We start from the raw sequence: 115,343 nt of genomic DNA on the forward strand, positions 1-115,343 counted from the left end.
CCTCGCGCGCCGTATCGGAGCGGGACGGGCCATGCCACGCCGTGACGCCCTCCTGCCGCAGCTGTCTCGGCTCCGCCCCCCTCGGCAGCCACGCCACGGCGAAGTCGAGGCCTTGTGTCGTGCTCCCCTCGACAGGCGTGCTCACGCCTTGGTCGGAGAACGACACCGACCAGCGCCAAAGGCCCGCCGGCGCCACGGCGAGGGCGGGTACCAGCGCATTCCTGTCGAGCGCGCCGGGGCGCTCCGCGAGCCCCAGCGCGCGACGTGTGGACGGAGATCGCAGCGCTCGCTCTCCGTCGTGCCCGAGCCGCGGGACGAGATCGGCCGCGCGCGCCCACACGCCGGAGCCGTCCAGCCACGGCGCCTCCCCCTCTGCGAACCAGCGGGGCGACGCGATCCTGATCTCGAGCTCGACGTCGCACCCGCTCTGCGCGCAGCTGCCCAGATCGACCATGAAGTGCTCGTTCGCCGTGACGACCTCACGAGGGGAGCCGTCGACCTGTGCGCTGTCGATATCCATCCCGGTGCGCAGGCTCCCGTGCAGCTTCGCCGCGCTGGCCCGTACTCCCCGCAGCTTCCAGCGGACGTGGGCGGTGCGCGCGGACGGCGCGATCTTCGCCTCGACCTCTCCGCCCTCCACGGAGAACGCCGACGCTTCCGGCCAGAAACGGGCCTCCCAGGCCGCGTCGGCGGCGTTCTCCTCGCTCTTCGACGCGAAGCCGCTCTGCACCACGATCTGCTCGTGCAAGATCGTCGATGAGCAAGCGATCGCAAAGAGGCTGAGGGCCGCCAGCGCTCCCGCGCCCTGGGCGAGCTGCCGCACTGCCCCGCGCCATCGATCGATCATCCTCAGGGCCGTGCCGCGCGGGTAGGCGAGCCACGCCAAGGCCACGGCGAGGCCGACGCAGCTCAGCTTCAGGACACCCATCTCGAGCACCGGCAGGAGCCACGGCGACCACCCCGAGAGCTCGGAGAGGGCAACATGCACCGGGATCCCCAGCTGCGCGGGTGGATACGAGACGATGTCGATCTCGTGATTCACGAGCGCGATGAACGCAGCCAGCATCGACGCGGCGTACCCCGTACCGGGCGAACGCACGAGCGCGTGGACGAGGAACGTGATCGCGCCGAGCTCCAGCAGGGCGGGCGCGGCGACGAGCGCGTTCACGAGCAGCGCATTCCACGGCTCGAAGCTCGAAGGCAGGGTGAGACCTGTCACGATCCACGCCGAGAGCGTCGGCGCCAGGGCCATGACCGCCGTCAGCAGGAGGGCGGCGACGGCGCGGCCAACCACGCGTGTGCCGAGCGGCGCCAGCGTCGCGTCGATCATCTCGTCGAACCCGGATTGCTGATCTCGACGAGCGAGCGCCCCCACGAACCCCGCCACGGCGAACACGGAGAACACGTAACAAAGGCGGATGAGGAACGGCGCGAGCAGCGCAGGCCGTGGGACCAGCGGCCCCTCGGCGTGCCCGATCACATGGTAGAACGCGCCTGCCACGTTCATGAGGGTCCAGAGCGCGACCGCGGTACGGAAGGCCCACCCTCGGGTCGTCAGCGAGAGGTGCCAGCGCGCCTCGGACAGCGTCGCGCGGAGCCAGGATGGCGCCGTGATCGGCGGCAGCGCTGCGACGGCGGGCGCGGCGGCACGAAAGGTCGCCTCGCCGCTCGGCGACGGCTTGCCGGCCCGCCCGAGCACGAGCGACTCGCGCCCGTGCCGCACGAGCGCGAACGCCAGGATGGCGAGGGGGACCAGGCTCCAGAGGAGCCGATTGACGAGGAGCGGCGCGGTCATGGCCAGCTGCGCCGTCGCCTTTTCATGCGGCGTCCAGCGCTTCGTCTGCGCCTCCGCCTCCCCGAAGCCGCTCACGTCGACCACGGTCGCGATGTCCGTGTGCAGATCACCGCCCCGCAGGACGATCATGGCCACCATCCAGACCAAGATGACCACCGCCGCCACGGCGAACGGACCGGCCGTGCTCCGGGTCCGGAGCGCCGCGGTCAGGTAGAGCGCCCCGAGGCCGATGGCCGACGGCACCACGAAGAGCGCCCACGACGACGCGATCGCCAGGATCGGCGTGGGCCCGACCGCCTCTCTGGGGAACACCCCGAGCGCGGCGAGCCCGGGGACGAGCAGAAAGCCGAGCGAACTCGCCGAGCCCAGGATGCAAGCGAGCCCGACAGCGCCGATGTAGCGCGAGATCAGCAGCCCGCGAAGCGACACGGGCGCGGAGAGCACCAGCTCGTGGAGCCCCGCCGCGCGATCCCGCGTGACGACCTGCGCGAAGATCCACGCCCACGCGAAGATGAGCCAGAACGATTGCCCGGAGGTCATCAGGAAGACCACATGCGGGCTGTTGCGCGCGACGTCTGCCCCGCCCATGTCGCGCAGGTACTCCGCGCTCGAGAGCATGATGAACAGATAGCCGACGAGGCCGACGAACATGAGCGGGACGAGCGAGGTACGCAGCCCCGCCCGCAGCTCGTGCCACGCCTCGACGGCGTAGATGCGCGCGGAGCTCATGCGGCCTCCGCCTGTCGCGTCTCGGCCAGCAGGTAATGATAGGCATCGTCGAGCTTGGGCGCGTGAGCGACGAAGCCGTCGCCGGGCGACACGTCGCGCACCACGACGGCGCGGGTGCCGCTCGGCGTGGGCGAGACGTTCAGCGCATCGTCGGGGATCGGCTCGCCCCGCGCGTACGTCCGCGTCCACAGGCGTCCCGCGAGCGGCGCGGTCAGCTCGGCCGGCGCTCCCTCGGCGACCACGCGCCCCCGGTTGACGATCGACAGCCGCCCGCAGAGGTTCTCCACGTCGTCCACGATGTGCGTCGAGAGCAGCACGACGGCCTCCGCGGCGACCTCCGCGAGCACCCGATGAAAGTGGTTGCGCTCGGCCGGATCGAGGCCGGCGGTCGGCTCGTCCACGATGAGGAGCTGCGGAGATCCCACGAGCGCGAGCGCGATGCCGAACCGCCGCAGCATGCCCCCGGAGTAGGTCGCGACCTCGCGGTGGCCGACGTCGCTCAGGTTGACGCGCGCGAGCAGCGTCGAGATCTCCGCGTCGCGCTCGCGGCGGTCCGTGCGCCCCTTCAGCCATGCGAATCGCTCGAGCAGAGACCGCCCCGTCACCCCCGGGTACGCGCCGATCTGCTGCGGGAGGTACCCGAGGCGGCGGCGGAGGCGGTCAGGAGACGCAATGACGTCGATCCCGTTGAACGTGATCGTCCCCGCGTCCGGCGTCTGGAGCGTGGCGAGCGTGCGCATCAACGTGCTCTTGCCCGCGCCGTTTGGACCGAGGAGCCCGTAGAGCCCCGGTCCGACGTCCAGGTGGACGCCGTTCAGCGCTCGAACGCCGTTGGCGTACGTCTTCGTCAACCCCTTCACGATCAGCCCGTTCGAGTTGGACATGGGATCCCTCCGCTTCCGGTTCAGCGCACGCGCAAGACGCTCCACGTGACACCAGGCATCGTCAGCGCGCGCGCGGGCGCGCCGTCTCCGGTCGTCCGCACCAGCGTTGTCGACTCGAAGCCTGTCGTTGACTCGTTCTCGTAGGCTTGTTCGTCCACCTCGAACACCTTGATGCCGCCGGCGAGCGGCTGGCGATCGAGGCGCTCGGCCGATCCTGGATCGTCGAGCTGGATGCGCCACGTCTGCCAGTCCTGCGCCGCGTACGCCTCCAGATGGGTGGCGTCCGCGCCGGGCGAGAAGCTATTGGTGTCCAGCACGCGCACGTACGCCACGCCGTCGGAGCCAGGGATCAGGCCGCCGGTGGGTCCGCCGGTCACCTCGTTGAGCGCCACGATGTCGGTGTCGAGCTCGTCCTGGCCCGCAGCCATGCGCGCCATGCACGGCGCAGGAGCTCTCTCCGGGTCGGTCATGAAGACCGAGGCGACATAGGGATCGGACGAAAAATAGATGTCTCCGCCCGGCGCCTTCACCGTGTTGAGGAGGCCTCCGCAAGGGGCGGCCTTCACCTCGAACGAGCCGTCGGTCGGATTGAAGAAGAGGATCTTCGACTCGCTGGCCACGCGATCGTACGCCGCGCTCACGCCGTACAGCGGAGCGACGAGCCGGCCGCCATGCTCACGAAAATTGGGCTCCCCGAGGAACGTGTAGTCCGCGGCGTCGATCTGCGCGTCCGACACGTCGATACGCCGGGAGATCTCCATGGCGGCGAGGTCGAGCTCGAGCACCTGCCCCGAGATGAGGTCGAAGAGGAACCCTCGGTCCGGGCCGTCGAACACCATCTTCTCCGCGATGAGGACGGAGATCCCGGCTCCGCCGAGCCCGAGCCGGGCGTCGAGCTCCGGTTTGCCGGCGACCACCCTGTATTTCGAGACGGTGAGATCCTCGGAGCTCACGAGATAGAACATCTCGGTCCGCGGGACTCCCCAGACAGAGCCCCTCCCGGGGAGCTCGATGGCCTCGTCCAGACGGACGGACCCTCCGCTCAGGTCGTCGACCACCCAGACGAACACGGTGCTGTTCGTGAAGTCAGTGTCCTCGATGCGGCTGACGATGGCATAGCGGGGACCGCCGTCGTCCGGCGCCTCGACGCCGCTCTCCCCGGGATCGCTGCCACAACCAGCCATGAGCGGCAGGGACAAGAGGCACGTTATCGCGAGCGGCCATCGCGCGCGCCCCATCACGTTCACGCATCGTTCGGTGAGCCGCCGCAGTCGCCGCCCTTGCTCGCCGCGCCGGGCGCTCGAGCGTGCGGCGGCCTCGACCTCGAGGAGCCTGGTGGTACCTGAAGACTTCATCTCTCGCTTCCTTTCTCGCGTCGGGCTTCGCTAGGGCGCGCCTGTGGATCGCGAATGTCGCGTGAACCTCACGCGGATGGGCGGCGACGTCGCCGTGATGAGCTGGCCTCCCTCGTCGGCGGCAGGCAGGAATCGCTGCTTGCGAGCGCACGCGAGCGACATCTGGCCGAAGCCGTATCCCGGGTCCGAGAGGAGCTCCGCCGAGGCGACGGTGCCGTCCGAACGAACGACCGTGCGAATGACCACCGTTTGCTCGTCCACCGAGAGCGCGTCCGCTTCTCGCGGCCAGGGGCAATTCCACTCCCGCGCGGGCTGCCCGACAGGCCTTGCGCGCGAGGGGCCTCCCTGCCGGCGCTCCGGCGGAGCGCTCGGGTCCACACGCGCGGCGTTCACCGCCTGCGCGCTCGTCCCCGCAGAGGAGGTGACACCGCCGGCATACCGCTCTCCGCGGCCAACGGCGATGTCGAACCCGGTGAAATCGAGCGGCGCAGCCCCGTTCTCCGCCAGGGCGACCTGCCCTGCCTGCGCGGGCGGTGGAGGCGCGGCGGGAGCGGCAGGCGCCCGAGGAGCGGCAGGAGCGGCCGCGCGCGCGGGGGAGCGCTCGGCGGCCCTGGGCGCCGGAGCTTCCGCCTGCGGCGAGGGGCTCGGTGGCGACGGCGGTGGGGCCAGATCGACCACGTGCTCCACCTGCAGCGGCGGGCGCGCCTCGCGCTGGCTCGCCGTCGTGTCGTCCGGGCCCAGGCGGAACGCGATGATCCCGACCGTGCCCTGCATGACGGCCGCCGGCATGAGCGCGAGCACGAGCGCTCGTGCCGAATGTTCCTTGACGGCCCCCAGGACGATCCCGGCCGTGCTGTCGGCCGCGAATGCGCGGGCTCCTCCCCTCGCGCGCCGGGGCTGGACGTGGGAGCGCGCCGCGTCGAGGACGATGCCGGCGACGCTCTCGGGGTGGAATTCCGATCGAATCATTGGTGGCCCGTCCTCTCCGCCGCATGGGCCTCGGCCTCCGGGCGGACGGCGCCGAAGGCGACACGCGCGATCCCCGCGGCTTTCAGCGTGTCGAGCACCGTCATCACGCGGCCGTGCGAGGCGGCGCGGTCGGCCTGGATCACGGCCCGGAGCTGCGGATCGCGCGACAGGGCCGCCCGCGCGCGCTCGCGGAGCGCCGCATCGTCGATCGCGGCCCCGTCGACCTGCGCGGGCCCCTCCGCGGGCAGCACCACGCTCAGCACCGCCTGGACCTCTTCGCTCTGCGACGCGTGCGGCAGATCCAGCGGGACGGCGGGCGCGACGACGATCTTCGCGGTGACGATGAAGATGATCAAGAGGACCAGCGTGATGTCGACGAGCGGCGTCACGTTGATCCCTTCGATGATCCCGCCGCGGCGGGATCTCGCGCTCTGCCCGGCGCTCGCCATGACTAGGCCGCCTCCGGGCGGGACGCCTCGCCGTTCATCGGCTTGTCGATCGAAGCTCCGCCATGGGCCGCGCGCGCGGGCTCGACACGAGAGGACGGATACGCGGCCTCTCCGGTGGCCAGATAGGCGAGCACCAGGTTCGAGAGCGTCTCGGCGTCGTCGAGCATCGCGGCGATCCGGCGCTGCAGGTAGTTGTAAGCGGCCACGGCCGGCAGCGCGACGCCGATGCCCACGGCCGTCGCCACGAGCGCCTCCGCGATCGCCGCCATGACCGCGGCGGAGGCGACCTGGCTCGCGGCCCCGCCGCCCGCCGCCCCCGTGGCCTGACCGAGCTGCTCGAACGCCAGGATCACGCCGATGACGGTGCCAAAGAGGCCGACGAAAGGCGCGTTGTTGCCCAGGGTCCCGAGGTACGCGAGCCGCGCCTCGAGCGCCTTCCGCTCGGCGGCCATCGCGCTCTGCATCCCCTTGTCCGCCGCGGCCGACCCGCGCTGCGCGAGCCTCAGGCCCGCGCGGGCGACGATCGCCCCGACCGACCGCATCGGCCGGAGCGCGTCGAGCGCGGCGGCGACAGAGCCATTCGACAGGTGCGCGTCGAGCTCGGCGGCGAGCGCTCGCACGTCGTCGTCCTTCGAGCGGAAGTAGAGCCAGCGCTCGATCGCGATGGCGATGCTGCCCGCCGAGAGCGCGAACAGGAGCCACAGGACCCAGGACGCGCCGGACTGAACGAGCAGGTTCTTGACGGCTACAACGGTGTGCATCTCATCTCCTCGAGTTCGTGTGCTCGGCGAGCCGCAGGGTCTGTTGGTTCGTCGCGTGGCCGTTCATCCCATCACCTGCCCCTCGAGCTCAGAGCTCCGCCGTGGTCTTGACGTAGAAGCTCCTGCCCGGGCGCGGCGTGCGGAAGAAGTCGAACACACGCTCATCCGTGAGGTTCTGCATCTCGAGCGTCGTGCTCAGGCTCGCGCTGCCGCGCCGGACGACGTATCCGAGCCCGGCCGAGTGCACGAGCTGCGAGGGGATCACCTGCTTGGAGTCAGGCCGCCCGAGGCTCTCCCAGGTGCGGAAGTACTCGTGTACGTAGCGGCTGTTCCACGTGAGCGCGACCTCGTCCTCCGCGGCGAAGACGCGGTGAAACAGGAGGCGCGCGGTGCCGTTGGCGAAGAGGTACGGGCGGTTCGGGATGCGATCTCCCTCGAAGGCGCCGTACGCCCCCTCGCTCGAGGTGTTGCGGAAATCGAGGTAGGTGACGTTGCCGTCGAGCGCGAGGTGCTCCCCGGGCGAGGTCCATCCGGCGGAGCCTTCGACGCCGAGCGACCGCGCGCCGTGGACGTTCTCGTAGCTCTGGTCCCGATCGTTGCCGAGGAGCACGATCAGCCGGTCCGCCGCGCGCAGGAAGCCATTGCCCGTCGCGCGAAAGGCGCCCGCCGGCGTCTCGCGGGCGTCGAGGGTGAGCCCGAGGTTGATGTTGTGGCTGACCTCGGGATCGAGCCCGAGCTTGGCCGCGATGAACGTGTTGTCGCCGAAGACCTCGTCAGGGCTGGGCAGCCGCGTCGCCCACTCGTAGGAGGCCTTCCCGTAGAGCCACGGCGTGAACCTGTACCGGAGCGCGTCGCCGATACCGAAGCGGTGGGTGCTCCCGTCGAGGTCGCGCGCAGGGTCACCGGCGACCGGGCTCTCGCTCGCGACGCGCTGCACGTACTGCTTGACGAACAGGACGTTATCGAGCCGGTCCTCGAGCAGGTCGAGGTCGTACTCCAGGCCGTTCACCAGCGCGAGCACGCTGCGGCGGTCGGCGAGCGGATCGGGGCTATCCGGGTCGCTTTGCCGGCGCTCATCGCCCGTCCGTGTCACGTAGGTCGGCGCGATGGCCAGGCGAACGGCGTGTGACGGCCGGATGCGCCATTCCACGTTGATGCGCGCGAAGGCGGAATGGTCCCAGAAGACCTGGTCGTGGGGGAAAGCGTCCGTCTCGCCAGGCTCGCTGCCCTCGGGGTCGCAGCGCCCCATCCAGTCGTAGTCGCAGGTCGCGACGTCGAGGAAGCGCCCTCGGACGTACGCATAGCCGCCCACCGCGTCGAGCGACACGCCGCGCCCCAGCGGCTGTTCGTAGCGGAGGTTCGCGCCTGCCGACGTCTCTCCGTACGTCACACCGCCGTACGGGACCCTCATGACGAGCTTGTGCTGGTACTCCTTGTCGTAGTCGGTCACGAAGGCGCGCAGGCGCAGGCGCCGCGCCCACGGCCGATCGACGAACCCGAGCTCCACGTGGCCTCCCGCGCTGCGGTACGCGTCGTGAAAGCGGTAGACGCGCGCCGGCGATAAGCGCCCGCGCTCGTCCTCTACCTCGTCGAGCTCGACCGGGTAGTCGTTCTTCGCGTAATCGAAGAAGCCGCTCGCGCGGGCGAACAAGCCGCTCGGCCTGTGCAGGTGGCTGCCGGCGAGCGCCGCTCGGTGGGTGTCGAACGAGCCCACCTCGTAGGACGCGCCGGCGCGCGACGCGCAGAGATCCTGATCGGTGATCAGGTCGACCGCCCCGCCGAGGGCGTCGGCGCCGAGGCGCACCGGGACCACGCCGCTGTAGATCTCGACGCGCTCGACGAGGCCTACCGGCACGTTCGAGACGCCGAACGGATAGCCGGCCAGATCGAGCGGCACGCCGTCGAGGAAGAACCGCACCTGATCGCCCGTCAGCCCGTTCAGCGAGAAGCGCGTTGCCGAGCCGAGGCCTCCCTCGCGGCGCACGCCGACCCCCTGCGTGCGCGCGAGCACCTCGCCCATGTCCGAGGACTCCCGCTTGACGCGGTCCGTCTCGACGACCGTCACGGCCTCGGCCGACTGCCGGCGCCGCTCGGCTTCCGACGGCCCGCGCACGGTCACCTCGATCAGGGCTTCTTCGCCGGATGGCACGAGCCGCAAGGCGATCTCGGCGACGTGCGCTCCGGCGATCTCGGTCTCGATCTCGGCCCGGCCGACGCCGCTCGCCTCGGCGATCACGACGCAGGGCCCGGGCGCGAGGCCCTCGATCTGGAACCGGCCCTCGCCGTCGGTGCGCGTTCGCTCGGTGGAGCCATCCTGGTGCCGCACGAGCACCTCGGCGCCGGCGACGCCGTGCGAGCTCGCGCCGGGCAAGAGCACACGCCCGCGGAGCGCGCCGCTCGCAGGCGCCTTCGGGAGGTGAAACTCGTACGCGTAGAGGATCCGGGAGGCGACCGGGGTGTCCCCCCGTCGCGCAGGCGAGAACAGGAAGCGCTGCGCCGCGGCCTGCGCCGCCTCGTCGAAGCCGTGCCCCGCGGACTGCGCCACGTCCGCCGCCGACACCCGCCCATCCGCCTCGATGCTGAGCCTCAGCACGACGGTCCCCTCCAGGCTCTGCGCGAGGGCGGCCGCCGGGTAATCGGCCTCGACGAACGAGGTGAGGACCGGCGGGTGATTCTCCGGCGCCTGCCGGGGTTCATCGGCGGCGCCCGGAGGCGCTTCGCCCTCCGGCGCGGCGTCCCGGGCCGGCTCCGCCGGCGAGACCGCGCCGGCGTCCTGCGCGTGCGCGGCCCCGCCCGTGAGAAGAGCTCCGGCCGCGACAAAAGCGGCGGCGCCGGCGCTCCTTCGCGCCCGGGACGGGCGCGCTGGGCCTCGACGCGCGGGAGCCTCGGTGTTCATGCGGCTCCATCTATAGCAACCAGTAACCTGTTGCAATAGTTTTGCATGTGAACTCTGGATGCCGTTCATGGCCGCGCGCGGCGATCCGCGCGGGCTCTCTGGACAGGCGAGGGAGAAGGGGACATCGCGCGCGGGGAGGGCGCCGCGCGCGGGGGTCGGCCGGTGCGTGCTGCGGCCCGCGGCGATCACCGGGTGATCGCCGCGGGCCGGCGGGAGATCTCGGAGGCCGGGCCGGGCTCAGCCGGCGGGCGCTTCCCTGAGCGCGGCGCTCGTCTCCACGTCGCGCCCGTCGAGCCTGCGGAACTCTCGGTTCACCATGACGAGCACGAGGAGGAACATCGCGACGTCGATGGCCGTGGTCCCCCAGTAGACCCCGCTCACCCCGACGAGCCTCGGCAGGAGCCACATCAAGGGGATGAAGAGCACCACCTGCCTCAGGAGGGCGACCACGCTCGCGAGCTTCGCCCGCTCCAGGCAGGGGAACAGCACCAGCGCGTTGAAGACATACGGCAGAAGGGGCAGCACGACGATGTAGATCCGGAAATCGAGCAGCTGCTGCGCGGTGAACTCGGACCCCGGCAGCAGGAAGCTGAGGACCGCGTTCGGGGCGAGCATCATCGCGAGCCAGAACGGCAGGACGAACGCGACCCCGGCGAGCCCGAAGAGGCTGAAGGCCCGCTTCACCCTGACGTAGCGCTGTGCCCCGTAGTTGATCCCTTCCACCGGCTGCAAGGCGCGCATCAGCCCGAGCATCGGGGTCAGCATGAACAGGAAGAGGCGGTTGCAGGCGGCGTAGAAGGCGACGTCGTTCTCCGTGCCCTGGCCCGAGACCGCGTTGTAGACAACGACGTTCTGGGCGATGCCCATGATGGTCAAGATCATGCCCGGCATGCCCAGGGAGACGATCTGCTTCCGGATCGCCGGATCGACGCGGATCGTGCGCCAGGCCGTGTCGAACGAGGCGCGCCCCCTCGCGAAATACAGGAGCCCCACGACCGAGTACACGAGCATCGCCGCGTTGGTGGCCCACGCCGCGCCTTGCACGCCCCAGCCGAACGTGTGGATGAACAGCGGCTTCAGGATGACGTCCACCAGCAGGCCGAGGGAGATCATCCACGCCGCGGTCTTCATCTTGCCTTCGCCGCGCACCGTCATGTTCACGGCCAGGCCGTGCACCCAGAACACCGAGCCGAGCGCCGTCACCTTGAAGTACTCGGTGCCGTACGCGAGGATCTCCCCGGTGCCGCCCATCATGCGCACCAGCGGCTCAGCGAACACGTAGGCGAGCACGGTGTAAGGCAAGCTGAGGAGCAGCGACAGCCCGTTCACGCTGCCCAGCAAGCTGTGGAGCTTGCTCTTGTCGCCGGCGCCCAGGTAGATGCTGAGCGCCGTGCCCGCGCCCGTCCCGACCAGGCTGCCGAGGCCGAGCGTGATCTGGGACAAGGGGTAGGCGATGCCGACGCCGGCCAGGGCGCTCTTGTTCATCAGCTGGCCCACGAACACGGCGTCCAGGAAGGCGTTGAGCCCGTAGAGCACCATGGCCAGCACCGCCGGCCACGAGAGCTCCCACATCACTCTCGTCAGCTTCCCCTCGAGGATGAACTGCTTCTGTGTGTCTCTATCGTTCATGGCACAGATCTCCGTCGATTCGGTGTCATCGACTCCACACGGCTGGAACCGCGCCGCCCTCCACGCGCGCAACGACAACGCAGCTGGAAGAAATCTGTTTTCATGCCGTCCCCACATCGAGAGCGCAGACGTGAGCGTCCGCAGGCGCCAGGGTGCCCGCGAAGCCACCTCCTCGGACGAACGCGATCCGACAGGCAGCCCCAGGGCACACCGCGCCCCTGCTCCTCCCTCTCCAGCGTGCTTGCTCCCTCCTACCATGCGAGCTGGCGCACATGCAATTGATTTTTATTTTCATCGCACGAAACGACCGGCGGGAGCAGCATTTCGACCGCGATCTGGAGGGATTTTCTGCCGATCGGCCGCGGAGCGCGCGGCGGTCTGCCCCCGTTGCCCGAGGGTGATCGCGGGGCCCCGGCGTCGCGCCGCGCGAGGATCCTCGGCCCCGGGCTGCGCGCCGTAGTACATAGCCACGAGCACATCCCTGGAAGGAGCGCGCGATGGCAAAGCTCACGGTCTTCGAGACGTTCTCCAAGTCGGATATCGAGGCGCTGCTCGACGCCGGCATCGTCGTCAACCTCGCGTTCGACGCGTCGCACCCGAAGCGGGAGAAGACGGTCCACCTCGAGCTGCTCATCGACGCCACCCAGGAGGCGATCCTGCGGCTCAGGAGCCGCTACAACGAGACGTACATCAAGCTGAAGGGCGCGCTGATGCAGGGCGAGGGCACCTACAAGCTCGAGTGCCACACCTTCGATCAGGACATCGTCGACAGCTCGCCGAAGTCCTATGAGATCCGCCAGAACCGCGCGATCGTGCGGTACGGCGACGCCGGCACCGTCATCCAGGACATCGGCTGGTGGTGAGCGCCGGCGCGGGGTGGCCGGCCGGCGCCGGGATCGGTGGCCGCCTCCGTGTCAAGGAAGCGAATGCCGCTTCAGCGTGGCCCACCCGATCTCGGGGCTCCCCCAGGTCATGCCGCCGCCCTCCGTTGTGCACAACGTCACCTCCGCGCCGCTTGCGCAGCTCGAGTACGTCGAGCAACCGTCGCTGTCCGCCGGGCTCGGTGATCCCGTGCACCGGTTCAGCTCGGCCCACCTCTCGAAGGTGCCGGCGGCTCCGAGGAAGGTGATGTTCGCGCCGTTCGGCGCCTGCTGAGGCCCGCCCTCGTAAGGCACCAGCAAGTCCGCGGTACCCCGGAACGAGATCTCGGTCACCGGCCGCGACGGCTGGCAGGGCTGCTCCGACTCCGCCAGAAGGTCGAACGCGCTGGGAGCGACCGCCGCAAAGACGTCCGCGGCGTTGCAGGCCAGGTGGTAGGCCATCCCGCCGCCATTCGCGACGCCGACCGCATAGACCCGCTTGAGGTCGACGCACGCCTCCTTCTGGACCTCCTGGACCAGGGCGCGCGCGAACCCCACGTCGTCGACGTCGCGTGACGTCGTGCAACATGGACCGATGTTCCACGCCCCGTCGATGCCCTGCGGCCACGCGACGAGGAACCCCTCGGTCTCGGCGAGCTCGCGGTACCCCGAGGCCTCGGCCTCCTCCGCCGGGGTCCCGCCCAGCGTATGGTAATCGAGCACCAGCGGCATGGGGCTCGCCCCCGTGTAGTTTGCAGGGAGGCGAACGACGTACCTGCGGGTGGTGTCCCCGACCGTCACCGTGCGCTCGTTGTCGCCGGGCGAAAGCGTGGTCGCCGGGCAGGCGGTCGCCGTCTCGCCATTGCCGGGCGCCCGGCAGAAGCCGCCCTGACAGCGGAACGGCGCGCCGAGCGGCTCGCAGTCGGCGTCGCCGCTGCAGTAGATATCGCAGAACGCGGCGCTCTCGGCCGCGGCGCAGGCCGCCTCGGCAGGCCGCTCCGCCGCGGCCACGCACTCGGCGCCGGAGGCGAGCGCCGTACACTCGCGGGCGACCGAGCAGGCGCGCGTGCAGACGCCGCAGATGCAGGAGAGGCCGTCCGCGCAGCTGGCATCACAGCTCCTGAGAAAGTTGGTCTCGCTCCCGGTCTGAGGGCCGATGTCCCTGCAGGCCGCGCCGAGGAGCGCCCCGCCCGTCACGCCCGCGATGAGGCACGCCGTCACGACCACCCTAGATCTCATCGCCGCCCCCGCTGTCCTGCTGGATCAAGCACTGTCCGATGTACAGAACGACCTGCGTGTACCTGTCCGGCCTCTCGTGCGCCGCGTTGAAGGCCTCGACCTGCTCGCGCAGCTCGACCAGCTGGGCACGCAGGCGCCCCAGCGTCTCGTACGCCCGCTGTTCGTGCGGATGGCCGGGCCACACGTCGAGGGTATAGGTGCTCCCTCCGACGCGGTCGGCGAGGCCGGGCGCGGAGCGATCCTCGCGCAGCCGGCACAGGATGGTCTTCACCATCGCCTGGAAGTGATCGAAGATCGCCGCCTCCCACCCCACGGGCGAGCCCAGCAGCACATAGAGACTCCCGGCGCTGTATGTCGCCCCGGCGCCCTCCCCGGTCCGCTCGACGCGCGCCGATTCCACGAGGCGCCCCAGGGCGGCGTCGAGCTCCGCGCGCTCGATGTGCGTCCGCTGCAGCAGCTCGTCGCGCGCGAGCGGGCCTTCCCGGTAGATGATCGCCCAGACGAGCTCATCGACGCCTTCGCCGGAGCGGAGCGCGCGCAGCGCGCCCAGCTCGTCCTCGGACACCGCGCGATACACCACCTGAGCCCCCTGCCCCGCCTGGAAGATCAGGCGGCTCTCGCAGAGGTCGAAGAGCACCCCGCGGAGCAGGACGTCATCCTCGCCGGCGAACGCCCTCAAGATCTCGGCCCGCGGCGTGATGCCCCGGCGGCGGATGTGGTCCAGCACGGCTTCCCAGAGCGAACGGCCGCGCTCGACCGAGCTCTCCGTGATCCGCCGGACCCGGCGCTGATAGGTCCGGAGCCCCATGCCGAACATGTCGGCGCCCACCTTGCGGCTGACTCCCTGCCGCTCGAGCTCTGTGACCAGGTCCTGGAACACCTGGTCTGCGAGCTGGGCCAGGGGTGCGCGCCAGCCGCCCGAGGTCGCCAGCTGGGCGATGAGGACGGTGGTCTGACGAACGATGGCATGAATCAGCTCTACCGTCATAAATTGATAAATATCGACGAGAAGCCTCGTTGCGCGCCACAGAGTAACGTCGCACAGGCCAGCGGGGGAGTGACAAACCCGACGCCCCCCGGGCGTGGAGAGGAGCGACGAGCGGCGGGCCATGGGGGGGCCTGCAGGGGAGGGAAGCCGCTTCCCTACGTGGACGATGGACCTGACGAACAGCGCGTCCACGCGGGTTGCCGCGATGACGCTGCCGCCGCTCGCCGTCGGCGATGGCCGGCGCTGCGGAGCCGCGGGCTCATCGAGCCGCTCGGCCTCGAGTCTCCCTCAACGCACGCACCGCCAGCACCAGCTCCTCCAGCGTGTCGACGATGCGGTCGGCGCCCGCGGCCTCCAGCTCCGCGCGCGACCCATATCCCCACGTCACCCCGATCGCCACGAGGCCGTGCGCCTTGGCGCCGAGGACATCGTGTTCGCGGTCGCCGATCATGCAGGCGTCAGCGGGGGTGAGCGACTCGCGCTCCAGGGCGTGCGCGATGAGCTCGGCCTTGGTCGAGCGCTCGCCGGACAGCTCGGCGCCGTAGACGCGGGGCACATGCGAGCGAAGGCCGAAGTGGTCGACGATGCGCTCGGCATAGACGGCTGCCTTGCTGGTGACGAGGCAGAGGCCGTGGCCCGCCTGGCAGAGCTGCGCGAGCGCCTCTGGCACACCGGGATACACGCTGTTCTCGAACAGGCCGAGCGAGCCGAAGCGCTCGCGATAGACGCGCACGGCCTCCTCGATGCGGGCGCTGTCGCGCGTCGCCAGGATCTCGGCGAACGCCTCGCGCAGCGGCGGACCGATGAAGCGGCGCACCTCGGCGAGGCTTACCGAGCCGTGCCCGAGCACATCGGCCGCGTGCACGAAGCAGGCGGCGATGCCAGGGGCCGGGTCCGTCAAGGTGCCGTCGAGATCCAGAAACAACGTGCGCATGGCGGCGCACGTAGCGCACCGAAGGGGGCGGCGGCAAGGGTCGCGAGCAGAAGCATGGGCGGCGCGTCGGAGCGCACGCGCCCGGCGCGCCCCGCGGTGACGCTCCCCTCGGAGAGGTGGGCATCGCGATGACGCTCCAGGTCGACGAGCGGGGGATGACAGATTTGTCCAAGGGGGGCGACGACGATCTCGCCGTCTATTCGAGCGGGTCGCAGCGGCAATAGAACAAGGACGGTCGGACGCGAGCCGAGAGTCCCCGCAGGTCCTGACCAACGCCCCCCTAACCGAAGGTGACGACGATGAATTATCCTGTTCTTTCCTCCCGATGGGTGGTCCGCTGCGCTCTTGGGATAACCGTGCTCTGCCTCGGAGCTTGCAGCTCGGAGAGTGACCTGAACGACGGTTCGGAGTCGGAGAGCGCCGCAACCGGAGGGACGGCGGGCACCAGCGGCTCCACGACCGGAAGTTCGACGAGCGGTGGGACAGGTGTTGGAGCCTCCAGCTCCGCCGGAGTAACCACGGGGACGACCGGAGCAGGAGGAGCCCCGAGCGGCAGTACCAGCGGTGCTTCCGGCACCGGCGGAGGTGGCACCGGCGGCGCAGACCCGAGCGGGCCAGCGTCGGTGGGCAGCACGAGCACGGGCGGCGATCCCGGAACGGGCGGCGGGGATGACGGCCTGCCTCCAACAGGCGACAACTCGGTTGCGTACACCGGCTGCTCGATGGCCAACAACATCGGCACCGGCTACAAGCGCGTTGGCGGCAAGATCATGTGGAACGCCGACAACTATCAAACGGGCGCCATGGTGGTCCAGAACTGGACCAGCCCGAACAGCTCTTCCTGGCAGCTCTTCGACCGGAAGATGGAGTCGATCGGCGGGAAAGACGTCGTCAAAGCCGTCATGGTCCAGATCTGCATCCTGTCGCAGCGGGCCACCGACAAAGAGCTCCGTGACATGGTCAACGCGGCGCGCCAGCACGTCAACCCGGGCACCCATATCTACATCGTGGGCCAGCCGGTCTACAATGCAGGGCACGATTGCTTCATTGCGGGAGCGGGCGGCGCCGATTGGACTGACATGAAGGCGCAAGAGCTGGCCAAGGACCCGACCATCAACGAGAACATGAGCTACCTCGGGAAGTTCATCCTCAACAACGACGCGGGCGAAGTCAGCGACGGCTGCCACGCCAGCAGCCCGAAGGGTGAAAACGTGCTGGGAGAGCAGGCGAAGGCGTTCTTCGGGGGCTGATCGGAGCGCAGGCCCAACGCAACCGAGCTGCGATGTCGACGGGCGCGCGCCATGCGTGGTGGCGCGCGCTCCGGAGGAGAGCAGGAGCTGACCATCGTGGGTGACCTATGATTTCGCTTGCCCCTCCTTGCCACACCGTCTGCATCGCATTCTTCGGGCTGCTGCTCTCGGCAGGTTGCACCTGCGGAAACGAGGAGAGGACCGCGGCGGACGAGGCGATCGCGGCGGATCGAGGCAGCGGCCGCGCGGGCGCCTGGGCTGGAACGGCGCCAAGTTGCACCGGGCTGCCGGCGACCTGCGGGCCATCGGAGAACGAGGACTGCTGCGAGAGCTTGCTGGTCCCCGGCGGATCTTTCGCTCGGAGCTACGACGGCGTGGACTATCTGGACCGGAGCTACCCGGCGACGGTGAGCGACTTCTACCTCGACAAGTACGAGATCACCGTGGGCCGGTTCCGGGCGTTCGTGAACGCAGGCATGGGCACGCAGGCCAGCCCGCCTGGGGATGGTGCGGGCGCACATCCAAAGATCCCAGGCTCTGGCTGGAGCTCGGCGTGGAACACCAAGCTGCCGCCGAACACGGCTGCCCTAAGAGACGCCCTGAATTGCTTCGTGCACCAGAGCTGGACGGACACGGCGGGGAGCGGCGAAAACAAGCCGATCAACTGCCTGGACTGGTACACGGCGTTCGCGTTCTGTGCGTGGGACGGCGGACGGCTGGCGACAGAGGCGGAGTGGAACTACGCCGCCTCCGGGGGCAGCGAGCACAGGTACTATCCGTGGTCGAAGCCAGCGACCTCCACGGCGATCGATGACAGCTACGCGGTTTACTGCGGCGGCACGTGCAGCCTGCGAAACGTCGGCTCGAAGTCGCCAAGAGGCGACGGGAAGTGGGGGCAGTCCGACCTGGGCGGGAACGCGTGGGAATGGACGCTGGACTGGGATCCGGTCCAGTACCCAGTGCCATGCCATGACTGCGCCGCTGTGATAGCAGGCTCCTACCGGGCTTTCCGGAGCGGCAGCAACGACGACCTCGCCCCGACCCTTCGGTCAGCCACCCGCCACGTCTACTACCCCGAGCTCCGAGGCAACATCGGGTCGCGTTGCGCCAGAAACCCTTGAGCCTGTCGGTCACCGGCATGCAGTGTCACGGTCGCCATCGCGCTCTGGCCGTGACGCCGCGCGCCGCCGCGACCGCCTGCGCTACGCGAGGGATCGAGGCTGGGCCGGGCGGCTGGGCGCGTAGGCTCGAAGAAATGCGCGCACCCCCTCGACGAGGAGCTCTCGCATGCGGGCGTCGTTCGGGGCGACCACCGGCCCGAACGCGTTGGCGGCGAGCAAGAAGGTCAGCGCGATGAAATGATCGGCCGCCTGCCGGGGGTTCGGCGCGTCGAGCAGCCCTGCACGCGCAAATTCCGCGAACCGCTCCGCGATCGCCTCTTCCGGAGCGTTCATCATCCAGTGGTCGCGACCGCGCAGCTGCGACAGATGAACGGACTCCATCGTTACCAGTCGCATGAGGGCAAGGTAGTCCACCGAGCCGAGCATCTCGGTCACGATCCGCGCCGAGAAGGAGTTCAAGGCGTCCTCCAGGTCCGTGACGTGCGTCAAGGTGTCCTCGATAGCCCGTCGGACCGCCGCGATGAGCAGGTCACCTGTGGACTCGACGACGGCCAGCAAGAGAGCCTGTTTGTCGCCGAAATAGTCATACACCGTCCTCTTGGAGACGCCGGCGCGAGCGGCGACGGCATCGACGCTCGAGCGGTCGAACCCGTCAGCCAGGAACAACTCCCGGGCCGCCACGAGGATGGCGGATCGCTTCTGCGCGGACCCTTCACGAAGAGCCTTTTGTGCGCCGGTGGAGGACATGCACCTCCAGGTATAGCCCATTTTGGCCTCTTTTTGCCCTGGCCTTTGTACACTACACCGTGTAGTGTAGTCGACGTCAGAGCTCCCTGGGCCGAGTGGACCGCGGTCGGCAGCTGCTTGCCCTGCCTCGTGGCAGCGGGCGGGTCGCGCCGATCTCTCGCGGATGCGCCCTCCGCCGCTGCGAGCTCACACCGAAGGAAGGCGGACACATGGCGACTTCGCGGAACAAGAAGATCCTGATCTCCGGCGCGAGCATCGCCGGCCCCGTGCTCGCGTACTGGCTTCACAGGTACGGCTTCCAGGTCACGGTGGTGGAGAAGGCTGGCGCTGTGCGAAGCGGCGGCTACCCCATCGACATCCGGGGCACCGCGATCGACGTCGTGAAGCGCATGGGCGTGTTGTCGCGCATCGCAGCCGCGCACATCGACTCACGCAAAATCACGTTCGTCGATGGCGACGGCGCGCTCATCGGGTCGATCCGGCCCGAGGCGCTCACCGGCGGCAAGGAAGGCCGGGATCTGGAGCTGCCTCGCGGAGAGCTCACGACGGTGCTCTACGACGCCGTCCGAGAAGACGTCGAATTCCGCTTCGGCGACTCCATCACCACCTTGAACGAGCACGGCGGCGGCGTCGATGTGCACTTCCAGAGCGGCCTGCAACGCCCCTTCGACCTGGTCATCGGCGCTGACGGATTGCATTCGAACACACGGCGGCTCGCCTTCGGGCCCGAGGCGCAGTACCACCGTTATCTCGGCTACTGCTTTGCAGGTTTCACCATCTCCAACACCCTCGGGCTCTCTCACGAGGCGTTCATCAGCAACACGCCCGGGAAGGCGGCCGTGCTGTTCGCGGCCGGCGACAGCGATCGCCTGCACGCCTTCCTGACCTTCGCCCGTCCCCAGCCTCCCTTCTCGGAGTTCGCCGACATCGAGGCGCAGCGAAGGTTGACCGCCAGCGTCTTCGCCGGCGCCCGCTGGGAAGTACCGCGGATGCTCGCCGCTCTGCAGGAGGCCACCGATGTCTTCTTCGACGTCGTCAGCCAGATCCGCATGCCTCGATGGTCGAAGGGAAGGGTCGCCCTTGTGGGAGACGCGGCCCACGCGCCGTCGTTCTTGTCGGGCCAAGGTACGAGCACTGCCATGGTCGGCGCCTATGTCCTGGCGGGGGAGCTGGCTACCCATTCCGACCCTGGCGCCGCCTTCGCCTCGTACGAGCGCGTCATGAGGCCGTTCGTTGAGGTGAACCAGTCGCTCGCCGGCGGCGGCGCGCTCAGTCTGATCCCCGCCACATCGCGAGCGCTGTGGATCCGGAATCAAGCGCTCCGGGTGGCACCATGGCTGACGCGCACGGGGCTCCCCGGTCGCAAGGGCCGGAAGGCCTCGACGGCGCTCACCCTCCCCCTCTACGGTGCCCAGGCCAGCGGATAGCCCTCGAGTCTCCGGGCGGAACGCACGTGCTAAGAAATTAGCACGCGTTGCTTGCTAATTTCTTAGCACCAGGCTACGGATGGACGTCATGCCGAAGCCGCCGCTCACGCGCCGAGAGCGCGAGATCATGGACATTTTGTACCGCCTGCGGCGCGCGACCGCGCACGAGGTGAAGGACAACCTCGAGGATCCGCCGAGCTACTCGGCGGTCCGCGCGCTGCTGCGCCTGCTGGAGGAGCGCGGGCACGTCAAGCACGTGGAGGAAGGGCAACGCTACGTCTACACGCCGGTCGCGGCCCCGAGCGAGGCTCGCAGGAGCGCGCTGGCGCAGGTCGTGCGGACGTTCTTTGGAGGCTCGGTCGAGCAAGCGGTCACCGCGCTTGTCGACACGTCGAAGTCCAAGCTATCGCGGGAAGAGCTGGATCGCATCGCCCAGGTGATCGAGCGCGCCAAGAAAGAAGGGGGTTGAGATGAGCCCGATCGAGATGAGCCCGCTGCCGTTCCTCGTCGATGCCGCGCGGGGCGCCGTGCTCCTCGGGCTCGCCCTCGCGGCGATGCCGCTGCTCCGCCGCGCGCCGGCCTCCACACGCCGGCTCGTGCTGGTGCTCGGGCTCGCGGCCGCGGCGCTGGTGCCGGTCGCCTCGCGGCTCGTTCCGGCGTGGCGCGTGCTGCCGGTGGCCGAGCTTGGCGTCGAGGACGCGAGTAGACCCTTCGCCGAGCCCATCGGGGATGCCATTGCCCCACCCTCCGTCGAGCCCTTCTCCCACGCCGTGGTGCAGGCTCCGTTCGCGCCGGTCGCCCCGGCAACTCAGTCCTTTCCGTGGGGCCCGGTGATCCTTGCCGTGTGGGCGCTCGGGGCATCTGCGGTGCTCGCTCGCCTGGCCCATGGCCTTGCCAAGGCGCGTGGGATCGCCCGGCGCGCGACGCCGCTCTCGTTTCCGGGGATCACGGCGCCCCTCGGCGAAGCGCGCATGAACGCCCGCGTGTGCGTCAGCTCCGAGATCGATGTGCCGGCGGTGACCGGGGTCTTTTCGGCGGTGGTGCTGGTGCCGCGGGAGGCGCTCGAGTGGAGCCCGGCGCGCTGGCGAGCCGTGCTGTTGCACGAGCTGGCGCACGTTCAGCAGCGCGATTGTCTTGCCCAGATCGTGGGGCAGCTCGCCTGTGCAATGCACTGGTTCAACCCGCTTGTGTGGCTCGCGGCGCGCAGGCTTCGCATGGAGCGCGAGCTCTCGGCGGACGAGCGGGTCCTGGCGAGCGGGACGCGGCCGACCGAATATGCCGAGCACCTGCTGGCCATTGCGACGAGCGCGGCGCGGCTCCGTGAGGTGCCGGGCGGAGCGCTCGGGATGGCGGAGCCCTCGCAGCTCTTGGCGCGGGTCGAGGCCATCGTGCGACCGCGGGCGGGGTCTCTGCGCACGTCGGCGGCGCGGGGCGTTGCAATCACCGCGTCGGCTGCGGCGCTGCTCGGGGTCGTGGCCTGCGTCACCGCCGGCAAGGAAGGACCTGCCGCGGCCGTGGCGGCTAATCCGACCAATCCGTCCGGGAAGTCGGAGCCGGTCGCTCCTGCACCGGCGGGCGCGTCCGTTCCGACCTCTACCTCGGCCGTTGCTGGCTCCACGCCGGCCTCTCTGGCCCACCTGACCGCGGAGGTCGCCTCCGTGCTGGGCGCCCCAGCCGATCGCCTGGAGCTCACGATCGATCGCGACATCCAGGCGATCGTCGATGAAGAGATGAAGCGGATGGCGGACGAATGGCGCCCTGTCGCCGCCACGGCGATCGTGCTCGATCCGAAGACCGGCGAGGTGCTGGCCCTCCATGATCCGAGCACCGCCGCGGCGCCGCGCATCAGCGGCTCGACCATCAAGTCGCTCACCGTCGCGGCCGCGCTCGACGAGAGGGCCATTGCGGTGACCGACCGGTTCTTCTGCGACAAGGGAGCGCGGAGCTATGGCAAGGAGATCCTCCGCGACGCGAGGCCGAACGAGTGGCTCGACGTGCCGCAGATCCTCACGCTCTCATCGAACATCGGGGCCTCGCGGATCTTCGACAAGCTGGGCGGCGAGGCGCTCGGGCGCTGGCTCCGGCGCTTTCATTTCGGCGAGGCGATGAGCATCCAGCTCCGCGGCGCGCCGGTCGGCGAGGTCCCTCCGGTCATCGCGGACGGCTCGCTCCGCGGCGTGGCCCTGGCATCGGGCCATGGCGGCGCGATGGCCAGCCCGCTGCAGATGGCCGCCGCTTATGCCGCGATCGCCAATGACGGCGTGTTCAATGCGCCGACGCTCGCCCGGCGCGCCCGGGGCGCGGACGGCAGCGTACGCTTCGAGCACCACCTGGAGAACGAGCGCGTGCTCCGCCCGGAGACGGCGCGGGCGGTGATGGGCATGCTGGAGCGCGCCGTGAGCGATGAGCAGGCGACGGGCAAAGCGGCGCGTGTGCAAGGGGTGCGGGTCGCCGGGAAGACCGGCACCACGGACGAGGAATCGGCGGCGGGCGAGCCGCGCAATTACGCGAGCTTCATCGGGGTCGCGCCGGCCGAGCAGCCGCGCTTCGTCATCCTCGTCGGCGCGGTGGTCGCCGCGGAGGACGCGACGGGCGGCAAGGTGGCGGGGCCGGTGTTCGCGCGTATCACCGCGCGGGCGCTCGGGCGCTGATTCGAGCGCGTCGACGGCGCCCACGTCGAGGGGTACACGCCGCCGCCCTCTCCCCGGGAGGGCTACACGCCCCCGCCCTTTCCCCGGCTACGCGATCCGCTCCTCCCAGTCGATCCGGTACGCGTGCGCGCGCTCCTGCGCGGCGGCGCCGATCCGCAAGAACAGCGGCAGCGCCCTGTCGCGGAGCCACCCCGCGACAGGCCCCGAGACCGCCTTGCGGCTGCCGTTGCGGCGCGCCTGGCGGACGATCGCCTCGACCCGCGGCCGCCGCAGCCGCTCGAACGCCGCGAACGCTCGCTCCGGCTCGGGCTCGTCCCGCAGGCACCTCGCGAGGAGCATCCCGTCCTCCATGGCCAGCGAGGCGCCCTGGCCGGCGTGCGGCGTCGCCGCGTGCGCCGCGTCCCCGATCAGGCAGACCCGGCCGGCGTGCCAGCGCGGCATCGTCAGGATGTCGTGCAGCAGCCACGGACCGAGCACCTCGGGCGTCGCGCGCACCACGTCGGCGATCCAGCCTGGATCGCCCTCGTGAAGCGCGAGGATGCGCTCGCGGAGCGGCCCCGGCGCGGCGGCGCCCTCCGGCGCGGGCTCCCCGCTGTTGTGGAACCACCAGACCTCGCCTTCCGGCGCCGCGAACGCGCCGAAGAACGCCCGGCGGCCAAAGACCATCACGCTCCAGCCAGGCTGAAGCGGCGCGCCAGGGCAGCGCGCGAAGCCGCCGAAATCGATGAGGCCGGTGTATCCCGGCGCCGGCGCGCCGGGCAGCGCCGCCGCCCGCGTGCGCGATCGGACGCCGTCGCACCCGATGAGCACGTCGCCGCGCGCCTCGCCGCCGCCCTCGAAGCGCGCCACCACCTCGCGCGGATCCGAGCAGTCCACCCCCTCGAGCCGCATGCCGTACCGGATCGCGACGCCCCGCCGGGCCGCCTCCTCCGCGAGCGCCGCGTGCAGCGCGCCGCGGCGGATCATCACGAGGCCCGCGCCGAACCGGCGCGCCGCGTCGCGCTGGTCGATCACGCCGATGCGCCGCCCCCGGGCGTTCTCGAACCGGATGCCGTCACACACCGCGCCCCGCTCCTGCACCGCGCGCGCGACGCCCAGGTCCGCGAGCACGTTCATGCCGTTCGGCGCGACGCCCAGGAATGCGCCCTCCTGCTCCAGAGGGGCCGCGCGCGCCTCGAAGATCGTCGCCTCCACGCCGATGCGCTGAAGGAACATCCCGAGCACCGGGCCCGCGATGCCCCCGCCGACGACCACCACCCGCCGCACACCTCGCTGTGTCATCTCGCCACCTCCGACCTCGATTCCTGGCCAGCATGGGTGGGACTGACGCTCATTGCCAGTGATGATTCGTGATGGTAATCGTCACCATCCGTGAACTTGTCGACGCTCGACCTCAACCTGCTGCTCGTCCTGCACGCGGTGCTCGAGGAGCGGAGCGCGGCGCGGGCGGCGCGGCGGCTCCGCGTCACGCCGTCGGCGGTGAGCAACTCGCTCGCGCGGCTGCGCGCGCAGCTCGGCGACCCGCTCGTCGTGCGCAGCGGGCGCGGCCTCGTCCCCACGCCCCGCGCGCAGCAGATCGCGCCGCGGCTCCGGGCCGCGTTCGGCGAGATCACGGGCGCGATCGAGGGGGATCGCGCGTTCGACCCGCGGGCGACCACGCGCGCGTTCACGCTCGCGCTCTCGGACCTCGACCAGATCTGCAGCCTGCCGGCGATCGCGCGCGCGGCCGCGGCCGAGATGCCGCGCGCGACCCTCCGCGTGGTGAGCGTCGACCACCTCGAGGCGACCGGGGGGCTCGGCGGCGGCGACGTCGACGCGACGATCGCGCCCGCGCACCCGCTCCCGCCGGGCCACCACGCCGCGGACCTCTTCGAGCAGGACAGCGTGTTCGTGGTCCGCCGCGGTCACCCGTGCGCCCGCCGCCGGCTCACGCGCGAGGCGTTCAACTCGCTGCGCCACATCGACATCCACATCGCGCTCGGGCGCGGCGGCATCGGCAACCGCGCCGCCGTGGAGGCGCTCGCGGCCCAGGGGTTGCACCGCGAGATCGCCGCCGCCGTCCCGACCTTCTCCGCCGCCGCGGTCATCGCCGCGAACACCGATCTCGTCGCCGCCATGCCGCGCCGCATCGCCGAGGCGCTCGCGCGCCTCGCGCCGCTCACCCTCCTCGAGCCGCCCGTGGCCGCGCTCGTCTTCCGCATGCAGCTCGTCTGGCACGAGCGGACCCACGAGGACGAGGGCGCCCGCTGCTTCCGGGAGCTCGTCATCGCCGCGCTCCGGGACGGCCCGCGCGCCCGAGGCCGCGCGGCGGCGGGCACGAGGAAGAAGCCGAGTGGACCTCGGGATTCGCGGCCTACGTCCCGCTCACCGACAAGGCGATGATGCGGGCGCTCGGAAGGCCGCGGGTCACCGGCAGGGCCACCGGCCGCCGTCGAGGTCGAGCGGCATCTCCATGCTGTTGAAGCCCCAGGCGTTCGCCTGTTCGCAGAAGAGCGACCTGTCGGTCATGTGACCGGAGAACGGATCGTCGTACTCCACCTCGAACACGGCCTTGCCGTTCGCCAGGAAGGAATCGACGAGGAGCTCGCACTCTTCATACTCGAAGCACTGCTCGTTCAGCGTCCAGTCGAAGTACGGCCACAGGTCCGCCGCCTGCTCGATGTCGCCCTTGAGCCCCACGGACAGGCCCACCGAGTGGGCGAGATCCGCGATGAACACGTTGTAGGCGAGCTGGTCTTCATACCGGAGGGGGAACCCGGAGTCGTTGGCGTAACCGTCGACCTCGTCGGGCTCGATGGCGTCGAAGCCCTTGTCCTTGCAGACCTGGAACCGGGCCAGCATGATCGGCCCGAGGACATCGATCTGCCGGATGTCGAGCCAGAACGAGCCCTCCCAGTGGTAGTCCGGGTTGCCTTTGACCGACTCCGGGAAGTCGCCGGCGTCTGGCCGATAGTCCTCGAACGCGCCGACATCGACGTAGCAGATGACCTTGGCGCCCTTCGCGTGCAGCGCGGCCACCGTCTCGGCCGGCGTGAACTCCCAGTCGAGGTCGTAGACCGTGGGAGGCGGCGAATCGATGGGCGCTCCCGTGGGATCGACCAGGCCCATGTCCCTGGGGTCGTCCAGGTCCAGGGGGTGGTCGATCATCCAGTGCCACGACGTCTCGAGCGCCGGGATCCAGACGCCGGGGCCCCCGCCGGCGGTTGTCGATGAGGCGGACGCCGATGAGGTGGACGTCGACGCCGGCGTGCCCGAGCTCTGGGGCGAGCCCCCTGCCCCGCCCGGATCCACGCCAGCGTCGCTGCACGCGGCGGGCACCGCCGCGAGGACGAAGATCAACGACTTGACCACCGCGGGCCACGATCGATTCATGAGGGCGCCTCGTCAAGAAAGTTGCCAGTGGACGAACCTTGAGCTCGCAAAGCTTCGCAGGCATCACTTCCACCGATCGATGTCTCGGCAGGCTACAGGCAAACCATGCTGGGTCAACTTTTCCAGGAGGGATGCGGATCGCGTCTGGATTCAGCCCCTGTCCTCACCACGGCACCTCGCGCGCGCGCGCTGGTACTCCGGCCGCGCGGCGATCCGCTCCTGGTAGGCGACGAGCTCGTCGGGCAGCGTCTTGCCGAGCGCGCCGCGATAGATTCCGATCGCGGTGCTCACGGAGATGTCGGCGAGCGTGAGGCGCTCGCCGGCGAGAAAAGGCATGTTGCCGAGCATGGTGGCCGTGAAGCGCAAGGCCTTCTCGACGCTCGCCTCGTGCGCGCGGACCGACCAGTTGCGCTTGTCCGCCTCCGGCGCGCCGAAATGGGCTGTCAGCAGGGCATTGACGGCTGCCCCGATCGTCGCTTCGCCGAACACGGTCATTTGCAGCACGCGCGCGAGCGCCGGATCGCCCTTGCCGGGCAGGAGGGGCGTGGGCCCGTAGTGCTGCGCCACGTAGAGCATCATCGCGACGGACTCGTGGATCGCCACGCCGCCCTCATCCTCGAGGAACGGCACGGTGCCGAGCGGATGCAGCGCGAGGTAGGCTTCGCTCGGCGGATACGAGACCATCTCGACCTGGTAGGGCAAACCCATCTCTTCGCACTGCCACATCACGCGCTGGCCGCGGGCCCCGCGCGCGAAGTTGTAGACCTTGATCATCGGTGGTCTCCTTGCTCGCGATCCATGGAAAACCTATAGCTCATCGGTCGAGCGACGCCGGGCTCGCGAGCAGCGCGCGCGCGCGGCGGTCGCGCAGCCAGAGCCCCGCCCAGAGGAGCGCGGCGATGTAGATCGGAAAGAGCGTGTGGCTGAAGAGCGGGCTCCCGACCCGCACGTGGATCGCGATCGCGCCGCCCAGGTAACCGGTCCACAGGATCGCGCCGAGCACGGCGGTGCGCGGGATCAGGTACGTGACCAGACAGGCGATCTGAAGGTAGCCCAGCGTGGGGACGAGGCTGACCGGGAATCCGAGCTGGGCCGTGGCTGCATCCGCGGGGAACAGCTGCAGCACCTTCACCGCGGCATCGAACGTCAGGAACAGCACGCCCAGCCCGCTCAGGACGCGTCCCGCCCACAGCGCTCGCCTGGACGGCGCCGCTCCCGGCGCTGCGACGCTGGCCGGCGCCTCGGCCCGGGGCCCGGTGGTGAGATCCTGGTCACGATGATGGATGCTGGTGGAGATCGCGGTCATGGGTGCCTCCGTGCTGGGATTCACCCCGTAGACCCCCGGCCCCACGAGGAATCATCGGTCGCCGGAAAAAAAATCGCCGCGCCGCCCCTGACCGGGCGCCCGGCCCGGCGGACGCGCCGGAACGGCGCCTGCGGTGACGCCGGAAGAGCGCCGCGGCCATGCAGGAAGATCGAGCGGCAGGCCGAACCGCGGATCATTCGGCCGCACTTCGGTCGCCCGAGGCAATCCACCACAGGCACGCATCTTGCCTCGCAGTGCACCGTCGCCGTCCGAAGCCCATCAACGGGGATACGTAGTCATGCAGCGGCGGCCTATCTCCGGAGATGCGCGGATCGCCTGCGGCACACCGCGACCTATCCACGGGAATACGAAGATATGCTACAAGATGCCGCGACTCATCCGCGAGAATACGGTGATCGGGCACCACGGTTCGCAGCCTACATGCAAAACGCGAACAGGTGTCGCGCAGCACAGCTGATTGCGACGCTGGGTGGCAATACATCGAGGTACTCCCGCTTGAGGGTTCACACGAATCGCACCTTCGGCACCAAGCTCCGTAAAGAAGGAAAGATCCATCAATGAGCTCCTTGCCGCCGCACCGCCGCATCGATCTCGCCGGGCTGCACGCGTACGCCGACCGTGAGAGTGTCTACCCGGGCGAGCGTATCAAGTTCTACGTGAGCAGCCATACGCCGTACGACATCGAGATCCGGAGGCTCGGTACGGTGGTCGGCGATCGCGGCAGCGACACGATCGTCGCGACACAGGCGCAGCCCAGGCCCATGCAACAACCGGTTTATCCGGGGTCGTACATCCACGCGATCGGCCTCCAGCCGGGCTTCGTGGTGAACCAGATCACCATCGAATGTTGGGTCCGGCCCACGGTGGCGGGCGCTTGGACCGGGCTCGTCACGCAGCACGATTACCCGTCGGCGTGCAGCTTCGGGCTCTTCCTCGACCCGACGCTCACACCGTACTTCTACCTCGGTGATGGAGCCGCGTGGCAGCAGGCCGGCGACTGCGCTGCGCACCTGTGTCTCACGCCGGGCACGTGGCACCACGTCGTAGGTACCTGGGATGGCCGCACGCGCTGCCTCTACGTCGACGGGCAGCGCAGCGCAGCCAACGGTTTCACTGGATACGTCGCCGGTGGTGTGAGTCCGATCCGGCTGGGCGCGTACGGGAACAACGGCGTTGCGGATCAGTTCCTCGACGGCGATCTCGCGATGCCCGTCATCTACACCGAGGCGCTCACCGCCTCCGAGGTCCTCGGCCGGTTCAACGATCGGGGTCGGACGCCTCCGGCGCGTCCCGCGTTCGGCTGCTGGCCGCTCGACCATCGTGAAGGCGTTCTCGCGCCCGACATCTCCGACGACGCTCGCCACGGGACGATGATCAACAACGGGACGTGGAACATCGGCGGTCCTTCGTTCGCCGATGCGAAAGTCACGCAGTTCAGCGCGTGTAGAGCGTCAGTAATAATGACCCCCGCGCGACAGTAAAACTGACCCCCCTCCCTCGCGCCAGAGCGGAGGAAACGGCATGGAAATCAGGGACTTGGACGTGGCACCTCTCGGTTCGGAGGTGCAGGAGATGATCGAGCCGGACGTTATCCGGCAGATTCGCGAGTTCACGGCCCGAGGGTGGGGGTCCAAACGGATCGCCGCGGAGCTCGGCGTGGCTCGCAACACGGTCCGCCGTTATTTGCGCGGTGGAGCCGCCGCCGAGGCGCAGGTGCGCCCTGGTCGTCGCTGCTTGGACGAGGATGGCCGCGCCGAGGCCAAGCAGCTCTTCACCGGCTTGGCGGAGGGCAACGCCGTGGTCGTCGCAGGCGAGCTTGTCAGCCGTGGCATCACGGTAAGCCCGAGGACCGTACAGCGCGTGGTGGCCGACCTTCGCCGCGGGCAAAGGGCTGCCGACGTGGCCAGCGTACGGTTCGAGACCGCCCCTGGTTATCAGATGCAGATCGACTTCGGTCAGAAGCAGGTCCGCATCGCCGGCACATTCGTGCGGGTGCACCTGCTGGTCGCCGTATTGAGTCACTCACGAAGGCTGTTCGTCAAGGCTTTTCTGAGCGAGCGACAGGACGATTGGCGCGAAGGCATCGCAGAAGCCTTCCGCCACTTCGGCGGCGTGCCTCGCACTGTACTCGGGGACAATGCGCGCTCGCTGGTGCTCGGCCGCGAGCGCGAAACAGGCACCGTGACGTTCCACCCGGCTTACCTCGCGTTCTGTCGCGATTGGGACGTCACCCCGCGCGCCTGCGGGCCCTACCGGGCGCGCACCAAGGGCAAGACCGAGTCGGGCGTCAAGTACGTCAAGCGCAACGGGCTGGCGGGGCGCGAGTTCGAGTCCTTCGCCGCGCTCGAAGCCCACCTGGTCCGGTGGATGGGCGAGGCCGACCAGCGCATCCACGGCACGACCCACGAGGCGCCGATGGTGCGCTTCGAGCGCGATGAGCGGCACGCGCTCCGGCCGTTGCCGTCACGGCCCCTGCCGGTGCGAGAGCAGCGGCTCCGACGACGCGTAGCCAACGACGCCCTCGTCGACGTCGACACCATCCGCTACAGCGTCCCGCACCGGCTTGTGCGCGACACCGTGGACGTCGTTGTCGGTGAGCGCGAGGTCCGCATCTATCGGGGAACGGAGTTGGTGGCGCGGCACGAGCGCTCCTTCGAGCCTCATGCTCGTGTCGTCGAGCCCCGCCACTTTGACGGGCTGTGGCGAAGGCCTGCCGCGCCGACGCCGCTAGATGCGCCCCTGAGCGCCCTGGAGGCCATGGGGCGCAGCCTGTCGGACTACGCGGCCGTGATCGGGGAGGTGGCCTCGTGAGCCGCGAGATCGTGCATGCGCGCGTTGTCGAGAGCCTGAGCCGGCTCAGGATGCGCTCCATCGCCGAGCGGCTCGATGCCCTGCTCTCCGAGGCGGCCAGAACCGAGCCGACCTACCTCGATTTCCTCGACAAGCTCCTCTGCGAGGAGATCGGGTCCAAGCAGCGCAAGCGGGTGGCGATGGGGATCCAGATCGCGCACTTTCCGGCGATCAAGACCCTCGAGGACTTCGACTTCAAGTTCCAGCCCTCGATCGACCAGAAGCTCGTCCGCGAACTCGCCACCGGGCGCTTCATCGCTGAGGCCGAGAACGTGCTGGTGTTCGGTCCTCCCGGGGTGGGCAAGACGCATCTGGCCATCGCGCTGGGGCGGGCCGCCGTCGAGGCGGGGCACTCGGTGCTCTTCACGAGTGCGACCGCGCTCCTGGCGACGCTGTCGAAGGCGGAAACCGAGGGGCAGCTCGCGGAGAAGCTCTTGTTCTACACGAAGCCGAAGCTTCTGGTGGTCGATGAACTGGGCTACTTGCCCTTCGAGAGGCAGAGCGCCCATCTCTTCTTCCAGCTCGTTGCCAGGAGGTACGAGAAGAGCAGCACCCTGATCACGACAAACCAGGTGGTGACGCAGTGGGGCACGGTCTTCGGGGACGAAGTCCTCGCCGCCGCCATCCTCGACCGTCTGCTCCACCACAGCCACACCCTGATGATCTCGGGAGACAGCTACAGGCTGAAACAGAAAAAGAAGGCGGGTCTGCTCGGCGGGAACACCGCGCCGATCAGGTGATCCATGGGCGCGGGAGGGGGGTCAGTTTTACTGTCGCAAGGGGGTCAAAAGTTACTGTCGCTTGACAAGCGCGTACGATCCTGACGCCGACCCCGATCGGGGAAGCTCGGTGCGCTTCGCGCGCGATGATCTCCACGATTGCGGGTGGACCGTGACTGACACCGTCGTTATCCCCGCGAACGCACGCCCTGGCCTCTACGGCGCGCGATTTCGGGGTGCGAGCGGCGAGACATGGGTGTCATTCGTGGTGCGCGCGCCCCGCACGCGACCGCGGCCGCGCGTGGTTGTCCTCGCGAACACGCACACCTGGCGCGCGTACAATACGAATCCGTTCGGCGGCGAAGGCGGTGACGTTCCGCAGCACAGCTGCTACGCGCCCCATCGGGGTGGTCAACCCGGCTTCCAGCTCGGCCTGCGCATCCCTCTGCCAGCGGCGGCACCGGACACGATTGCGTACGGTGCCGGGTACCACCATCTGGTGCGCGCGGAGCACTTCACGCACGCATGGCTCGAGGCACAGCGCTATGATTACGACGTGATCGCGGACTCGGATCTGGATCGCGAGGGGCAGCGGGCGCTCGCAGGCGCCTCGCTCCTCGTCCTCGCAGGTCATGCCGAATACTGGACCACGCGAATGTTCGACACCGTCGACGCGTGGCTGACCAGCGGCGGCTGCCTCATGTCGCTCACGGGGAATGCGGTCTGGTGGACCGTCGCGTACGATCGCGATCGGTCGATCCTGGAGTGCCGCAAGGTGGGTCCCGGCCTCGGGACATTCACGGACCGATGGGGCGAGAGCTGGCACGCCGCCGACGGGCAACGCGGCGGGCTGCTGCGCGATTGCGGTCGGTCGTGGTCGAGCCTCTCGGGGCTCATGTTCCTCGCGTACACCGAGGCGGCGAGCTCCGCGGATTTCGCGCCCTACACGGTAGTCGACGGCGCGCACCCGCTGTTTCATCAGCCGCTCGAGACCGGCCTACGCGCGGGCGACAAACTCGGCACCGGGACGCTGGCCGCGGTCGGGCACGAATACGACGTCACGATCGCCACGCTACTCCCACTGCGGCAGGCTCCGGTGCCCTACGGTGCCGCCGAGCCCACACCGGAGCCGGGCATCGAGGTGCTCGCGACCTCGACGTTGCCGTGCTCGCGCGCGTTCGACTATTTCGGGCAGATCCTTCACACGACGGATGGCCAGGAGAGAGGCGCGACGAGCCAGGGCGGCGAGCTGATCTACTGGGAGCGTCCGCGCGGGGGGCGCGTGTTCAACGCCGGATCCGTCAACGCCGGCTCGGCGCTCTGGAGCGACCCCGCGTTCGCAGCGCTCGTCGCCAACGCGCTCGCGCGCTTCGGCATTGTGAGCGCCGGGAACGAGCCGCCGGACAACATGCCGTAGATCGGCGCTACCTGATGCGGGGCAGCGGAGGCGACATGCACGAGAAGGAGATAGTTCGACCCTCAGCTTCGTCGTACCGGTCGCCCTCCATCGATACGTGGCGACTCGTTCACGGAGGGCTCCCAGGACCCCGAGGCAATCCATGAGCATGTATTATTCTCATCTTCTCGTCCCGCTCGATCCTAGCTTGGTCTTCAAGGCGGAGGCGATGACGGCGTTTCTCGAGGCCGCGATGAGCGCTGGGTTCGTCGGGAAGGACCCCGAGCGGTTTGTGCGGACGGACCCCGAGCCCGTTGGGTCCTTCGTGTTCACGATGTCGCGCGGGATGCCCAAGGCCGGCAAGGTCCGCGGGCGCAATCCGGGGTCGTGGCTGCGTCCCGACTCCGCGGAGGAGCTCTGCCATTCCCTGGAGAATGATGACAACGTTCAAGCCACGATCTGGAGCGAGCTCCGACCGACCCGACCACCTCTGCTTGCGCTCGAAGCGCTTCAAGGCGGGGCGCGGGTCGACATGACGCAAGCGCAGTTCGACGACGTCTACTACGTCGCGATCACATGCCATCGCACCCAGGTGCCCGTGTCGATGTCCGAAGGCCGCGACGCCGAGGACGCGGCGCTCGATTTCGGAGCGCGCGTGGATCTCGGGGACGTGCCGCCGTATGCTATCGCCAATTACCCCTACAAGGCCGGGCACATGGAGATCGCCGGAATCGCTGCGGCTCGTTCATGGGTGAGCATCACCTTTGGCAACTACGTTTTTCCGCCTGCCCGGCTCTTCGAAGACCTGTTCTCGCGCGAGGGAGGTCTTCCATTTGCTGTGCCCGACTTCACGGCGCTCGCCGAACGATGCCTCGGCTGCGATCTTCGCCAAACGTGCCATTTTTGCTGACGCGCCTCCCCTGAACGCAGTCTCCACCCTCGAAAGGAGCATCGCAATGTCGAAGGTCGTCGCAATCATGTCCATGTCGCTCGACGGTTACGTCGCCGACCTCAACGATGGCGTGGCCGAGGTGTTCGACTGGTACGCCAATTCGGGGGACGTCGAGATCCACACCGGAGGCTCGGATCCCATGACGTTCAAGGTGTCCGGGCCGAGCGCCGAGCACCTTCGCGGTCTCACGTCCGAACTCGGTGCCATGCTCACCGGTCGACGCACGTTCAACTTCGCGCAGGGCTGGGGCGGAAATCACGCTTGGGGACCGGCGTTCGTGCTCACCCACGACATCCCCGCCGGATGGCCGCGACCCAACTCGACTGTCCACTTCGTGACCGACGGCATCGAGAGCGCCGTGCACCAGGCCAAAGCCGCCGCCGCCGGGAAGTCCGTCGGGGTCCATGGCGCCGACACCATCCAGCAATGCCTGAACGCTGGGCTCCTCGACGAAATCCACGTCGACATCGCGGCGGTTCTTCTTGGCTCCGGAGTTCGACTCTTTGACCGCCTCGCCCGCACGCCAGCCGTCCTCGGCAACCCGACGGTGATCGCGGGCGTCGGCGTCACCCACCTGCGCTACCCGGTACGCAAGGCGTAGTCCTGCTGGCGAGGGTCGAATGGGCGACGGGAGACATCACACGTGCGAAGCTGCGGGAGGCAGGGACAGTTCCATGACGACCTGGATCAGCGGAGTCTGCGAAACGAACGGCATCACCATCCACTACCTTCGAACTGGAGGCGCCAAGCATCCCGTCGTCCTGCTCCATGGATTGATGGGGAGCGGCGCCTGCTGGACTCCCCTGGCGCGGGCGCTCGAAGGTGAATTCGACGTCGTCATGCCCGACGCCCGAGGACACGGCGGCTCGAGCGCGCCGCCCCACGGATACCGGTACGACGATCACGCGAGCGACGTCGTGGGCCTCATCCGCGGCCTTTCGCTCTCTCGTCCGGTCCTGCTTGGCCACTCGATGGGCGGCATGACCGCCGCGGTGGTGGCGAGTCGAGGGGCGGGGGTCCTCCGCGGCCTCATCCTTGTCGACCCTACGTTCTTGAGCCCCGAGCGCCAGCGCGAGGTGTGCGACAGCGACGTCGCCGAGCAACATCGCCAGGTCCTCGGCTTGCAGAAGTCTGACCTCGTTGCGCGGGCCCGAGCCCGACAGCCGCATCGCTCGCCCGAGATCATCGAGCTCCAGGCCGAGGCGAGGCTGAAGACCCGCATGGACGCGTTCGACGTCCTCACGCCGCCCAACCCCGCGTACCGCGACGTGGTGAGCGCGATTGACGTCCCGAGCCTGCTCGTCATCGGTGACGACAGCCCCGTCGTCACGCTCGAGATGGCAACGGAGCTGCGGAGCCTCAACCCACGCGTGCGAATCGAACAGGTACAGGACGCCGGCCACGGCCTTCCCTTTGAACAACCCGAGCGCCTGGGAGAGGTGGTCCTGTCGTTCTTGCGTGGGCTGGCGTAGCTGCTGCGGTCACTCCGGCTCGCCCTCGGCGAGCGCGACGCGCTGGGCGTTCTCGGTCAGGACGCCGCGCCCGTGCCACAGCATCAGCACCGCATAGAGCGCCGCGAGCACGCGAAAGCCGCTGAACAGGCCGAAACGCTGGCCGAGCGAGCCGCCCACCACCGCGCCGATCAGGCCCCCGGCCGGTCCCGAGAGGGAGAACAGGCCGCCCACCCGGCCGCGGCCGAGCTCGGCGGTGAGCGCCGCGAAGCGATTGACGCTCGTGAGGTGCTGCACGCCCAGCCCGAGCCCGAGCAAGACCGCCCCGATCCACAGCGACGCGACGCCGAGGGGGAAAGCGAGCAGGAGCTCGGTCGCGAGCAGCAGCGAGAAGGCGATCGCGTAACGGGCAGCGTCGCGCAGCGGCGACAGGGCACCCCCGGCGAGGAGCAGGGTCAGCACGAACACGGCGCCCTGGAGGGTCACGAGGGTCGCGGCCTGGGGCACCGAGAGGTGAAACTCGCGGATCCCGATCAACACAACGAACACGGCGAAGTAGGACATCGCCATCTGACCACACAGCTCGATGAACATGCTCTGGCGCAGCTCGCGGCGAGACAGGATGATCCCGACCTGTCCGCGCAGGCGCTCGAGGAGCGGCGTGGCCGAGCGCCCGCGGCCAGGTGGAGCCCCGGAGAGCACGCGATCGCCGACGAATACCGTCGCCAGAAGCCCGAGCCCGGTCACAACGAACACGCCGGTGTAGCCGAGCAGGCCGAGGAGCTGCGCGCCGAGCATCGGGCCCACGAAGAACATGCCGAGCGAGTGGGACGCGCGCTGCCACCCTGCCTTGCGCGGGCCGAGGCGAGGAAGCAGGTGAAGAAACTCGGTCTGGGTCGCGACCATGCGAAACGGGTTGAGCAGCCCGAAGAGGACCACGCCCGCGATGAGCTGCCAGGGCCGATCCATGTGGGTGAAGCCGAGCAGGTACAGCGCCGCGCCCGCGAGGCCGCCGAAGCGGAACAGCGGCCGGCTGCCGTGGCGGTCGATCAAGCCCCCGACCGGCATCGAGAGCAGCAGCATGCCGGTGAACTGCAGGCCGCCGACAAGGCCGATCTGCCAGGGGGAGGCGTGGAGCGAGGCGGCATACAGCGGCAAGACCACCTTGGCCACGCCGTTGCTCGAGCCCGCGAGCAGGCCGAGCACCATGAAGCCGAGGAGATAACGCTGGGGAAGAGGCGGCGAAGGTGTCATCAGGCGAACCGAGGCGAGCGGCCGGTCGAGCGGCGCGTTCGTCCGCCGTGCCGAATCGGGGGGTGCTGCCGCGCGGGCGCCTTGCAAACCACGCTCCCGAGCCGGAGCAGGCCCCTGGCGACCGCCTCGCCGCCCCTGGCGCCACGGCAGGAGGCCGGCGCCAGCGTGCGGCCCGCCGCCTGCTGCTCCAGCAGCACACGCGCAGCACGCGCCCGCTGCTGGCGCAGCAAGGGCCCATCCGCTATAGCGGACAAGCGTCTTATGTAGAGGGCGACCGAGGGAGGCCTCGAGCCGACGGGCATCGGCGAGGGCTGGAGGCCCGCGCGTGAAACGACGGCCGCGGATCGTCCCTTCGAGCGTCCGCGATTTGCGCCTTCCGGCTCACGCGGATCCGAGCTCCCCGACGAAATCGCGCAGCGCGGACGCGAGCGCGAGGGGCGCCTCGAGGGGCGACAGGTGCCCTGTGCCGGGCAGGACGCGCAGGCCTGCGCCGGCGATGCGCGGCACCACCTCGCGCCGCAGGACGTCGAGGCGCTCGACCTTGTCGAGCTCACCGGCGATCAGCAGCGCCGGCGCGTCGATCGACGCGACGTCTGCGGAGATGTCCTCCTGCGACGCGACGTGCGGCCAGGCGGCCTTGGCTGCGGGCGCGCCGCGCAAGCTGTCCTCGATCACCTGCTGGCGCAGCGCGGAGCTCAGCGGACGCGCGGTCAGCACATGATCGAGCACGAAGCCGACCGACTCCGGCGAGTCATAGGCGCGGGCCATGGTCGCGCGTTGCTCGTCGCTGAGCGGCATCGGCGTGGGCGGCGCAGGGGCGACGAGGACGAGCCCCCGCAGTCCGGCAGGCCGGCGGGACGCCAGCAGTTGCGCGACCTTGCCGCCCATCGAGTGGCCCACCAGCACGTGGCGGTCGAGGCCGAGCACCTGGATCACGGCCTCCGCGTCATCGGCCAGATCGCCGATGCGATAGCCCTCTTCCGGTGCGTCGGAGTCGCCCCAGCCGCGGTGGTCGATCGCGACCGTGCGGCACCTCGGGGAGAGGGCCTCGGCCACCGCCGCCCACGTGCGCGATGAGCCGCCCCAGTAATGGAGAAAGACGAGGGCGATGTCCCCCTCACCTCGCTCCCGGACATGGATCTGGATCCGGTTCGCCGTGATCTTCATGAGCGCTCCGCCCAGCTCAGCTGTCGAAGGGGGCGCCCTCCAGCAGGGCGCTGGCGTCGAAGGGCTGAAAACCCGGCACGTAGCGGCGGCCGTAGTCCGCGAGGAAATTGCCGGCCGTTGTGTGTGGCTTCCGCTCCACGACGCCGCAGAGGGCGCGCCGCAGCTCCTGCTTCATCTCGAGCCGCGGATAGGCCCTCAGGATCTCCTCGACCGCTCCGCGCGGCAGCGCGTCCAGCCCCATGCCACCGTAATCGATCCCGATCCCGAGATGGGCGACGGCGACCTCCGGCTCCTTGTGCGGGGCGATGCCGAGGGTGGTGTGCAGCGCGATGGCGTCCCACACGAGGGACGCCTTCTCCCGGGGCAGGCCGCGGTCGACGAGAAAGGCCCGGGCCGCGTTGGCGCCGTCGACCTCGAAGCGCTCGGGGCCGGCGAAGCGCTCGGTCAGGCCGAGGTCGTGAAGCACAACGGAGAGGTAGAGCAGCTCGCGGTCGAGGGCGATGCCGCGCTGCCGGGCCGCGAGCTCGCCGAAGTAGTACGAGCGCATCACGTGGTGGAAGAGGTAAGGGGCCGAGACCTCGCGCGCGAGCACGGTCGCGTCATAGGCAAGGCGCGTGTCAGGGGCGTGGATTCCGGCGATCTCTGGGGTCATGGCGGGGGCTCCTGTCTGCCGGCGAAGGCCAAGCTCCAGGAGGGTGCGCGCTCGCTGGCGGGGCGCCCCGCCGAACTGACGTCATTTCCTGCCACGCGCGCGGGCGTTCCCGGAGAAGCGCTCCCGGTACTCGAGCGGTCCCACGCCGAGCCGGCGCAGGAAGGCGCGGCGCAGGTTCTGCTCGTCGCCGAAGCCGCACTGGTGGGCGATCCGCTTGAGCGGGAGGTCGGTGCCGGCGACGGCCTGGCAGGCGGCCTCGAGGCGCATGGCCGCGACCACCTTCGCCGGCGTTTGCCCTAGCGCGGCCGTGTACGCGCGCGCGAAGGTGCGCGGGCTCATCCCCGCCTGCGCGGCCAGGCGCTCGACGCGCAGATCGCCGGCGAGGCGGTCCGCCATCCAGGCATGCAGGTCGGCGAAGGTGCCGCCCTCGGCGGCCTGCGCCGCGAGCGGCGCGCTGAACTGCGACTGCCCGCCAGGCCGCTTGAGGAACACGACGAGCTGCCTGGCGACCGCCATCGCCGCGCGGTGCCCGAGGTCCTCCTCGATGAGCGCGAGGGCGAGGTCGATGCCGGCGGAGATGCCGGCCGAGGTCCAGATCGAGCCGTCGCGCAGGTAGACGGAGTCCGCGTCGACGCGGACGCGCGGGTGGCGCTCCGCGAGGAGCGGCGCGGAGCGCCAGTGGGTCGCCGCGCGGCGACCGTCGAGCAGGCCCGCGGCGGCGAGGAGGAAGGCGCCCGTGCACACGGCGCAGGTGCGGCGCACGCGCGGCGCGCGGCGGGCGAGCCAGGCGACGAGATCAGGCGGCACGGCCGGGGCCTCCGGCGGCCCGCTGCCCGGCACGATCAGGGTGTCGATGGCCTCGCCGTCGAGCGCCGCGAGCGGCTCGGCACAGACCGCGAGCCCGGTCGTGGTGCGTGCCGGCCCGCCGGTCGTCGAGGCGACGATCGCGCGATAAGGCGGAGCCGCGCCCGGCGCGCGCAAGGTGGTCGCGACGGTGAAGGCCTCGAGAGGCCCGGCGAGATCGAGCAGCGCGACGCCCTCGAAGGCGAGCAGGACGACAAGGCGGGGCTGGGTGAAGCTCGCTGGCATGAGGGGACAGGGAGATAGATCAAGGCGGGCCAGGCGGGAGCGCAGCAGAGCGGGAATGCGCTCGATCTCGCCGCCGCCCGCGCGACGACGCTTTCGCCGCGCCCATCGCCGGCCGGGCGCTGATCGGCGGCCCGGCTTTCCTGGTGATGCTCCGCAAGAGTCAGGGCGAGGGCGGAGACGTCAGCCCGGCCTGACCCGCTTGGCCGCAGGCCGGCTCGTACAGCGGGCGATCCACGCGTTCACGTTCGCGAAAGGCGAGAGGTCCACGCCGACGTGGGCCAGGAACGGCAGCGCCGTCACGAGCGACACGTCGGCGAGCGAGAACTGGTTGCCCACGAGGTACTCCTTGCCCTCGAGCGCGCGGTCGAGGATCTCGACCCCGTTCGTGAGGTCCTGCTTCGCGCCCTCGGCTACCTTGGGGTTGCGCTCGTCGGCGGGGAAGCGGTCCAGGGTGTTGCGCACGAGCCGCGTCATCGCCTCGTACAGCGTGACGTTGCCCCAGGCCATCCACTTGAACGCCTCGGCGCGATCGGCGTTGAGCGGCGGGAAGAGGCCCTTGTCCACGCCGAAGCGCTCGCCGAGGTAGAGCAGGATCGCGAGCCCTTCGAAGATCGGCTTCCCCTCCGCGATCAGCAGCGGGACCTTGCCGTTCGGGTTGAGCGCGAGGTACTCGGGCTTGCGCTGATCTCCCGCCGCGAGGTCGAGCTTGACCTTCTCGTAGGGGACGCCGAGCTCCTCGAGCGCCCAGTGCACCCGGTCTGCGCTCGTCATGGGGGCGTAATAGAATTTTAGGTCGGACATGTGGCGAGCAGAACTCCGCCACGCGCGAGCCGCAAGGGGGCTTCGTCCGTCGCGCACGAGCTCGATCTCGGTGGACGGCGCTCCACGCCATCCGTCGAGCTGCTCATGCTGCTCATGACGTCACGTGGCGTCGGCCGGCACGTGACCGAACAGCCGGCGCGCGCAGTCGTGCCCGTACATCTCGGCGAGCCAGTCGATGGCGCCGATGCGGTGAAGGTACAGCAGGGGTCGGGTATTGCTGATGGCCTCAACCAACTGCGGCCTCCAGCGCGCGGAGCTCGGCGTCGAGAGGGAAAACCTTGTAGCGACCCAGACTCAGCAGAAATTCGACCCGCGCCATGCCGGCGAGCTCCGCAGCGCGGCCGGACGAGAGCCGCCCCAGTTCGTACAGCTTGACCGCGGCGAGGGTGCGGAGCTCTCGCGCGAACTCAGCTTCGTCCATCTTCTCCGCAAGGAGCACCTTCTCGGGCACATCCACCACAATCTGTCGAGTTGCCATGTTCCGTCCCAGGTTGCTCGGAGAGGCGGGCAACGCTGTTTTTAGCAAGTTTTAGCACGAAAGGTGCCTGGCGAGCACACGAAGGAGCTTAGCGACCTTCGTCGGCGCGGACATGCGGCTCGCTTGCGGTAGCCGGCGTCGCTTCGTTCTCGCAGGTCGACGTCGATCAGTATCAGGGGGATCGGCGCGCACGGATCGCAGCGATCTCACCGAGATCGAGCAGATCTTTGGCACGACCGGCGGCGCGCTTGGCGCGTTCCAGGGCGTCCAGCCCCAGGATTCGAACCGCAGAGCCGTAGAGCTGGATTTCCTCCGACCCTCTCACAACGTCGTCGAAGCTACCCACTCCGGGCACTTCGCCCAGCAAGTCTATGGCGCCAATGTCCGTGCTCAGCGTGAAGTTGAGCCCGCTCCATAACGTCTGGTCATCCCAGAAGAAGGGCAACTCGGGGGGAAACCCGCGAAGCGTAGGATGGAACGGAGCCAGGGCGCGTGCGAGGCGCCGCAAGTTCTCGCGATCGCGCGAGTAGCACATATCGAGGTCGTTCGTCGTGCGGCTCGAGCCTTGAATTACCAGTGCGAGCCCGCCGATGATCACGAAATCGACACGCTCACCGACGAGCGCTTCAACGACGCGCCGAAAGTCGGTGACCATGGGCTGCCTTCGCTTCCTCGATGAACTCGAGTGCCTTCCGCATCCGCTCGACTCTCTCGGTCGGAGTCAAGCGCAGGTTCTCGGCGATGAGCGATGCATCAACGCCGGAGGGGACTCTTTCGAGTATCCGCTGATCCCAGCTCTTCTCGGCGTCGGCGGGTTCAGCCGCTGTTCGTTCGGCTTGGCGATCATGCATCGGGGTCGGGCTCCTGACCCACTGTACCACGGTGGTGATCCCCGACGATAGCGAGCGAGCATGGCTCCCGAGGCCGGCCGGCTGTCGTCTCCCTGAGCGCATACGCCCGTCGCAGTCTTCCCGCCTTGGACGTCGGAGCGGCCAGGTGGGTCCCACCGCCCGACCTCGCGAGCGCCTTTCTCGCGCGCCATCCAGGTCGATGTCGCACGTCGGGCGCGCGATCGTTCAGCTCGACCTCAGCCCGATCGTGAAAGATGACCGGGAGCGTCACCGGAACCGCGCGCGGGCGTCACGAAAGACCTCCTCGGCCGGTCGCCCCCGGGACGGATCCGCGTCGAGCTCTGCGTCCCGGCGCGTCGCTTCCGTCGGTTGCTCCACGGGCTCCAGCGCCTCTTCCGCTGCCCGGTCTCGCGGAGCTCCCGGCGGGGGCGGTGCGCGGGAGGCTGCCGGCTGGATGCGCAGGGGCGCAGCGCGCCGCAAGGGCAACCTCGTGGACGGCGGCGTAGCGGCCCGCCGGGGCAGCCATCACGAACGCGAATCGACGGGAGAGGACGCGCCGCGCTTGGCTGCCCATCGCAGCAGCGTGTCCAGCGCCGGGCAGAGCGATTGTCCCCACTCGGTGAGCCCGTACTCGACCCGGGGCGGCACCTCGGGGTGCGTGACGCGCCAGATCATCCCGTCGCGCTCCATCTGCCGGAGCTGCTGGATCAGCATCTTCTGCGAGATGCCAGGGATGGCGCGCTCGAGCTCCGAGAAGCGCTGCACCTTCCCTCCGAAGAGGCGGAAGAGGATCACCAGCTTCCAGCGCCCCTTGAGGAGCTCGAGGGCCTGCTCGACACGCTCGGCGGCGATCTCGGGAGTCGCCGGCTCGTCGTACTCACCTTCAGGTGCGTACCCCACCTTTTCGTGCGTTCTTGCCACCCGATGAGCCTAGCCCAACTTTGCGTGCGAGGGGGCCCACGCGCCGGGCCGCGAGTCATCGTCCCTCAGGAGGAATCACCGCCCATGAAAGTACCTGAACCGCTCGCAGGGGACGTCGCCGCGCAGAACGCGCGGAGCGTCGATGCCATGCCCGCCTACTCCCGACGATTCTCGATCGATCCCGAGGAGTTCGCCGGCAAGCGCGTGCTCGTCACAGGCGGCACCAAGGGGGCGGGCGAGGCCATCGTCCGCCGCCTCGGCGCCGGGGGCGCCGTGACGGCGACCACGGCGCGCTCTGCGCTCCCGGCAGGCCAGTCGCCGAACGTCTTCGTACAGGCCGATCTCGCCACGGTGGCAGGGGTGGACGCCGTCGTCCGCGCGGTCCTGGGCGAGCTTGGCGGGATCGACATCCTGGTCCACAGCGTCGGCGGCTCCTCTGCGCCGGGCGGCGGCTTCGCGTCGCTCACCGAGGACATCTGGCACGACGAGCTGTCGCTCAACCTCATGGCCGCCGTGCGTCTCGATCGCGCGCTCCTCCCGCACATGATCGCGCGAGGCGCGGGGGTCGTCCTCCACGTTACGTCCATCCAGCGCCGGCTCCCTCTCCACGACGCGACGATCGCGTACGCGTCGGCGAAAGCCGCGTTGTCCACGTACAGCAAGGCGCTCTCCAAGGAGCTGGGACCGAAGGGCGTCCGCGTGAACTCGATCGCCCCGGGATGGATCCGCACGACGGCAGCCGAGACCTTCGTGAAGCGCCTTGCCGACGACGCCGGTACGGATGAAGACACGGCCCGGCAAGGCATCATGAACGCGCTCGGTGGTATCCCCCTCGGGCGTCCCGCATGGCCCGAAGAGGTCGCGGAGCTCGTCGCATTCCTTGCCTCCGACAGGGCGGCGTCCATCCATGGGAGCGAGTACCTGATCGACGGGGGCACTGTGCCCACCGTTTGACGGCAAACGCCGGACCCACTCGGCACAACAAGTGGAAAACCACCATCCGCCAACCTATGAAGTGATAGCTGACAGATCGTTCAAACCGACGCCGCTTCGCGGCACGGCTCAACTCAGGCGTTGCGCCGGCGGACGTTTGAACTTGCTGCTCCCTCATCCCATCCCCGGGACGATGTCGCGCTGGCCGTGGACGACGCCTTGCTGCTCGTGAACGAGGTCGCCCTACCTTGGGGGCCAGGTCGTCATACCCCGAGGGCAAGCTCGTCCTGGGGGCAGCGTTCTCCTGCGCGGGCCGAGGGCGGCTGGTCGTGGTACAGCCCATCCCCGACGTGAACGGCGCGAGCGATCGCCCGTCTGCGTCAGACGATGCACCTGGACCGCCGGCGTCCGCGCTCGATCGCGGGCGGCTCGGCTCGAAGGAGTGACGAATGCAGATCGGAATCATCGGCGCCGGCTCGATCGGCGGGTCGCTGGCGAAGCTGTTGGGGAAGCTCGGTCACCAGGTCGTGATCGCGAACTCGCGCGGGCCGGACACGCTCCGCGAGCTTGCCGCCGAGACCGGCGCCACCCCCGTCTCGGCCGCGGAAGCCGCGCGCGGCGGCGAGATCGTGGTCGTTACGATCCCCCAGCGCGCAGTCGTGGACCTGCCGAAGGATCTCTTCGCCGGCGTGCCCGCCGACGTGGTCGTGATCGACACCAACAACTACTACCCGGTCCGCGACGGCAGCATCCCGGCCATCGAGGCGGGGCAGGTCGAGAGCGCGTGGGTCGCCGAGCAGATCGGGCGGCCGGTGGTCAAGGCGTTCAACAACATCTACTTCGAGAGCCTGCTCGCTAAGGGCGAGCCGAAGGGCACGCCGGGGCGCGTCGCGCTCCCGATCGCGGGGGATCCGCCGGAAGCGCGGGCGAAGGTCATGCGCCTCGTCGACGAGCTCGGCTTCGATGCGGTCGACGCAGGCGGCCTCGAGGACTCGTGGCGCCAGCAGCCGGGTACCCCCTGCTACATCCACGACCTCGACGCGCCTCGGCTGAAGGAGGCGCTCGCCGCGGCCGAACGGAGCCGCGTCCCCGAGTACCGCAAGGCCTCGGACGACTGGCTGCGATCGCTCATCGCGTCACAGAGCCCGAGCTGATCCGAGCGCAAGCGGAATCGTCGGTCGCAGCGGCTGCCTCGAGGACACAGTATCCTCAGATCGATCCAAGCGTCGCTGATGCAGCGAAGCTTCCCGAGCCGAGGCTGCCGCCGATGAACCACTCGCGGCCGAGGCTCTCGAGCGCGGCGGCCACGCGCAACGCGGAGACGACATCCGTCGAGCTGCTCATGACGTCACGCGGCGCCGGCAGGGCGGCAGATGCCAACTGCATCTGTGCTCAGGTCCGTCGCCGTTCGTCGAGCGTCGCACGGAGCACCTGGAGCATGAGCTGATCCTTGGGTCGGGTGAGCTTCTCCTTGATCACGATGAGCCGTTCGAGCGTGATGACACGTATCGAGATCCCACCGAGATCCAGGCCCTCGCTGTCGGCCAAGAGTTCGTCGTACGATGTCCCTTCCTCGATTGTGCCCAGCAGGTCCAGCGTTCCCATGTTGGTCGCCAGCAGCTGGTGCCCAGTGGAGGCCAGATGAGAGGCGGTTGGTGAAAGCCTCCTCTGGAGATCTATCCGGTAGACGGCATCGAGCTCACGCAGCGCACCGAGCAGCCGTTCGATATTGTCCGGCGTGCGAGCGTGTACGACGTCCAGATCGAACGTGTTGACGGGGGCTCCCTGGATCACGGCGGCGACGCCACCGACGACGATGAAGTCGACTCGATGCCAGGCGAGCACCCCGAGGAGTTCAGCGATCTTCGTCGGACCGGGCATGCGGTTCTCGCGCGCGCCTGCTCTCACGGGCGAGCGTGACGAAGTCGATGTGGGCCTGGAGGGTGGCGACCCGATCCGCTGGCGTGAGGCTTAGCATCCAGCGGATGAGCGTGAGGTCGACGCCGTCCTCATTGTAGACCGGAGGTGCCGCTTCAGGATCGACCATCTTGGGTGGAGCGTATCACGCACGGATGCGACGGACGAGCCCCCGCATCGCGGCGGGCTGTGCCGCACTCCACTCCATCCAGGCATGCGGCGCCAGGCGTCTCGCCGGCCGTCATTGCGCGGATCCTGCCCGATGTGTGACCAGAGACTTCCGCGATGGCCATCCACCAGGCCGCCCCCGATGGGGGCGTGCGCTATCCGCCAGCCTGAGCCGCCGATGCCCGAGGCTTGCGGAGCAGCCTGCCGGGGGGAGGCGCGGGAGGCTGGCGGCTGGATGCGCAGGGGTGGCGGGGCGAAGTGCCCTGACGCAGGGGCGCAGCGCGCCGCGAGGGCCTACTCGTGGACGGCGGCGTAGCGGCCGCTGGGCGTGACGATGACGTGGGCTGTGAGCGGGACGAGCAACTCCGCGGAGAGGTGGCGCAGCTCCAGGGTCATCGCTTCGTCCTCGCGGGTCGGCGTCGGGTCGCCGCTCGGGTGGTTATGGGCCAGGACGAAGCTGTGGGCGGCCATGTCCAGCGCCGTGCGCAGGACGGTGGAGCGGCCGACGTGGAGGGCGTCGTCGGAGCCGCGGGCGAGCAGGCGCGTTTCGCGGACGCGGCCGTGGGTGTCGAGCGCCGCGATCCAGAGCTCCTCGTGGACCAGGGACGCCAGCCTCGGGCCGAAGTACCGCGCCACGCGGGCGGCGTCGGTGAGGAGCGCGCCCCGGCGCGCGCGGGCGGCGTGGTAGCGGCGGCCGAGCTCGAAGGCGGCGGCGAGCCGGGTCGCGTCGAACAGTGCGATCTGGGTGCGCTCGGCCAGCGCCGCGGGCGAGAGGCGACCGAGGGAGGGGAGAGCGGCCGTGCCGAGGATGCGCGGCCCGACGCCGGGCAGGCCGAGCACCATCTCGAGGAGGGCGGCCTCGGTCGCGGTCGGCAGCTCGGCGGGGGCGTCGACGGGGGTGCGGCTCATCGGGCTCATCGGGGCCACCTCCGAGAGCGGGTGAGGGCGCGGGCGAAGAGGCGGCGCGCGAGGCGGAGGCGGGTGGCGACCGTGGGGCGCGGGAGCGAGAGGGAGGCGGCGATCTCGTGCGAGGAAAGGTCGGTGGCGGCGAGCGACAGGATCTCGAGCAGCTCGGGGCGGAGACGGTGGAACGCGCGGAGAAGGCCGCGGGCGACGAGGCGGGCCTCGGGCGAGGGGGCGGCGAAGGCGGAGAGGCGGTCAGGGTCGACCGCGGGGGAGTTCGTGGCGGCGGTAGGCCTTGTCGCGGTAGTGCGAGGCCTGCCGCGAGGCGATGCCGGCGAGCCAGGGGCGGAAGGCGTCGGCGGGTCGAAGCGCGGGGGACGTGCGGAAGCGGCCGGCGCGCATGCTGCGCCAGGCGCCGAGGACGGTGTCCTGGGTGAGGTCGTCGAGATCGTCGGGGAGAACGCCGCGAACGCCGCGGGCGCGGAAGAAGCCTGGCGGTGCGATCCGAGGCGGATACGACGCCTTGACAAAGCACGAACGGCGGAACACCGGGACGTTGGACGTGGGTACTGCGTTGACGTAGCGCAAGCGCCGTCGCTAGCATGCGATGACCGCCCTATGCGCCGCGTCATCGTCATCTCAGACCTCCACATCGGGGGGCATAAGTCCCCGATGCTGGGCCACCCGGAAGTACTGGCCGACTTCCTACGACAGCTAGCGGCCTACGAAGGCCATGACGAACTGGAGCTCGTCATCGCTGGCGATTTCATCGACTTCCTGGCGGAAGAGCCTCTGGAGCCATGGACGCCCACAGAAGATCGCGCGGTCGAAAAACTAGAAGCCATGTTTCAGCGTCTTCCGAGCCTCTTCAACGCCTTCGCGCTCTGTGCGCAGCGGCTGCCTCGGTTCACGATCCTCGTAGGCAACCACGACATTGAGCTCGCTTATCCGCGCGTGCGCGAGTCACTCTTCCGGCAGCTCGGCACCAATCCCCACCGCTGTCATTTCGTCGTCGGCAATGACGCTTACCGAGTCGGCGAACTACTGGTCGAGCATGGCAATCGATATGATCCCTGGAACGCGGTCGACCACGATGGCCTACGACAGATTGCGAGTGCCGCATCCCGCCGTGAGAGGGCCCCACGATCGCTCGAGGTATGTCCTGGTGCTTTGCTCGTGCATGGCGCGATGAACCCGCTCAAGGAGCGCTACCACTTCATCGATCTACTCAAGCCGGAGGGGAAAATCCTCGCCCTGTTGTTCCTCGAGATGGAGCCCACAATTGTCAAGAAGCACCTACGGGAACTGTTCCGCCTCGCTAGTTCGTGGGTGGCCCAGCGCTACCGCAAGGCGGTGTGGACCGCCGATGGCGACGGGATCGCGCCCACTCACGAGCGCCTAGTCGCCGGAGAGGACGCTGCAGACATGTTGCCGGTCGAGGTACGGCGGGCCTTCTACCAGGAACTGGCCGAGATTGAGGCACGACAGGAGCGCCATATCGGGGCCGGGGGCGTACTAGACGCGCTCCACACCATCGTGCTTGGCAGGGAAGAGGACGGGCTTTCGGCAATGTTCGCGCGCGGTGAGGCGATCCCGCGCGAACGTCTGCGAAAGATCCAGGTGGCGCTCCGCAGCGTGCCCAACCGAACGGAGGTGTTCGAAGAAGGCTTCGTCGACGGCGACTGCCACTCGGCAGCGAAAAAACTGGCCGAAACAGGGACGATAAAGGTGGTGGTTATGGGGCACACTCACCTCGCACGCGAGATCGCATTACCTGGCGGCGGATACTATATTAACACAGGAACCTGGGCCGATCTGATCAGGGTCGACCAATCACTGCTCGAAGATACGGACGCAGGGCGCGACGCCCTGGAGGCTTGGCTGCTCCGCATCACGACTAACCAACTCCACGGAATCCGGGAGCACCGTCCGAGCTACGCAGATGTGCGGCTGAACGACGGACGCATAGCTCAGGATCAACCTATACTTCGCTGGTATCGGGAAGACGAGCGAGTCGCTTAAACGCGTGAGGGGAGCATGCCAACGGAGGAGCGCGAGAGAAGCCTCAAGGCCGCGGTGGTAAAAATCTTCGACACTGGCCGCACGCCTATCGGGACAGGCTTCCTTGTCCGGTGGGACCTCGTGGCGACGTGCGCGCACGTGATCAAGAAAGTTTTCCGCGGGACAACCCATGCAGAGCGGCCCCACGGCAAGTCGATCGAAGTCCAGTTCTCTGGCGGCCCCGATGGCAGCTTCCTCCAGGCGGAGGTAGTGCCGGCTTACTTTAAGGAGAACGAGGATGTTGCCCTCCTCCGCTTAAGTGAAGCGGCCCCCGCGGCGGTCGAACCTCTTGCTCTTGCGACGTCCAGCGGTCTTACGGGTCAAATCTTGCGTGGATTTGGCTTCGCTGACCCGGGCGGGCTCTGGATGGCGGCGACCGTAGCAGGGCCGCTTGACGCTGACAAACGCTGGCAGCTCAGCTCAACGAACATATCGCCGGGGTGCAGCGGTGGCCCACTCTGGAACGACGCCGGTTATGTCGTAGCCATGGCTTCGTCAATCAGGGATCCGGACCCGATCACAGGACGGCATCACGACACCTGCTATGGTAGGGCATCGGAGGTCCTGATGGAAGTCTGTCCGGGCCTCACGCACCTTTCTTCCGTCACCAGAAGTGGACGAACAGCGGACACGACAGGCCACATCAACTGGCTGGAGTGGCCAATGAACCGAAGGCAGCAACCATTTCGCGCCTATGTCGTCGAGCCCGCAGCCTATAAGCCGTCGACCCATGCAGCTGTGTTCCGGGCCTCGCTCGGCCGACTGGGGATCTCTTTGCTTACCGAGATTAAGGCGGGTTCTCCGCCGCTTCCAACAGAACGGTTCATCGAGCCATTCGATCTTGTGACATTCCCGGAAGCGTTCTTGCCTGCCGCTGCCCTCGTCCATTTTTTAAAAGACCTAGGCAGGTCACCGATGCCGATGGGCTGCATTCACACTGGGCTCAGCGCAACGGCGGAGGATGAACACACGCACCTGTTCCGGCGTGATCAGTTGCGGGATCTCGTGACTCGTCTCCAGGCGCTCCCAGCCGTAGTAGACCAAGACTTCGAACCCATGCGCCGATGGCTGAGCGATCCTGAAAAGGAGCGCGGGATGTTCAATGCTGGATGCTTCTTCATGGTGGATGCAGATCGCCGTCTGCGCATCTGCCTCCACCTCAAGAACGTTGCTTCCAACTATGAAACAAGTCCGTTGCTAGATAAAAACATGAAAGAGGCTTGCCTCTTTTCGTTGGTCACATTGCGTCCCTCGGATAGGCGAATGACATCCATTGTTGTACAGCCGCTCATCTGCTCGGACGTGATCGAGCGCACGACGAACGTACCGGGCGCTCACCCTATCACCGTGCTGACGTCGGGCGCGGCGGCTCTCGACCGCTGTCCACCGGATCACGTCGACATCGTCTCCGTTGCTACATGCACTCCGCAAGCCCTCGTGCCCGAGCGTGTGTCGGACATAGATGTTCACCAGCAAAGTAAGAAGCGATCAAAATGGAAAGACAAATTCTGTAATTCCTACGAACGAGCAGTACGTTCGGATGAATGGCGCCGGCACCGCTACGCGGCCTTTGTATTAGCAAACTATCGTGTATTTCCCGATGCTTCAAGCGGCAACTCGGGGAAGATTGCGCCTCCACTCGCGGGTCTTTCCGGGGTGTTTCTTCCAACCCCTCTAAAGCCTAAGCCTTGCGACGCGTTCGTTCTCGTGGACGTCTTCGCAAGAACTGATGAAAAATTTGAAAAGGAAGAAGAATGGATGAGCGCCAAGGTGTTCACCGAGAGAAAAGGTGGGCACGTCTTGGGTCATCTTATGGCTCTTGATCCATCGACCGCTTACGCGACGGCGACGGCGCTGGGCTTCACGATCACCCAGCTGCCTCGCGACGCCAATCGGTGGGATCGAACTGGAGAGATCGTGGATGTGGAACAGATCGACATTAGGGTAGATCTATGAATCACAAAATAACCCGCATCAACGTCGATCAGCTTTCTCAACACTGGATGGCGTGGCTCGCTATGCGTCATTTCCTGCCCGCTCGCCTGCTGCGTGAGATTGTCATGATTGTTGTCTCTCAGGGAACGAATGGTCGACTTGGCCTCCAGTGCCTGTTCGAGGAGGTATTCTGCGGGGATACGCTGTGGAACGAATGCTGGATGGTGCGGCCACGTCAGCTTGTCGAGCAGAGAGAGTATGATGGGGAACGTAGGTACTTCATGCGCTTGGTCAGAGCGCTCGCTTGGCAGAATGACGACGACGGTTGGGCACAGACGCTGAACAAGGCGGATGTGGATCAACTCTATCCGGAGTTAATCGATGCCATTGTGCGTTTCGGGACAGCTGATTTTGGGAGGCATCCAGAGTCACTTGAGCGCCAGTTTGGACCAGTAGATAGTGTGCTTCAGGAGAGCTTCAGGGATTTATTGATAGTATTCAAGATTGCGCAACGCGATCATCGAACGCTATCGGTGGATGATTTCTGGCGAGGCATCGGCGCCTCGACTCAGTCCCTTTGCATGCCTCTCCTCGCCGTAGTGATGAAGCATGTCGCAGACTTGTGCGCTGACGCTGATGTATGGGACAAAGCACTCGCTGGATATGAACGAGCGAGCGACATGCTTACGGAATGGGACCCCGAAGCCGGATGGGAGGACGTCACATCTGCCTGGAAGGCGTGCATTATAGGCTCTCGCGGTGCCGCGCTCGCCGTTGCGCATGATGATCCTGCGACGCAGGCACAACTTCTTGATGATGCGTTGCCCGAAGCGAGTCTTGAGACAGATCCGCTACGGGTCGCAAATCTCTCGCTTGATGCATTTGTGGCATTGTCCCATCCCCAAATACAAGGACGCAAGAATCAGGACCGCAGGCTGTCGATTGCTCAGTCCCCATTACTGCGAGACTCTCATAATTTCTACACACCAATGAGCTACTGGCTTCGTGGCAAGCACGAGGAGGCCGGACGACGGTTCTGGGGACTTCTCAGGCGACAAATCGCACTCGGCGCGCGGGTGGATTTTCAGAACACGAAGATGTGGTATGGGTGGAGCATTATCGACGATCTGTCGGAGAGAGTAGAAAAGAACATCCTTCCGGAAGCGTTTCAGCTTGCCGTACGCATGCTCGTCGAGAGCGGCAACAGCGGCGTTATCAAACGAATATCTTGGGCCGCACCGCTGCTAAAAGCATACGTCAACCATGCATGTATAAAAATGGTGATCGACCATGCCCGCCAACACAAGGGTGCAACGATCGCGCGAGCACTGGTTGTCGTCGAACTGTTCAAGAAATGGATCCCGGAGCTACGCGGTCCAGCACACCACGATGCGATTCTTTTGATGTGGAGGCACATCGCGACGCTCGCGACGGAGTTCGAGGCAGAGTTCGAGCAGCGAGTAGATGTCGGGCGGCCTAGCCTGGAGGCCTTACAAGAACTCGCCAAGAAGAGGCCTGAACTGCGGTCTGAGGTCGCCCCACAGGTACAGCAGGCCATTTGTAAACGATTGAGTTCGCCCGCTGATTTCTGGGACGGAAGCAGCAAAGCATGCAATACGGCGAGCGAGTATGCCGACGCCTTCGACGCAACTTCGATGGAATCGGTTATTAGCGCCGTTGTAAACCGATTAAAGAACATTAGCCCCGACGTCGACCTATGGCCGGTGACGCGGGCAGCACTTGCTTTTCTTGTGTTAGAGCCGGTCACAAAGCACGCTAGGGACTATCCTGCGACTGGAAAATCGATCCTTGAGCAGATCCTTCGCATCGGTCTGGAGCAGAAGACTGAGCACAGCATGCTGCTTTACTACATTCACGACTTCGACGGCGCGATGCTCGCGGATGCAGATGTTCGTACCAAGCTCAACGACAAGGGCATCGTCAAGCATCTTCTTGAGGAGGCATCTCAGTTAGGCTCGAGCAACGCGATGGATTCGATCAAGGCTCTCTTGTTCGCCCCGTTGGTTTCTGGTCGTGATGGTATTAGTGGTGCACTCGAGAGTCTCAAGCGCACTCTGCATTCCGCCAAGAACGAACATCTGAGCTATGGCCTTGCATTTGCCTACGATGCAATTCTAATATTGATAAATTTTCAGCAAAAGATTCAGGAGATGTTCCCTGGCGACGAGGAGTGGATTCGCGCAGCGTATCATGATTTGCTCGCTTGTATTGTAGTCGTTTGGCGGGCAGCAGCAAGCCGACCCCTGATTTTTGCACCTTTTTCTCTCCCACCACCCACACAGCCAAATCCAGTAATCATTCACAACTGGGCTTTCGCCTCGCTCCGCTTTGCCGAGACGTTGGACCAGACCGCCGAAGTGGAAGCTGCTCTGCGCGAGGCGAGCACCAATATGGAGCTTGCTCCTCATATCGCGCTCGCTCGTGCCACCCGCGCGGTTGCGCGCCCCATTGACAATAACGCTCTCGAGGAAGCGCGCACGGCGGACCCTGAAATTTTTTATACTACCATCGGCCGCCGTCTCGCGCAAATAAAGGCGAGCACCAGCGACCCGACGGAACTGTGCAGAATCCTTATCGAGCAATGCTTCCGCTTCGGCCCGAAGGAGATCGACGCCGCCGTGTTTCTGGAGGCTGCTCGCCTAGGCCTCCACGGTCATGTCCGTGCATCCGGCCTGCGCGACTACGCGAAGCGTCTCGAAGGAGATCGCGAGCGCAGACTTGTTCTGGCGCCCATCCTCGACCTCTTCAGCGATTAGGCGAAAGCGCACGGCCAAGGACATCGTGGCATCCCAATGGCGCCGGTTACCGGGCCAAGAGGTCCGCTCCTTGCCGGACGCCGAGGTGTTCGAGGAGGCGCCCACGCGTCCCGCCGGCGCGTCCCGTTGACAGGGCGGCCCCGGGCGGTGGGGGAGCTTGCGGTGCTCGACCGATCGCCCCCACGGCCGCCGCTCCCTTCGGGCCTGTAGACGCGCCGCCTTCCACGGACGCGGTTCGCCGGGCGAGCTCCACTCCAGCTATTCAGGAAACCGGAGCGTCTCCACGGCGACGCCGTCCTCGCCCGAGATCATCTTGCCTTCGTCGTCCCAGCTGATGCCGCCCTTGCCCGGCAGCCCAAGCGTAAAGGTGACGCCCTCCGCCGTGACCCGGTCCTCGTCGAGATAGGCGATGCCGATCGAGTCGCCGCCGCGCCCCGGGCCGCCGTAGCCGCCCTCGCCGCCGTCGCCCCCGGGGCCCCCGTTGCAGGAATAGGCCGAGCGGTCCTCCAGCACGCCGCCCGGTGCGCCCCGGCCGCCTCGTCCGCCTTGCTGGGGCTCGCCGCCGTCGCCGCCCTGGCCGCCGTCGGACGTCTCGATCTCGCTGTCGCGCACGGTCACCTTGGCGTGCAGCGCGACGATGCCGATGCTCGGGTAGCCGTTCTCGCCCCCCTTGCCGCCTCGTCCGCCGCAGCCACCGGCCCCGCCCGATCCTCCTCCGGCGCCCCCCTTGGACGCCGCGCCGCATACGCCGAGCCCGCCCCTGCGGCCGCCGCCTCGTAACCACCCGGCGATCGCCATGGGCACGGCCCCTTGCAGCTCTCGGCGGGGTCGAGGAGGCTGGACGCGGGGCGGCGTCGGCCCACGACTCGGCGCGGGCACAGGCGGTCCTGAGAAAGGGCCCGGCAAGGCGGCATCCGCCTAGGTCGCCGGCCGAGGCTCGCGTTGTTCAGGTCGCGTCGGCGTCGCCGGTGCTCGGAGCAGCGTGCGACGACTTCGTCCAGGCGTCGGGCAGCAACTCGTCCAGCCGGTCGCGCGGCCAGCCCGCCTGCAACTTGCCGATGATGTCTGTCGCCCAGGCGAGCGGGTTGACTCCGTGCATTCGACACGAGCCGAAGATCGTGTAGCCGATGGCCAGGCGCTGAGCGCCCTTGTCGGAGCCCGCGAATAGGTAGTTCTTTCTTCCGAGCGCGACACGTCTTAGCTGCCGCTCGACCTCGCCGTTGTCTATCTCGAAGCGTCCATCCGTGAAGCAGCGCCGCCATGCCGCCTCCTGATTGATGGCGTACTGGGTGGCGATGCAGAGCGGCGTGCCTGGTACGAGCCGCAGGTGCAGCTCGTGAATCCACTGATACAGCTCATCCACAACGGGGAGCGACCGCTCCTGCCGGCGCGCCAGGCGCGTCTCCGTGGGCAGCGCCTCCTCCTTGCAGGCCGCCTCGATCCGGTAGATGGCCTTGAAGTACGAGAGCGCCACCGCGGCCCGCGTGTCGCCGCCCTTTGCCGCCTTCTCGAGCTTGGCGCGGATGTGCATCCCGCAGCCAAGCCGACGCTCCTCGGGCACGATCATCTCGCCGCCTTCACCTCCGCGGAGCATCGCGCCATAACCCGCGTACCCATCGCCCTGCAAGTAGCCGGTGAAGCCCTGCAGCAGCGCGGCAGGATGCTTCGCCTTCCAGTCCGGTGCGTACAGGAACGCCACGAGATCTGCCCCGACGAAGGCCCAGATGTGGCCACGCTTCACCCCCGTCGGATGATCTCGATCCAGGACCCGCATCCCCGTGTCGTCGGCGCGCAGGTAGAACGAGTCCAGTACCCGCTCCTCGATCCTCTCAGCCACCGGAGCGAGCACATCGAGCGCGAAGGCCGACCAGTCGCCCAGGGTCGACGGGGACAGCGACACGCCGAAGCGCGCGTACTGCTGCGACTGCCGGTACAGCGGCATCGAATCCTCGAACTTCTCGACAAGGATGCTGGCGAGCAGCCCCGGTCCCGGACGCCCCCGGTCCATCACCTTCTCGCTGTCCGCCGTCGTTACGCCTTGCTCCGGGCAGCGCGGGCAGGCGAGCTTCTCCCGCCGCTCCTCGATGATCTTGAACTGCGCCGGAACGAACTCGAGCACTTCGCTCGTACGATGGCCAATGCACTTCTTGTCCGCGCCGCACTGGGGGCACGTCCGCTCCGCCTCGGGGACGGGCACCACGCGCGTCTCACGCGGCAGGTGCTCGGGAAGCGGCGCGCGCCCGCCCCGTCCTCGCGGCGGCTTCGGCGGCTCAGGAGGTTGCGGCACCAGCCCCTGCTCCGGTTGCGGCGGAGCTTCCGCCCCGAGCTCGGCGAACATCAGCATCAGCTGCTCGGTCGAGATCTGCTGGCTCTTGCGGCCGTACAGCTCCCGCAGCGCGCTCGCGAGCTTCGCCGAGAGCGCCGTATTCTTGTCGCGCAGCTGGACCAGCAGCCCGAGCACCAGCTCGATGAGCTCTGGAAGCTGCCCGGCGGCCGCCAGCTGCTCGAGCTTGTGCCGCACGTCCGCCAGATCGGCGGGCAATTGTGCCTGGGACTGAAGAGGACTGGTCACGTGGCGCGCGGGATAGCTATCCCGCGCGCATCCATCAAGCTTTGCTTCGACGGAGCAATTTTTCTCACGCCGGGCCTCCAGCGCTTGCGCCGCACGGCCTGGGACAGGTCGAACCCTTCGAGCATCAGCGACAGCTCGGCCGCCTCGACCTCGACGTGCGTGGCCCCCTTGGGCAGGTCGCAGGAGAGATGGAATCGCCCGCGAGCCAATTTCTTCGCCACGATCATGTACCCCGTGCGGTCCCAGAACAAGACGCGCATCTGGTCGCCTCGCCGATTCCTGAACACGAACAGATGCCCGCAGAGCGGGTCGGCTCCGAAGCGCTGAGAGACCAAGGCCGACAGCCCATCGAAGCTCTTGCGCAGATCCGTGGGCTCGGCTGCGACGTACACGCGCACCGACGGCGGCAGCGTCAGCACGGCGTCTCCTCGGCCGCGAGCGCCAGTACCCGCTCGAGCGTGGCCGGGTCGAAGCCCGGCCGGACCCGCACGACCCGCCCGTTGGGCAGCGCGATCTCGATCGGCTCTGGCGCGACGGCCGATGCGTCCGTCACCACGTGGACCGGCAGAAAACGCGGTGCCTCGGTCAACGACGACGGCGAGGGTTGCGAGGGCCGGTCAGCGCGCAGCTTCCAGCGCCACCAGTACAGCTGCTTCGGCATGTACCCTTCGCGCCGCGCGAACTTCTCGGCGCTCAGCCCGCTGCGCTCCCATCGCTCCACCCGCTCGGCCCACTCCGCCTTCGTCGCCATCGCTTCCTCCTTCGTCGCGATGGGGACTGGTAACCGGCCTCGACGGGGTGGTCACGATGGCGTTGGCCGGGCGCTTACGCCGCCTCCGCCGCCGCCCTGGCCCGGCGTGCCCCAGCCGCCGTCGCCGGCCCAGTCCGCCTCCCAGCCGGCCTCGCCGATGCGCCCGATGCCCTGGCCGGGGGCGCCGACGGTGCCTCGCGCGCCGTAGATCCCGTAGTTGCCGTCCGTGCAGTTCACGTCGGCCACGTCCCCGAGCCCTCGCCGTCCGTAATTGTTGGGGTTCGGCGTCGGGGTCGGCTCGCCGTCGCGCCCGTCCTCCGCGCCGCCGGGCAAGCCGTCACCGCCCTTGCCGCCGGCGCTTGGGAGCCCGCCGTCGCACGGGTTCACCACGGCAGCCCCGCCGGCCACGGTCTCCGCCGAGCACGCGTCGCCGCCGTACAGTCCATCGGCGCCGTCGGGTGCATGGCTCGGCTCGGGCAAGTCCTCGCCACTATGACCCCCCCACGCATACGAGGGGCGAAAGCTGCTTCGGAGGATCTCGACCTCGGTGTTCGACTGGACGAGCATCGTGCTCGGGCCAAATGAACGCAGGATCATGTCAACGATTCTCGATACACCGTCCGCGGCGCCCGTGTCCTCGGCGGTCGCCGGCACGACGGTCAGCGGAAAGACCGGCTTGTCGGTGACATAAAGCTGGGACCTGCTCCCTGTCTGACGCTGCCACTGGAAGCAATGAAACCCTCCGAGGAGATCGACCCCGGAGGGCAGCACCAGCGGACCATGGAACCCGTCGGCACAGACGAACACGCGCCCGCGCCCGGTGCGCGCGAGCTCGACAGCGCGCTGGAGCGTGCGCACCGGCTTGTCTTTCGACGTGCCGGGGTTCGCGTCGTCACCGCCTCCGAATTCGTTGGTCACGAACACGCCGCAGCCGTCCACCAGCTCATCGGCGGCGAGGCGCTCGAGACAGACCGACTCCGGCGGCGCCTCGTCGTGACACGCCGCGGAGCCGTCACACGGTGCTCCGCCCGCGTCGCTCGCGGTTGGTGCGGTGCCGCAACCGGCCACGACGAACAGCAGTGCGAGAAGCGGACAGGTCGCTCGGGTCGTCTTCATGATCCTCTCTCGGCGCCGCACGCCACGCACCGCCACGGTCAATGAGGGGGCCCTGGATCGGGCGCATCGAACGGACGATAGGCCGTGGCGTCGCCGATCTGGCCCTGGCCTCGGTCGTCCCCAGGCGCCGCATTGCCTCCTGGCCCGCCATTGGCCCCGCCTCCGACCCGGACGAACACGCCCGGATCGATGCTCAAGAAGGCACCAACGAACGCGACGCCATAGGAAGAGCCCCCGATGCCGCCGCCGGCGTCCCCGCCGCGGCCGCCATTGCCTCCCCGCCCGCCGCGGCACGCGGGCAACATTTCCGTTTCCGTGTGAGTCCCGCCGGAGCCGCCACCCCAACCGCCGCCGCCCGGTTGACCCCTTCCGCCGGCGCCGCCTTGAGCCCCGTTGCCCGTGGTGATCTCGGTCGCCTTGAGCGTGAGCGCACTTCCCTGCAACGCGACGATGCCGATGCTCGAGCCGCCGTAGCCGCCCCCCATGCCGCCCCGGCCACCGCAACCGCCGCTCCCGCCCGAGCCGCCGGCCGCGCCGCCCTGCGGTCCGCCCGCGCGACACGCGATCGTGCCGTCTCGCCCTTTGCCGCCGCCGCCGCCTCCCCCTCCCTGGCCGACGACGCCCCTCTTGCCGTCCTCGCCCCGGATGCCGACCCAGCCATACGATTCCGAGAGGTAGCCCGCGCCCACAGCGCCGGCAGCGCGCCCGCCATCGTCGCCTTCAGCGCCGTCGTTCCCCGGTGTGCACGCGCTGCTGCCCGCGCCGGTCCCCGCGAGGCCCTTGCCTCCCGGATTCACCGCCGGCTCCGGCTGTCCCGGCTCCCCGTCGCCCCCTGCGTCGAGCCCGCCGTCGCCCCCGTAGCCTCCGATGGACTCGGTTCCATCGTCGCACACGGTCACAACCGGAAGGGCGCCCGTCGCGACGTCCGCCGTGCAGGCGTGCGCGCCGTGGTTCCCCGGCTCCCCGTCCCACGCCCGCTCGCTGGACGCGTCCTCGCCCGGCTCCCCGTCCTTGCCGTTGCCCGCGACGATCTTGCTGTCCCGCACGATCGCCCGGGCTCCCGGGCTCAAGATCATCGCGATCGACGACTTGCCATCCGGCGCCGAGGCGTCCGCCGCCACGGCGCGCACGCCGAGGATCATGGAGGTCGCGTCGTCCCCGGGGATGGCCCCCAGGTCCTCCCCCTCGAGGATCCGCAGCGGGATCCCCTCGGGCGGCGCGATGACGGTGGGCTCGTCCGGCCCGCCGAACGACCACGCGTACGACCAGTCTCCGCCCTCACAGCGGCGGCCGCCCCAGAGGTCGATCCCGGAAGGCAGCGTGATTTCCTCCTCGAACGACCCGCCGCACGCGTACACGCGCCGGGTCGGCGGCTTGCCGTCGCCTCGTCCGTGCGCGGCGAGCCCGATCGCGTGTTGCAAGGTCTTCACCGGCGCGCCCTTCGTGCCTGGGTTCCCGTCGTCGCCTGACGACGCGCTGACGAACACCCCGCACCCGTCCTTCGCCAGGCTCTTCGCAGGATCGCCGTCGCACGGCGACGCCGGGAGCTGCGGCGGCATCTCGCCGGGGGAGCGGCTCGCACGTGAACGTCCTCGCACAGTCGTGGTCGTAGGAGCACCCGGAGATACCGGCAGCGCCCGTCGAGGCCATCGCGAGGAGCGAGATGGCACGAGCAACCCCGCGGGCTCGATCATCGACCGGACGACGCATGAGCTCCCCTCCGCCTCACCGCGCGTCCCGACGGAGCAGCCCTGCTTGCTCGCGAACCGCCGCCGGAACGGCGCGGAGGCCCTCGGCGGCCGGTGTGGTCCCGCCGAGCGTCGGGCAGCCGTGCAGCGATGGCTCAACGACACGCATGCACGGACGGTACGTCCGCGAGCCGCACAGGGTCAACGGGGTAGAAATCGCCACAAATCGTCGCTTCGGATGAGAAAAAACAGTCCGACGCCGCAAGGCGTTTGTCTGTCCTTGGGTTCGGAGGGCTTGCCAGCGCGATTGCGTGGCGCGCAGGAGCTCGATCTTGCCGCGGAGCGGGTGGATCTCCTCGCGTGTCAGCGCGGGGACGCCTTTGCCACGGTAAAAATACGCCTCCTTGTCGGGGCCAGCGAGCCTCTGCGCTGCGTAGAGCAGACCACAAGCGGTGATCGACACCCGCGGTCCAGCCCCCTCTCGGAACATGGTGCCCCGGGAGGGGGGTCAGCGGGGCGCCCCCTTCTTCTTCGCCTCCACGGCCTTCTCGATCTCATCCTCGATCACACGCTCCATCCTGTCCTCGAAAGCGCGGCCAAAGATGTACGGCACGGCCATGGGGAAACCCGTCTCTCCGGGCTCCCCGTCGCACCAGGTGACGGGAAGCCCAGCCTTCTTGAGGGACTGACGAGCCGTCTCGAACGCGAGCTGTAACGCCTGGACCGCGTCCACACCGTAGGCCGAGTCTCGGACGGGATCTGTAATTCCCTGAATATCTACCGGACAGGCCCAGTCACCGGACGCCTTCTGCACCGGCTTGCCGATGGTCACGGTCACCATCCGGCCGGGCTCGCCTACGACCGAGAGGCGGCGTTCTGCAATGGGTTCGAGCGGGGTGTCGTCCTGCATAGGACGCACCTTGCGGCCCCTTCCCGCAGGGTGTCAAGCAGACGCCCTCTTCACGTACCGTAGTGCCAGTAACACCAGCCGAGGCACGCGACCAATCCCCCCTTCGCTGCCGCCCAGCAACCGGCCCTCAAGCGAGGATCCGGTGGTAGCTGGGAGCAAAATTGCTCCATCGCCTGCTGTCCGTTCCGACATGCCCGGTTGCACTCGTCCAGGGAGTCAGGCAGTTCGACCTCGCCGCTGCCGCTTCAGGTTCGTCCACCTCTGGCGATGCTCCACATCCCATCGTCGTCGCCAGACCTGTGGCTCCGAGAAGACCCAGCACGCACAGCAGCCGTCTCATGTGCTCCCCCGAGGAGCACGTGGAGCCCGGCCCCTGGCCACGTCAAGGACGACCTTGCCGGGTCGCTTCCCATACGATTTGTATTTGAATCGACGATTGGATAGTCTGTAATGCTTGTCAAGTGAACATCCGACATCATATTTTCTGACGTTAGATGGTTTGTGTCATTTGCTCTCATCCGGCGAAGCGTCTCATCGAGGAGTGGATCCTCCGGGGGAGTTCTCTTCGCCGGACGGCGAAGAAGTACGGCCTGCTCACCGCGACCGGCGAACTCAACTTTCACCGCACGACAAGCCTATGTCCCTGGCCTGCTCGGCGTCAGGATGGGCTCTACCGAACGGATACCCCCGGACCCGCGCCCGCCGCCGACCGCCGCGGCCCCCAACCTGGGTCGGGCTCCCTCCACCCTGGGTCCCCAACCTGGGTCGCTCCCTCCGGGGCGATCCCCCCGGGGACTGCTTCGTGCGCAACACTGCATCCGCAAGGCTGCTGCCTACGGAACAGGTGCGGGGCACATCACGCCTCCGCGACCTCGCCGTGCATCGTCGAGAGCAACCCCTCGCTCCACGCGCGCTCGGCGCGACGGACCGCGCGACCGCGTCACCACGGCGGAATGGGACCCAGCCCCCAGCTGTGCGGCCCCACAAGAATTTCTCGAGTCACCGCACTGGAACGGCGCATGCTCAGGGCGAGCCGCGAGCTGGCGTCCAGGCTCGTTCAAGACTGCGAGAAGAGTGCCATGTCCGCCCTCATTGCCGAACAACAGACCTACCCTCTGCGGCTGGATGTACGACCGCTGACGCCCGTGATCGGGGCGGAGATCCACGGCGTCGACCTGCGCAAGCCGCTGGCCCCTGCCACGGTGCAGGCAATCGAGCAAACCCTGCTCCAATGGAAGGTGATCTTCTTCCGCGAGCAGGACATCTCCAACGAACAGCTGCTCACCTTCGGCCGCGCCTTCGGCCCGCTGACGCCGGCCCACCCGATCGCGCTGGGGCTCCCTGAGCACCCGGAGATCTGGGAACGAAAGGCCGCCGAGTACAAAGAGAACCACCGGTCGGACCTCTCCATCCCCACCGCCAAGCCGCCGCGCGACTACAAGGGCTGGCACATCGACATCACCTTCGTCGCCAACCCGAACAGGTACTCCATCCTGCGCGGCGTGGAGATCCCGCCGTACGGCGGCGACACGCTCTGGAGCAACCTCGAGTGCGCCTACGACGGCCTGTCGCCCACGATCAAGGCGCTCGTCGACGGGCTCCAGGCCGTCCACCGCACGAGCAGCTACGATAGCGGAGAGCCCAGGCCGGGCCGCAAGGCCGTAGGCCCGTTCGCCGCGCTTCACCCGCTCGTGCGCGTGCACCCGCGGACCGGCCGCAAATCGCTGTTCGTCAACCCGGGGACGACGAGCCACATCGTGGGCCTGCGAGAGCGCGAGAGCCAGGCGCTGCTCGACATGCTGGCCGACGAGGTGACGCGGCCCGAGTACGCGGTGCGCTTCCGCTGGACGCCCAACGCGATCGCCGTATGGGACAACCAGGCCACCGCCCACGCCGGCCCCATCGACTACGCCCACTTCGACCTGCCGCGCGTCGTTCGCCGCATCACCGTCGCAGGCGAGCTGCCCCAGGGGCCCGACGGGTTCCGCTCGCGGCCGCTCGAAGGCGAGCTGTTCGGCGTGCTCGGCTGACGCCGCGCGCCCACGCCCTCTCCGCGCCGGCGCCCCGAGCAGCCGCTTCGCCTTGGCGCCGCTAGCCCTTCCCGCCGTCCCCGGGCTCGATCGTCTTTTTCCTGAGCACCCGGATGAGCTTCTGCAGGCCGGCATGAAACTTCGCCTCGTCCGTACCGGCGCGCTCGAAGTCCGCCACGACGCGGTCGCGCACGGCCTGGGCGACGTCCGCGTTCCTCGGCTTCCAACCCGTGAACACGTAGTCGTCGAGGCGGATCGGGATCAGGTACGAAGCTCCGCCGTCCCGAGCCTCACGGGCGAGGATCTCCTCAAGCTCGTTCAGAACCCCCTTGCGGTCGAGCGAGTGCCTCGAGCAGATGAGGATCACGCGGTCGTGCTCGTTCACGCCCTTCCGCATCATGCGGTGGAGCTTCTCACCGGGCTCCGCGTGCTCGGGGAAGAAGAACGTCGTGACCCCGTTGCGGTGCAAGGCCTCGTAGAGCTGGCGTGCGAAGGATTCGTCTGGAGCGCCGTAGCTGATGAACGTCGATTGTAGCATCTTGAATACGTTCGTCTCGAGGGAACGGGCACAGTCAATCATGTACTCGACGAAGACCTCCGGCATGCCCGCCCTGGCCAGGAATTCTTTGAGGTTTGGCGCACGGAGAGAGCGGACGATGCTGTCGGAATCGACGTAGCTCGGGCCTTCATGTTGAGCTGGTGGGCTGGCAGTGGATAGAGGGGTGAGATCGACATCCAGCAGCAGCGTGTGTGATAGGACCACATCGTCGAGCTTCGCCCTGTTAAGGGTCGCCCTATGGAGGTTCGCCCCGGCGAGTGTCGCCCCGGTGAGGTTCGCCCCGGTGAGGTCCGAGCAGACGAGGACCGCGCAGGCGAGCTTCGCCTCGGTGAGGGTCGCGCTGATGAAATTTGCGCCATAGACGAACGCCTCGTAGAGATCTGCGCGGGAGAGGTTCGCCGCCGAGAGGGTCGCCTCGGTGAGGGTCGCACGGTAGAGATCCGCGCGGGCGAGGTTCGCCGCCGAGAGGTTCGCCGCATAGAGGTCCGCCTGCGAGAGCTTCGCCCCATCGAGGTTTGCCCCGGTGAGATTCGCCCCGCCGAGGTCGGCGCGGAAGAGGTTCGCCCCACGGAGGTCCGCGCCGATGAGCACCGCGCCACCGAGGTCCGCGTCGGTGAGCTCGGCGCTGGTGAGGTCCGCGCCGGCAAGATCTGCTTCACGGAAGGCTCTTTCCCCCGCCGCGTAGCGCGTGAGCAGTTCCCGTGCGCCAGTCACCCGCTCCGACCCGCCCTCGCCGCGCCGCTCTCCCATCGGTCGCCAAGATCTCCGCACGCCTGGCGCGTTGTCTACCACCGCGGAGGTCGTCGTGCCGTGCCGCTGAACGTTGTCGCGTCACGTCGACCCGTTCCGGATGCCGGCGGAGCGTACGAGTGTCACCACGGATCGCACAGCCGCCCTGTGCGATGGTCGCCGACCAAGATCGGATTGTCTGGATTCTGGCATCTGCGCGAGGGCGCCTGGCAGCCCCGAGCGGGGGTGGATCTCCCCCGGACGGCTCGGCCAGCCAGTCCCCTCAGCACGCCCAGGACGGCGTCCCTCCGGGGCGGGACGGGGGCATTGCGTTCGCGCCCCCCTTGCCGCCTCGACCACCGCCAGCCGCCGGCCCCGTCCGAGCCTCCCCCGGCGCCCCCTCAAATGCCGCGCCGCACACGCCGAGCCCGCCCCTGCGGCCGCTGCCTCCACCGCTGCCCTGGCCCGGCGTGCCCCGGCCGCCATCGCCGGCCCGGTCTTCTTCCCAGCCGGCCTCGCTGATGCGACCGATGCCTTGGCCGGCGACACCGACGGTGCCTTTCGCGCCGTGGATCCTGTAGCTCTCGTTGGTGCAGCCCACGTCGGCACGTCCCCGCGTCCTCGCCATCCGTGGTTGCTGGGGTTCGGCGTCGGCTCGCCGTCGCGCCGTAACCGCCCACTCATTGCCACGATCGTCGATTGCGGCGAGAGCCGCATGGGGGGCGTGGGGCGCCTGGAGGGGGCGCGGCGGACGAGGAGCCGGAGGCGCCGCGCCGAAGGGACTGCGTTCACGCCCCAGCTTGCCGGCCGCCGCCTCGCGATTGCGGCGCCCTCCGCCGGAACCTGAACGAGCGATGCCGCAACAGTTCGTCCGACGGGCCGCTCGTGGCCACTGCGATGGGCTATGGGCTATCTTCGCCCGCGCGCTCAGCGCACCACGAGCGCCGCGCCGAAGCACGCCGTCGCGACCAGCATGGTCACGATCGGCGGCGGCGGAAACGCGCGAACGGCGATGGCCAGCAGCGCCAGCGACACCGCCGCGTTCAGCGCCACGACAGCAGGGAGCGCGGCGAGGGCGGGCGCGGCGAGCACGCAGACGGCGCCGTGCAGCGCGAGCACCAGGCCCATCGCCACGCTGAACCCCCTGAAGAGGCCGAGCAGGTCGCGCGACAGCCCCATCATGGACATCCGGTGCGCCCGCATCACGCCGAGGACCGCGGTCTCTGCGGCGGGCGGCGCGGGGCGACGGAGCAGCAGCGCGGTGATCGCGAGGTGCCCGATCCCGGTGACGACCCACGCCCACGCGCCCACCTGAAATAGCACCTGTGCACGGCTACTCATGACAGCCCTCGTTTCTTTGCCACCGGTCCCTGGCGGGTGCGCTCCACATGCTGCCGTTTGGACCTAGAGCACGGCCTTGGAGATCTCAATACGGCACCGGATGACCTCCGGTGCGATCGTCGTCGTGACCGACAGCTCAGCCGAATCCTCCGCGGGCGTCGTCTGGCATCCGCTCACTACGCGCGATCCGGACACCGCCGCCATGAACTATTCGGCCCTCTTCGACCGGTCTTTCACCGAAAGTCGATCTGGGCCAGCTCCGCCACCACCAACGCTTCGCGTTCGGCGCCGGCGAATCCAGCAGCGGGCTGATCTCGGACGTCGAGGGGCGCCCCGGAGTCCATACCCACTGGCTCTTCTTCTTCTCCGTCCGGTGCCTCGACGTCAGACGTGCGCCCCTTCCTCGCTTCGGTCGGGCGTCCGCAGCAGATTGGCAAATCGTCAGGCACAGACAAGGCTTGGCGAGGTTTCTTCGCCTGCCGCACAGGGGGTCCGCTTCCCAGCCGGCGTCGCTGGCCGCCTGCGTCCGCCATGGCGCCGCCACCCCCTGAGCTGGAGCTCTGCTCGCATTTTCCCGGCGTTTCGTGCCGGCATGGGGCGTGCTCGAGGCCGAGCGTCATGCCGACGCTCGAGCACAACGCCCTCGTCGAGATGTTCCGCGAGGATCTCTCCGGCGCCGAGGCGTCAGCGGCAGAAATGTCTATTATTTCAATTGGTTCCGACTGACGCTTAGCCGAGTCGTCTTCCGGCGTGGCCCAACGCGGGCCCAACGAACCGCCTGTGATGGCGCCAGCGTCCGCCGTGGCGGGGGCGGGGACCTCGCCCGGGGGCGGCGTCTGACCGGGCGGCGCGCCGGAGGCGGAAGCTTCGGCGCTTACCGAGCCCGTGTCTGCTCCAGGGGACGCGGGTTGGCCTCCCCCTACCGAGCCGCCCTTTCCTCTCAGCTCGGGGATCGCCTCGTCCAGGGGGGCAAAGTCGCCCAGCCCAAGCTCGGCGATCTTGCGCGCGGCGCGCTTGTAGTGGTGGATCTGGCCGCTCGACTTGTGTCCGGTCCGGTCGGAGATCCACGTCTCCGTGCGACCATTCGCGAGCTTGATGGTGATCGACCACGCATGATGCAACTCCTGTCACATTCTTTTCGAGGCCTTCCTGCTCGGCGGTAGAGGGTGTTCACGACGGAGTCGACGGAGCCGTCGTAGCTCCACCTTGTCGGCGGTTACTGCCCACTGGCCTTCGATCCGGCGAGCTTGCACCAAGCCACGGCGGCGCCACCCATGCAGGGTGACAACGGGCATCTTCAACTCGCGAGCCAGGTCCGCAACCCACCAGGCGTTTTCGGCGTTCCGCGGCGGCGGCTTGGGCCCCCGCGGGACGGCGCCGTAGCGAGACAGCATCGCAAAGATCAATCGACCGTTAAACTGGTTTTGCTGAGTCGGAGTGATCCAGCCGTCTGCGTTGAGCTGCTTGGCGATCCGTTCTGCCGTGAGCCCCTTGCGCCGCAGGTCGTAGATCGTCGCCATAAGCGCATCCTTGTATCCCGTCTTGCCCAGGTTGTGAACGGGGCGGCGGATGCGCTGATATGTTTGGTGCCCACCGACCCAATGCACGATGAGATCCATCCACGACGTGTCGTTTTCGGTCGTGACTACCACGTGATTGATCAATAGCCTCAACACAGTCTTGTGCTCTATGACCGTCGTTGTGGGCGCGTTCCAAAGCGCAGGCAGATCTGTGGCAAGGGCACGGATAGCGGCGAGGTCCTCGGCCGTCAGGTGTTGAGGCGCCTGCTGAGAGTGCCGTTCGTACGCTTCGCGCAACTCGCGCTCGGCGCGGAGCGCGTCTTCCCAGCTTCGCTCAAGCGTGCGGGCTACAAGCCGGTTCTCTGGCTCCACGCTCCTATACTGCCGAGCGGCGCGCTCTGCTTCGTAGCGTGCACGCTCGAGGCGCTGCTGCCAGAGGGCTTCCTGCTGCGCACGCTGCTGCTCGAGATCGGTGCGGACCCGCAGACTGATCTCTAGCGCGGCCGGCGTCAATGCCGAAAGCGCCAACGCCGTAACCACCCGATCGACACACGGGCCTGAGATGCTGGTGCAAAGCCGACCACCATGGTGAATCGATTCGTCGTTGCAGACGTAACGCGGGTAGAGGCGTCCGTTCTTTTTGCATGAGGCGTACTGCACCGACATTCGCACGTTGCAGCGCCCGCACTTGACGAGCCCCTGCAATAAGGCGCTCCCACGCCGCACGGCGCCCGAGGCCGCCTGCGTACGGTTGGCCTTCAGGCGAAGCTGGTTACGCTCGAACTGCTCCCAGCTGATATACGCCGGAAGGCAATCACGGACGCAGGCCTGCCAGTCCGCTGGCTCCACGAGCGGCGTGCGCCCCGTAGCGCGGCGGCCTGGCTGTTGCCGACGTGGGTCCATCCTGCGCCGCCCATACACATAGGCTCCCGCATAGATCGGATTGCGAAGTATGTTCGCGACCATGCCACGATGGGGACGGTGCCATTCAAGGCCACCGCGGTCTGCCCCGGTTCGACGACGCACGCCGATCTGGAGCCCCTGCTCGACCATCGCGCACAGCACGGCACGCACATTGCCGAGGCGTTCGAACTGCTCGAAAATGAAGCGCACGACCGCCCGGACTGACTCGTCGGGATCGAGGACCACTTCGCCGGAGGCTTGCAGCAGGTAGCCCGAGGGCACTGGCTTGCTCAGCTCTCCACGGCGCGCCTTCTGCAGCTTGCCCTGGAGCAGCCGTTGACGCAGGATGTGTAACTCGGCCTCGGACATCGTCCCTTTCAGCCCCAGCAGCAGTCGATCGTTGTATTGCGACGGGTCATAGAGACCGTCCAAATCTGCAATGAGGGTGCCGAAGCGAGCGCATAGCTCGAGCAGCTGGTGCCAGTCCTTGTTCGAGCGTGCGATTCGCGACATCTCCACGCCCAGGATCATCCCGACGTGATCCAGAGCGACCTCGGCCAACAGCCGCTGGAAGTCGTGGCGCCCCGCCGCCGAAGCCCCCGAGGTTGCGAGGTCCTCGTCGAGTACCAGGATCCGCTCCGCTTGCCAGCCGAGCCCCCGCGCCATCGCTTCGAGGCTGTATTGCAGTCGTGTCGACTCTTGGTTGTGCTGGACCTGGTACACCGATGACTGGCGTATGTACACGACCGCAAGCCGATCGAGGTGGCGACTGCTGAGCTTCGTCGGGCGCGCCTCGATGCTCGTGCAGGACCCTGCCATGGTTGTCATCGGCCGCCTCCTGGCGCGCCGCCAGGCAACGGCTCAGCATGCTGCTGAGGACGCTCACGAGCTGCGCCTGACTGTCCCGCGTCAGCGCCGCCCACAGATGCTCCTCGGTGGTCCTCTGCTGGGGCATGTGGCACCGTCCCTCCCGGACCTCGCCGCTCACGCGGCGCGTCGCTCGACTGTGCACGCAGCCACCGTGCCAACGCCAGCAGCGCCTCTGCGGCAACGACCGGCAGCTCGCTGGGGGTTGAATCCTTTGTGACTTTACCTGTATTCGGTTTGGTTGATGGTAATGAAGGTCGCTCGAGTGTCGTGCAATCGGATGTTCAGCCTCGACTCCGTGGTCTCGAACAGCTCGGGTCGATCGACTCCCGCGCTTTGGAGGTGATCTCTGAAGCGTTCGGCCCCGTGACAACCCGGCAAGGGGTCCCCCTTTGGCCCGACGAAGACACGCCGATTGTCCGGCCAGAGCTCGCGATAAGCACGAAGCGCGCGCACCACATCAGGCGATAGTGCCCAGGCGCGGGGGTCATCGGTCTTGTTCTCATCGAGAACAACGGCTCCCCGGTCAAGGTCGACGTCCGACCATTCGAGAGTTCCGGCCTCGTCGGCTCGCATGCCCTCGCGCGTGAGGAAGCCATAGTAGATCCGGAAGCACAGCGGGACCATCTGACTCCTCATGAGGCGCTGATCCTCGTCAGGGTACAAGTAGCCCTTTGCTTTATTATTTTCTATCTTCGGAATCCACCCGCGCGGCAGCGGGTTGTGCGCAATGATGCGCGCCGGATAGGCAGCCAGTGACAATAGCCGATGGATGACGATCGCAATATTCCGGCGCGATCCGGGCTCCAGGTGCGCCGGCAGCCGTGACATCGCGTGGTCGGCATGGTCGAGTGTGAAGCGCACGAGGGGAACGGGGCCTAGCACGTCGAGCACGTGGCCCAGCCTCTGCTCATATTTATCGGCTGTCCGAATCGCCTTCACATGGTCCGGATACTGCTCGGCAAGCTTTCCAGAAAGAACCCGCTCAGCGAACTCGGCGAAGGTCGTTTCCCCGGAGGCACGGGCGCGCGCTTCGCCCCTGCACAGGTGGTTGATCGCGAGCCGGACGTCACGGAGCGCGCTGCCCTCGCGCGCGGCAGCCTGCTCCAGCAGCGGCAGGCCGAGCACGATCTGCCCGGCAGCGAGCAGGTGCCTGCTGAGCTCGGCCAACACTTCCAGCCGCGCGTTGGCGTCGTGCTCGGTCCGGCACATCGGCAGGCTGAACGTGCGTCGCCCCGCCTCGCCGAGGCTCAGACGCGCGGTCCACGTGTTCCTGCGCAACCGGACTGACCCGGAGCCGTTGGCGCGCTTGTCGCCTGCCGCTGATGGCGCGGTGCCCTGCGGGCGCTCTGGAGAGCTCGACGCTCCCGGTAAGCTCGCACGGGGCGCGGCTCCCGCCTCCGGCGGCGAGGCGCGCCCGCCGGGGCGGCTCGCACGTGCGCGGCGCTCGGTCGATCCGGCTGAAGGAACGGACGAGGTAGCGACTGCCGGCGAGCGCTTGGCGCGCGCCCGCCGCTGCGGTACGTCGGTCATGGGTCGGTCTCCGGGAAAGCGGGGGTCGATCAAGGGCCCGTCCGGCGTTGGTAGCGCCGAGCGGGCCCGCTCTACTTCAGCGCCAGCCTAGCACGCCTCGCATCTGCGTGACGGGGGCTCGCTCGGCCGGTGGGCGGCTGCGGAACAGGTTCGAGCCCGGCAGAGGCCAGCACGGCGGCAACTCGAGTGTTCTCATCCGCCTCGGCGGTGCGACGCGACGCCGGCTCACTGGCCAGCGCCCTAAGGTACGCAACGAACGACTCGCGCTGGACCAGGCGCAACTTGCCGAGTTTGGTGATCAGCAGGGGAAAGCCGGGCGCGCGGATGGTGTCGAGGAAGATGCGCGCCGGGATGCCGGTGACCGCCTCGACGTTCTTCTGCGAGAGCATCTCCGGCTGCGGCGCCGTGATCGTCAGCCCAGCCAGCGGGATTGCGAGCGTTGCGGTTGCCGTCGCCGTCGCTGGCTGGTCGATCACCTTCGGGCTGGACCATCCGCCGGTGGGCGTCTCCAGGCTCGCTCTGTCGATGGCGCGCGTGCCGTTACCAGCCTGACGAAGAGCAAGCGGTGCCGATACACGCGCGAGAGCCGCTCGTGTCATGCCATACCTCCATCCGTGTTGGGTTCGTGCGCAACCGTGACCGCCGCTTCTCGATCGCTCGGACGTGGGCTTGAGCTCGCGGGCGTCCCGCGCTCCGCCGCCTCCCACGCGGCACGCAGGCTGCTTGCAAGTTTTCCTCCCCCCTCCATCGGCGGTCCCATTCGCTTCAGCGCCTCCAGGCGTGCCGCCTCCAGCCTCGACCGGCGCGGCGCCGTCGCCCGGCGCTTCTCTACGAGCTCACCGAGCACCTGCGCCGCGCGCTCCCACTGCTCCGCCGCCCCGGGCGCGTGCGCGATCCTTCGCACGGCGTTCCAGGCCGCTTCAAGCTGATCACACAGGTTGCCGATCTCGGGGTGCAGCCGTGCGATCGCGCGCAGGTGGCACCGGGTCTGCTTGTTCATCTGGAAACACTCTTCCAGGACGTGGCTCGGCGCGCGGACAACTCCGCACGCGAGCTCGTACCAGCGCCGCGAGCTCATGCGTCTACAAAAGCACCGAACCACAAACCTGCCAGAGCGAAGCCTTCATTTTCCGTTCAACTTTAAAGAGCGTTAAAGCACAGTACAAGAGTCGGCTCCTGGCGAGGGCGACGGCATTAAAGTCTGATGTAGCGTGTGACCAAGAGGACGCCGGTTCTCACGTGTCACCGTGACCTGACTGGCATTCGCTGGGGCCCGATCAGGTGACCTCGGTGTGCGGGGTGACCCCTCCCGGCGATCCCACGGCCCGGCCGTCGAGCGGGGCCTCGCCCAGCGCCGCGGCCGCGAGCCGCGCTGGCGTCCACCTGGGCGAGTTCCGCCTTGCACGAGCCGCCCGCCTGGACGAGCTCCGCGGCCCCGTGCGCCGAGTTCGCGCCCCGCCGCGTGCTCGGCTCCACGCCCAGGCCGCCCCGGCGTCCGCCGGGAGGAGCTCACGCCGCGCTCTTCGGGCCGCCCCGCGGTCGTGCCCGCCGCGCGCCGCCCTTGCCTAGGTATGCGACAAAACGGACGTCGGCGGCTCGCCGGAGACCCTCAGCCGACCCGCGCAAAATTACCAAATCGACCCCCTTCGCACCCCCCCAAATCGGCCCCCCGGGAGCTCCCTCGAAGCGGTCTAACTGCGCGTCACCAGAGCGGTTTCTACACCTGACCAGATCCCGGTAACTCGCGATGAGATACCGGGTCGTCAGAATTACCTTTTCGGGCCTCCTCACGGGCTCTCGTGCAGGCTCCGTCCAGATCCCGAAACACCACAACAACGGAGGTTCGGATGTGGTAGGGGAGCAGCTACCCTCGCGCCGTCGACGGCCAGACGCGCGGTCGGCGGGCCGCGCAGGCGGGCGACGCTGCTCCACGGGCGGCATCGTGCGCAGCCCCAGGCGTTCGTCCGTCAGCGCGCGGTCCCCGCGACCTGCCTCACGGCGCGCTCCGAGGAGGCGCCCGCCCGCGGAACGGCCGCGCGCGGGCGACGTCGTGCAGCTCGAACCCCGACAGCGAGAGTGCCGACGACGTCCTCAAGGAGGAGGAACCGATCTGGCGCGCGCTGCGAGCCGTCGCGCTCGAGCGTGCTGGCTAGAGCTCGTCAAGTCGAAGGGTGGCGGGCATGAGCGCGACACCTCGCGCTCGACACGCTACGCGAGCTCCCGTCGCGCCCTCATCGCTGGCTTCACCCACCGGTGAGGGGAGCGCAGGTGCGAGTGTGAGCGCGTTTGCTGGGCCCTCGAGCGCGGCCCGTCGCGCCGCCGTCGGCCAGCTGCGTTGACGGCGCGCTGACAGCCGTGCGCCTGGAGCTGCACGACGTCGGCCGCGCGTCCACGTTCCCCGATACCTGTTCCACGGTCCCGGGCGCGCGTGACACGAGGGGCGGCGAGATGCACAAGAAGGCTCATGACGCGTTGTTACCGCGCGCTCTCATCGATGCCGCAGCCCATCGCAGCGAGCATGATGCTTGAGGGTGAGGGGTTCCGCCCAACGAGGCTGGCCATCAAGGAGAGTGCTCGCTCCGCGTACGCAACCTGGGAGGACGACTCCGGAGTGCCGTGACGCACGCATTGCGTCCAGACCCTCAAAATTCTCATCGCAGCCCCCTGAGCACGGTTGCGTCGGCTCAGCGAAACCCTTCCCGCGCGAGCGCGGCACTTCCGTCCAGCGGTCGAAAATTACCACCCCTTGTCGCTCCCACGCCTGCCTCACGACGGGGTAGGCCGGCCGCTGGAGCGGAGCAGCGGCGCGGTGCCGGCCACAAAATAGGCGACGAGGAGACCTGATCTTGGCGGACAGCCTCCTCGTCGTGCTCCGGTTCTTGTGCTCAGGAATCGAAGCGGTCGCAGTGTTATCCAGAGCGCCATCGACATCAAGCGCTGGCAGCAGCAGCCGCCCTCGGTCGTCGAAGCGCGGCCTGCGCGCTGCCCCGTCTGCGGCGCTGCGAGCTGTCCGCTGGGCGGCGCCATCCGGCTCCAAGGCCACGGCAGGCGTGAGCGGCAGGTCTGGGGCCCCACCAGCCCGGACCGACCCCCCGAGGTGCTCTCGGTGACCGCCCGCCGCTACCGCTGCCTCGATTGCGGCGCTGTGCTCCTCGTCGTTCCTCGCGGTGTGCTCGGCCTTCGCGTGTACAGCGGCGCCGCGATCGGCTTCGCCCTCGCGCTCTGGGGCCTGGCGCTCGCGAGGGCGGCCGAGGTCCGTCGGCGCGTGGGCCCGGCGAAGATCCTCGGCGACAGCGCCGTCGCCGGCTGGGCCATGCTGCGCCGGTGGGCGCGCGACGCCGCGCAGCGACGTCTGTTTGCGGATGCCCCCGACCCAGGCCCGTCCGCCTCGCTCCGAAAGAGCGCAGCCACCGTCGCAGCATCGCTCGCGGCAAGCGCGGATCCGACGACCCGGGCGCTGCCGCTCGAGCAGCGAGCCTTCTTCGGCGCCGCGCGTGCGGCGTGATGGTCTTTGCCCCCAAGGAGACCCCTTCGTACAGCCCACCTGAGAGGATCCCTGCCGAAAACGCCGTCGATCCCGGACAAGGACCGCGCGCCAGCAAGGCGCAGAAAGGACCTGTCCGAATGGCCCTCGGCCCCGCCGACCACGCCGAGACCGTGGCGCTCTATCGCGCCACGATCATCGGCCCTCTCATGCACCGCGTGCTCACCCACGGCCAGCTCGCCGCCGAGCTGCGCACGCTCAGCGAGCAGCGGTTTCGACCGCCGGGCGCGCACAACACGCGCACCTACTCGGTGCCCACGCTCGAGCGCTGGCTGTATGCGTATCGCTCCGCTGGCCTCGACGGCCTGCGCCCGCAGCCACGCAGCGATCGAGGCTTCGCGCAGGAGCTGTCGGAAGAGCTGCGCACGTTGCTGCTCGATATCCGGCGCGAGCATCCCGACGCCTCGGTGCCGCTCATCCTCAAGACGCTCGTCGACGAGGGGCGACTCGAAGTGGGTAAGGTCTCCGAGCCCACCGTACGGCGGCTGTACGCCGCGCACGGCCTCCGCCGCCGCGCCGCGCGCGCCGAGGGCGAGTCGAAGACGCGGCTGCGCTGGCAAGCCGAGCGCCCCGGCGCGCTCTGGCACGGCGATGTCTGCCACGTGACCGGCTGCACCGTCGGCGGCAAAGCGATGCCGCTCCGCATCCACGGGTTGCTCGACGATGCCTCTCGTTACGTCGTGGCGCTCGAGGCGCACACGACCGAGAAGGAGATCGACATGCTCGCCGTGACCGTCGACGCCCTGCGGCGCCACGGCAAGCCCGACGCGCTCTATCTCGACAACGGCTCCACCTACCGCGGCGACGTGCTCAAAACCGCCTGCGCGCGGCTCGGCATCACGCTCCTGCACGCAAAGCCGTACGACCCACAGGCGCGTGGCAAGATGGAGCGTTTCTGGCGCACGCTGCGCGAAGGGTGTCTCAACTACCTCGGTGCCGTGGCGTCGCTCGTCGACATCAACACGACCCTCCGCGCCTTCCTCGACAGGCGTTACCACCCGACGCCGCACGCGGGCCTGCTCGGCAAGACCCCGGCGAAGATCTATGCGGCTCGCCCCGTCGCGGCGGGCGTCGTCGACGAAAAGGCGCTGCGCGTTGCGCTCACCGAGCGTACCCGACGCCGCGTCTCGGGCGACAACATCGTTTCTGTCGATGGCGTCGCCTGGCAGCTCGATCAAGGCTACCTCGCTGGCCAGCTCGTCTCCGTCGCCCGGTGCTTCGTCGCGCCCGACGAGCCGCCGTGGGTCGAGCACGAGGGCAAGCGCCTGGTGCTGCATCCGGTCGACCCGCAGCGCAACGCACGGCGCAAGCGGCTGCCGTGCGGCGGGCCTGCGGCGAACAAGCCGACACGCCCCGTGGATTTCAACCCCGCGCGGCCGCTCGGCCGCTCGATGGGCACTGGCGCCGACACGAGCGAGCGCGGAGGTGAGCCGTGAGCGAGTCCTACGTCCGCTTCTTCACCCTCTCCGCCGCCCCCTTCTCCAAGGAGATCCAGGACGGTGACCTGTGGCTGCCGCCCTCCAAGGAGCAGCTCGTCGAAGAGGTGTGCGAGGCCGTGCACGAGCACGCCCAAGTGCTGCTGGTCGGCGAGCCCGGTGCCGGCAAGACGTGTGTGCTGCGGGCAGTGCGTCATCGGTTGCCGCAGGCAGGCTTCCGGCTGACCTACTGCCACAACGCCACGCTCGGTCGCCGCGACTTCTATCGCCAGCTCTGCCATGCCCTCGGCCTCAACCCCGCTGCGACCGCGGCGGCCGTCTTCTACGCTGTCAGCGCGCATATCGAGACCCTCGGTCGCGAGCGCATCCATCCGGTCTTTCTGCTGGACGAAGCGCACCTGCTCCACCAAGACACGCTCGATCATCTCCACATCCTGCTCAACGTGCGCCGTGAGGCGCTGCCAAGACCGGGGACCGCAAGGGGTCCCCCTCGCCCAGGTCGAGCTGGGTGAAGAAGGGCGCCGCGAACGTCCCCGGAGACTGGAACGGGGGCCTGCAACAGCCGAGCGGCGTAAACAGCCGGCGAAGGAAGCTTCGGCGACCGAGGCCGGTGACCGCAGGTGCCAAGGTGAGAACTGCATGGACCGTCGTCCAGGCAAATCGAAGTCGGTGTTAGAACCCTCTGTACGGAAGGATGCCCCGCCTCGTGCGGGTTTGCAGCCAGAGCCCGGTAGCCAATTGAAAGCACCTGGGTATGCCCGGTATGGGCATGCCGCCCCCCAGCCTCGAAGGGGGAAGCGGTCCGCGCTGCCAGGGGCAAAGCCGACCACCTACAGCACCACGGGTCAGGGCAGTGAACACGGGAACCCCGAGCCGAGCGCTGGCGGAAGCGCCAGCAAGCCACCAGGTCTGGCAATGTCTCGTCCGGGGGGCGGAGCCTCCGTAGTAGTCGGAGCGCGGGAAAGCCGCGCACATGGCAAAGGGAGGCAGTCCATGGGTGAAACGCGTATGGCGCCGGAGAAAGCCGTGTATGCGGCGCCTCAGTCCGATCAGGACTGGCTCCGGAGCGTCCAACGCGAGCTTCACCGGCGAAGTAGAGACGATCTGGACTACGTCTTTCGTAAGCTGTGGGGATTCGTTACAGATCCTCGCACCTTGCGATGCGCCTTCCATCGCGTCGCCCGCAATCGCGGGAGTCGCACGGCGGGTGTCGACGGTGTCACGGTGGTCAAGCTCGGACGAACGAGCGGTGGCGACGAGTCCTTCGTGCAGACACTGCGCGAGGAGCTCAAAGCTCACCGTTTCCGCCCGAGCCCTGTCCGACGGGTGTTGATCCCCAAGGCAGGCACCCCAGGAAAGTACCGTGCCCTGGGTGTTACCGAGCACCGTCGTTGATGCCCATGGTGCGCCTGTGGATCCAGCTCTTTGATGACGGGGCGCTCGACCCACCGGAGAACACCATCGTCGAGGCGGATCAGACGCGATGACAGAGGTGTCCGGGGGCAGCAAGTTGCCGGAGCGCTCCCCGGCCATGCATTACGCCGAGTCCGATGAAATTCTCATTGTAGCTCGTCCCGAGCACGAACGCGCTGGTCGAATCCAGGAGCACAGGAAAAGAGGGAGCGCGCATTCCGTTCTCCTCTCGAAAATTACCAGCACGACTCCTCGCCCGTCGGCGTAACGAACGGAGTAGGTCAGCGGCAGGAGTGGAGCATCGGCGCGGCGCCGGCCACAAAATAGGCGACGGGAGGAGCTCGTTTGGCCGCGTGCCCCCTCCCGTCGTGCTCCGAATCGCTTGAAAGAGCGGAGCCCTCAACAGATCGTCCATTTGGACCTCGATGTCAAAGGCTGGCTTGGTTCCCCGCCCACCGTAGACCGCGCGCGGCCAGCCCGCTGCCCCCGTTGCGGCGCGGCGGGGTGCCCGCTGGGGGGCGGGTTGGGGCTGTGGGGTCACGGAACGCGGTCGCGGCAGGTGCGCGGGCCGCTGGCTGCCGGTGAGCGCGGCGGGCTCGTCACGATCGAGGCGCGCCGCTATCGATGCCGCCGCTGCAGCGCCGCGATCACGGTCGTGCCGCGGGGCGTCGCACCGCGACGGCACTTCGCCGCGACGGCGATCGGTCTGGCCCTGCTGCTCGTCGGCGTCGCCGGTGCAGCGCTCATCGAGGTGCGGCGGCGCGTCAGCCCTTGGTCCGCCAGCTTCGATGCTGACAGCTGGGTGACCGTGCGGCGCTGGCTACGCGCCATCGACCAGAGGCGCCTCTTTGCGGCGGTCCGCCCCAGTCCCCTCGCTGCATCGCTGCGGCAGCGGGCCGAGCGGGCGGCGATGACGCTCGTCGCGATGGCGCCTTTTGCGGCCGAGGTCCCCGAGGCCGCCGTCATGGCAGGCGCCGTGCGGGCCGCGTGATGGCAAGCGGCCCGCTCGCCGAGCTCATGCCGGACCCCACCCGGTTGGATCCTCGGTCGGCGGAGCGCCTTGCGCTTGGATGGCTGTGCGGCCGGTGCGGTGTCACCGGCGCGGAAAGGACACGACGTGCAAGACCCCCTCCAGCCGAAGGACCACGCCGAAGCGGTGGCGCTCTATCGCAGCGAGATCATCGGCTCGCTCATGCACCGCGAGCTCGACCGCGGAGAGCTCGCCGAAGCGCTCGCCGACCTGAGCAAGCAGCGGTTTCGCCCACCACGCGCCCATTCTCCGCGCACCTACTCCGTCCCCACGCTCGAGCGCTGGTATTACGCGTACAAGACCGAAGGTCTCGAGGGCTTACGCCCCAAGCCCCGCAAGGACAAGGGGCGGGCGCGCGAGCTCACCCCCGAGCAACGGCAGATGCTGCTCGAGATCCGAGAGGAGCACCCGAGCGCCTCGGTCTCGCTCATCCTCGACACCCTGATCGCGGCGGGCCGCATCGACAAGGGCGCCATATCCGCCACCACGGTGCGACGGCTGTATGCCGAACACCACCTCGATCGCGTCGCGCTGCGCGATCGCCCGGGCGGCAAGGTGCGGCTGCGCTGGCAGGCCGAGCATCCCGGCGCCCTGTGGCACGGCGATGTGTGTCACGCGTCGCCGATCCTCGTCAACGGCAGCCCGGCGCCGGTGCGCATTCACGCGCTGCTCGACGACGCCTCGCGGTACATCCTCGCGCTCGAGGCGATGAGCGCCGAGCGGGAGGTCGACATGCTGGCGCTCTTCATCCGGGCGCTGCGCAAGCACGGCGCTCCCGACGCCCTCTACCTGGACAACGGCTCGACCTACCGCGGGCACACCTTGCACCTTGCGTGCGAGCGACTCGGCACCACCCTGATCCACGCCCGCCCGTACGACGCCCCCGCGCGCGGCAAGATGGAGCGCTTCTGGAGGACGTTGCGCGAGAGGTGCCTGGACTTTACCGGCGCGCTCGGGTCGCTCCACGACCTCAACGTCCGGCTCTACGCATGGGTCGACGAGCACTATCACCGCACACCGCACGCGGCGCTCTTCGGCAAGTCCCCCGCGCAGGTCTACGAGGAGTATCCCCACGTCACCGACGACCTCGACGAGCGGAAGCTGCGCGACGCGCTCACGGCCCAGGCCCGCCGGCGCGTGCGGCGTGACAGCACGCTCTCGATGGATGGGGAGGACTGGGAGACCGATCTCGGCTTCCTCGCCGGCCGCCTCGTCACGGTGTCGAGGTGCCTCGTCACGCCGACCGAGCCGCCCTGGATTGAACACGAGGGCAAACGCTTCGCCCTGCACCGGGTCGATCCGGTGAAGAACGCCCATCGGCCGCGACCGGCCTGCAACCTCGATGTCGCTCACGAGGCGCGCGTCCCCTTTGACCCGCCGAAGACCCTCCTGGACAAGGCTCTCGGACGAACGCCCCGCGATGACGAGGAGGGATGACCATGGACTTCTGCAGCTACTTCAGCTTCACCGCAGAGCCATTTTCCAAGGAGGTCGAAGACGGCGAGCTCTGGCTCCCCCCGTCCAAGCAGATGGTACTCGAGACGCTCATCGAGGCGGTGCACGCCAGAAAGAGCGTGCTGCTCGCCGGTGACCCCGGCGTCGGCAAGACGTGTCTGCTCCGCGCGCTCCGTCATGCCCTTTCGCCGCAGACGTTTCGCCTGACCTACTGCGCCAACGTGACGCTTGGACGCCGGGACTTCTATCGGCAGCTCTGTCTGGCGCTCGGTCTCGCTCGCTGCAGCACCGCTGGAGACGTCTTCTACGCGGTCAGCACGCACGTCGAGGAACTCGCGAAGGAGCGCGTATTTCCGGTCTTCGTCCTCGATGAGGCCCATCTGCTTCATCAGGACACACTCGATCATCTTCACATACTCCTTAATTACGCATGGGATAGCCGCGCATTGCTTTCGCTCGTGTTGCTTGGCTTGCCCGAGCTCGGCGAGCGGCTCCGCGTGCGCCGCAATCGCTCCCTGTATTCGCGCCTCCATTACCGATTGACCATCGACCCGCTCACGCCGGACGATACGGCCGACTATCTGCGTGTACGTCTCGGCCGAGTCGGCTGCACGAAAGAGCTCTTCACCTCGGACGCCATCGCGATGCTGCACGAGGCGGCCGCTGGCAGCCTGCGCGACACCGATCGACTCGCCACTGCCGCGCTCCGCGCCGCTGCGCGCAAGAAGCGCAAGCTCGTCGAGCGCGACGTCCTGAGCCGCATCCTGCAGCTGGACGCAGAGGAGGCCGGGTGAACCCCGTCCCCGTGGCCGAGGGGGACACGCGGCGCGGCGACGCCGCGGGCAGCGCAGCCGCCGCCCTCGTCGCGGCCCTCGCGCTCGCCCGCGGCGCGCTCACCGCGCGCTACCCGAGCGACCCGGATCCGCTGTGCCCTCGTCTCTACGCCGTTGACGTCGTGCTCCACTACCTCGATCGGCTCGACGACGCTCTCGCTCGCTACCACGCCGTCCTCGACGGCGATGACCGCCTCCCACTCCGCATCGACTGAGAGCGCCGGCGCTCTGCGACCGCCGCAGTCACCCCGGCGCATGCCTCGCTGCGATCGCGGTGAGCGCAAATCCAGCTCGATGATGGCCATCACAGAGCCGGATCTTCCGGCCATCAAGCAGCCTGCTCGGTAACACTAGGTCTCTAGCCTCTTTAAGGCGTCCGCTTGTATCGTGTGTCATGAAGGCGTCGGCTAGCCCTGTCCAGAGGCGAGCGTGTTCAACTTCAATAGTGGTGACACGAGTTACTCGAGCCCACTCCGAAAATGGAAAAGTCGTACCCGTCCAATATATCTCCCCAAGCCAATCACGATTCGCGAGCAGTGCCTCGCGCAGATAGCGGTCTGCCATGCTCATGCCGAGGATCAATAGATCTCCACCAATCGCAAGATGCACCGCGGTAGTCACGGCGATGCTTCCGCGGTGCCGCATATACTCCGATTCGGTCATGACAACGTTTCCCATGCGCAATAGACCATGGGGAAAGTATATGGGGGTCGATATCAGTCCCGGCGCAGTGTCGATCTTTGGATAAGGTGTTACGGGGCTTTTCCCAAGGAAAGTCCGCAGCAGTAGCGTCCCTCCGCCACGCGCAGCAGGGAGCGGTGACGCGGTGTGCGGCTCAATATTGAACGAGACGATCGATCCTGCTCTCCCAGCGATCACGGCCTGTGCCGCCAGTACTTCGGGCGAGAGCCGTCCCGGCTGAATCGACTCAACGAGCAGCTGACGCAGTAGCCGACGGAACTGTCGGTGTCCAAGCTTGCTCGCAAGTCTCTCAAGTTCCTGCGGCATGTCCGGGAATCGCTCAGATGGTCGGCCGCCGGACACCTGCCAAAGCTGATCGACGAGCGTAGTCCATGTTGGGGTAGCGCCACCAGTCACGGCCATCGATGCACCGGCGCCGAGCCAAACCGTGAACCCGCCAGCGGTCGTAGCGAGCTTTTCACAAAGGCCATCGAAGGAGATCTTCATGATTTGTCTTGTTGGTTGATGTTCGACTGATTCGTCGGAACCGATATACCTGACACCTTATCGGTCAGCGAGCACGAGTCTGTTAACACCATTGCCGCATGGTCTTCTTAGCCCCGAGCGTCCCGGCCGTGTCAGGCTCTGGGGTGTCAGCTACCCCCATGGCCTGCCCGATCCGCAAGGCCAACGGAGATGCCGGCCCGTGTCAAGAGGGGCATGCTCTCGGGCCTTGTCTCAAGTGCCCCCGCATCGGAAGGGCGCCCGGCCGGCCGTGCTCCCGGCGAGCGGCACCTGGATCGTTCCGCTGTGGGCGTACGTTGGGTCTCCGGGGTCCTGCCTGTCACAAGGCACGCCTCTCGGAGACACGTCGCCGCTTCTTAGGCCACAGGACGGCCCTACAATTCGGTATCCGAGCCTGAATCCACAGGCCCAGTGATAGCGCCGATGCGACATCCAATCAGTCCCGGGCGACTCGAATCACCAAACATGATACCGCCATACATGGAGATGCGCCACGCAGAGACGGCAGGATCGTCGACACCTTGAACTCCCTCATACTGCACCGTTGAGTTCCCAAGATCGACAGTCGCCCGATCGGCTACCACAAAATTAAGCACATCATCAAAATAACGCTCCTCCGCATCGGTTAATATTAACACGTTGACCGAATACGCTTGAGTGATAAGCGCCTTCCAGTGAAACCATACGAGTCCACGAACGATAAGCGAGAATAGATCCATCAGCATGTTCGCGTTAACCGGAATGCTCATGCTTTGCTGATACAGAGCGTTTTCTGCAATCCAGGCTTGCCTTGAGCCGCTTGCAATCGTGCGATGCAACTTCCGGTTCTTGGCGAGTCTTGCCGGGACCATCGTCTCAAGGTTCGTCTTGGCAGCGGAGTGTCGACCTCCGAAAGGTAGGACCGCGGTCAAGTGGTGCTCGAGTCGAGCCTTCGTCCCGTTGCAAGTGCCGCATGCAGGTACTTGGGGAAGGTTGCTTCTATCGGACGGGAGAAAGAACTCTCTTGCGAATACATGGTCAGGCGCTGTCGACAGCGCTTGCGTACAGTATACGCAGGTCTTGCCCTTGTATTTCTTGCTCACGAAATGCCAGTCTCCTCGTGGGATGAAAGATTGTCAGAGCCGCCATGCCGCTGCAAGCGGAAGTGTCAGGGGCCGCCCGCTCGGATCGCGCCCGGGCCGGCTAAACCTCGTCGGCTCCTCTCGTGCCCGCCCGGGTTCGACTGGGCCCCGACCAGGCTGTGGGTAGGCGCCGCGCCGCGCCCATCATCGTCGACCCCGGCGAGAGCCGCAAGGGGTCGCACCCAGTACGAGGCCGGGGGACCGAGACGTAGGGAGGAATGCCGACTGGCTCAGCAAACGCGGTATTGGCGAGAACAGTGAGTCGATTAGAACTGGTCATGCGGAGGAGGCTACGGGGGAGATGTCGGGGGCGCGGCGTTGTGTGCCGCCGGCGGTAAGATGATGGCGCTCACGCAGCATTCGCCGCACGGGCGCGATCTTTTGGCCCGACCGGCGCACGCCACCGTAGCACCGCCCACGATCCTGCACGTGCCACCGCAGCGGGTCTCGTTGTGTCGATCTCGCAACCCGCCCTGACGGGCGCCGCAGCGCCCCCGCGGTCGCGGGCAGCGAAGCCCTCCGCGCGGCGTCGCACCGCCGCAGGGTTCTCGAGGCGGATGGTCAAAGGCGACGGTCGCCTGCGGTCGCCTGAGATCCGGCTGGCATCGCCCAACGGTGAGAGCCGCGCAGGTGCGACCTCGATGGCGGCCCGTCGCGGCGCCGTCGGCCGGCTCTTAACGGCGCGCTCAGGAGCGCACGCCTGGAGCGGCACGACGGCGTCCGTGCGCCAGCGTCGCCCTCGAGCGCATCCCAATTGCGGCGCGGCGGGCCGGTTACGTCGACGCCACGATGACGCGGGTTCGTCGGCAGCTAGATCGTGGCCTCGTCATCCCGCAGAAGCCCGTCAATCTTGCTTAGCAAATCTCGCTTGACCCGCTGCCGGTTCAGTTCGTCTTCGTAACCGGCCTTGACAGATGCCACCTTGACAACGCCCTTGATCATCATCAGAGCGTCGATCGTTCGCTGCGCCTCATCGTCATCCAAGTCGCGCCGAAAGTGGACAACCAGGCCCTTGACGCTCATTGCAATCCCCTCCCCACACAGAGATCTCGCTGGCTTCCCGAAGCATAATGATATTACGCAATTCACCCATGGCTCCCTACTCCCGGAAGTGTCGTGTTCAGCGGAGAGCGCTCTACGTCCTCCCAATCGGCAGCCGTTGCGGAACCCGGCCCGCCTTCGTCACGCTGTACCGGGAAGCTCGTCAGGGTCCCGGCGCGCCGGGCGAGCTCAGTCCCCGTGGCGGCGCGGACAGGGAGCGGCGACCGAAGCCGCGGCAGTGGAGGCGGCGGGAGTTTCGCCCGCGGGCTCCTGGCCGCAAGCTCGGGAGACGGCACCACAGGCGGAGGAACGTCGAGCGCGCGGGGAGGTAGCGTCGGCGGTGTCGAGAGCTGCGCCGGCGACGACGCGGGACGCGCCGAGCTCTCGCGCTTGGTCACGGGCTCGCCGACCTGGATCACCACGGTCTCCTCGGCCTCCGTCCGGTGTTCGTCGTGCAGCTGCCAGAGGCGCTCCCAGTACCGCGCCGGCGTGCCGGTGAAGGCTTCCAGCTCCCGGGCAAGGCCGGGCGTCATCGGGAGGTCGCTTCTCAGCAACCGTTCCACCTCCCTCGGCTCCAACCCCGTGCTCTCGGCCAGCTTCCTCCTCCACGAAGGCATCGTCGCGCAGAACGACTCGAGGACCCTTCCTGGCCAGGGGACGGGGCGCGCACGGACGTCTGTCAGCTCCGCGAGCGCCGCATCGACGTGACAGTCCAGAAGGCGCCGGTGCCGGTCCCGATCCCCCACGGCCTGCTCCTTCGCATCGGTGAGGGCTGCCTCCTCGTCGTCATGCGCGTGCTCGCGCGCCTCGCGAAGCCCCCGCTCCCGTCCCAGCGCTTCGCGCGCGGTGACCGCGAAGCCGATCGCGACACAGGCTATCATCGCGAGCCCGAGCGGCGAAATGAGCCACATCGCACCAAGTAGATCCTCCATCGTAGTCATCGCGTTTCGTCTCCTGAACGTGATCGTTCTTGTCGGAACGCAAGGCGGTTCTTCGCCTTGTGCTGTCCGAAGACGTCACCAGGGTCACCGCCTGTTAGCTGCCGAAGGACAGCCGAGGATTCAGCGAAGCTGCCGGAGGAGTGCTTCGCGCTCGGCGACGAGCCGCCCACGGGGGAACGCCTGCGCGTGAGTGTTCAGCAGCCGGAGAGCCTCGACGTTGGCCGTGGCGTTGCGGGCCTCGATGGCCCTCCGGGCCTGGTTGATCAGGCTCCTCTCCTGCTCGGTAGCGGTCGATCGAATGGCGCTCGCCGGAGACACGGGCCGGCGATCGGTCGTCATCGAGGAAACGGGCGTGCTGCTCGCCACGGCCTGCGCGCGCGCGCTTCCTTGCTCCCTCGGCGACGAGGTCTCGCGCGCGATCGGCGCGGCCGGTGCCGCCGCGCTGTGCGCGCGTTCTCCGCCAGCGGGCGCCGCGGCGCTGTGCGCGCCGTCTCGCGCAGCGGGCGGGGTGGCAGGGACCACCGCCGCCCCGTACCACGATTGCAGGTCGGGCAGGGACGACACCGAGGAGACGAGCGCGCCGGTCAGCACGGCGAGCGCACCCTGAACGACGATCCTCACGGCCAGGCGGCGTAGCGAGGCCACCCACGACGCGCGACGGTCGAAGCCCAGTGCGAGCGGCACGCAGAGGCGATCGTCCCTTCCCTGCGAGCGCTCCTGCGCCTGCCACCGCTCCCGCTGCACCCGGAGTTCCTGGTGCGCCCGCCAGTATCGCGTCCTCACCGTGTCCAGCGGAAGTCCCTGCTCGGCGGCGATCTCGGCGAGCGGAATCTCTTGGAGGTCGTGCTTGATCACGACATCCCGGTACTTGGGATCAAGTTGGTCTATCAGCTCCCGCGTGAACTTTTCCCGCTGCCGTCTCCGGAGCAGCTCTTCCGGCGTGGGGTACTCGTCTCGGATCTCGCACTCATCGAACGACGTCAGCACCTCGCCGCGGCAGCGTGCGTCACGGACGTGATTGCGCGCCTGGTTGATGGCGATCGTGACCCGGTACGGGGCTGGGTCTCCCCCCGGGTCGAGCCGCCTGTCGGCCTCCAGCCCGCGCAGCAGCGCTTCCTGAGCGATATCCTCGGCGTTTCGCTCCGGCACGCCGTGGCGCCTGGCGAGGCGCCGGAAGAGCTCGAAGCCGGGGAAGACGGTCGGTGGCTTGCCCACGCTAAGCAGCACACTTGAGCGGGCCCAAACGCTTCAAAAAAAAGAACCAACGAGCAATATTGGTCGGACAATGTAAGCCAAGGTATCATCTTCAGCCACGCGGAAGCGGGTCCAGAGGACGACTGAGCACATTCCGTCATACGACCGCCAATTCTCGCCCAAACGGCCGAGGCGTCGCGATTCCTGGCGGTTGACGCCGAGCGGCCGGCGTCAGTACCGTCCCTGGATGCGTTGCATTGCGCATTCGCTCTCGATATTTCTCACGCTCGGGGCCGCAACAGGCTTCCCGATCTCGGCCAGCGCCGATGATGCCCCCCCGAAGGCGCAACAGAGTTCACGAAGTCTGCCAGCGCCGCCGATGTCCCCCCCGAAGGCGGGACCGAACGACAGCTCATCGGTGAAGGACCATGTTCGCCGTGGTCAGAGAGCGCGCAATGCCGGGCGCTGGAGCGAGGCATACGCTGCCTACAAGGCTGCTTTCGACGCCGCAGACCCGACGACCAGCACCGAGCGAGAGCGGGCGGAGATCGCCGGCGAGCTCGGCCTTTGCGAGGTCGCGTTGCACAAGTATCGCGATGCGGCCGAGCACCTTGCTAAAAGCCTCGAGCAGCGTGAAGCGCTGCCGGACGCGCTCGAGCGGCGATTCCAGGCAGGCCAGCGCGAGGCAGTGAAGCGCGTCGCCACGCTCGTGCTGTCGGTGGATCCGCCCGACGCCGAGGTGCTCATCGACGGCGAGCGCGTCGGACGGACCGCGCGCACTTATACGCTCTTCTTCGATCCGGGGGACAAACACATGGTGCGGGGCCGTGCCCCGGGCCACGCGGACGCGTTTCAGGGGTTCCTTGGCGTGGCGGGCGTGGAGCACGAGATGACGATGGAGCTGTCCCGCGCGGCGGCGGGGAGCGCCTCGGAGGCGAGCAGCACGAAGGACACCGCGCCAGCGACGCCGCCCGCCTTGCCCACGCTGCCCGCTTTGCGCACGCTGCCCGCTGCGAGCGCGAACGCTCCCAGCCCGTGGGCCTCCTGGCCGGGGACACTGCGCATCACGGGGATCGCCGTCACGACGGCAGGCGTGGCGGTGGGCACCATCCTCATGATCCACGCGGGCAAGCTCGATGACGACCTGAGCGCCCGGCGTGACTGGCTCCAAAGCGAGCCGTCGTCGAGCACGTCGATGTGCTGGCACGCACCTCGGAACTCGCCATGTGGCGAGCTGGCGCGCCTGCAGGACGCGCGAAACACGTTCGGCCGCGCCGGTCTGGCCACGGTGATCACGGGTGGTGTCATCGGTGCCGTGACCGGCGCGTCCTTCTTCACGGACTTCTCTTTCCTGGGATTCAAGCCGGCTCAGGAACGGCTCAACGTCGCGCCCGTGGCGAATGGGAACGAAATCGGCGCGCGACTCGAGGGGGCATGGTGAGCATGCGAGGGGCCGAGAGAATGGGTCCGCTGGCAGACCGAGGCGCCGTGACGTCGGCCGTCGCCCTCGCAGTCTGCGTGTGGGGAGCTAGCACGCTGACAGCTTGTGCTGCCTACCCCGAGGATTGCTCGGAAAAGCTGGCGTGTGCTCCCGATCCGGAACCTCCGCCCGACCTGTGCGCGGGAGAGCCCGGCTCAGCGCCAGCGCTCGACGAGTGCGGCGTGTTCGTCAGCGAGCAGGGCAACGACAACAGCCCCGGAACGAAGGGAGCGCCGGTCAAGACGCTCCAGCACGCGATCGGGCTCGCCGCGCACGGTCGAGGCCACGGCGAGGCGCCGACCCGGCGCGTGTACGCGTGCGGCGGGGTGTTCGAGGAGAAGATCACGCTGCCCTCGGGGGTCGACTTCTGGGGCGGGCGCCTGTGTGACGGCGGCGATTGGTCGTATGATGGGTCGTTCGGCGGACCGAATCACCCGACGATCATCGCTCCGCAGGTGGGTATCCCGCTGAGAGTGATCGCGGATGACAAAGAGCACGCGACGTCAACGGTCTTCGGCGTGCGCGTCGAGGCGGCGGATGCGTCCGCGGACGACGGCAAGTCGTCGATCGCGATGATCTTGAGCCCTGGGGCCAGGGCGATCGTGCGGCAGAGCAAGATCCTCGCAGGCGATGGCAAGGATGGAGAGCCGGGCGAGGACGCGCCGAGCGTTCGCGCGAACTCCGGCGTGCTGGGGAACGACGGCTCGGACGCCTGCACCGCGGACGCGGCGCTGGGCGCCCTTCCGGTCGTGACCGTGTGCGGCGACGGGATCGAGTCGACGGGTGGCCAGGGGGGCGATGGAGGCCTCGAGACGGGCAGCGACGGAACTTCAGGGCTGCCGGAGCCGCTCGGGAATCCGACCGAGCGCGGCCTGGGTGGATCCGGCGCGGTCAGCATGGCATGCAGGCAGGGGCAGAACGGAGCCGACGGCGCTCCTGCGGAGCGCGCTGCCGGAGCGGATGGCGCTGGCCTCCTGGACGAGTACGGATGGGTCGGCGTCCGCGGGAAGGATGGAGCGAAGGGCGGCGCCGGTCAGGGCGGCGGCGGGGGCGGGGGCGGCAAAGGTCGCGACTCCGCCAGGAACGCGTGTCCGGCAGGTCGGCCCCAGGGCGGTGCGGCCGGCGGCTCGGGGGGCAGTGGCGGCTGCGGTGGCAAGGGGGGCAAGGGAGGCGACTACGGCGGCGCGAGCATCGCGATCGTGGCGTTGCAGGGGAGCGACCTCACAGTCGATGCGAGCACGGTCCTCGGGGCCAAGGGCGGCGACGGCGGGGTCGGCGGAACGGGCCAGTGGGGAGGCTTTGGCGCCGACGGCGGACACGGCGGACACGGTGTTGTGATCGACGCGTCGCGAGGATGCCGCGGCGGCTTTGGCGGCGACGGCGGTCGCGGGGGCGATGCCGGCGGCGGTCTCGGCGGCCACTCGCTCGGCATCGGCTCCGTGGGCGCCTCCGTGGCCATCACGGAGTTCGCGAAGGTCTTGCCTGGACAAGCCGGCAAGGGTGGCAGCGGCGGCAATGCACCCTTCGAAAGCACGCCCGGCCAGGGGAAAGCCGGGATTGCGCTGTTCTGGTACCCGTTCGATACGCTAGATCCGGAACCGGCTCGATGAACTACCCTGCGCTGACAGCGCACGTCAGGATGCGCACATGAGAAAGACCACCGCTGCTATCTTCGTCCTTCTGTTGTCGCCGTGGGCCACCGGCTGCGGAACTGCGCCCGACGTGAACGACCCTGGCGTGACGCCTTGCGAGGGCACCTCGTGCGAGCAAGAGCCGCCCCCGGAGTCGGTCTGCGCCGAGCACGTCGCCGCCGATATCCTCGACGACGGCTGTGGCGTGTTCATCGCTGGACCCTACGGTTTTGGCGACGACAGGAACCCCGGCACGAAGGCGAAGCCTGTGGCCACCGTCGAGCGTGCCGTCGAGCTCGCGCGCACGGGACGAGGCCGCATGTTCATCTGCAACGACGGATTTCCGGTGCGTCAGATCAGGGTGCCCTCCGGCGTGGACCTCCTCGGGGGCTTTCACTGCCGGCGATGGAATCGCGACCCTGAAATCCCGCGAACCACATTTTTTCACCAGCCGATCGCCGACTTCGCCGACCCCATGGTGGTAGTCGAGCCCGCGGGTCCCGAGGACAGCGGGGCCGCGGACGGGGTGTCGACGCTCGCCGATCTCAACCTTGGGGCTTTTGGTCCGCTCGGCGTGCTCGTCCAGTCCAACACGGGGGTGGAGATCGTGCGGAGCGAGATCCGCGCAGACGGCGCAATAGCGGGCAGCGATGGCGAGCAGTGGCCGACCGATCAACCGGACGGACCGGATGGCAATTTCGCTGGCGAGGGGTGCTCGGCGCCCCTCGTCGCCGGCGGACCTGCGGCGGTGAACCGGTGCGAGAGCGGGCACACGAGCGTCGGTGGCAAGGGAGGGGATGGGCTGCCCGACAGCGCCGGGGATGGCGGCGACGGGGAGCCCGTCTACACTTCGCCCTCGCGCGGCGGCATCGGGGAGCGAGACAACCGCCGTTGCGAAAGCGGATTCACCGGGGGCCCGGGGGCTCCGGGAACGCAGGGCGCGCCCGGCAAGGGCATCGGGCGCCTCACCGAGGCCGGTTGGGAGGGCGACACGGGGGGCGAGGGGACGTGGGGCACCCCGGGCCAGGGGGGCGGCGGCGGCGGCGGTCGCCGGGGCGGGCTGGCCGTGTGCGGCGCGGCTTCCAAGGGAGGCGGAGGAGGAGGCTCGGGTGGGGCCGGCGGCTGCGGAGGCCGGGGGGGCCGCGGGGGAGCGAACGGACGTCCGACCATCGGCGTCCTCGCGCTTCACGCCCGGGTGACGGTGCGCGACAGCGAGATCACGACGATCTCCGGCGGCAGGGGCGGCGACGGCGGGCCGCCCCAGGAAGGCGGCCGAGGGGGCCGAGGCGCACCGGGCGCCGCCGACGTGGACGCCGTTCAGGGCTGCTTCGGCGGCCCGGGCGGCGAAGGAGGCCACGGCGGCTACGGCGGCCCGGGGCGCGGCGGCGACTCGATCGGCGTCGCCTACCTCGACGAGGGCCAGCTCGCGCTCGAGGGCGTCATCTTCGAGATCGGACCGCCGGGCCATGGCGGCATGAGCTGGAACCACGATGGCACGACCACGATGGGGCAGAGCGGCGAGAGGCACGAGACGCTTCGCTTTCCCGAGTAGCCCCAGTCACGTCACGGGAGATCGGCGACCGAGTCCACGGGCCAAGTCGCCAGGAACCTGGAAGCCCAAGCGACCATGGCGGCCGGCGGCTCGCCTTCACCATCCCACGAAGCGACCAGGGCTTCGAGCTCGCGCGCGGCGGCTTCGAGCTCGCGCTTGGCAGCGATGCCGCGAGGAGTCTTGGGTGACTCAAGGAGCAGGCGAATCTTCGCAAGCGCCTTTGTAACTTCCTCTTTGTGCAGGACCCCATCTGTCGTCGCCACCCAGTAGGAAGAACCGCTCTGCACCTCTGGCATCAGAGTCCATGCGATTCGATAAGTCGCCGCGAGCACGGTGAGTACCGCAACGAGCGAATCTGTCAGGTTGCTCGCTTCGATATTTCCGCCTGGTGCCGGCATCTCACGCGGCGATGGCTTCACCCATGTATGCTGGTCTGAAAACAGGCAATCGTAGAGCCTGATCTCACCCGGAAGACCCAGGCCCGCTGTCACATCGGGCACGAGCACGGTCCCGATCTCCGGCGGCATGCGCTCGCAACCGAACGTCGCTTCGATGTCGCGGGAAATCCATTCCGCGCACGGCTGCTGTTCCGGCAAGAGTTCGAAGCTAGCGTAGCTCTTCCCGATAGCGGCAGACCTGAGGCTATCATCCGGGCGCGACACGAAACCTGGATCGAATGGGCTTCGATGAACAAGGAAACGCACGTCTCGAAATTCGACCGCGAACAAGTCCTTCGTTTGTTTCACGATCTCAACCGTGCGCAAACCGTGGACAATATAGTAAGGAGCCAGGAAGCTCACATGAAACCAGATCGGCTCACCGGCGGATCTTGGCAGATTAATCGTAAATGAATAGCAGCCGTCCCAGCCGCCGGTGGGGAGGTGTAGCGAGTGATTCATGAGCATGCCAGGGAATCGTTCTGCGATGCGACGCAGCATGGAGTGCCAGCGCTCGTCCTTCGATGCCTGAATCCGCGCGGCCACGAGCCGAGCGTGCTCCTCCGTCTTCTTGCAGAGCTGGACGTCGATATCGCCATCCTTGGTGAGCCCAACCCCACGTGGATAGTATCGATAGACAATGCCGAGCAGCTCATCGATGCTGTGTTTCATGGAATCACTTAACCCTGGCACCAAGCTCTTCATATATCTTGGGGAAACGCTCCCTCATGCAGCTCTTATGTCTCTCGCAGAATATACCTTGCGGAAGATCTCGGCCTCCATTCTCATACAGAAAATCCGCACATGTGTTCGCTACATTGGCGGCATATATCGCCGCCGTCTCTGGTGATGTCAACCCCCAACGCTCGCTTCGAATGGGCATTCCTACGATAACCGAACACGCTGCGTCACCCTCCAAATTGTGACCGAAATATAGATCTGCCTTTGCCTCCTGCCAACCGCTCACGGTTCCATCGTAGGCGACGATCGTAACAAAATTGAAGGCTCGCGGGTCGATCGGTATTTTGCCTGTGCACCCCATGGTCGGAGCGCCGCTCTGCTGGCAGGGATCTGGCGGGCTCGTCGGGCTAGCTGTCGGCCTCTCCGAGCTGTCGCTCGGGCGTTCCTCCTCGTCCTCGTCTTCGTCTTCGTCGTCCGTTTTGTTGCACTGGAGTTTGCGCTCGCTGCCGTACTCCGGCCCGCTCGGCGGCTCCGCCCCGAAGTCCCCCGACGCGACGGAGGTGAAGACAGGAACGGGCGGCCCGACTGGTCCACCTGCACCTTCGCCCTTCACCCACTCCTCGATGGGATAGCAGTCTCCTACCGACCAGTTGCATGCCGTTAGCATGCAGATGGCAATGCCCACAATCATCAGCAGAATTCTTTTGGCGTTCATCTTATGCTCCATCGAAGCACAGGGCCGACGACGACAAGCACGGACACTTAGCCTGGGAGTACAAGGCTGCTCCCGCCGATCCAGTCCACATTGGCGCTCACCGAGACGCCGAGCGGCCCTGCAACGTACGCGTTGGTTTGCGCATGCGCGCCTACCGCGATCCCGGCGACGTGCCCACACAATGTACTTCCGCAAGCCGGCATGAAGTAGATCGCAACGGATGGGCCCGCACTAAAGTCGCCGTTCTTCCAACCATATCCGATCGCGGCAATGGTGCTATTGTAGACACCGGCCCCACCTATCTGGACTGGGGGAATGATGCTGAGCAGATCGTGAACATTGAATAGGATGTTGCCGTTGATGCGCCACGATAATCCCGCGTGCGGACTCACCGCCAGGTGCGTCACGGTGCCAGCCTGGATCCCCCCGAAGCTAATTCCGGCACTCAGCTCGGAGGCGTCGGCCTGCGTCGGAACGACACTGAGCAGGAGACCGAACATTGCCGACGATGAGATCTGCCGGTCTGTCGTCCTCATCGTCTCCCTCACGGTCGTCCGAAACACGCGAGCAGCGTGGCGACGCGGCCCATTCTTCTGATCACAGGATCGGCGTCAAACGGAATCTACACGAGAACACTACACGGGCCAGGGGTCGTACCGTCCAGAGCGTGCGCCAGCGCGCAGCGACCTGCGCGGCTCCGGCGCGTGTCGGCCTGCTGGCGCCAGCTGCCTGTCCACGCCGCCGCGAGAGCGCGCTACCGACCACGCGCCCCGGGCTGCGCGTCGGCTGCAAGCCCGACCCGGCGCGGCGCTGCGCGCAGGCAGCGGTGACGGCGCGCTGTGACCGCCACGCGCGGCGCGGCACAACATCGCTCGCGCGGCCACGCCGCCCGCGAGCGCGGCGCCTGACGGTGGCCTGCGCGCTCAGCGGCGACGAAGCGCTAGCGCTCACGCGCCCGGAACTGCACGACGTCGCTCGCGTGTGCGCGTCGGCGCGAGCGTCACTCGTCGTGGCCCCATCGGCGGGCAGCCATGAGACCGGCTACGGATGGCCCGCTAAGGCTCCGTGGACCCCGCAGCCCGGACGATCCCGCAGGCCGCTCCGCTGCTCGAGGCGTCGCCGCTGTTGCCCCGGCGGCTTCTAGGGGTCGTCGAGCTGCTGAGCCGCGCCTAAGCCGATCACCTCGCGCATGCGTTGCAGATCGCCCAGGAGCGCCATCACTTCGATCACACCGCTCAGTACGCCGGCGAGCGGAGCGGGAGAACTGACGGATCAAGAGCTCGACCATGCCGCTGCGCAGCCGCGGGTCTTCGATCAACGTCGCCCGCGCGACAAGGGCGGGCCGTGTGCGTGACGATTCTGCCGTGCCGCGACCACGCGCGGCTTGGGCGCCCGCGCTCGCAACGAGTGACGGCCTGGCGCGACGCGCTTGAGCACACGGACATCGACGGCCCCGAACGCGCCGGCGTCCATCTCGACCCCCGCGCGCGGACCGGTCGCGGACCTCGATCCTGCGGCCTGTCTGCTCGAGCGCCATGTAGCGCGGCGTCGGCGGCCCCGCGCACCTGCGGCCGCTCCGGAGCGAGGAACGCGGCCCTGCTGTCTGCTCCGGCGCCATCTGCACCGCCCAGAATGGGCGCCAGCTGGCCGATGCGCGCCGTGCCGACTTCGCGCGCGAAGTCATCCAGATGAACCCCAACGCCGGCGACGGCTCCGCGCGCGCCGGCGTCTACCTCGACCCCGCAGCCGCCGTCTGCTTCGGCGCCAAGCCGCACGACGCCGGCGCGATCCCGAGCTCGCGTGCGTCCATCTTGTGGTTGCAGCCGCTCCCGCGGAGCGCCTGGCGTCCCCTTGATCTCCGCAACCGCCCCCCGCCCCCCCGTGTCAGAGAAGTTGGCGTTGCATAGGCTCCCTCGGGTGAAGACTTTTTGTCCCGCATCACGGCTACCGAGAGGACGCGCGCCTGCGCGAGCGGAGGCCGCAAGACCTAACGCAAGAGCGCCTCCCTCGTCGCGGCGTTGAGCCCTTGGCGCGTGTCGCTGCATGCGAGGTGAAGCCGTCGATCGAGACGCACTGCGGCTTGCCGTACGGTGCGCTCTGCTGCTCGGCTTCGGTCCGCCCGTTTCGCGCGCAAGCGCCGAGCTGGACGCGACGGGCGACGACTACATCCCGTGGGAAAGCGACGGGATCGAAGGCGTCGGGACCAGCTATCACTGCATGCTGGTGCCGATCACGGACTAGAAGGCGCTCAAGGCGACTCTGCGGAGCGCGATCGATCGAGCGCGGAACGCGACGGGAGCTGGGCAGAGATCGTAGGCTCCGGCTGCAGGAGGACCACGGCATGCGCCTGCTCTTAGGCAAAAACCACGCCGCCTACCCGCACCCTGGCCGAGGCGTTCCGAACCGGCCTCGTCGCAGGCACGCTTCAAAAACCTTTCCGTTAGGACCGTGGAGCAGTAAGTTAAGCAATGTGGCAGGCCTGAGCATTCCCCCTTGGTTGCAACGATTCGTGGACCTCGCGGAGCTTGCAGACGATGCTGAGGAACTTGGGGGCGCGTTCGCCGAAAACCAAGAGGCGCCCAGTATTGCGGACGACGCGAAGTTGACGACACTTGTTCTTGCGGCGGAGAGAAGCGAACTCCAAGATCTCCAGGCCCAACGGGTCCTCATCTCGGCGGTGACGTTCCTACGTGGGTGGCTCGATCGTGCGTTGCATGACGGTCCAGTGGCCGCTTCCAAATCGGTCTACAAGAGTCCTCTTTATGATCTTACCAGTGCCTTGCGCCGCGAAGCATCGACCTCGGTTGTGCATCGAACTGAGCGCGAGCAGCGGTTCGCAATGATGACCCGCTTCTACCGTCTCGCACACCAGAGGCCGAAGATGGCGTTTCATCAGAGCGAACTTTGTCATGATTTTGGTAACGATCAAGACGTGACAGACCGCTGGGTGCAGTGGGCATTAAGCAAAAGACTGTTGATGGTTGCTGATCAGGCTAACGGTGGAGATCGGCTCCTTAAGATCACAACTGCCGGTATTGACTGGGTAGAATCGACGCTCGAAAGCTGGGGCGCCGAGAGCGACCAACAAGGTCGTTTTCAACTCGTCCTTCGCAGTGGAGAAATTCACATGGGCAACAAGTACACGATCACCAACACCAACTCGACGGTTGGCGCCCAGGGTGTCGGTGATAACATCACGGTTACAGGATCGCTCACGATCGGGGCTCCCGGTGGTACGGTGAGCCAGACGCAATTCGACGAGCACATCAAGGCTGCCAAGAAGGCGCTGGTCGATGATGAAGACCGGCTCGACGATCTGGTTCGCGAGGCCCTGACCCAGTTCCTCACTCTGGCGCGCAAGATCCAGGTCGAGCAGCAGAGCCTCGCGGAGGTCCAGGCCAAGATGAAGGAGACCCTCGATGAAGTGTGGGCTCAGCAGGCCTCGAAGGGTCTCCGGCCGCAGACTCTCCCGGAGGGGCTCAAGGTGATCGAGACCCTCGCAAAGAGCCCGATCACGGCCGAGGTGGCGAAGAAGCTGCTGCTGGGGGCGTGACGGCAGGATGCCCAATGCGGCGCTTTTCTCTCGGTTCCCATCGCCCCCGCTACCCCTTCAGAGCCCTCAACAGCCGCTTCACCGCCTTGTCGAACTTGCTCCGGTCCCCTTCCGCTCCCTTCATGTCCAGCAGCACCCGATCCAAGACGGCCCGTTTCAGGTCCGCATGTCGCGGCGCCCAGTCCTCGCGCACGTAGTCATCTAGCAGGATTGGTATGATCCGTTCGCTAGCCCCGTCGTCGAACTCGCGGGAGAGCATTTCGTCCAGCTCACTGAGCACGTTCGAAGCGCATAGAGAGTGCTCCGAGCAGAGCAGGACGACATGCTCGTACTCGCGGATGTTCCTCCGGGCAGAACGGTGGTGCTTCGTGCCCGGGATGGCATGCTCGGAGCGGAAGAAGACGGGTACCCCGCTGGCTTCGAGGGCCTCGTAGAGCTTTTGGGCGAAGGGAACGTCCTCGTCGCCGTAGGAGAGGTAGACGGAGGCCGGCGTGGCCGTCTTGGCTGGCGTTGGAGGCACTTCAATCGCGACGCGCCGCACGACCTCGTCGATCACTGACCAATGCTCCCTGAAGTCCTCATTGGTGTGCGGCGTTCTACTCCAGCCAGTTGCAGGGAGCCAGTGACCGCCGCGATAGCACCAGTAAATCCGATGCATTATGCCCGGCTGGACCAGGATCGGGATCGTTCGCCCCCAGGCTGTCCAATAGGCCGGGAAGCGATGCAGAGCCATGAGCAGATGTTCCTGCTTTTCTGGGAGATCCGTGTATAGAACGTGCTCCACGCCCTCCACGTCGAGCCGGAAGCCGAAGCCCGGCCAGTTTTCGAATGAACGCTGGATTCTTTCGGAGCGGACTTTAAGCAAAGTTGCGAGCTCGGACGCTTTTGAGGCAGTCTTGTCGAGAAAGGCGGCCGTGGCGTTTATGAATCTTACCGTCGCAAAAACGGGAGTTTTCGCCGATAGCGCGACCCCATACACGCCCTCGACGTCGATCGCCAGAGGCGAGAGCAACACCTCAAGCTCGGCAAGGATCGCAGCTGTCTCTGTGTCTGGGCCGAAATTCGTAAACTCAACTCTTATACATTGACGAGGAGCACTCCTATCGGGCGTCGTCGTGGCTGGCGCTGGCTGCTGCTCGACCACCTCGCGCATGTCTACCCGGCCGTTGCTCGTCGATCCATCGCCTACGGCAAGGCTGCCGACGGTCGAGCCCTCGATGTTGACGATGAAGGTCGAGCCACCCATCGGCGCCTGGACGCTCGTCTTCCCCATTCGCGACCGGGCCTCCGCTTCGGCCATGGCCCTCCATTTCAGGAGTAGTTCCACCGGGAACCGCACCGGGTCGCTGTCGATCAACTTGGCGCAGTTCTGGCACAGCCATAGGGCATTCTCGATTGCGGCGCGCTGCTCGACGGTGAGGGTTGCGTCGTACCGAGGCCCTCCGGAAGCGGTGGTTGCGACGTGGGCTGGTACACCCAAATCGACCGCCTTGGTCGCGTCCTCATGGGGGCCGCTGGTCAGGGCTCGGCAGTTGGGGTTGGAGCACAGGTTCCCGACCCGAGCCGCCAGGGCTCGCTTCGTGGCCTCGCTGAAGTCGTCGCGCTGGGGCATTGCTCGGACAAGGATCAACGGAGAAGGGGCCGCATGCAACCCTCATCGGAAGCGCTGCGCTGCGCTGGTCTCGACGAGCTCCCGAGTCACTAGAAGCACTGCAACTCGCGTAGTGGGCGCTCTACCTCCGCAACCACCTCGCCGTTGACCAGGGCACGTGCCTTCACGAGTTGCGGAAAAAGCTCGTCTCGTCTGGAATAAATTCGGTCGTCTATATGGTAGCCGAACTCGAAGCTGAAGTGGTCAGCTGGGCGGATTGGTTGAAGGCCTGTTGTGCTCGAATGGCGAAAAAGCGTCTGGTGCGCGTTGGACCTCTCAGCGACTCTCATGGCGTGGACCGTTCCGTCAAGAAGCGGGGTCGGAAATGTGACCTCGATTTCCCAATCGTCGAGGCGCTTGCGGCCCAAATTCTTGAGATTTACCTTCAATGTGTACCAGTGGCATTCTGAGGATGAGACAGGTTTCTTCGTGTAGTGCAGGGTAAGCTCCACATCAGATTGCGGCTGAAATCTTTGCGATGGAGGCGTCATGTCGATTCGGCCGGCAGCAATTGCCCCGTCGCCGATGCCAACCCCTCCGATCGTCGAGCCCGAGATGTTGATGTGGAAGGTTGACCCTCCCATACCGGCCGAAGGCGTAGTCGCGATGCTGGACCCCTGGCTCGTCGCGTGCTCGGCCGGCGTACCTTCTGAGGCCGGCAAAGGCACCACCCCGGATAGCTCGCGCACTAGCTCCGTCAGCACCCGGTCCCGTTCGTCGCCCTGGTGCGAAGCGATGGCCTTCCCGTCCCTCGGCAGAAGCTTCAGCCCGGAGAGCCAAATATGGGCCTCATAGAGGCACGACCGGAGCAGGACGGGTACCACCTGGAGCTTCCCGTCACGATGCCGCTCCAAGAGCCGGGGTAGCTCGACCTGGAGGGCGTCGGAGGCCAAGAAGTCCGGGGAGAGCAGCAGGAGGGCGACGTCAGCCTGGTCGATCGCTCGCTCGATCTCCCGGCGGGTATCAGCTCCGGCCCGGACGCACGCCTCGGACCACACGTCCAAGTTCGCGGAACGCTCCAGGGGGCGGAGATGGTCCCGCAGTTCCTCGGCCAGAGCGGCGTCTTTCGAGGCCGCGCTGTGGCGGATGATAAGGCGGAGCTTGGGGGCGGCGAGCATCGATCAGGCGAAGGATCGCGCGGTCATGGACGGTAGGCAACCCCGCAGAAGGGCATCGCGACCGGCTCGAGGACCGGCGCGAGCTTGCTCACCTCCTCGGTGCTGGCGGCAGGCGGAGCAGTCGACCGATCGTCTCGTGAATGACCCGAGCCGACAGCTCATCCCCGAGAGCGATGGCGCGGCTCAGGGTGCTGGCGAGCGAGGCAACCACCGTAGCCCGACGCGACCGTGCGGTCGCGGCGAGCTCCCCAGGCCCAGGGCTTGACAGTTGAGCCCGGGTTGCGGCCATGCCTTCCGACGATGAGGCAGCCCTGAGGTCAAGGGCTTGAGCGCTCTCTTTGCGCGGCTGGTCGGCTTCGGCTCGGCAGCGACGGCGCTCGGCGTCGTCAGTGCAGGTCGTTTCGGCATGGACATCTCCCTTCGCCCTGGTCGGGCGTCGTTCCGCTTGTGCTTGAGCACCTCGTCGCGTCCGCAGGAGCGAGCTGTGGCTCGATCGACGATCCGCATTCACAGGCCGGCGGTCGCCCTGGTGGCCTGGATGCATGCTGGGGTCCGAAACGGGACCGTGGAGGCGCATTCTAGGGGACGGCATGTTCGACCCACAGGCCGATCACCCGGAAGGCTTCCGCGCTCATCCACGTGGCCCTCTTTCACGCTCCCAGCGTGACGCGCTCGTGGCGCACGTTCCCGTAGGGGGAAAGTCAGTGCATCGAGGCCCTCCTTGAGGTCGAGACCGGCCTCGAGCGAGCCGTTGCCCGAGCGGCGCCGAGTCCCTTGTCGATCGAGCGCTGCCGGCGGCGCGCCTTGACCGCGGCCTCCTTCATGCTTTGCGCCTGCTGCTCGATCGACTGGGCTTGCAGCCGCAGGCCCTTGGCCGAAGCGACCGCTGCGCTCTGCGCATCGTAGACCGTGCCGTCGCGCCACATGGCCCACAGCACACCCGACAGCCGCCGCGCCAGCGCCACGACCGCAATGTGGCGACCCCGGCGCTCGTCGATGGTCTTTGCCCATCGACCTAGCGGGTCGTCGCCGCTCTTGTGCCGCAGGATCGCGTGCGCCGCCTGCGTCAGCAGCGCGCGCAGATAGGCATTGCCTTGCTTGGTGATCGCGCCCAGCCGCTGCTTGTTGCGTCCCCCGGAGGTGTCCTCCGAGAGGACCAAGCCCAGGTAGGAGGCGAGCTGGTGGGCGTGGTGAAAGCGCTTCGCTTCGTCCACCACCGAGACGAATGCGGCGGCGATGACCAGCCCCACGCTGGGTGCCGTGGTCAGCCGCACGATCACCGGCTCGTGGGTGCACAGCTGCTCGAGCGCGGCATCGGCCAGCGCGATCTGAGGGGTGAGCATCTCCAGCGCTGTCACCAGGGGTCCAACGAGCTGGCGAGTCTCGGCCGGCAAGGCTGCCGCGCTCAGCACCGTGAGGAAGCCCTCGGTGGTGCACCTCGCGAGCTTGTGTCCGCAAGCGCGCAGGATGCCGCGCACGGTGGTGACGTACTGGGCCCGCGTCTCGACCAACGCGCGCCGGACAGCCAGCTGGTGGCGAATGGCCCGCCGGTGAGGCGACAGCACGTGAGCGAGTGGAATGCCCCCGCGCTCGACGGCGCGCGCTAACGCCTCGGCATCAAGGCGGTCATTCTTCCGGCCGTGCTGGCCGATGCCGAGCTGACGAGCTCGCGTGGTGTCGACGACCAGCACGTCGTGACCCCAGTCGCGCAGCTTGTCGTGCACCGCCCAGGCCTCGCGGCACGCCTCGATCGCCACCCGGGCCGGCGAGGACGACGGGCCGAGGAGATCCTGGAGCGAATCGAATGAGCGAACCGTGCGTCGTAGCACCACGCTCCCGCCCGCCACCTCGCAGAATGAGATCTCATGGACCCCCAGATCCAGCGCTACACTTCGCATGGCTGACTTCTCCTGGACCCCCGTCTTCTGCGTCGTCGAACGCGTGGGGGTGCCCGCAGGCAACCCTGCAGGCGAGAGGTCAGCCACATTGCTCGCTGCTGCGAGCGGCTCTTTCTTGCTCGCTCCTCTCCGGAGCCTGGAGCCCCCGCCGGAGGCCTCCGTCCGCCCATCGCCCGCAGCTTTGTCCGGCTGGAGCGCGCAGGGGGAGTCAAGGGCGGCGGAGCCGGCGAGCTCCGCTCGCGAACCCTTGACGCCTCCGAGCACTCCAGCACCCTCGGCTGCCGATGGGCCGACCTCCACGGTGCTGCGGGCTGTCTTCGCAGACCCCGCCGCGCGAATGCGTCGAACAGAGGCTCGGGTCGGTGCGGTCGGCATCATGGGTCCAGGCGCCCCGTGGGCTGCCTCATCCCATCTAGGGGGAGCGCTCCGTCGTCACGCTCTCCCAACATCCCCGAGAATCCGACGGGTCGAAGCACGGCCGCGCGGGTTGAGCTCCATGGGGCGCGGGGGCCGTAGTTCATCAGGCTTGCCGAGGAGCGGCACTACGCCGAAAGAACCCGAGCCGACCGAGCGGATCGCGCCGGTTGCCACCCGATGGCCCGCCCAAGACGCGGCACACCGCGCTTCTCTGGGCACGCGCTCGTCAGCCTGTGTCAGGCTCGATCCAGCCACGCGGCCGCCCGCGCCGTCCGATATGCTCGCAGCGTGCGTCCCGCTCGCTACCCCCGCTCCGCCGCCGAGATCCTCCGATCCGTCCCGCCGCGCGACCGCGTGTTTTTGCTCCGTCTCGGCCTCGACCTGGACGCCCCGGTCCATGCCGAGCTCTTTGTCGACGGTGTGCAGGCCGCCGACAACGCGATCGCGAACCAGGAGCGATTGGAGCGGGAGCGCCTGGGCTGAGGGTCGCCCGTTCCGTCCTGCGGCCAGGATCTTCAATTCTCGGCGCCATCGAGACCTGCTGGACCCGCGAGCGCATCGACGCCCGCTCCGGAAGAGCTCCGGCGACGTCTTCCGCCACCGCTGACCCGCGAGCGCATCGACGCCCAGCTAGGCGCCGACCTCGCCTCCTGACCACGTTGCGCCGCGGCAGACGTCCGCAGCGCTCGGGGGGCCTCGCAGATCGGGACCCGGGTTTGATTCCCGGCGCCCCCACCATGATTTCGCGCACTTGCGCGCCTGCCGGACGACTCCCAGACGAAACACCACCCTCCCAGAGCGAGAGAGGTAGAAGACGGCGCCGACTCCTGCGCGTGTCAAGCGATAGTAACGTTTACTGCCACTCTACAGCGCGGACGGCCTCAGCGTCGCGGAGGCAGCCTGCGTCGTCTGGAAACCGGCGTGACCAGCGCGTTGCAATATCTTTACCAGGTCGTTCCCCACGGCGAGCCCCGCCCGCCAGCGCTTCACCCGCGCCTCCGGTGATCCGTGTGGGGGAACCGCAGGCCATCGGGCTGGTCTGCGGCACTCCCGCATTGAGCAGGTAGGTGCGGCACATCTCCATCGAAGCGGCAGGGCAGTCGGCAGCTGGCGACCCCGGCCGGTGGAGTTGACCGGGGTTCCGCATTTCGTGCCGCCTGGAGCGCCAAGCCCAGTAGCGCGATGACAGATCCGCCTCTACTTGGTGAAAGGCTTCCGCTCCAGCACGTGCTCCATATGCGCCGTGGGGGGGTTGTCCGGGTGCGTTGACGAGCTCACCTCGGGCAGGCGACCATTGACCCATGGCTTCCGCGCCTCGCTCGTCCGGATCGGCCCTGCCGCGTCGCTTTCAGGCCGGTGGCACGGTCCGGGACAACGCGCTCTACGTCGAGCGCCCCGCGGATCGCGAGCTCCCCGAGGCGCTCGAGCAGGGCGAGCTCTGCTTCGTGTTAGCGACGCGCCAGATCGGCAAGTCCAGCCTGCGCCTGCGTGCGGCCAAAAGACTCGAGGCCAAGGGCGTGGCCTGCGTGCACATCGACCTCACCCTGCTGGGCACCGGCACCGCCACCCCGGAGACCTGGTACTTCGGCCTCGCCGCGGAGCTCGCCGATCAGCTCGACCTGCCCCGGCCAGACGACTTCTGGGAGGCGCACAAGATGTTCGGCCCCGTGCACTGCTGGTCGCGCTACCTCGAGGACGAGGTGCTCGCGCGGGCGGATCGCCCGGTCGTCGTCTTCGTGGACGAGATCGACGCCACGCTCTCGCTCCCCTTCTCGCGCGACGACTTCTTCACCGCGGTGCGCGCGCTGCACCTCCGGCGTCTGGAGCGCGCGAAGGGCGCGAGGCTCACCTTCTGCCTTCTCGGTGTGGCCGCGCCCGGGGATCTTGTCGAGGATCCGACCCGCACCACGCTCAACGTCGGCCGCGCGATCCGGCTCGAGGACTTCACCCGAAAGGAAGCTGCAGCGCTGCGCGAGGGCTTCGAGGGAGTGACCGAGGACCCGGACGCGTTGCTCGATGCCATCTTCGCGTGGACGCATGGGCACCCGTACATGACGCTGCGCCTCTGCGAGGATCTCGCGGGCGTGCGGCGGGGGCAGCCGGTGGACGATGCCGTGCGCGCGCGCTTTCTAGAGCGGGGGAGGACGGAAGATCCGAACCTGCACCACGCGGCGCGTTGGTTCGAGGAGGCGCGGGCGGCACCCAAGGCGGAGCGGGTGCCGCGGATGTTGCGGCTCTACAAGATGCTGCTCACGGGCGAGGACGTCGCGGCGCAGGGGAGCGACCCGGATCAACTCGCGCTGCGGCTGACGGGGATGGCGGCGGAGCGCGAGGGAGCGAACGGGCTGCGGACACTCGGGGTGCGGAACCAGATCTTCGCGGAGGTGTTCAACGCGGCGTGGGTGCGGGCCAAGGAGGCGGACCGGGCGATCGTCGAGCCGCTTTCCCAGTGGCTCGCGAGCGGGCGCAAGCAGGATTACTTGTTGCGCGGGGCGCCGCTCGAAGAGGTGCGCGCATGGGCGCAGGGGCGGGAAGATTTGACCGGTGAGGAGCGGGACTTTCTGCAAGAGTCCGCGCGGGGCGAGGAGCGGCGACTGGCGGAAGAGGAGAAGAGGCGGACGCTGCGGCGGCTCAACGCGGTGCTGATCGCGGTGAGCGCGCTGCTGATGGCGGCGTTCGTGGCAGCGCTGTGGCAGACAGACAGGGCGAGCAATGCCGAGACGGAAGCGAAGAAAGAGACGGAACGGGCGAGAAACGCCGAGGAGCGCGCGAAGAGCGAGGAGGAGCGCGCGAAGCGCGAGGCCGCCTCGGTCAATGTGCGGCGGCTCGCGGCGTTGGCTGACCTGGCGGGGGCTTCCGGGTTAAAGCGGCGACAACTGCTGCTAGCCGTCGAGGCCGTGAAGGCGGGGCAACATGCGAGTAGTTCCCTTCTCACCGTTGCGGAGCAGGCGCTCGGGAACGCCGTACGTGGATTCAGGGGCGAGCGATTGCTCGCCGGGCATTACTCGGCGGTTACGACGGTGGCCATGAGCCTTGATGGTGCCCGTGTCCTGACCGCTTCTGAGGATACGACGGCGCGCATTTGGCGCGCCGATGGCCGGGGCGAGCCCATCGTCCTGCGCGGCCACGAAGCCGCAGTCCTGAGCGCGGTGTTCAGCCCCGACGGTGCTCGCGTCCTGACCGCTTCTCGGGATACGACGGCGCGCATCTGGCGCGCCGATGGCCGGGGCGAGCCCATCGTCCTGCGCGGCCACGAAGCCGCAGTCCTGAGCGCGGTGTTCAGCCCCGACGGTGCTCGCGTCCTGACCGCTTCCGACGATAACACGGCGCGCATCTGGCGCGCCGATGGTCAGGGCGAGCCCATTGTTCTGCGCGGCCACAAAGCCGTAGTCCGGAGCGCAGTGTTCAGTCCCGACGGTGCTCGCGTCCTGACCGCGTCCTTGGATAAGACAGCGCGCATCTGGCGCGCCGATGGTCAGGGCGAGCCCATCGTCCTGCGCGGCCACGAAGACGGAGTCGTGAGCGCGGTGTTCAGTCCCGACGGTGCTCGCGTCCTGACCGCTTCTCGGGATACGACGGCGCGCATCTGGCGAGCCGATGGCCAGGGCCAGCCCATCGTCCTGCGCGGCCACGAATCCGGAGTCCTGAGCGTGGTGTTCAGTCCCGACGGTGCTCGCGTCCTGACCGCTTCTTGGAAGACGGCGCACATCTGGCGCGCCGATGGCCAGGGCGAGCCCATGGTTCTGCGCGGCCACGAATCCGTAGTCCTGAGCGCAGTGTTCAGTCCCGACGGTGCTTGCGTCCTGACCGCTTCTGGGGATACGACGGCGCGCATCTGGCGCGCCGATGGCCAGGGCCAGCCCATCGTCCTGCGCGGCCACGAATCCGTAGTCCCGAGCGCGGTGTTCAGTCCCGACGGTGCTCGCGTCCTGACCGCTTCTGGGGATACGACGGCGCGCATCTGGCGCACCGATGGCCAGGGCGAGCCCATGGTTCTGCGCGGCCACGAATCCGGAGTTCTGAGGGCGGTGTTCAGCCCTGATGGTGCTCGCGTCCTGACCGCTTCTGGGGATACGACGGCGCGCATCTGGCGCTCCGATGGCCAGGGCGAGCCCATGGTTCTGCGCGGCCACGAATCCGGAATCCGGAGCGCGGTGTTCAGCCCCGACAGTCTCAGCGTCTGTAGCGCGGAGTTCAGTCCCGACGGTGCTCGCGTCCTGACCGCTTCCGACGATAACACGGCGCGCATCTGGCGCGCTGATGGCCAGGGCGAGCCCATCGTTCTGCGTGGCCACAAAGCCGCAGTCCGGAGCGCGGAGTTCAGCCCCGACGGTGCTCGCGTCCTGACCGCTTCCGACGATAACACGGCGCGCATCTGGCGCGCTGATGGCCAGGGCGAGCCCATCGTTCTGCGTGGCCACAAAGCCGCAGTCCGGAGCGCGGAGTTCAGCCCCGACGGTGCTCGCGTCCTGACCGCTTCCGACGATAACACGGCGCGCATCTGGCGCGCTGATGGCCAGGGCGAGCCCATCGTTCTGCGCGGCCACGAACTCAGCGTCTGGAGCGCGGTGTTCAGCCCTGATGGTGCTCGCGTCCTGACCGCTTCTGGGGATACGACGGCGCGCATCTGGCGCGCCGATGGCCAGGGCGAGCCCATAGTCCTGCGCGACCACGAATCCGGAGTCCGGAACGCAGTGTTCAGCCCCGACGGTGCTCGCGTCCTGACCGCTTCCGACGATAACACGGCGCGCATCTGGCGCGCCGATGGTCAGGGCGAGCCCATCGTCCTGCGCGGCCACGAACGCCGCGTCTGGAGCGCAGTGTTCAGTCCCGACGGTGCTCGCGTCCTGACCGCGTCCTTGGATAAGACAGCGCGCATCTGGCGCGCCGATGGCCAGGGCGAGCCCATAGTCCTGCGCGACCACGAAGCCGAAGTCCTGAACGCAGTGTTCAGCCCCGACGGCGCTCGCGTCCTGACCGCTTCTCGGGATAAGACGGCGCGAATCTGGACAGCCTCTATCGATCGTCTCATGCAGCACGCCTGCGCCCAAGCTGGTCGCAACCTTGCTCGCGCCGAATGGTCCCAATTCATTCCTGGCAACCCTTATCGACGAACCTGCGCCGAGTGGCCCGAAGCCCCCGCGTCGCCCTAAGCCCCCATGCCCGCCCCACTCCAACCCCCCGGCACCCCCTACCGCTCCGCCTGGTACGTCGCCCGCCCCCACGAGGAGCAGCTCGCCCTCAACTACCTTGAATACGGCCAGCCCGTACTCCTCTGGGGCTCGCGCCGCCAGGGTCGCACCTGGCTCTGGACCCATATCTCCGAGCAATGGAGAGCCGCCGTAAACGACGGCCGCCGGGTCGCCGTCGTTTACCTCCATACCTTTGACGCCGACGCTTTCACCGATCTCGATACCTGCTTACGCGCCTTCGCCGTCGCCTTACTCGAAGCGCTCGACGACAACAGCATCGGAACCGACGCTTATGCCACCGTGGAAGCCACATGGTCTTCCCTCAGGGGCGACCCCAAACGCAAGATCAACGATCTCCTCGCTCGCACCGTTCTCCGCCTTGTGCCGGGCCCGCTCCTCCTCATCGTGGACCGCGCCGACCTCGTCGTCGGTCGGCCCTTTTACAACGACTTCTCCGGCCTGCTACGCGGCTGGGCCGAGAGCTCGGTCGGCAAAGAGCCCTGGAAAAGGCTCCGCCTCCTCGTCTCCGTCTCTACCCCGCCCGCTCGCCTCAGCACCGAGATTAACCAATCATTCTTCTACAACCTCAGCGACCCCATCGAGGTCATGAACCTCGAGCGGGCTCAGATCGCCGAGCTCGCCAATCGCCACGGCCTCCAGCTATCTGACGCCGATCTCAACCGCCTCACGAGCGTTGCCGGCGGCCACCCTTACCTCGTGCGCGCCGTCCTCTTCGATCTTGCCGGCCAGCGCTACACCCTCGCCGACCTCGCCTCCGGCGCGCCGCTTAGCCGCAGCCTCGCCGTCGATCACCTCCACGAGCACCGCACCCGCCTCAACGCCTCGCCCGAACTCGGGCAGGCCTTCGCCTCCCTGGCGAAGGATCCGGCGACCCGCGTCGACGCCAAGATCCTCGACGCCCTCATCCGTCAGGGCCTCGTGCAGCAGGGTGAACGCGGGACGCACCCGGTGCGGTATCGCCTCTACGAACGCCTTCTCCAGCCCGATCCCGCGGTCGTGCCGGTCCGACGCAGGCTGCGCCTGTTCTACAGCTATGCTGCCAAGGACGAGGCTCTGCGCGAACGGCTCGACGTGCACCTGAAGCTGCTGGAGCGGCAGGGCCTGATCGAGCCCTGGCACCAGCAGCGCCTGCTCCCGGGCAGCGTGGAGCGCGCGGAGATCGACCGGCACCTCGACGAGGCCGACCTCGTGTTGCTCCTAGTAAGCCCGGACTTCCTCGCGTCGGACGAGTGCTGGGACGCGCAGATGACACGCGCGCTCGCGCGCCACGAGGCCGGTAAGGCCAGGGTGGTGCCGGTGCTTCTGCGGCCCTGCGATTGGATAAGCGCACCCTTCGCAAAGCTGACACCGCTGCCCAACGACCGGATTCCGGTGACGCGGTGGACCGATCCAGACGACGCCTGGGCCAGTGTCGCGCACGGCCTGCGCCAGCTCATCACCGAGTGGCCCGGCGAGGGCGCGCGCCGCTGATACCTCTGGAAGCTCCCCTCGGCTCTTCCGTAATTTGACATCTCCGGGAGTCATTCCCGCGCGGATTCGATCGCATCCAAAACCGCGGTAGTTGTCCTGCGCGGCAAGAAGCCTCCCCGGCTAGAACCGCACCGCTTTCCCCGGAAGGCCCTGCCCCCTCCCAACAACTGCGCCATCGGCCCGGCCGCCAGCTCGGCAAGGTATTCACCGGGAATCGCTCGCTGCAAGGATGTGCTCGCGTGCCCGTAGTGCAATGGCAGGAGGACGCTCGTCGCCCTGGTTTGCTCACCCCTCCGGTACCGTCGACAGCCCGAGCAGCCGACCGAGCGCGTCGTGAACGACCCGGGCCGTCACGTCATCCCCCAGGGCGACGGCGCGGCTCAGGGTGCTGGCAAGCTCGGCAACCAAGGCGGCCCGGGGTGACGGGTCGGCCGGCGCGAGTTCCCGAAGCATGAGGCTCGCCGGTTGGACCAAGCCGCTTCGCGGCAGCTCCTGTGCCGGCCGCGAGCGAGCGCGATGCTGACGAGGTGCAGGAGCTCGGCGTGAGGCTCAAGAAGATGCTGCGGGCCCTGCGCCGTTAAGCATTCCGGATACCGAGCCGCGGTTTCCTGCCGCGGCTCGGATCCTTGTCTTCGCTGCGGTTGTCACGGCAGTCATTGCTGCCGCAGCGCGGCTTTTGCCAGTATTTATTGCGAAAAAAGAGCCCGGCGCCGCGCAGGACTGGCCGCCCGCCGCCTCATTCCCTGCCCACCCTGCCGTTCGCGACGCCCCTGCCCGGGCGCCGCGTCCACCAGGAGGGCAGCGATGGGACAGCTCCGCGATCGAATGGCCGAAGACCTGAAGCTGCGGCGATACAAGCCGTCGACGTGCGACAATTACCTCCGCTGCGCACGGGCCTTCGTAGCCTATCACCGCAAGCCGCCGCAGCAGATGGGTCTCGACGAGGTGCGCGCGTTTTTGCTCTATCTCGCCGAGCAGCGAAAGATCGCGGAGGCGACGCAGCACCAGTACGTGGCGGCGATCAAGTTCCTCTACGCCACCACGCTCGGGCGTCCGGAGGTCGCTGTCGCGATCCCCTGGCCGAAGGTACCCCAGAAGCTGCCGCCGGTCCTCAGCGGCACCGAGGTCGAGGCGCTGCTCAACGCGATCGGCTCGGTCAAGCAGCGCACGATCGTACTGACGGCGTACGGCGCCGGTCTGCGGATCGATGAGGTCTGCTCGCTGCGGGTCGAGGACATCGACAGCAAGCGCAACCTCATCCACGTCCGCAATGGAAAGCATGGGCGTGATCGGTACGTGATGCTCAGCGCCCCCGTGCTGACCGCGCTGCGCATCTACTGGCGGGCGGAGAGACCCGCTGGACCGGAGCTGTTCCCGGGTCGCAAGCAGGGCTCGGTCATCTCGCACGAGGCGGTGCGCAACGCGCTGCGCGAGGCGGCGAGGCGCTGCAAGCTGCACAAGCGCGTCACCCCGCACGTGCTGCGGCACAGCTTCGCTACCCACCTGCTCGAGCTCGGCACCGACATCCGCGTCATCCAGGCCCTGCTCGGCCATCGCTCCATCCGCACCACCGTCCGCTACGTCCGCGTCAGCCAGGCTCACGTCGGTCGCACCCGCAGCCCGGTCGAGGTGCTCGGCACCCAGGAGGCCAAGAAGAAGCTCGGCTGAGGTCGCGTGCACCCGCATCCCCCGGCGCCGCGGCCCACGGCGACGGGTAGGCCTCGGCTCGAGGTCGCGGATATCGTCCGCGCCCACGGCGAGGCCTACCTGCGCGCCCACGCCGTCTCCACCGCCCAGCGCAAGGTCCTGCGCGACATCGCTGCGTGCAGGACCGCGGTGCTGGGCGGCCATGTCGACGTGTGCACGAGCTGCGGCCACGAGCAGCCCTCGTACAACTCCTGCCGCAACCGCCACTGTCCCAAGTGCCAGAGCCTCAGCCAGGCCAGGTGGATCGCCGAGCGGCAGCAGCGCATCCTGCCGACGCACTACTTCCACGTCGTCTTCACGCTCCCGGCCGAGCTGCGCCCGCTGGCGCTCGTCAACCAGCAGAGGGTCTTCGATCTGCTCTTCCAGTGCGGCTCGCGGACCCTGCTCACGCTCGGCCGCGATCCCAAACGGCTCGGCGCCGACCTCGGTGTCACCGCCGTGCTGCACACCTGGAGCCGCAATCTCAGCTTCCATCCGCACCTGCACTGCATCGTCACCGGCGGCGGCCTCTCGCCCGACGGCTCGCGCTGGATCGAGGGGCGGCGCGGCTACCTCTTCCCTGTGCAGGTCCTCGGCAAGCTCTTCCGCGGCAAGTTGCTCGCCGCGCTTCGGCAGGCCTATGACGCCGGAGAGCTCGACCTGACCGGCGGGGCCGCCGCGCTGGCCAACCCCGCTGCCTTCGCTGCGCTGCTCGACGCGCTCTACCGCAAGCCCTGGGTGGTCTACGCCAAGCCGCCCTTCGCTGGGCCCGAGCAGGTCTTTGCCTACCTCGGTCGCTATACCCACCGTGTCGGGCTGTCCAATCACCGGCTGCGGTGGATGGATGAGCGCGGCGTGTGCTTCCGGACCCGCGGAGACAAGACCGTGACGCTCTCCGCAGACGAGTTTCTGCGTCGCTTCCTGATGCACGTGCTGCCACATCGCTTCGTGAAGATCCGACACTTCGGCCTGATGGCCGCGTGTCACGCCACCACCACGCTCGAGGTGGCACGCACGAGGATCCTGGCGGCGCGAGACGCAGGGCAGTGCGCTGTCGGGGGAGATGAGCACCGGGAAGGCAGCTCTTACGAGAACGAGCCCTCTGCGCGCCACGTCGTCAAGGTCGACTGGTGCACGCTGCTCGCCGAGCTCACGGGGATCGACCTGTCCATCTGTCCTCGCTGCGGTCAGGCTGCGATGGCTCGCCGCCCGCTGCCGTCGTGCGTCGTCGGCTCTTCCGCCGCCCCTCCGGACACGTCATGAGCATCGCTGGCCTGGGCAGAAGCGACAGCACCACCTCCGTTGCGCGGCGGTCAGGCATCGATCCGCCTTCTGCGCCGTCCACCTCGGCGGCGTGCGTGCTGCTGGGCCTCCATCGGCGCCGCGCTCTGCCTCGGCACGTCTGCGCCCAACGTCGTGGCGGCGGGATGCACCACGCGTGCGAGCCCCGCCGCGCCCGCCTTCTGCGGCCTTCTCGGGCAGGATCTCCATAGGCCTCGCGACCGCCTCGCCCGGCCGCGAACCGGCCCGGTCCAACCCGACGTTTGCGGGACTGCGCCGGGACCTCGCCGCCGCTGCTGCTCAGGCGCAGTCCCGCAAACGCCTATTCATTGGGCCCGGGTTGGGCTCACGCCTTTCGAGGGGGGGCGATCCGTCGTCACACCCCTCCAAAATTCCCGGGCATCCGACGGATCGCGACGGTTCGGCACCGCATATTCGTTCCGCGAGCACCCGGAGCTCGCACCCCGCTTGCTCGCGACGCTCCTCCACGTCGAGGTGCCGCCGCACGCGGCGGTCGCGGTGGTCGAGTCGTCGCTCGACCAGCTCATCTCGAGCCGCTGGTGCTCGGTCCGGCGGTCGTCCCCGAGATCATCGACCCGGCCGACGCGGAGAAGGAGGCGGAACTCGCCGTGCTCTCGGCGGTGGCGCACGGCAACGGGCCGAGCGGGCTCACCATAATCCAGGCGGCGCTCGCCGGCCTCGGCCGGCTCGACCAGGCGCACGCGATGGTCTATTTTCAGCTCATCTGGAACGCGTTGCGTGAGCCCATGAGGCAGGCTCTGGAGGCATTGGTCATGGAACGGCAGATCGAAGGCGAGGCGACGTTTCCCCCGTTCGTGCAGAAGCTCATCGATCGCGGCAAGCTCGAGGGCGAGCTCAAGGGCATGCGTGAGGGCAAGAGGGACACGCTGCTGCGGCTGCTTGCGCGTGCAGGGATCGTGCTCGCCGAGGACGAGAGCGCGCGCATCCAGGCATGCACGGACGTCGCGACCCTCGACCGCTGGATCGATAACGTCCTCGGGGCGAAGACGGCCACCGAAGTGCTCTCCTGACGGTTGATGGTGCGGCCCGACAAGGCGATGAATCAGACGGTCTTTGCCGGCTGACGATCGGCGGGACGTTGCGCGGGCGCGGGCGAGCTCCACTCCAGCGATTCAGGAAACCGGCGATCTCCACGGCGACGCCGTCCTGCCAGGTGGGAGACCCCACCTCGGTCGTCATGAAGGGTTCCTCGCCGCTCAGCCCGAGCTGGGCCGTCCGCGCGTGCCCGGGGGCCGGGCCTTCCTCGCCACCGGCCGTGTTTCGCGCGCCTGGGTCGCGTAGGCACCGAGCTGCGCGACGAGGTGCTCGAAGACGAGGCGGACGCGGCGCACGGCGCGCAGATCCTCGTGCATGACGACCCAGGCGTCCAAATGGAAGGCGAGCGCGGGCAGCACGCGCACGAGCGGCACCGGCCGCCGGCTGAGCGGGAGCTGGCACACCCCGATGCCGAGGCCGGCGCGCACCGCGGCGAGCTTCACGATGTCGCTGTCGCTGCGGAACGCATAATCGCGCGGCGTGGTGACGAGCCCGGCGGCGGTGAGCGCGTCGATGATGGCGCGGGAGCCGTCGGCGCCGATGAGGGCGTGGCCCGGCACGAGCCCCGCGAGCGACGTCGGGGCAGCGTGCGCGGCGAGGTACGCCTTGGTGGCGAAGAGGCCGAGCTCGACGCGCCCGGCGCAGCGCCTCACCAGGCCGGCCTGCGTCGGCTCCGCCATGCGCACGGCGACATCGGCGTCGCGGCGCAGGAGATCCTCGGTGCGATTCGTGGCGACGAGCTCGATATGAAGGCGCGGATGAGCGACGAGGAGCGGGGCGAGCATCGGGGGAAGCACCTCGACGCCGACGACCTCGCTGCACGTGACGCGCACGGTGCCGCGGTCGGCATCGGTGGGGCTCGACACGGCGCGAACGAGGGCGCGCGCGCTCGCGGCGATGGACTCGGCGTAGGGCAGCGTGGCAAGCGCGAGCTCGGTCGGCACCAGGCCGTTCGGCGCGCGGGTGAACAGCACGACGCCGAGCTGCGACTCGAGCTGCTCGATCTGGCGGCGCACGGTGGGCTGTGCGACGTCGAGGGCACGCGCGGCGGCGGAGAGGCTGCCGGTGCGCATGACGGCAAGGAAGGCACCGTAGAGGTCCCACGAGGGCTCGGCTGGGCTCATCAAAAGATGATGAGCGGATGGACGCATTTGTACAATGTTCATGAGCACCCGCAGCGACCATGCTCTCCACGTCGCCGGCACCCGCGCCGGTACGCACGACGAGGACAACGACCATGACCACCGCCGCGATGCTCCCTGCGCTCGACCTTGCTCCCTCTGCCCGCCGCCCCGCGCCGCAGCCCACCTGCGAGGTCTCGGCGGGCGGGGCCACGGGCATGCCGCGCGCGCTCCTGCGCCTCGAGGGCGCGCTCGTGCTCGGAACAGCGCTGCTCGCCTACGGGCACCTGGGCGGGAGCTGGGGATGGTTCGCGGCGCTGTTCCTCCTGCCCGACCTGTCGATGCTCGGCTACCTTGCGGGCCCTCGGGTGGGCGCGTTGGCCTACAACGCGGGGCACAGCCATCTGGCTCCGGCGCTGCTCGCGGCCGCGTCGGTCGCGCTTGGCTCGCCGGCGCTGCTGCTCGGCGCGGCGATCTGGGTCGGGCACATCGGCTTCGATCGGATGCTGGGCTATGGGCTCAAGTACGGGACGGCGTTCGGCGACACGCACCTTGGCCGCGTGGGCGCGAAGCGCTCTTTCGTCCCCAGGGGGCGGCGGTGACCAGCCGCTCCAGCGCGTCGGCCACCGTCCCGAGGTGGAGCGTCGCGCCACCTTCGACGAGCGCGCCCGCTGGTCGCGTGGCCGCCTGCGCCCACGCCCCGGGACGAGGTGTTCACGCCGCCATCCTCGGCGCGGGCGGGCTATCCCGGAAGGCGAGGCTCACGCAGCGGAGTTGACGTCACGACGTTCAAACCGCGACGACCCCGCCGTCCACGAACAGCTCGGCGCCCGCGACGTAGCTGCTGTCGTCCGACGCCAGGTAGAGCACGGCCTTGGCGACCTCCTCCGCGCCCCCGAACCGCCCGAGCGGCACGGACTGACTGAGGCCCGAGATCTGCGCCTCTGCAGCCTCTGTGTGGCCGCCGACGAAGCGGCGCATGCCCGGCGTGTCGATGGCCCCCGCCGAGACCACGTTCACGCGGATGCCGCTGCCTCTCAGGTCGGTCGTCCAGGTCCGCGCGAACGAGCGCACGGCGGCCTTGGTGGCGTTGTAGACCGACTGATTCGGGAAGCCTTTGCTCCCGCTCATCGAGCCGTTGAGGACGACGACGCCTCCGCTCTTCATGAGAGGCAGGGCCTTCTGCACCGTGAAGAGCAGCCCTTTGACGTTCGCGCCGAAAATGCGGTCGAAGTGGTCTTCGTCGATCGCGCCCATCGTCGCGACCCCGGAGATGCCGGCGTTGGCGAACACGACGTCGAGTTTGCCCTGCTCTCGCCGGATCCGCGCGAAGAGCCGGTCGAGGTCGGCCAGGTTGGCGACGTCGCCCTGGACGCCGACCGCGCCGCCTCCGATCTCCTCGACCGCTTCGTCGAGCCTCTCTTGCCTCCGACCCGTCACGTAGACGGTGGCTCCCTCCGCGACGAAGAGCTTCGCCGTCGCGAGCCCGATACCGTCGCTCCCACCCGTCACCACCGCGACCTTCCCGTTCAATTTCGCCATTGGACGCTCGCTCCTTGTGGATGCGCACCCCCGATATTCACACTGTGAACATAGTCGCCAGAGTTCACAGTGTCAACATCGCGTCGCGCGAGCGCGCGAACGGCGCGGTTCGGGCCGGTCGTCAGGACGCGAGGGTCACGGGCGCCGCCGCGGTCGCCGAGGCCCCTTCGCGCCGGCCTGGCTCGCGCCGAGCCCTCGAAGCGCGAAGTCCAGGAGGCCCTCGAGCACCTCCGCGCGCGAAGCGACCGTGGCGAAGGCGCCGTCGAGCACCAGCGAAGCGAAGCCGTGGACCACGGTCCAGGCGCGGATCTCGCCGTCGATGCGGCTCTCGGGCGGGATCACCCCGCCGCTCACCAGACGGTCGAGCGCCTCACCGAGGATCCGATCCGCCGTGGGATGGTCCGCGGCGTCCGCACGTGGCTCGCGCCTCATCTGACACAGGCCGCTCGGCCCGTGCATGAGACGAAAGAGCTCCGGTTCCTCGGTCGCGGAGGCGACGTACGCGCGACCGATCGCCTTGAAACACTCGATCGCGACCTCCGCGTCGTCTCGTCCCTCGAGGGCTCGCTCGGCGTCGGCCATCTTGCGTCGCATCCTCCGCGCGAGCTTGTCCGCTTCCGCGCTCGCGACCGCCGTGAGCAGCGCGGACTTGCTGTCGAAGTGCCGGTAGGTCGCGTTCGCCGAGACCCCGAGCGTCCGGGCGGCGTCGCGGAGGCTGAAGCCCTCCGCGCCGGAGGTGCGCACGAGCTCGGTCGCGGTCTCCACCAGCGCATTGCGCAGATCTCCGTGGTGATAGGCGGCCTTGGCGTCCGTCATCCAGCGGAGGGTGACACCGTGAACCTCGCGCGTAAAGCGCCCCATGGCACGCTGACTACTTGCTGCAATCCGTGTATTTTGCACAAATTTTCTTGACGCTTCGAAAGGGACAACTATATGCATAGTACACATATCAAAAACCGCAGTCGAACGAAACGTGGCTCCTTACCAAGCGCCCGGCCCCTCCGCTCGTGAAGGATCCGGCTGCCCGGAGGTCTCATGCCTGCTTCAACACGTTCGCGTGCCGTCGCCCGAGTCTCGCTGTCCGCCCTCACCCTCGCCCTCGCCCTGCCAGCTGCCGCCTCGTTCACCGGCTGCTCAGGGGGCGACGAGCCCACGGAGCCCGAGGCTACCGGGAGTAGCCCCACGTTCCACAAAGACGTCGAGCCCATCCTGCAGAGGAGCTGCATGGGCTGCCACTCCGCGGGCAATATCGCGCCCTTCAGCCTCACCGCGTACGACGACGCCAAGGCTGTCGCGGCGCTCATGGTCCAGACGACCAGGGCGGGCACGATGCCGCCCTTCGCCGTGCGTGACACGGACGAGTGCTCGACCCGTCACGCGTGGAAGGGCGACATCCGCCTCTCCGACGAGGAGATCAGCACGCTCGAGGCCTGGAGCAAGGCCGGCACCCCCAGGGGTGATCCAAAGGACGCGCCCGCCTCGTTCGTGCCGAAGAGCCCCGACCTGCCGGGCATGACCCTCGAGGTTCATCCGAACGAGCCCTACGTCACCTCCGGTGAGCAGGACGAGTTCCGCTGCTTCATCATCGATCCCGGGCTCACCGAGGACCAGTACCTGAATGGTGTACAGATGGTGCCCGGCAACCCCAAGGTCGTTCACCACGGGATCATCTCCATCGATCCGGAGGGGAAGTCCGCGAGCCTGGCCGGCCCCGACGGGAGCTTTCCGTGTGGCGCCGGCGACGTCCCGAATGGCGTGGAGATTGGATCGCTCCAGATGCTCACAGCCTGGGCTCCCGGCGCCGACCCGGTCGATCTGCCCGAGGGGGTGGGTCAGCTGATCCCGAAGGGGTCGCTCATCATGATGCAGATCCACTACCACCCCGCCGGCACGACGGCCGACCCGGACCTGACGCGCATCCAGCTCAGGCTCACCAAAGAGAAGCCGAAGTACGGCTTCCTGTACCACCTGCTCGGCAACTTCGATGATCCGGTCGGCGAGCTTGGCTTCGGGCTGCTACCGGGTCCGGGCGACAAGAACGGCGTCGAGTTCCTGATCCCCGCGGACAGCAAGAACCACGTGGAGACCGAGCAGTTCACGGTCCCCGCCCCGGACTCGCCCGGCTCGCAAGAGATGCCGTTCCCGCCGGGCACGCGCGTCTATGGCGAATTTCTGCACATGCACTACCTGGGCTTCGACGAGAAGGTGACGGTCACGCGGGCGAACGGCGCACCCGATCAACCCAAGGAGGAGTGCCTGGCGCACGCGCCGAAGTGGGAGTTCGGCTGGCAGCGCTCGTACTCGTACGACGCGCCCATCGAGACGCTCCCGACGCTCGAGCCGGGCGATGTGCTCCAGATCCGGTGCACGTACAATAACTCGACGGAGAACCCGTACGTGGTCAAGGC

At 68.1% G+C, this 115,343-nt stretch carries 97 protein-coding genes and 1 pseudogene (2 of these 98 only partly in view); 40 read left to right on the forward strand and 58 right to left on the reverse strand.

Annotation, left to right across the window (positions count from 1 at the left end; genetic code table 11):
* From WME97_RS39860 to WME97_RS39895, 8 genes are all read right to left on the reverse strand, one after another.
* A protein-coding gene (locus WME97_RS39860) for an ABC transporter permease (RefSeq protein ID WP_437545539.1) crosses the window boundary here: on the reverse strand, positions 1–2,524 show its 5' portion. Its footprint begins 872 nt before the window's first position; 2,524 of the gene's 3,396 nt are visible here — the first part of the coding sequence; its start codon is at positions 2,522–2,524; its stop codon lies beyond the left edge, outside the window.
* Positions 2,521–3,408, reverse strand: a complete 888-nt coding sequence (locus WME97_RS39865) for an ABC transporter ATP-binding protein (protein WP_437545541.1) — start codon at positions 3,406–3,408, stop codon at positions 2,521–2,523. The genes WME97_RS39860 and WME97_RS39865 overlap by 4 nt, the downstream gene beginning before the upstream one ends.
* 20 nt (positions 3,409–3,428) lie before the next feature.
* A complete protein-coding gene (locus WME97_RS39870) occupies positions 3,429–4,763 on the reverse strand; it encodes a hypothetical protein (protein WP_437545543.1) in 1,335 nt (444 codons plus the stop codon).
* Positions 4,764–4,793: 30 nt separating this feature from the next.
* Positions 4,794–5,732, reverse strand: coding sequence for a ferric siderophore ABC transporter substrate-binding protein (locus WME97_RS39875; RefSeq protein ID WP_437545545.1), 939 nt, complete (start codon positions 5,730–5,732; stop codon positions 4,794–4,796).
* Entirely contained in the window at positions 5,729–6,181 is a 453-nt protein-coding gene (locus tag WME97_RS39880) for an ExbD/TolR family protein (RefSeq protein ID WP_437545547.1), read from the reverse strand. Before WME97_RS39880 ends, WME97_RS39875 begins: the two co-directional genes overlap by 4 nt.
* A 2-nt stretch (positions 6,182–6,183) precedes the next feature.
* Entirely contained in the window at positions 6,184–6,942 is a 759-nt protein-coding gene (locus WME97_RS39885) for a MotA/TolQ/ExbB proton channel family protein (RefSeq protein ID WP_437545549.1), read from the reverse strand.
* An 88-nt stretch (positions 6,943–7,030) separates the two neighbouring features.
* The gene (mxcH, locus tag WME97_RS39890; protein ID WP_437545551.1) at positions 7,031–9,838 is read right to left on the reverse strand and encodes a TonB-dependent siderophore myxochelin receptor MxcH; all 2,808 of its coding nucleotides are present in this window, start codon (positions 9,836–9,838) and stop codon (positions 7,031–7,033) included.
* A gap of 237 nt (positions 9,839–10,075) precedes the next feature.
* Positions 10,076–11,467, reverse strand: a complete 1,392-nt coding sequence (locus WME97_RS39895) for an MATE family efflux transporter (RefSeq protein WP_437545553.1) — start codon at positions 11,465–11,467, stop codon at positions 10,076–10,078.
* A 497-nt stretch (positions 11,468–11,964) separates the two neighbouring features.
* On the opposite strand from WME97_RS39895, the gene WME97_RS39900 reads away from it, so the two are divergent.
* Positions 11,965–12,330 carry a hypothetical protein gene (locus tag WME97_RS39900; RefSeq protein WP_437545555.1) on the forward strand — a complete coding sequence of 122 codons (366 nt, stop codon included), beginning with the start codon at positions 11,965–11,967 and terminating at the stop codon, positions 12,328–12,330.
* Positions 12,331–12,381: 51 nt separating this feature from the next.
* On the opposite strand, the gene WME97_RS39905 is transcribed toward WME97_RS39900, so the two are convergent.
* From WME97_RS39905 to WME97_RS39915, 3 genes are all read right to left on the reverse strand, one after another.
* Positions 12,382–13,566, reverse strand: a complete 1,185-nt coding sequence (locus tag WME97_RS39905; protein WP_437545557.1) for an alpha/beta hydrolase family esterase — start codon at positions 13,564–13,566, stop codon at positions 12,382–12,384.
* Complete coding sequence (locus WME97_RS39910; protein ID WP_437545559.1) at positions 13,556–14,554, reverse strand: hypothetical protein; 999 nt, start codon at positions 14,552–14,554, stop codon at positions 13,556–13,558. The genes WME97_RS39905 and WME97_RS39910 overlap by 11 nt, the downstream gene beginning before the upstream one ends.
* Before the next feature lie 259 nt (positions 14,555–14,813).
* Positions 14,814–15,488: an HAD hydrolase-like protein gene (locus WME97_RS39915; protein WP_437545561.1), complete on the reverse strand. Its 675-nt coding sequence runs from the start codon at positions 15,486–15,488 to the stop codon at positions 14,814–14,816.
* A gap of 623 nt (positions 15,489–16,111) precedes the next feature.
* Between WME97_RS39915 and WME97_RS39920 the strand changes: the two genes are divergently transcribed.
* The gene (locus WME97_RS39920; RefSeq protein ID WP_437545563.1) at positions 16,112–16,738 is read left to right on the forward strand and encodes a hypothetical protein; all 627 of its coding nucleotides are present in this window, start codon (positions 16,112–16,114) and stop codon (positions 16,736–16,738) included.
* 107 nt (positions 16,739–16,845) lie between these two features.
* Positions 16,846–17,859 (forward strand): formylglycine-generating enzyme family protein, encoded by a 1,014-nt coding sequence (locus tag WME97_RS39925; protein ID WP_437545565.1) that lies wholly within the window; start codon positions 16,846–16,848, stop codon positions 17,857–17,859.
* An 81-nt stretch (positions 17,860–17,940) separates the two neighbouring features.
* On the opposite strand, the gene WME97_RS39930 is transcribed toward WME97_RS39925, so the two are convergent.
* Positions 17,941–18,606, reverse strand: a complete 666-nt coding sequence (locus WME97_RS39930) for a TetR/AcrR family transcriptional regulator (protein ID WP_437545567.1) — start codon at positions 18,604–18,606, stop codon at positions 17,941–17,943.
* Between the two features lie 209 nt (positions 18,607–18,815).
* On the opposite strand from WME97_RS39930, the gene WME97_RS39935 reads away from it, so the two are divergent.
* From WME97_RS39935 to WME97_RS39945, 3 genes are all read left to right on the forward strand, one after another.
* Entirely contained in the window at positions 18,816–20,033 is a 1,218-nt protein-coding gene (locus WME97_RS39935) for an FAD-dependent monooxygenase (RefSeq protein WP_437545569.1), read from the forward strand.
* Positions 20,034–20,121: 88 nt separating this feature from the next.
* Complete coding sequence (locus WME97_RS39940) at positions 20,122–20,502, forward strand: BlaI/MecI/CopY family transcriptional regulator (RefSeq protein WP_044969989.1); 381 nt, start codon at positions 20,122–20,124, stop codon at positions 20,500–20,502.
* A gap of 1 nt (position 20,503) precedes the next feature.
* Complete coding sequence (locus WME97_RS39945) at positions 20,504–22,684, forward strand: penicillin-binding transpeptidase domain-containing protein (RefSeq protein ID WP_437545572.1); 2,181 nt, start codon at positions 20,504–20,506, stop codon at positions 22,682–22,684.
* A gap of 87 nt (positions 22,685–22,771) precedes the next feature.
* Here the strand turns inward: WME97_RS39945 and WME97_RS39950 are convergent, their stop codons facing one another.
* Positions 22,772–23,965, reverse strand: a complete 1,194-nt coding sequence (locus tag WME97_RS39950; RefSeq protein ID WP_437545574.1) for an FAD-dependent oxidoreductase — start codon at positions 23,963–23,965, stop codon at positions 22,772–22,774.
* A gap of 90 nt (positions 23,966–24,055) precedes the next feature.
* On the opposite strand from WME97_RS39950, the gene WME97_RS39955 reads away from it, so the two are divergent.
* Entirely contained in the window at positions 24,056–25,066 is a 1,011-nt protein-coding gene (locus WME97_RS39955) for a LysR family transcriptional regulator (RefSeq protein ID WP_437545576.1), read from the forward strand.
* 24 nt (positions 25,067–25,090) lie between these two features.
* Here the strand turns inward: WME97_RS39955 and WME97_RS39960 are convergent, their stop codons facing one another.
* From WME97_RS39960 to WME97_RS39970, 3 genes are all read right to left on the reverse strand, one after another.
* On the reverse strand, positions 25,091–26,056 hold the full coding sequence (locus WME97_RS39960; protein WP_437545578.1) for an endo alpha-1,4 polygalactosaminidase: 966 nt from the start codon (positions 26,054–26,056) through the stop codon (positions 25,091–25,093).
* Positions 26,057–26,206: 150 nt separating this feature from the next.
* Positions 26,207–26,830: a glutathione S-transferase family protein gene (locus WME97_RS39965; RefSeq protein ID WP_437545580.1), complete on the reverse strand. Its 624-nt coding sequence runs from the start codon at positions 26,828–26,830 to the stop codon at positions 26,207–26,209.
* Between the two features lie 40 nt (positions 26,831–26,870).
* A complete protein-coding gene (locus WME97_RS39970) occupies positions 26,871–27,362 on the reverse strand; it encodes a DoxX family protein (protein WP_437545582.1) in 492 nt (163 codons plus the stop codon).
* Positions 27,363–27,940: 578 nt separating this feature from the next.
* Here WME97_RS39970 and WME97_RS39975 point away from each other — a divergent pair.
* The 7 genes from WME97_RS39975 (at position 27,941) to WME97_RS40005 (ending at position 34,772) form a co-directional block, all read left to right on the forward strand.
* Positions 27,941–28,864, forward strand: coding sequence for a LamG domain-containing protein (locus WME97_RS39975; RefSeq protein ID WP_437545585.1), 924 nt, complete (start codon positions 27,941–27,943; stop codon positions 28,862–28,864).
* Positions 28,865–28,955: 91 nt separating this feature from the next.
* Positions 28,956–30,194: an IS21 family transposase gene (gene istA, locus WME97_RS39980; protein WP_437555340.1), complete on the forward strand. Its 1,239-nt coding sequence runs from the start codon at positions 28,956–28,958 to the stop codon at positions 30,192–30,194.
* Positions 30,191–30,973 (forward strand): IS21-like element helper ATPase IstB, encoded by a 783-nt coding sequence (gene istB, locus WME97_RS39985; protein ID WP_437544978.1) that lies wholly within the window; start codon positions 30,191–30,193, stop codon positions 30,971–30,973. The genes istA and istB overlap by 4 nt, the downstream gene beginning before the upstream one ends.
* 109 nt (positions 30,974–31,082) lie before the next feature.
* Entirely contained in the window at positions 31,083–32,369 is a 1,287-nt protein-coding gene (locus WME97_RS39990; protein ID WP_437555581.1) for a N,N-dimethylformamidase beta subunit family domain-containing protein, read from the forward strand.
* A 187-nt stretch (positions 32,370–32,556) separates the two neighbouring features.
* Positions 32,557–33,258, forward strand: a complete 702-nt coding sequence (locus tag WME97_RS39995) for a hypothetical protein (protein WP_437545587.1) — start codon at positions 32,557–32,559, stop codon at positions 33,256–33,258.
* A gap of 46 nt (positions 33,259–33,304) precedes the next feature.
* Entirely contained in the window at positions 33,305–33,901 is a 597-nt protein-coding gene (locus tag WME97_RS40000) for a dihydrofolate reductase family protein (protein ID WP_437545589.1), read from the forward strand.
* Between the two features lie 73 nt (positions 33,902–33,974).
* Positions 33,975–34,772, forward strand: a complete 798-nt coding sequence (locus WME97_RS40005; protein ID WP_437545591.1) for an alpha/beta fold hydrolase — start codon at positions 33,975–33,977, stop codon at positions 34,770–34,772.
* A 9-nt stretch (positions 34,773–34,781) separates the two neighbouring features.
* Here WME97_RS40005 and WME97_RS40010 read toward each other — a convergent pair whose 3' ends face one another.
* The 10 genes from WME97_RS40010 to WME97_RS40055 form a co-directional block, all read right to left on the reverse strand.
* Positions 34,782–36,005 (reverse strand): MFS transporter, encoded by a 1,224-nt coding sequence (locus tag WME97_RS40010; RefSeq protein ID WP_437545593.1) that lies wholly within the window; start codon positions 36,003–36,005, stop codon positions 34,782–34,784.
* Between the two features lie 381 nt (positions 36,006–36,386).
* Entirely contained in the window at positions 36,387–37,172 is a 786-nt protein-coding gene (locus tag WME97_RS40015; protein ID WP_437545595.1) for an alpha/beta fold hydrolase, read from the reverse strand.
* A gap of 16 nt (positions 37,173–37,188) precedes the next feature.
* Positions 37,189–37,824 carry an HD domain-containing protein gene (locus tag WME97_RS40020; RefSeq protein WP_437545597.1) on the reverse strand — a complete coding sequence of 212 codons (636 nt, stop codon included), beginning with the start codon at positions 37,822–37,824 and terminating at the stop codon, positions 37,189–37,191.
* An 81-nt stretch (positions 37,825–37,905) separates the two neighbouring features.
* Positions 37,906–38,913, reverse strand: a complete 1,008-nt coding sequence (locus WME97_RS40025; RefSeq protein WP_437545600.1) for a GlxA family transcriptional regulator — start codon at positions 38,911–38,913, stop codon at positions 37,906–37,908.
* 180 nt (positions 38,914–39,093) lie between these two features.
* On the reverse strand, positions 39,094–39,714 hold the full coding sequence (locus tag WME97_RS40030; protein WP_437545602.1) for a glutathione S-transferase family protein: 621 nt from the start codon (positions 39,712–39,714) through the stop codon (positions 39,094–39,096).
* A gap of 120 nt (positions 39,715–39,834) precedes the next feature.
* On the reverse strand, positions 39,835–39,969 hold the full coding sequence (locus WME97_RS40035; RefSeq protein ID WP_437545604.1) for a hypothetical protein: 135 nt from the start codon (positions 39,967–39,969) through the stop codon (positions 39,835–39,837).
* Complete coding sequence (locus tag WME97_RS40040; RefSeq protein WP_129572626.1) at positions 39,962–40,213, reverse strand: UPF0175 family protein; 252 nt, start codon at positions 40,211–40,213, stop codon at positions 39,962–39,964. The genes WME97_RS40035 and WME97_RS40040 overlap by 8 nt, the downstream gene beginning before the upstream one ends.
* Positions 40,214–40,385: 172 nt before the next feature.
* Positions 40,386–40,868: a nucleotidyltransferase gene (locus tag WME97_RS40045; protein WP_437545606.1), complete on the reverse strand. Its 483-nt coding sequence runs from the start codon at positions 40,866–40,868 to the stop codon at positions 40,386–40,388.
* Positions 40,840–41,064 carry a hypothetical protein gene (locus WME97_RS40050; protein ID WP_437545608.1) on the reverse strand — a complete coding sequence of 75 codons (225 nt, stop codon included), beginning with the start codon at positions 41,062–41,064 and terminating at the stop codon, positions 40,840–40,842. Before WME97_RS40050 ends, WME97_RS40045 begins: the two co-directional genes overlap by 29 nt.
* Positions 41,065–41,589: 525 nt before the next feature.
* On the reverse strand, positions 41,590–41,985 hold the full coding sequence (locus WME97_RS40055; RefSeq protein ID WP_437545610.1) for a winged helix-turn-helix transcriptional regulator: 396 nt from the start codon (positions 41,983–41,985) through the stop codon (positions 41,590–41,592).
* A gap of 147 nt (positions 41,986–42,132) precedes the next feature.
* On the opposite strand from WME97_RS40055, the gene WME97_RS40060 reads away from it, so the two are divergent.
* Positions 42,133–42,939, forward strand: a complete 807-nt coding sequence (locus WME97_RS40060; RefSeq protein WP_437555583.1) for an SDR family oxidoreductase — start codon at positions 42,133–42,135, stop codon at positions 42,937–42,939.
* Positions 42,940–43,367: 428 nt separating this feature from the next.
* Positions 43,368–44,072 carry an NADPH-dependent F420 reductase gene (locus WME97_RS40065; RefSeq protein WP_437545613.1) on the forward strand — a complete coding sequence of 235 codons (705 nt, stop codon included), beginning with the start codon at positions 43,368–43,370 and terminating at the stop codon, positions 44,070–44,072.
* Between the two features lie 55 nt (positions 44,073–44,127).
* Here WME97_RS40065 and WME97_RS40070 read toward each other — a convergent pair whose 3' ends face one another.
* From WME97_RS40070 to WME97_RS40085, 4 genes are all read right to left on the reverse strand, one after another.
* A complete protein-coding gene (locus tag WME97_RS40070; RefSeq protein WP_437295333.1) occupies positions 44,128–44,262 on the reverse strand; it encodes a hypothetical protein in 135 nt (44 codons plus the stop codon).
* Between the two features lie 48 nt (positions 44,263–44,310).
* Positions 44,311–44,799 carry a nucleotidyltransferase gene (locus WME97_RS40075; protein WP_437545615.1) on the reverse strand — a complete coding sequence of 163 codons (489 nt, stop codon included), beginning with the start codon at positions 44,797–44,799 and terminating at the stop codon, positions 44,311–44,313.
* A gap of 498 nt (positions 44,800–45,297) precedes the next feature.
* A complete protein-coding gene (locus WME97_RS40080) occupies positions 45,298–45,912 on the reverse strand; it encodes a JAB domain-containing protein (RefSeq protein WP_437555585.1) in 615 nt (204 codons plus the stop codon).
* 249 nt (positions 45,913–46,161) lie between these two features.
* The gene (locus WME97_RS40085; protein ID WP_437545617.1) at positions 46,162–46,494 is read right to left on the reverse strand and encodes a hypothetical protein; all 333 of its coding nucleotides are present in this window, start codon (positions 46,492–46,494) and stop codon (positions 46,162–46,164) included.
* A 30-nt stretch (positions 46,495–46,524) separates the two neighbouring features.
* Here WME97_RS40085 and WME97_RS40090 point away from each other — a divergent pair, with 30 nt between their 5' ends.
* The 3 genes from WME97_RS40090 to WME97_RS40100 are packed head-to-tail and all read left to right on the forward strand — an operon-like array spanning position 46,525 to position 52,679.
* Positions 46,525–47,928, forward strand: coding sequence for a metallophosphoesterase (locus WME97_RS40090; RefSeq protein WP_437545619.1), 1,404 nt, complete (start codon positions 46,525–46,527; stop codon positions 47,926–47,928).
* 15 nt (positions 47,929–47,943) lie between these two features.
* Positions 47,944–49,923, forward strand: coding sequence for a S1 family peptidase (locus WME97_RS40095; RefSeq protein ID WP_437545621.1), 1,980 nt, complete (start codon positions 47,944–47,946; stop codon positions 49,921–49,923).
* Entirely contained in the window at positions 49,920–52,679 is a 2,760-nt protein-coding gene (locus WME97_RS40100; RefSeq protein WP_437545622.1) for a hypothetical protein, read from the forward strand. The genes WME97_RS40095 and WME97_RS40100 overlap by 4 nt, the downstream gene beginning before the upstream one ends.
* A 258-nt stretch (positions 52,680–52,937) precedes the next feature.
* On the opposite strand, the pseudogene WME97_RS40105 reads toward WME97_RS40100, so the two are convergent.
* From WME97_RS40105 to WME97_RS40135, 7 genes and pseudogenes are all read right to left on the reverse strand, one after another.
* A pseudogene (locus WME97_RS40105) lies at positions 52,938–53,453 on the reverse strand (hypothetical protein); the annotation flags it as partial.
* A 172-nt stretch (positions 53,454–53,625) separates the two neighbouring features.
* Positions 53,626–55,251: an IS66 family transposase gene (gene tnpC / locus WME97_RS40110; protein ID WP_437544796.1), complete on the reverse strand. Its 1,626-nt coding sequence runs from the start codon at positions 55,249–55,251 to the stop codon at positions 53,626–53,628.
* The gene (gene tnpB, locus WME97_RS40115; protein ID WP_437544794.1) at positions 55,248–55,670 is read right to left on the reverse strand and encodes an IS66 family insertion sequence element accessory protein TnpB; all 423 of its coding nucleotides are present in this window, start codon (positions 55,668–55,670) and stop codon (positions 55,248–55,250) included. Before tnpB ends, tnpC begins: the two co-directional genes overlap by 4 nt.
* Positions 55,664–56,002 (reverse strand): IS66 family insertion sequence element accessory protein TnpA, encoded by a 339-nt coding sequence (gene tnpA, locus WME97_RS40120; RefSeq protein ID WP_437544793.1) that lies wholly within the window; start codon positions 56,000–56,002, stop codon positions 55,664–55,666. Before tnpA ends, tnpB begins: the two co-directional genes overlap by 7 nt.
* Positions 56,003–56,053: 51 nt before the next feature.
* Positions 56,054–57,118, reverse strand: coding sequence for a hypothetical protein (locus WME97_RS40125; protein ID WP_437545624.1), 1,065 nt, complete (start codon positions 57,116–57,118; stop codon positions 56,054–56,056).
* Positions 57,119–57,156: 38 nt separating this feature from the next.
* Positions 57,157–58,677 (reverse strand): hypothetical protein, encoded by a 1,521-nt coding sequence (locus WME97_RS40130; protein WP_437545626.1) that lies wholly within the window; start codon positions 58,675–58,677, stop codon positions 57,157–57,159.
* 637 nt (positions 58,678–59,314) lie between these two features.
* The gene (locus WME97_RS40135) at positions 59,315–59,716 is read right to left on the reverse strand and encodes a DUF6968 family protein (RefSeq protein ID WP_437545628.1); all 402 of its coding nucleotides are present in this window, start codon (positions 59,714–59,716) and stop codon (positions 59,315–59,317) included.
* Between the two features lie 1,079 nt (positions 59,717–60,795).
* Between WME97_RS40135 and WME97_RS40140 the strand changes: the two genes are divergently transcribed.
* The gene (locus tag WME97_RS40140; RefSeq protein ID WP_437545629.1) at positions 60,796–61,746 is read left to right on the forward strand and encodes a TauD/TfdA dioxygenase family protein; all 951 of its coding nucleotides are present in this window, start codon (positions 60,796–60,798) and stop codon (positions 61,744–61,746) included.
* A gap of 61 nt (positions 61,747–61,807) precedes the next feature.
* On the opposite strand, the gene WME97_RS40145 is transcribed toward WME97_RS40140, so the two are convergent.
* The 6 genes from WME97_RS40145 to WME97_RS40170 all read right to left on the reverse strand — a co-directional run bounded on the left by WME97_RS40145 (position 61,808) and on the right by WME97_RS40170 (position 70,276).
* A complete protein-coding gene (locus WME97_RS40145) occupies positions 61,808–63,055 on the reverse strand; it encodes a toll/interleukin-1 receptor domain-containing protein (protein ID WP_437545631.1) in 1,248 nt (415 codons plus the stop codon).
* 906 nt (positions 63,056–63,961) lie between these two features.
* Positions 63,962–64,375, reverse strand: a complete 414-nt coding sequence (locus tag WME97_RS40150) for an LIC_13387 family protein (protein ID WP_437545632.1) — start codon at positions 64,373–64,375, stop codon at positions 63,962–63,964.
* A gap of 1,127 nt (positions 64,376–65,502) precedes the next feature.
* Entirely contained in the window at positions 65,503–67,626 is a 2,124-nt protein-coding gene (locus WME97_RS40155; protein WP_437545634.1) for a recombinase family protein, read from the reverse strand.
* A gap of 261 nt (positions 67,627–67,887) precedes the next feature.
* On the reverse strand, positions 67,888–69,198 hold the full coding sequence (locus tag WME97_RS40160) for a tyrosine-type recombinase/integrase (protein ID WP_437545636.1): 1,311 nt from the start codon (positions 69,196–69,198) through the stop codon (positions 67,888–67,890).
* Between the two features lie 71 nt (positions 69,199–69,269).
* A complete protein-coding gene (locus WME97_RS40165; RefSeq protein ID WP_437545637.1) occupies positions 69,270–69,797 on the reverse strand; it encodes a hypothetical protein in 528 nt (175 codons plus the stop codon).
* Positions 69,794–70,276, reverse strand: a complete 483-nt coding sequence (locus tag WME97_RS40170) for a hypothetical protein (protein WP_437545639.1) — start codon at positions 70,274–70,276, stop codon at positions 69,794–69,796. The genes WME97_RS40165 and WME97_RS40170 overlap by 4 nt, the downstream gene beginning before the upstream one ends.
* A gap of 1,803 nt (positions 70,277–72,079) precedes the next feature.
* On the opposite strand from WME97_RS40170, the gene WME97_RS40175 reads away from it, so the two are divergent.
* The 7 genes from WME97_RS40175 (at position 72,080) to WME97_RS40205 (ending at position 79,124) form a co-directional block, all read left to right on the forward strand.
* Positions 72,080–72,703 carry a hypothetical protein gene (locus tag WME97_RS40175; RefSeq protein WP_437545641.1) on the forward strand — a complete coding sequence of 208 codons (624 nt, stop codon included), beginning with the start codon at positions 72,080–72,082 and terminating at the stop codon, positions 72,701–72,703.
* Between the two features lie 119 nt (positions 72,704–72,822).
* Positions 72,823–74,178 carry a DDE-type integrase/transposase/recombinase gene (locus WME97_RS40180; protein WP_437545643.1) on the forward strand — a complete coding sequence of 452 codons (1,356 nt, stop codon included), beginning with the start codon at positions 72,823–72,825 and terminating at the stop codon, positions 74,176–74,178.
* Entirely contained in the window at positions 74,175–74,690 is a 516-nt protein-coding gene (locus WME97_RS40185) for an AAA family ATPase (protein ID WP_437325350.1), read from the forward strand. Before WME97_RS40180 ends, WME97_RS40185 begins: the two co-directional genes overlap by 4 nt.
* Positions 74,691–76,150: 1,460 nt before the next feature.
* Positions 76,151–76,582 carry a hypothetical protein gene (locus WME97_RS40190; RefSeq protein ID WP_437545645.1) on the forward strand — a complete coding sequence of 144 codons (432 nt, stop codon included), beginning with the start codon at positions 76,151–76,153 and terminating at the stop codon, positions 76,580–76,582.
* 126 nt (positions 76,583–76,708) lie between these two features.
* Positions 76,709–78,058: a helix-turn-helix domain-containing protein gene (locus WME97_RS40195; RefSeq protein ID WP_437543653.1), complete on the forward strand. Its 1,350-nt coding sequence runs from the start codon at positions 76,709–76,711 to the stop codon at positions 78,056–78,058.
* A 2-nt stretch (positions 78,059–78,060) separates the two neighbouring features.
* The gene (locus WME97_RS40200) at positions 78,061–78,870 is read left to right on the forward strand and encodes an ExeA family protein (protein WP_437543652.1); all 810 of its coding nucleotides are present in this window, start codon (positions 78,061–78,063) and stop codon (positions 78,868–78,870) included.
* Positions 78,867–79,124, forward strand: a complete 258-nt coding sequence (locus WME97_RS40205; RefSeq protein ID WP_437543650.1) for a hypothetical protein — start codon at positions 78,867–78,869, stop codon at positions 79,122–79,124. The genes WME97_RS40200 and WME97_RS40205 overlap by 4 nt, the downstream gene beginning before the upstream one ends.
* A gap of 28 nt (positions 79,125–79,152) precedes the next feature.
* Here WME97_RS40205 and WME97_RS40210 read toward each other — a convergent pair whose 3' ends face one another.
* The 5 genes from WME97_RS40210 to WME97_RS40230 form a co-directional block, all read right to left on the reverse strand.
* Positions 79,153–80,097 (reverse strand): hypothetical protein, encoded by a 945-nt coding sequence (locus tag WME97_RS40210; RefSeq protein WP_437545647.1) that lies wholly within the window; start codon positions 80,095–80,097, stop codon positions 79,153–79,155.
* Positions 80,098–80,489: 392 nt separating this feature from the next.
* Positions 80,490–80,966, reverse strand: coding sequence for a hypothetical protein (locus WME97_RS40215; protein WP_437545649.1), 477 nt, complete (start codon positions 80,964–80,966; stop codon positions 80,490–80,492).
* 1,080 nt (positions 80,967–82,046) lie between these two features.
* On the reverse strand, positions 82,047–82,259 hold the full coding sequence (locus WME97_RS40220) for a hypothetical protein (protein WP_272104003.1): 213 nt from the start codon (positions 82,257–82,259) through the stop codon (positions 82,047–82,049).
* 62 nt (positions 82,260–82,321) lie between these two features.
* Positions 82,322–83,209 (reverse strand): helix-turn-helix transcriptional regulator, encoded by an 888-nt coding sequence (locus WME97_RS40225; protein ID WP_437555586.1) that lies wholly within the window; start codon positions 83,207–83,209, stop codon positions 82,322–82,324.
* 129 nt (positions 83,210–83,338) lie between these two features.
* Complete coding sequence (locus WME97_RS40230; RefSeq protein WP_437545651.1) at positions 83,339–84,433, reverse strand: RNA polymerase sigma factor; 1,095 nt, start codon at positions 84,431–84,433, stop codon at positions 83,339–83,341.
* A gap of 190 nt (positions 84,434–84,623) precedes the next feature.
* Between WME97_RS40230 and WME97_RS40235 the strand changes: the two genes are divergently transcribed.
* The 3 genes from WME97_RS40235 (at position 84,624) to WME97_RS40245 (ending at position 89,075) form a co-directional block, all read left to right on the forward strand.
* Positions 84,624–85,853 (forward strand): hypothetical protein, encoded by a 1,230-nt coding sequence (locus WME97_RS40235; protein ID WP_437545653.1) that lies wholly within the window; start codon positions 84,624–84,626, stop codon positions 85,851–85,853.
* A 221-nt stretch (positions 85,854–86,074) separates the two neighbouring features.
* Positions 86,075–87,502, forward strand: a complete 1,428-nt coding sequence (locus WME97_RS40240; RefSeq protein WP_437545654.1) for a hypothetical protein — start codon at positions 86,075–86,077, stop codon at positions 87,500–87,502.
* A 37-nt stretch (positions 87,503–87,539) separates the two neighbouring features.
* On the forward strand, positions 87,540–89,075 hold the full coding sequence (locus tag WME97_RS40245) for a hypothetical protein (protein ID WP_437545656.1): 1,536 nt from the start codon (positions 87,540–87,542) through the stop codon (positions 89,073–89,075).
* Positions 89,076–89,086: 11 nt separating this feature from the next.
* Here the strand turns inward: WME97_RS40245 and WME97_RS40250 are convergent, their stop codons facing one another.
* The 3 genes from WME97_RS40250 to WME97_RS40260 are packed head-to-tail and all read right to left on the reverse strand — an operon-like array spanning position 89,087 to position 91,444.
* Positions 89,087–90,184 carry a hypothetical protein gene (locus WME97_RS40250; RefSeq protein WP_437545658.1) on the reverse strand — a complete coding sequence of 366 codons (1,098 nt, stop codon included), beginning with the start codon at positions 90,182–90,184 and terminating at the stop codon, positions 89,087–89,089.
* Between the two features lie 4 nt (positions 90,185–90,188).
* Positions 90,189–90,908 (reverse strand): hypothetical protein, encoded by a 720-nt coding sequence (locus WME97_RS40255; RefSeq protein WP_437545660.1) that lies wholly within the window; start codon positions 90,906–90,908, stop codon positions 90,189–90,191.
* Between the two features lie 47 nt (positions 90,909–90,955).
* Positions 90,956–91,444, reverse strand: a complete 489-nt coding sequence (locus WME97_RS40260) for a hypothetical protein (RefSeq protein ID WP_437545662.1) — start codon at positions 91,442–91,444, stop codon at positions 90,956–90,958.
* 1,507 nt (positions 91,445–92,951) lie between these two features.
* On the opposite strand from WME97_RS40260, the gene WME97_RS40265 reads away from it, so the two are divergent.
* Both WME97_RS40265 and WME97_RS40270 read left to right on the forward strand, forming a co-directional pair.
* Positions 92,952–93,149 carry a hypothetical protein gene (locus WME97_RS40265; RefSeq protein ID WP_437545664.1) on the forward strand — a complete coding sequence of 66 codons (198 nt, stop codon included), beginning with the start codon at positions 92,952–92,954 and terminating at the stop codon, positions 93,147–93,149.
* A gap of 268 nt (positions 93,150–93,417) precedes the next feature.
* Positions 93,418–94,461, forward strand: a complete 1,044-nt coding sequence (locus WME97_RS40270; protein WP_437545665.1) for a hypothetical protein — start codon at positions 93,418–93,420, stop codon at positions 94,459–94,461.
* A gap of 49 nt (positions 94,462–94,510) precedes the next feature.
* Here WME97_RS40270 and WME97_RS40275 read toward each other — a convergent pair whose 3' ends face one another.
* The 3 genes from WME97_RS40275 to WME97_RS40285 all read right to left on the reverse strand — a co-directional run bounded on the left by WME97_RS40275 (position 94,511) and on the right by WME97_RS40285 (position 99,128).
* The gene (locus WME97_RS40275) at positions 94,511–96,073 is read right to left on the reverse strand and encodes a toll/interleukin-1 receptor domain-containing protein (protein WP_437545667.1); all 1,563 of its coding nucleotides are present in this window, start codon (positions 96,071–96,073) and stop codon (positions 94,511–94,513) included.
* An 89-nt stretch (positions 96,074–96,162) separates the two neighbouring features.
* Entirely contained in the window at positions 96,163–97,230 is a 1,068-nt protein-coding gene (locus WME97_RS40280; RefSeq protein WP_437545669.1) for a toll/interleukin-1 receptor domain-containing protein, read from the reverse strand.
* Between the two features lie 701 nt (positions 97,231–97,931).
* Positions 97,932–99,128, reverse strand: coding sequence for an IS110 family transposase (locus tag WME97_RS40285; protein ID WP_437545671.1), 1,197 nt, complete (start codon positions 99,126–99,128; stop codon positions 97,932–97,934).
* 705 nt (positions 99,129–99,833) lie between these two features.
* Between WME97_RS40285 and WME97_RS40290 the strand changes: the two genes are divergently transcribed.
* The 3 genes from WME97_RS40290 (at position 99,834) to WME97_RS40300 (ending at position 106,228) form a co-directional block, all read left to right on the forward strand.
* The gene (locus tag WME97_RS40290; protein WP_437545673.1) at positions 99,834–100,028 is read left to right on the forward strand and encodes a hypothetical protein; all 195 of its coding nucleotides are present in this window, start codon (positions 99,834–99,836) and stop codon (positions 100,026–100,028) included.
* 818 nt (positions 100,029–100,846) lie between these two features.
* On the forward strand, positions 100,847–104,698 hold the full coding sequence (locus tag WME97_RS40295) for an AAA-like domain-containing protein (RefSeq protein WP_437545675.1): 3,852 nt from the start codon (positions 100,847–100,849) through the stop codon (positions 104,696–104,698).
* A 6-nt stretch (positions 104,699–104,704) separates the two neighbouring features.
* Positions 104,705–106,228 (forward strand): AAA-like domain-containing protein, encoded by a 1,524-nt coding sequence (locus WME97_RS40300; RefSeq protein ID WP_437545677.1) that lies wholly within the window; start codon positions 104,705–104,707, stop codon positions 106,226–106,228.
* A gap of 285 nt (positions 106,229–106,513) precedes the next feature.
* On the opposite strand, the gene WME97_RS40305 is transcribed toward WME97_RS40300, so the two are convergent.
* Positions 106,514–106,636 carry a hypothetical protein gene (locus WME97_RS40305; protein ID WP_437545679.1) on the reverse strand — a complete coding sequence of 41 codons (123 nt, stop codon included), beginning with the start codon at positions 106,634–106,636 and terminating at the stop codon, positions 106,514–106,516.
* A gap of 396 nt (positions 106,637–107,032) precedes the next feature.
* Here WME97_RS40305 and WME97_RS40310 point away from each other — a divergent pair, with 396 nt between their 5' ends.
* The 3 genes from WME97_RS40310 to WME97_RS40320 all read left to right on the forward strand — a co-directional run bounded on the left by WME97_RS40310 (position 107,033) and on the right by WME97_RS40320 (position 110,247).
* Positions 107,033–107,896 (forward strand): tyrosine-type recombinase/integrase, encoded by an 864-nt coding sequence (locus WME97_RS40310; RefSeq protein WP_437544987.1) that lies wholly within the window; start codon positions 107,033–107,035, stop codon positions 107,894–107,896.
* 6 nt (positions 107,897–107,902) lie between these two features.
* On the forward strand, positions 107,903–109,177 hold the full coding sequence (locus WME97_RS40315; protein WP_437544988.1) for an IS91 family transposase: 1,275 nt from the start codon (positions 107,903–107,905) through the stop codon (positions 109,175–109,177).
* A 578-nt stretch (positions 109,178–109,755) separates the two neighbouring features.
* The gene (locus tag WME97_RS40320; RefSeq protein WP_437545681.1) at positions 109,756–110,247 is read left to right on the forward strand and encodes a hypothetical protein; all 492 of its coding nucleotides are present in this window, start codon (positions 109,756–109,758) and stop codon (positions 110,245–110,247) included.
* A gap of 186 nt (positions 110,248–110,433) precedes the next feature.
* Here the strand turns inward: WME97_RS40320 and WME97_RS40325 are convergent, their stop codons facing one another.
* Positions 110,434–111,396, reverse strand: coding sequence for a LysR family transcriptional regulator (locus tag WME97_RS40325; RefSeq protein ID WP_437545682.1), 963 nt, complete (start codon positions 111,394–111,396; stop codon positions 110,434–110,436).
* A gap of 113 nt (positions 111,397–111,509) precedes the next feature.
* Between WME97_RS40325 and WME97_RS40330 the strand changes: the two genes are divergently transcribed.
* Positions 111,510–111,995: a DUF4260 domain-containing protein gene (locus WME97_RS40330; RefSeq protein ID WP_437545684.1), complete on the forward strand. Its 486-nt coding sequence runs from the start codon at positions 111,510–111,512 to the stop codon at positions 111,993–111,995.
* A gap of 187 nt (positions 111,996–112,182) precedes the next feature.
* On the opposite strand, the gene WME97_RS40335 is transcribed toward WME97_RS40330, so the two are convergent.
* Positions 112,183–112,935 carry an SDR family oxidoreductase gene (locus WME97_RS40335; protein WP_437545686.1) on the reverse strand — a complete coding sequence of 251 codons (753 nt, stop codon included), beginning with the start codon at positions 112,933–112,935 and terminating at the stop codon, positions 112,183–112,185.
* A gap of 135 nt (positions 112,936–113,070) precedes the next feature.
* A complete protein-coding gene (locus tag WME97_RS40340; RefSeq protein ID WP_437545687.1) occupies positions 113,071–113,796 on the reverse strand; it encodes a TetR/AcrR family transcriptional regulator in 726 nt (241 codons plus the stop codon).
* Positions 113,797–114,159: 363 nt separating this feature from the next.
* Between WME97_RS40340 and WME97_RS40345 the strand changes: the two genes are divergently transcribed.
* Positions 114,160–115,343 carry the 5' portion of a hypothetical protein gene (locus WME97_RS40345; protein ID WP_437545690.1) on the forward strand. 109 nt of this gene lie beyond the right edge of the window, so 1,184 of the gene's 1,293 nt are visible here — the first part of the coding sequence; the start codon lies at positions 114,160–114,162; the stop codon falls past the right edge of the window.

It is taken from the genome of Sorangium sp. So ce367 (assembly GCF_051520455.1).
Taxonomy (GTDB): Bacteria; Myxococcota_A; Polyangia; order Polyangiales; family Polyangiaceae; genus Sorangium; species Sorangium cellulosum_B.

What these genes read in the sequence shown, in the direction of transcription:
- WME97_RS40165 (WP_437545637.1), bottom strand. Translation starts at nt 69,797, where the DNA reads ATGACACGAGCGGCTCTCGCGCGTGTATCGGCACCGCTTGCTCTTCGT.
- WME97_RS39975 (WP_437545585.1), top strand. Translation starts at nt 27,941, where the DNA reads ATGAGCTCCTTGCCGCCGCACCGCCGCATCGATCTCGCCGGGCTGCAC.
- mxcH (WP_437545551.1), bottom strand. Translation starts at nt 9,838, where the DNA reads ATGAACACCGAGGCTCCCGCGCGTCGAGGCCCAGCGCGCCCGTCCCGG.
- WME97_RS39885 (WP_437545549.1), bottom strand. Translation starts at nt 6,942, where the DNA reads ATGCACACCGTTGTAGCCGTCAAGAACCTGCTCGTTCAGTCCGGCGCG.
- WME97_RS40070 (WP_437295333.1), bottom strand. Translation starts at nt 44,262, where the DNA reads ATGAGCAGCTCGACGGATGTCGTCTCCGCGTTGCGCGTGGCCGCCGCG.
- WME97_RS40180 (WP_437545643.1), top strand. Translation starts at nt 72,823, where the DNA reads ATGGCCCTCGGCCCCGCCGACCACGCCGAGACCGTGGCGCTCTATCGC.
- WME97_RS40225 (WP_437555586.1), bottom strand. Translation starts at nt 83,209, where the DNA reads ATGGAGGATCTACTTGGTGCGATGTGGCTCATTTCGCCGCTCGGGCTC.
- WME97_RS40065 (WP_437545613.1), top strand. Translation starts at nt 43,368, where the DNA reads ATGCAGATCGGAATCATCGGCGCCGGCTCGATCGGCGGGTCGCTGGCG.
- WME97_RS40095 (WP_437545621.1), top strand. Translation starts at nt 47,944, where the DNA reads ATGCCAACGGAGGAGCGCGAGAGAAGCCTCAAGGCCGCGGTGGTAAAA.
- WME97_RS40300 (WP_437545677.1), top strand. Translation starts at nt 104,705, where the DNA reads ATGCCCGCCCCACTCCAACCCCCCGGCACCCCCTACCGCTCCGCCTGG.
- WME97_RS40245 (WP_437545656.1), top strand. Translation starts at nt 87,540, where the DNA reads ATGAGAAAGACCACCGCTGCTATCTTCGTCCTTCTGTTGTCGCCGTGG.
- WME97_RS39875 (WP_437545545.1), bottom strand. Translation starts at nt 5,732, where the DNA reads ATGATTCGATCGGAATTCCACCCCGAGAGCGTCGCCGGCATCGTCCTC.
- WME97_RS40090 (WP_437545619.1), top strand. Translation starts at nt 46,525, where the DNA reads ATGCGCCGCGTCATCGTCATCTCAGACCTCCACATCGGGGGGCATAAG.
- WME97_RS40310 (WP_437544987.1), top strand. Translation starts at nt 107,033, where the DNA reads ATGGGACAGCTCCGCGATCGAATGGCCGAAGACCTGAAGCTGCGGCGA.
- WME97_RS39865 (WP_437545541.1), bottom strand. Translation starts at nt 3,408, where the DNA reads ATGTCCAACTCGAACGGGCTGATCGTGAAGGGGTTGACGAAGACGTAC.
- WME97_RS40025 (WP_437545600.1), bottom strand. Translation starts at nt 38,913, where the DNA reads ATGCCAGCGAGCTTCACCCAGCCCCGCCTTGTCGTCCTGCTCGCCTTC.
- WME97_RS40030 (WP_437545602.1), bottom strand. Translation starts at nt 39,714, where the DNA reads ATGTCCGACCTAAAATTCTATTACGCCCCCATGACGAGCGCAGACCGG.
- WME97_RS40340 (WP_437545687.1), bottom strand. Translation starts at nt 113,796, where the DNA reads ATGGGGCGCTTTACGCGCGAGGTTCACGGTGTCACCCTCCGCTGGATG.
- WME97_RS40210 (WP_437545647.1), bottom strand. Translation starts at nt 80,097, where the DNA reads ATGAAGATCTCCTTCGATGGCCTTTGTGAAAAGCTCGCTACGACCGCT.
- WME97_RS39895 (WP_437545553.1), bottom strand. Translation starts at nt 11,467, where the DNA reads ATGAACGATAGAGACACACAGAAGCAGTTCATCCTCGAGGGGAAGCTG.
- WME97_RS39960 (WP_437545578.1), bottom strand. Translation starts at nt 26,056, where the DNA reads ATGAATCGATCGTGGCCCGCGGTGGTCAAGTCGTTGATCTTCGTCCTC.
- WME97_RS40060 (WP_437555583.1), top strand. Translation starts at nt 42,133, where the DNA reads ATGCCCGCCTACTCCCGACGATTCTCGATCGATCCCGAGGAGTTCGCC.
- WME97_RS39870 (WP_437545543.1), bottom strand. Translation starts at nt 4,763, where the DNA reads ATGAAGTCTTCAGGTACCACCAGGCTCCTCGAGGTCGAGGCCGCCGCA.
- WME97_RS40265 (WP_437545664.1), top strand. Translation starts at nt 92,952, where the DNA reads ATGCGAGGTGAAGCCGTCGATCGAGACGCACTGCGGCTTGCCGTACGG.
- WME97_RS40150 (WP_437545632.1), bottom strand. Translation starts at nt 64,375, where the DNA reads ATGAGTAGCCGTGCACAGGTGCTATTTCAGGTGGGCGCGTGGGCGTGG.
- WME97_RS40330 (WP_437545684.1), top strand. Translation starts at nt 111,510, where the DNA reads ATGACCACCGCCGCGATGCTCCCTGCGCTCGACCTTGCTCCCTCTGCC.
- WME97_RS40130 (WP_437545626.1), bottom strand. Translation starts at nt 58,677, where the DNA reads ATGCCGCCGCAGCTCCCGGCGTCGCCGTGCGACGGCGATCCTGCGAAG.
- WME97_RS40145 (WP_437545631.1), bottom strand. Translation starts at nt 63,055, where the DNA reads ATGGGAGAGCGGCGCGGCGAGGGCGGGTCGGAGCGGGTGACTGGCGCA.
- WME97_RS40015 (WP_437545595.1), bottom strand. Translation starts at nt 37,172, where the DNA reads ATGAAGATCACGGCGAACCGGATCCAGATCCATGTCCGGGAGCGAGGT.
- WME97_RS40285 (WP_437545671.1), bottom strand. Translation starts at nt 99,128, where the DNA reads ATGCGAAGTGTAGCGCTGGATCTGGGGGTCCATGAGATCTCATTCTGC.
- istA (WP_437555340.1), top strand. Translation starts at nt 28,956, where the DNA reads ATGATCGAGCCGGACGTTATCCGGCAGATTCGCGAGTTCACGGCCCGA.
- WME97_RS40250 (WP_437545658.1), bottom strand. Translation starts at nt 90,184, where the DNA reads ATGAAACACAGCATCGATGAGCTGCTCGGCATTGTCTATCGATACTAT.
- WME97_RS39970 (WP_437545582.1), bottom strand. Translation starts at nt 27,362, where the DNA reads ATGACCGCGATCTCCACCAGCATCCATCATCGTGACCAGGATCTCACC.
- WME97_RS40075 (WP_437545615.1), bottom strand. Translation starts at nt 44,799, where the DNA reads ATGCCCGGTCCGACGAAGATCGCTGAACTCCTCGGGGTGCTCGCCTGG.
- WME97_RS39925 (WP_437545565.1), top strand. Translation starts at nt 16,846, where the DNA reads ATGATTTCGCTTGCCCCTCCTTGCCACACCGTCTGCATCGCATTCTTC.
- WME97_RS39950 (WP_437545574.1), bottom strand. Translation starts at nt 23,965, where the DNA reads ATGACACAGCGAGGTGTGCGGCGGGTGGTGGTCGTCGGCGGGGGCATC.
- WME97_RS40000 (WP_437545589.1), top strand. Translation starts at nt 33,305, where the DNA reads ATGTCGAAGGTCGTCGCAATCATGTCCATGTCGCTCGACGGTTACGTC.
- WME97_RS39905 (WP_437545557.1), bottom strand. Translation starts at nt 13,566, where the DNA reads ATGAGATCTAGGGTGGTCGTGACGGCGTGCCTCATCGCGGGCGTGACG.
- WME97_RS40140 (WP_437545629.1), top strand. Translation starts at nt 60,796, where the DNA reads ATGTCCGCCCTCATTGCCGAACAACAGACCTACCCTCTGCGGCTGGAT.
- WME97_RS39940 (WP_044969989.1), top strand. Translation starts at nt 20,122, where the DNA reads ATGCCGAAGCCGCCGCTCACGCGCCGAGAGCGCGAGATCATGGACATT.
- WME97_RS40260 (WP_437545662.1), bottom strand. Translation starts at nt 91,444, where the DNA reads ATGAGGACGACAGACCGGCAGATCTCATCGTCGGCAATGTTCGGTCTC.
- WME97_RS39935 (WP_437545569.1), top strand. Translation starts at nt 18,816, where the DNA reads ATGGCGACTTCGCGGAACAAGAAGATCCTGATCTCCGGCGCGAGCATC.
- WME97_RS40280 (WP_437545669.1), bottom strand. Translation starts at nt 97,230, where the DNA reads ATGCTCGCCGCCCCCAAGCTCCGCCTTATCATCCGCCACAGCGCGGCC.
- WME97_RS39900 (WP_437545555.1), top strand. Translation starts at nt 11,965, where the DNA reads ATGGCAAAGCTCACGGTCTTCGAGACGTTCTCCAAGTCGGATATCGAG.
- WME97_RS39880 (WP_437545547.1), bottom strand. Translation starts at nt 6,181, where the DNA reads ATGGCGAGCGCCGGGCAGAGCGCGAGATCCCGCCGCGGCGGGATCATC.
- WME97_RS40255 (WP_437545660.1), bottom strand. Translation starts at nt 90,908, where the DNA reads ATGAACGCCAAAAGAATTCTGCTGATGATTGTGGGCATTGCCATCTGC.
- WME97_RS40200 (WP_437543652.1), top strand. Translation starts at nt 78,061, where the DNA reads ATGGACTTCTGCAGCTACTTCAGCTTCACCGCAGAGCCATTTTCCAAG.
- WME97_RS39915 (WP_437545561.1), bottom strand. Translation starts at nt 15,488, where the DNA reads ATGCGCACGTTGTTTCTGGATCTCGACGGCACCTTGACGGACCCGGCC.
- WME97_RS40005 (WP_437545591.1), top strand. Translation starts at nt 33,975, where the DNA reads ATGACGACCTGGATCAGCGGAGTCTGCGAAACGAACGGCATCACCATC.
- WME97_RS40050 (WP_437545608.1), bottom strand. Translation starts at nt 41,064, where the DNA reads ATGCATGATCGCCAAGCCGAACGAACAGCGGCTGAACCCGCCGACGCC.
- WME97_RS40045 (WP_437545606.1), bottom strand. Translation starts at nt 40,868, where the DNA reads ATGGTCACCGACTTTCGGCGCGTCGTTGAAGCGCTCGTCGGTGAGCGT.
- WME97_RS40325 (WP_437545682.1), bottom strand. Translation starts at nt 111,396, where the DNA reads ATGAGCCCAGCCGAGCCCTCGTGGGACCTCTACGGTGCCTTCCTTGCC.
- WME97_RS40135 (WP_437545628.1), bottom strand. Translation starts at nt 59,716, where the DNA reads ATGCAGGACGACACCCCGCTCGAACCCATTGCAGAACGCCGCCTCTCG.
- WME97_RS39965 (WP_437545580.1), bottom strand. Translation starts at nt 26,830, where the DNA reads ATGATCAAGGTCTACAACTTCGCGCGCGGGGCCCGCGGCCAGCGCGTG.
- WME97_RS39930 (WP_437545567.1), bottom strand. Translation starts at nt 18,606, where the DNA reads ATGTCCTCCACCGGCGCACAAAAGGCTCTTCGTGAAGGGTCCGCGCAG.
- WME97_RS40100 (WP_437545622.1), top strand. Translation starts at nt 49,920, where the DNA reads ATGAATCACAAAATAACCCGCATCAACGTCGATCAGCTTTCTCAACAC.
- WME97_RS40335 (WP_437545686.1), bottom strand. Translation starts at nt 112,935, where the DNA reads ATGGCGAAATTGAACGGGAAGGTCGCGGTGGTGACGGGTGGGAGCGAC.
- tnpA (WP_437544793.1), bottom strand. Translation starts at nt 56,002, where the DNA reads ATGGCGACGAAGGCGGAGTGGGCCGAGCGGGTGGAGCGATGGGAGCGC.
- WME97_RS40125 (WP_437545624.1), bottom strand. Translation starts at nt 57,118, where the DNA reads ATGAAGACGACCCGAGCGACCTGTCCGCTTCTCGCACTGCTGTTCGTC.
- WME97_RS40220 (WP_272104003.1), bottom strand. Translation starts at nt 82,259, where the DNA reads ATGAGCGTCAAGGGCCTGGTTGTCCACTTTCGGCGCGACTTGGATGAC.
- WME97_RS40170 (WP_437545639.1), bottom strand. Translation starts at nt 70,276, where the DNA reads ATGAGCTCGCGGCGCTGGTACGAGCTCGCGTGCGGAGTTGTCCGCGCG.
- WME97_RS40275 (WP_437545667.1), bottom strand. Translation starts at nt 96,073, where the DNA reads ATGCCCCAGCGCGACGACTTCAGCGAGGCCACGAAGCGAGCCCTGGCG.
- WME97_RS40215 (WP_437545649.1), bottom strand. Translation starts at nt 80,966, where the DNA reads ATGGTCCCGGCAAGACTCGCCAAGAACCGGAAGTTGCATCGCACGATT.
- WME97_RS40010 (WP_437545593.1), bottom strand. Translation starts at nt 36,005, where the DNA reads ATGACACCTTCGCCGCCTCTTCCCCAGCGTTATCTCCTCGGCTTCATG.
- WME97_RS40080 (WP_437555585.1), bottom strand. Translation starts at nt 45,912, where the DNA reads ATGAGCCGCACCCCCGTCGACGCCCCCGCCGAGCTGCCGACCGCGACC.
- WME97_RS40295 (WP_437545675.1), top strand. Translation starts at nt 100,847, where the DNA reads ATGGCTTCCGCGCCTCGCTCGTCCGGATCGGCCCTGCCGCGTCGCTTT.
- WME97_RS40020 (WP_437545597.1), bottom strand. Translation starts at nt 37,824, where the DNA reads ATGACCCCAGAGATCGCCGGAATCCACGCCCCTGACACGCGCCTTGCC.
- WME97_RS40155 (WP_437545634.1), bottom strand. Translation starts at nt 67,626, where the DNA reads ATGACAACCATGGCAGGGTCCTGCACGAGCATCGAGGCGCGCCCGACG.
- WME97_RS39945 (WP_437545572.1), top strand. Translation starts at nt 20,504, where the DNA reads ATGAGCCCGATCGAGATGAGCCCGCTGCCGTTCCTCGTCGATGCCGCG.
- WME97_RS40160 (WP_437545636.1), bottom strand. Translation starts at nt 69,198, where the DNA reads ATGACCGACGTACCGCAGCGGCGGGCGCGCGCCAAGCGCTCGCCGGCA.
- WME97_RS39910 (WP_437545559.1), bottom strand. Translation starts at nt 14,554, where the DNA reads ATGACGGTAGAGCTGATTCATGCCATCGTTCGTCAGACCACCGTCCTC.
- WME97_RS40040 (WP_129572626.1), bottom strand. Translation starts at nt 40,213, where the DNA reads ATGGCAACTCGACAGATTGTGGTGGATGTGCCCGAGAAGGTGCTCCTT.